100 protein-coding genes and 16 pseudogenes are annotated in these 100,348 nt (G+C 69.2%); 51 read left to right on the top strand and 65 right to left on the bottom strand.

The features are described from left to right. Nucleotides 1-338 (top strand): tectonin domain-containing protein (locus ACIA8N_RS34385; RefSeq protein ID WP_365786273.1); only part of this gene is annotated, 338 nt, incomplete at its 5' end. A 1,162-nt stretch (nucleotides 339-1,500) separates the two neighbouring features. On the opposite strand, the gene ACIA8N_RS34380 is transcribed toward ACIA8N_RS34385, so the two are convergent. The 3 genes from ACIA8N_RS34380 to ACIA8N_RS34370 form a co-directional block, all read right to left on the bottom strand. Continuing rightward, complete coding sequence (locus tag ACIA8N_RS34380; protein ID WP_365786271.1) at nucleotides 1,501-2,001, bottom strand: hypothetical protein; 501 nt, start codon at nucleotides 1,999-2,001, stop codon at nucleotides 1,501-1,503. Between the two features lie 669 nt (nucleotides 2,002-2,670). Then, nucleotides 2,671-3,384, bottom strand: coding sequence for a hypothetical protein (locus tag ACIA8N_RS34375; RefSeq protein ID WP_365786269.1), 714 nt, complete (start codon nucleotides 3,382-3,384; stop codon nucleotides 2,671-2,673). After that, nucleotides 3,296-4,033, bottom strand: a complete 738-nt coding sequence (locus ACIA8N_RS34370; protein WP_365786267.1) for a hypothetical protein — start codon at nucleotides 4,031-4,033, stop codon at nucleotides 3,296-3,298. Before ACIA8N_RS34370 ends, ACIA8N_RS34375 begins: the two co-directional genes overlap by 89 nt. A gap of 335 nt (nucleotides 4,034-4,368) precedes the next feature. Between ACIA8N_RS34370 and ACIA8N_RS34365 the strand changes: the two genes are divergently transcribed. The 4 genes from ACIA8N_RS34365 to ACIA8N_RS34350 all read left to right on the top strand — a co-directional run bounded on the left by ACIA8N_RS34365 (nucleotide 4,369) and on the right by ACIA8N_RS34350 (nucleotide 9,399). Beyond that, nucleotides 4,369-5,541 (top strand): cytochrome P450, encoded by a 1,173-nt coding sequence (locus ACIA8N_RS34365; RefSeq protein ID WP_365786265.1) that lies wholly within the window; start codon nucleotides 4,369-4,371, stop codon nucleotides 5,539-5,541. A gap of 30 nt (nucleotides 5,542-5,571) precedes the next feature. Beyond that, the gene (locus ACIA8N_RS34360) at nucleotides 5,572-6,972 is read left to right on the top strand and encodes a hypothetical protein (RefSeq protein ID WP_365786263.1); all 1,401 of its coding nucleotides are present in this window, start codon (nucleotides 5,572-5,574) and stop codon (nucleotides 6,970-6,972) included. 755 nt (nucleotides 6,973-7,727) lie between these two features. After that, nucleotides 7,728-7,937, top strand: coding sequence for a hypothetical protein (locus ACIA8N_RS34355; protein ID WP_365786261.1), 210 nt, complete (start codon nucleotides 7,728-7,730; stop codon nucleotides 7,935-7,937). A gap of 1,102 nt (nucleotides 7,938-9,039) precedes the next feature. Then, nucleotides 9,040-9,399 (top strand): DUF6420 family protein, encoded by a 360-nt coding sequence (locus ACIA8N_RS34350; RefSeq protein WP_365786259.1) that lies wholly within the window; start codon nucleotides 9,040-9,042, stop codon nucleotides 9,397-9,399. A 161-nt stretch (nucleotides 9,400-9,560) separates the two neighbouring features. Here ACIA8N_RS34350 and ACIA8N_RS34345 read toward each other — a convergent pair whose 3' ends face one another. Then, nucleotides 9,561-9,737: a hypothetical protein gene (locus ACIA8N_RS34345; RefSeq protein WP_365786257.1), complete on the bottom strand. Its 177-nt coding sequence runs from the start codon at nucleotides 9,735-9,737 to the stop codon at nucleotides 9,561-9,563. 102 nt (nucleotides 9,738-9,839) lie between these two features. Here ACIA8N_RS34345 and ACIA8N_RS34340 point away from each other — a divergent pair, with 102 nt between their 5' ends. The 4 genes and pseudogenes from ACIA8N_RS34340 to ACIA8N_RS34325 all read left to right on the top strand — a co-directional run bounded on the left by ACIA8N_RS34340 (nucleotide 9,840) and on the right by ACIA8N_RS34325 (nucleotide 12,397). After that, on the top strand, nucleotides 9,840-9,998 hold the full coding sequence (locus ACIA8N_RS34340) for a hypothetical protein (protein ID WP_365786255.1): 159 nt from the start codon (nucleotides 9,840-9,842) through the stop codon (nucleotides 9,996-9,998). A gap of 576 nt (nucleotides 9,999-10,574) precedes the next feature. Continuing rightward, nucleotides 10,575-11,086: pseudogene (locus ACIA8N_RS34335) on the top strand (transposase); the annotation flags it as partial. 58 nt (nucleotides 11,087-11,144) lie between these two features. Then, nucleotides 11,145-11,555 (top strand): hypothetical protein, encoded by a 411-nt coding sequence (locus tag ACIA8N_RS34330; RefSeq protein ID WP_365786253.1) that lies wholly within the window; start codon nucleotides 11,145-11,147, stop codon nucleotides 11,553-11,555. Between the two features lie 332 nt (nucleotides 11,556-11,887). Next, nucleotides 11,888-12,397, top strand: a complete 510-nt coding sequence (locus ACIA8N_RS34325) for a DUF5956 family protein (protein ID WP_365786251.1) — start codon at nucleotides 11,888-11,890, stop codon at nucleotides 12,395-12,397. 44 nt (nucleotides 12,398-12,441) lie between these two features. On the opposite strand, the gene ACIA8N_RS34320 is transcribed toward ACIA8N_RS34325, so the two are convergent. The 4 genes and pseudogenes from ACIA8N_RS34320 to ACIA8N_RS34305 all read right to left on the bottom strand — a co-directional run. After that, nucleotides 12,442-13,074, bottom strand: coding sequence for a hypothetical protein (locus ACIA8N_RS34320; protein ID WP_399416876.1), 633 nt, complete (start codon nucleotides 13,072-13,074; stop codon nucleotides 12,442-12,444). Nucleotides 13,075-13,617: 543 nt separating this feature from the next. Continuing rightward, on the bottom strand, nucleotides 13,618-14,163 hold the full coding sequence (locus ACIA8N_RS34315; protein WP_365786247.1) for a hypothetical protein: 546 nt from the start codon (nucleotides 14,161-14,163) through the stop codon (nucleotides 13,618-13,620). Between the two features lie 618 nt (nucleotides 14,164-14,781). Continuing rightward, complete coding sequence (locus ACIA8N_RS34310; protein WP_365786245.1) at nucleotides 14,782-15,006, bottom strand: XRE family transcriptional regulator; 225 nt, start codon at nucleotides 15,004-15,006, stop codon at nucleotides 14,782-14,784. A gap of 225 nt (nucleotides 15,007-15,231) precedes the next feature. Next, nucleotides 15,232-15,434: pseudogene (locus ACIA8N_RS34305) on the bottom strand (transposase); the annotation flags it as partial. A 171-nt stretch (nucleotides 15,435-15,605) separates the two neighbouring features. On the opposite strand from ACIA8N_RS34305, the gene ACIA8N_RS34300 reads away from it, so the two are divergent. After that, entirely contained in the window at nucleotides 15,606-16,208 is a 603-nt protein-coding gene (locus ACIA8N_RS34300) for an SMI1/KNR4 family protein (protein ID WP_365786243.1), read from the top strand. A gap of 529 nt (nucleotides 16,209-16,737) precedes the next feature. Here the strand turns inward: ACIA8N_RS34300 and ACIA8N_RS34295 are convergent. From ACIA8N_RS34295 to ACIA8N_RS34285, 3 genes are all read right to left on the bottom strand, one after another. Next, a complete protein-coding gene (locus tag ACIA8N_RS34295) occupies nucleotides 16,738-17,244 on the bottom strand; it encodes a hypothetical protein (RefSeq protein WP_365786241.1) in 507 nt (168 codons plus the stop codon). 133 nt (nucleotides 17,245-17,377) lie between these two features. Next, entirely contained in the window at nucleotides 17,378-17,872 is a 495-nt protein-coding gene (locus ACIA8N_RS34290; RefSeq protein WP_365786239.1) for an SMI1/KNR4 family protein, read from the bottom strand. Next, the gene (locus ACIA8N_RS34285; protein WP_365786237.1) at nucleotides 17,862-18,413 is read right to left on the bottom strand and encodes a hypothetical protein; all 552 of its coding nucleotides are present in this window, start codon (nucleotides 18,411-18,413) and stop codon (nucleotides 17,862-17,864) included. The genes ACIA8N_RS34290 and ACIA8N_RS34285 overlap by 11 nt, the downstream gene beginning before the upstream one ends. 77 nt (nucleotides 18,414-18,490) lie before the next feature. Between ACIA8N_RS34285 and ACIA8N_RS34280 the strand changes: the two genes are divergently transcribed. The 9 genes and pseudogenes from ACIA8N_RS34280 (at nucleotide 18,491) to ACIA8N_RS34240 (ending at nucleotide 25,458) form a co-directional block, all read left to right on the top strand. Beyond that, nucleotides 18,491-19,027 carry a DUF4240 domain-containing protein gene (locus tag ACIA8N_RS34280; RefSeq protein ID WP_365786235.1) on the top strand — a complete coding sequence of 179 codons (537 nt, stop codon included), beginning with the start codon at nucleotides 18,491-18,493 and terminating at the stop codon, nucleotides 19,025-19,027. A gap of 90 nt (nucleotides 19,028-19,117) precedes the next feature. Beyond that, nucleotides 19,118-19,522: a hypothetical protein gene (locus tag ACIA8N_RS34275; protein ID WP_399416875.1), complete on the top strand. Its 405-nt coding sequence runs from the start codon at nucleotides 19,118-19,120 to the stop codon at nucleotides 19,520-19,522. A gap of 71 nt (nucleotides 19,523-19,593) precedes the next feature. Then, nucleotides 19,594-20,265, top strand: a pseudogene (locus tag ACIA8N_RS34270) (DUF4253 domain-containing protein); the annotation flags it as partial. A gap of 141 nt (nucleotides 20,266-20,406) precedes the next feature. Then, nucleotides 20,407-21,415 (top strand): annotated as a pseudogene (locus ACIA8N_RS34265) (IS481 family transposase). 32 nt (nucleotides 21,416-21,447) lie between these two features. Next, a complete protein-coding gene (locus tag ACIA8N_RS34260; protein ID WP_365786229.1) occupies nucleotides 21,448-21,969 on the top strand; it encodes a hypothetical protein in 522 nt (173 codons plus the stop codon). Nucleotides 21,970-22,072: 103 nt separating this feature from the next. Next, nucleotides 22,073-23,563, top strand: a complete 1,491-nt coding sequence (locus ACIA8N_RS34255; RefSeq protein ID WP_365786228.1) for a hypothetical protein — start codon at nucleotides 22,073-22,075, stop codon at nucleotides 23,561-23,563. Nucleotides 23,564-23,767: 204 nt separating this feature from the next. Beyond that, the gene (locus tag ACIA8N_RS34250; protein WP_365786226.1) at nucleotides 23,768-24,202 is read left to right on the top strand and encodes a GFA family protein; all 435 of its coding nucleotides are present in this window, start codon (nucleotides 23,768-23,770) and stop codon (nucleotides 24,200-24,202) included. Between the two features lie 796 nt (nucleotides 24,203-24,998). Continuing rightward, nucleotides 24,999-25,205, top strand: a complete 207-nt coding sequence (locus tag ACIA8N_RS34245; protein WP_365786223.1) for a hypothetical protein — start codon at nucleotides 24,999-25,001, stop codon at nucleotides 25,203-25,205. After that, nucleotides 25,195-25,458, top strand: a complete 264-nt coding sequence (locus ACIA8N_RS34240; protein WP_365786221.1) for a hypothetical protein — start codon at nucleotides 25,195-25,197, stop codon at nucleotides 25,456-25,458. Before ACIA8N_RS34245 ends, ACIA8N_RS34240 begins: the two co-directional genes overlap by 11 nt. A 317-nt stretch (nucleotides 25,459-25,775) precedes the next feature. On the opposite strand, the gene ACIA8N_RS34235 is transcribed toward ACIA8N_RS34240, so the two are convergent. Further along, complete coding sequence (locus ACIA8N_RS34235; RefSeq protein ID WP_365786219.1) at nucleotides 25,776-26,129, bottom strand: hypothetical protein; 354 nt, start codon at nucleotides 26,127-26,129, stop codon at nucleotides 25,776-25,778. 253 nt (nucleotides 26,130-26,382) lie between these two features. Between ACIA8N_RS34235 and ACIA8N_RS34230 the strand changes: the two genes are divergently transcribed. Then, nucleotides 26,383-26,712: a hypothetical protein gene (locus ACIA8N_RS34230; RefSeq protein ID WP_399416874.1), complete on the top strand. Its 330-nt coding sequence runs from the start codon at nucleotides 26,383-26,385 to the stop codon at nucleotides 26,710-26,712. Here ACIA8N_RS34230 and ACIA8N_RS34225 read toward each other — a convergent pair. The 8 genes from ACIA8N_RS34225 to ACIA8N_RS34190 all read right to left on the bottom strand — a co-directional run bounded on the left by ACIA8N_RS34225 (nucleotide 26,675) and on the right by ACIA8N_RS34190 (nucleotide 30,191). Further along, nucleotides 26,675-26,824 (bottom strand): hypothetical protein, encoded by a 150-nt coding sequence (locus ACIA8N_RS34225; RefSeq protein ID WP_365786294.1) that lies wholly within the window; start codon nucleotides 26,822-26,824, stop codon nucleotides 26,675-26,677. The two genes, ACIA8N_RS34230 and ACIA8N_RS34225, sit on opposite strands and share 38 nt — an antisense overlap. Nucleotides 26,825-26,894: 70 nt before the next feature. Continuing rightward, nucleotides 26,895-27,329 carry an NUDIX hydrolase gene (locus ACIA8N_RS34220; RefSeq protein WP_365786217.1) on the bottom strand — a complete coding sequence of 145 codons (435 nt, stop codon included), beginning with the start codon at nucleotides 27,327-27,329 and terminating at the stop codon, nucleotides 26,895-26,897. Nucleotides 27,330-27,385: 56 nt separating this feature from the next. After that, nucleotides 27,386-28,009 carry a thymidylate kinase gene (locus ACIA8N_RS34215; protein ID WP_365786214.1) on the bottom strand — a complete coding sequence of 208 codons (624 nt, stop codon included), beginning with the start codon at nucleotides 28,007-28,009 and terminating at the stop codon, nucleotides 27,386-27,388. Beyond that, nucleotides 28,006-29,058, bottom strand: coding sequence for a radical SAM protein (locus ACIA8N_RS34210; protein ID WP_365786212.1), 1,053 nt, complete (start codon nucleotides 29,056-29,058; stop codon nucleotides 28,006-28,008). The genes ACIA8N_RS34215 and ACIA8N_RS34210 overlap by 4 nt, the downstream gene beginning before the upstream one ends. 140 nt (nucleotides 29,059-29,198) lie before the next feature. Beyond that, nucleotides 29,199-29,597, bottom strand: a complete 399-nt coding sequence (locus ACIA8N_RS34205; RefSeq protein WP_365786210.1) for a hypothetical protein — start codon at nucleotides 29,595-29,597, stop codon at nucleotides 29,199-29,201. Beyond that, a complete protein-coding gene (locus ACIA8N_RS34200) occupies nucleotides 29,594-29,809 on the bottom strand; it encodes a hypothetical protein (RefSeq protein WP_365786208.1) in 216 nt (71 codons plus the stop codon). Before ACIA8N_RS34200 ends, ACIA8N_RS34205 begins: the two co-directional genes overlap by 4 nt. Beyond that, nucleotides 29,806-29,976, bottom strand: a complete 171-nt coding sequence (locus ACIA8N_RS34195; protein WP_365786206.1) for a hypothetical protein — start codon at nucleotides 29,974-29,976, stop codon at nucleotides 29,806-29,808. The genes ACIA8N_RS34200 and ACIA8N_RS34195 overlap by 4 nt, the downstream gene beginning before the upstream one ends. Continuing rightward, complete coding sequence (locus tag ACIA8N_RS34190; protein WP_365786203.1) at nucleotides 29,973-30,191, bottom strand: hypothetical protein; 219 nt, start codon at nucleotides 30,189-30,191, stop codon at nucleotides 29,973-29,975. Before ACIA8N_RS34190 ends, ACIA8N_RS34195 begins: the two co-directional genes overlap by 4 nt. A gap of 190 nt (nucleotides 30,192-30,381) precedes the next feature. On the opposite strand from ACIA8N_RS34190, the gene ACIA8N_RS34185 reads away from it, so the two are divergent. Continuing rightward, nucleotides 30,382-31,734: a hypothetical protein gene (locus ACIA8N_RS34185; RefSeq protein WP_365786201.1), complete on the top strand. Its 1,353-nt coding sequence runs from the start codon at nucleotides 30,382-30,384 to the stop codon at nucleotides 31,732-31,734. Between the two features lie 63 nt (nucleotides 31,735-31,797). Here ACIA8N_RS34185 and ACIA8N_RS34180 read toward each other — a convergent pair whose 3' ends face one another. The 5 genes and pseudogenes from ACIA8N_RS34180 to ACIA8N_RS34160 all read right to left on the bottom strand — a co-directional run. Beyond that, nucleotides 31,798-32,016, bottom strand: coding sequence for a hypothetical protein (locus ACIA8N_RS34180; RefSeq protein WP_365786199.1), 219 nt, complete (start codon nucleotides 32,014-32,016; stop codon nucleotides 31,798-31,800). A gap of 484 nt (nucleotides 32,017-32,500) precedes the next feature. Beyond that, entirely contained in the window at nucleotides 32,501-32,959 is a 459-nt protein-coding gene (locus tag ACIA8N_RS34175; protein ID WP_365786197.1) for a hypothetical protein, read from the bottom strand. 465 nt (nucleotides 32,960-33,424) lie between these two features. Continuing rightward, complete coding sequence (locus tag ACIA8N_RS34170) at nucleotides 33,425-34,285, bottom strand: IS5 family transposase (protein WP_399416873.1); 861 nt, start codon at nucleotides 34,283-34,285, stop codon at nucleotides 33,425-33,427. Nucleotides 34,286-34,322: 37 nt separating this feature from the next. Next, on the bottom strand, nucleotides 34,323-34,778 hold the full coding sequence (locus tag ACIA8N_RS34165; protein ID WP_365786195.1) for a hypothetical protein: 456 nt from the start codon (nucleotides 34,776-34,778) through the stop codon (nucleotides 34,323-34,325). A 127-nt stretch (nucleotides 34,779-34,905) separates the two neighbouring features. Further along, a pseudogene (locus ACIA8N_RS34160) lies at nucleotides 34,906-35,058 on the bottom strand (IS5/IS1182 family transposase); the annotation flags it as partial. A 312-nt stretch (nucleotides 35,059-35,370) separates the two neighbouring features. On the opposite strand from ACIA8N_RS34160, the pseudogene ACIA8N_RS34155 reads away from it, so the two are divergent. Next, nucleotides 35,371-35,505: pseudogene (locus tag ACIA8N_RS34155) on the top strand (IS5/IS1182 family transposase); the annotation flags it as partial. A 219-nt stretch (nucleotides 35,506-35,724) separates the two neighbouring features. On the opposite strand, the gene ACIA8N_RS34150 reads toward ACIA8N_RS34155, so the two are convergent. The 3 genes from ACIA8N_RS34150 to ACIA8N_RS34140 form a co-directional block, all read right to left on the bottom strand. Then, complete coding sequence (locus ACIA8N_RS34150) at nucleotides 35,725-37,011, bottom strand: VWA-like domain-containing protein (protein ID WP_365786193.1); 1,287 nt, start codon at nucleotides 37,009-37,011, stop codon at nucleotides 35,725-35,727. Beyond that, nucleotides 37,008-38,264: a MoxR family ATPase gene (locus tag ACIA8N_RS34145; RefSeq protein WP_365786191.1), complete on the bottom strand. Its 1,257-nt coding sequence runs from the start codon at nucleotides 38,262-38,264 to the stop codon at nucleotides 37,008-37,010. Before ACIA8N_RS34145 ends, ACIA8N_RS34150 begins: the two co-directional genes overlap by 4 nt. A gap of 129 nt (nucleotides 38,265-38,393) precedes the next feature. Then, a complete protein-coding gene (locus ACIA8N_RS34140; protein ID WP_365786189.1) occupies nucleotides 38,394-39,791 on the bottom strand; it encodes a hypothetical protein in 1,398 nt (465 codons plus the stop codon). 273 nt (nucleotides 39,792-40,064) lie between these two features. Between ACIA8N_RS34140 and ACIA8N_RS34135 the strand changes: the two are divergent. Beyond that, nucleotides 40,065-40,915: pseudogene (locus ACIA8N_RS34135) on the top strand (IS5 family transposase). Between the two features lie 12 nt (nucleotides 40,916-40,927). Here ACIA8N_RS34135 and ACIA8N_RS34130 read toward each other — a convergent pair. Next, nucleotides 40,928-41,137: a hypothetical protein gene (locus ACIA8N_RS34130; protein WP_399416872.1), complete on the bottom strand. Its 210-nt coding sequence runs from the start codon at nucleotides 41,135-41,137 to the stop codon at nucleotides 40,928-40,930. Nucleotides 41,138-41,358: 221 nt separating this feature from the next. Then, nucleotides 41,359-42,171 (bottom strand): hypothetical protein, encoded by an 813-nt coding sequence (locus ACIA8N_RS34125; RefSeq protein ID WP_365786185.1) that lies wholly within the window; start codon nucleotides 42,169-42,171, stop codon nucleotides 41,359-41,361. Between the two features lie 852 nt (nucleotides 42,172-43,023). On the opposite strand from ACIA8N_RS34125, the gene ACIA8N_RS34120 reads away from it, so the two are divergent. From ACIA8N_RS34120 to ACIA8N_RS34110, 3 genes are all read left to right on the top strand, one after another. After that, the gene (locus ACIA8N_RS34120) at nucleotides 43,024-43,911 is read left to right on the top strand and encodes an SDR family NAD(P)-dependent oxidoreductase (RefSeq protein ID WP_365786183.1); all 888 of its coding nucleotides are present in this window, start codon (nucleotides 43,024-43,026) and stop codon (nucleotides 43,909-43,911) included. 222 nt (nucleotides 43,912-44,133) lie between these two features. After that, entirely contained in the window at nucleotides 44,134-44,928 is a 795-nt protein-coding gene (locus ACIA8N_RS34115) for an alpha/beta fold hydrolase (RefSeq protein ID WP_365786181.1), read from the top strand. A 126-nt stretch (nucleotides 44,929-45,054) separates the two neighbouring features. Beyond that, nucleotides 45,055-45,636 (top strand): TetR/AcrR family transcriptional regulator, encoded by a 582-nt coding sequence (locus tag ACIA8N_RS34110; RefSeq protein ID WP_365786089.1) that lies wholly within the window; start codon nucleotides 45,055-45,057, stop codon nucleotides 45,634-45,636. 217 nt (nucleotides 45,637-45,853) lie between these two features. Here the strand turns inward: ACIA8N_RS34110 and ACIA8N_RS34105 are convergent. After that, nucleotides 45,854-48,673: pseudogene (locus ACIA8N_RS34105) on the bottom strand (Tn3 family transposase); the annotation flags it as partial. Between the two features lie 645 nt (nucleotides 48,674-49,318). On the opposite strand from ACIA8N_RS34105, the gene ACIA8N_RS34100 reads away from it, so the two are divergent. Beyond that, nucleotides 49,319-49,852: a hypothetical protein gene (locus ACIA8N_RS34100; RefSeq protein WP_365786091.1), complete on the top strand. Its 534-nt coding sequence runs from the start codon at nucleotides 49,319-49,321 to the stop codon at nucleotides 49,850-49,852. A gap of 483 nt (nucleotides 49,853-50,335) precedes the next feature. Further along, a pseudogene (locus ACIA8N_RS34095) lies at nucleotides 50,336-51,388 on the top strand (ISAs1 family transposase); the annotation flags it as partial. Nucleotides 51,389-51,580: 192 nt separating this feature from the next. Here ACIA8N_RS34095 and ACIA8N_RS34090 read toward each other — a convergent pair. The 4 genes and pseudogenes from ACIA8N_RS34090 to ACIA8N_RS34075 all read right to left on the bottom strand — a co-directional run. Beyond that, nucleotides 51,581-51,691, bottom strand: a pseudogene (locus ACIA8N_RS34090) (metallophosphoesterase); the annotation flags it as partial. Between the two features lie 977 nt (nucleotides 51,692-52,668). Continuing rightward, nucleotides 52,669-53,070, bottom strand: coding sequence for an SMI1/KNR4 family protein (locus ACIA8N_RS34085; RefSeq protein ID WP_365786093.1), 402 nt, complete (start codon nucleotides 53,068-53,070; stop codon nucleotides 52,669-52,671). A gap of 12 nt (nucleotides 53,071-53,082) precedes the next feature. Continuing rightward, nucleotides 53,083-53,532, bottom strand: coding sequence for a transposase (locus tag ACIA8N_RS34080; protein ID WP_399416880.1), 450 nt, complete (start codon nucleotides 53,530-53,532; stop codon nucleotides 53,083-53,085). Between the two features lie 222 nt (nucleotides 53,533-53,754). Beyond that, on the bottom strand, nucleotides 53,755-54,618 hold the full coding sequence (locus ACIA8N_RS34075) for an ISL3 family transposase (RefSeq protein ID WP_399416879.1): 864 nt from the start codon (nucleotides 54,616-54,618) through the stop codon (nucleotides 53,755-53,757). Nucleotides 54,619-54,792: 174 nt separating this feature from the next. Here ACIA8N_RS34075 and ACIA8N_RS34070 point away from each other — a divergent pair, with 174 nt between their 5' ends. Beyond that, on the top strand, nucleotides 54,793-55,086 hold the full coding sequence (locus ACIA8N_RS34070) for a DUF6104 family protein (protein WP_399416871.1): 294 nt from the start codon (nucleotides 54,793-54,795) through the stop codon (nucleotides 55,084-55,086). A 372-nt stretch (nucleotides 55,087-55,458) separates the two neighbouring features. Here ACIA8N_RS34070 and ACIA8N_RS34065 read toward each other — a convergent pair whose 3' ends face one another. Further along, nucleotides 55,459-55,632 carry a hypothetical protein gene (locus ACIA8N_RS34065; protein WP_399416870.1) on the bottom strand — a complete coding sequence of 58 codons (174 nt, stop codon included), beginning with the start codon at nucleotides 55,630-55,632 and terminating at the stop codon, nucleotides 55,459-55,461. Between the two features lie 381 nt (nucleotides 55,633-56,013). Then, nucleotides 56,014-56,502, bottom strand: coding sequence for a hypothetical protein (locus ACIA8N_RS34060; RefSeq protein ID WP_365786098.1), 489 nt, complete (start codon nucleotides 56,500-56,502; stop codon nucleotides 56,014-56,016). 68 nt (nucleotides 56,503-56,570) lie between these two features. Here ACIA8N_RS34060 and ACIA8N_RS34055 point away from each other — a divergent pair, with 68 nt between their 5' ends. Beyond that, nucleotides 56,571-57,329 (top strand): hypothetical protein, encoded by a 759-nt coding sequence (locus tag ACIA8N_RS34055; RefSeq protein WP_365786100.1) that lies wholly within the window; start codon nucleotides 56,571-56,573, stop codon nucleotides 57,327-57,329. Nucleotides 57,330-57,356: 27 nt separating this feature from the next. Beyond that, nucleotides 57,357-58,490 (top strand): IS630 family transposase, encoded by a 1,134-nt coding sequence (locus tag ACIA8N_RS34050; protein ID WP_365786102.1) that lies wholly within the window; start codon nucleotides 57,357-57,359, stop codon nucleotides 58,488-58,490. A gap of 7 nt (nucleotides 58,491-58,497) precedes the next feature. Here ACIA8N_RS34050 and ACIA8N_RS34045 read toward each other — a convergent pair whose 3' ends face one another. The 3 genes from ACIA8N_RS34045 to ACIA8N_RS34035 all read right to left on the bottom strand — a co-directional run bounded on the left by ACIA8N_RS34045 (nucleotide 58,498) and on the right by ACIA8N_RS34035 (nucleotide 63,407). Beyond that, nucleotides 58,498-58,782 carry a DUF3027 domain-containing protein gene (locus tag ACIA8N_RS34045; RefSeq protein WP_365786104.1) on the bottom strand — a complete coding sequence of 95 codons (285 nt, stop codon included), beginning with the start codon at nucleotides 58,780-58,782 and terminating at the stop codon, nucleotides 58,498-58,500. Between the two features lie 180 nt (nucleotides 58,783-58,962). After that, nucleotides 58,963-59,964 carry a DNA polymerase thumb domain-containing protein gene (locus ACIA8N_RS34040; RefSeq protein WP_365786106.1) on the bottom strand — a complete coding sequence of 334 codons (1,002 nt, stop codon included), beginning with the start codon at nucleotides 59,962-59,964 and terminating at the stop codon, nucleotides 58,963-58,965. Beyond that, a complete protein-coding gene (locus tag ACIA8N_RS34035; protein ID WP_365786108.1) occupies nucleotides 59,961-63,407 on the bottom strand; it encodes a DNA polymerase III subunit alpha in 3,447 nt (1,148 codons plus the stop codon). The genes ACIA8N_RS34040 and ACIA8N_RS34035 overlap by 4 nt, the downstream gene beginning before the upstream one ends. A 395-nt stretch (nucleotides 63,408-63,802) precedes the next feature. On the opposite strand from ACIA8N_RS34035, the gene ACIA8N_RS34030 reads away from it, so the two are divergent. The 3 genes from ACIA8N_RS34030 (at nucleotide 63,803) to ACIA8N_RS34020 (ending at nucleotide 65,746) form a co-directional block, all read left to right on the top strand. Further along, the gene (locus ACIA8N_RS34030) at nucleotides 63,803-64,219 is read left to right on the top strand and encodes a hypothetical protein (RefSeq protein ID WP_365786110.1); all 417 of its coding nucleotides are present in this window, start codon (nucleotides 63,803-63,805) and stop codon (nucleotides 64,217-64,219) included. Between the two features lie 238 nt (nucleotides 64,220-64,457). Then, nucleotides 64,458-65,309 carry a hypothetical protein gene (locus tag ACIA8N_RS34025; RefSeq protein ID WP_365786112.1) on the top strand — a complete coding sequence of 284 codons (852 nt, stop codon included), beginning with the start codon at nucleotides 64,458-64,460 and terminating at the stop codon, nucleotides 65,307-65,309. 2 nt (nucleotides 65,310-65,311) lie between these two features. Further along, on the top strand, nucleotides 65,312-65,746 hold the full coding sequence (locus tag ACIA8N_RS34020) for a hypothetical protein (protein ID WP_365786114.1): 435 nt from the start codon (nucleotides 65,312-65,314) through the stop codon (nucleotides 65,744-65,746). Nucleotides 65,747-65,819: 73 nt separating this feature from the next. Here the strand turns inward: ACIA8N_RS34020 and ACIA8N_RS34015 are convergent, their stop codons facing one another. After that, on the bottom strand, nucleotides 65,820-66,755 hold the full coding sequence (locus ACIA8N_RS34015) for a hypothetical protein (protein ID WP_365786116.1): 936 nt from the start codon (nucleotides 66,753-66,755) through the stop codon (nucleotides 65,820-65,822). A 634-nt stretch (nucleotides 66,756-67,389) separates the two neighbouring features. Continuing rightward, nucleotides 67,390-67,775 (bottom strand): annotated as a pseudogene (locus ACIA8N_RS34010) (ATP-binding protein). A 913-nt stretch (nucleotides 67,776-68,688) separates the two neighbouring features. Between ACIA8N_RS34010 and ACIA8N_RS34005 the strand changes: the two are divergent. Both ACIA8N_RS34005 and ACIA8N_RS34000 read left to right on the top strand, forming a co-directional pair. Continuing rightward, entirely contained in the window at nucleotides 68,689-69,027 is a 339-nt protein-coding gene (locus ACIA8N_RS34005; protein WP_365786118.1) for a MerR family transcriptional regulator, read from the top strand. Between the two features lie 249 nt (nucleotides 69,028-69,276). Then, nucleotides 69,277-69,480 (top strand): cold-shock protein, encoded by a 204-nt coding sequence (locus tag ACIA8N_RS34000; protein ID WP_365786120.1) that lies wholly within the window; start codon nucleotides 69,277-69,279, stop codon nucleotides 69,478-69,480. A 203-nt stretch (nucleotides 69,481-69,683) separates the two neighbouring features. On the opposite strand, the gene ACIA8N_RS33995 is transcribed toward ACIA8N_RS34000, so the two are convergent. The 3 genes and pseudogenes from ACIA8N_RS33995 to ACIA8N_RS33985 form a co-directional block, all read right to left on the bottom strand. After that, the gene (locus ACIA8N_RS33995; protein WP_365786122.1) at nucleotides 69,684-69,965 is read right to left on the bottom strand and encodes a hypothetical protein; all 282 of its coding nucleotides are present in this window, start codon (nucleotides 69,963-69,965) and stop codon (nucleotides 69,684-69,686) included. 208 nt (nucleotides 69,966-70,173) lie between these two features. Continuing rightward, entirely contained in the window at nucleotides 70,174-71,031 is an 858-nt protein-coding gene (locus ACIA8N_RS33990; protein WP_399416878.1) for an RNA-guided endonuclease TnpB family protein, read from the bottom strand. A gap of 785 nt (nucleotides 71,032-71,816) precedes the next feature. Beyond that, a pseudogene (locus tag ACIA8N_RS33985) lies at nucleotides 71,817-71,945 on the bottom strand (helix-turn-helix domain-containing protein); the annotation flags it as partial. Nucleotides 71,946-72,516: 571 nt separating this feature from the next. Here ACIA8N_RS33985 and ACIA8N_RS33980 point away from each other — a divergent pair. Beyond that, a complete protein-coding gene (locus ACIA8N_RS33980; protein WP_365786124.1) occupies nucleotides 72,517-72,795 on the top strand; it encodes a hypothetical protein in 279 nt (92 codons plus the stop codon). A gap of 312 nt (nucleotides 72,796-73,107) precedes the next feature. Here ACIA8N_RS33980 and ACIA8N_RS33975 read toward each other — a convergent pair whose 3' ends face one another. After that, nucleotides 73,108-73,254: a hypothetical protein gene (locus ACIA8N_RS33975; RefSeq protein ID WP_365786126.1), complete on the bottom strand. Its 147-nt coding sequence runs from the start codon at nucleotides 73,252-73,254 to the stop codon at nucleotides 73,108-73,110. 327 nt (nucleotides 73,255-73,581) lie between these two features. Between ACIA8N_RS33975 and ACIA8N_RS33970 the strand changes: the two genes are divergently transcribed. Further along, nucleotides 73,582-73,758 carry a hypothetical protein gene (locus ACIA8N_RS33970; RefSeq protein ID WP_365786128.1) on the top strand — a complete coding sequence of 59 codons (177 nt, stop codon included), beginning with the start codon at nucleotides 73,582-73,584 and terminating at the stop codon, nucleotides 73,756-73,758. A 384-nt stretch (nucleotides 73,759-74,142) separates the two neighbouring features. On the opposite strand, the gene ACIA8N_RS33965 is transcribed toward ACIA8N_RS33970, so the two are convergent. The 5 genes and pseudogenes from ACIA8N_RS33965 to ACIA8N_RS33945 form a co-directional block, all read right to left on the bottom strand. Beyond that, entirely contained in the window at nucleotides 74,143-74,943 is an 801-nt protein-coding gene (locus tag ACIA8N_RS33965; RefSeq protein ID WP_365786130.1) for a hypothetical protein, read from the bottom strand. Nucleotides 74,944-75,184: 241 nt separating this feature from the next. Continuing rightward, the gene (locus ACIA8N_RS33960) at nucleotides 75,185-75,550 is read right to left on the bottom strand and encodes a hypothetical protein (protein WP_365786132.1); all 366 of its coding nucleotides are present in this window, start codon (nucleotides 75,548-75,550) and stop codon (nucleotides 75,185-75,187) included. A gap of 235 nt (nucleotides 75,551-75,785) precedes the next feature. Further along, nucleotides 75,786-76,240, bottom strand: a pseudogene (locus tag ACIA8N_RS33955) (transposase); the annotation flags it as partial. A 317-nt stretch (nucleotides 76,241-76,557) separates the two neighbouring features. Next, nucleotides 76,558-76,800 carry a helicase associated domain-containing protein gene (locus ACIA8N_RS33950; RefSeq protein WP_399416877.1) on the bottom strand — a complete coding sequence of 81 codons (243 nt, stop codon included), beginning with the start codon at nucleotides 76,798-76,800 and terminating at the stop codon, nucleotides 76,558-76,560. Next, a complete protein-coding gene (locus ACIA8N_RS33945) occupies nucleotides 76,698-77,018 on the bottom strand; it encodes a helicase associated domain-containing protein (protein WP_399416869.1) in 321 nt (106 codons plus the stop codon). Before ACIA8N_RS33945 ends, ACIA8N_RS33950 begins: the two co-directional genes overlap by 103 nt. A 304-nt stretch (nucleotides 77,019-77,322) precedes the next feature. Here ACIA8N_RS33945 and ACIA8N_RS33940 point away from each other — a divergent pair, with 304 nt between their 5' ends. Continuing rightward, a complete protein-coding gene (locus ACIA8N_RS33940; protein ID WP_365786134.1) occupies nucleotides 77,323-78,648 on the top strand; it encodes a calcium-binding protein in 1,326 nt (441 codons plus the stop codon). Between the two features lie 434 nt (nucleotides 78,649-79,082). Here the strand turns inward: ACIA8N_RS33940 and ACIA8N_RS33935 are convergent. From ACIA8N_RS33935 to ACIA8N_RS33920, 4 genes and pseudogenes are all read right to left on the bottom strand, one after another. After that, nucleotides 79,083-79,797, bottom strand: a pseudogene (locus ACIA8N_RS33935) (IS5 family transposase); the annotation flags it as partial. 233 nt (nucleotides 79,798-80,030) lie between these two features. Next, entirely contained in the window at nucleotides 80,031-80,165 is a 135-nt protein-coding gene (locus tag ACIA8N_RS33930) for a hypothetical protein (protein ID WP_365786136.1), read from the bottom strand. Between the two features lie 199 nt (nucleotides 80,166-80,364). After that, nucleotides 80,365-80,703 carry a hypothetical protein gene (locus tag ACIA8N_RS33925; RefSeq protein ID WP_365786138.1) on the bottom strand — a complete coding sequence of 113 codons (339 nt, stop codon included), beginning with the start codon at nucleotides 80,701-80,703 and terminating at the stop codon, nucleotides 80,365-80,367. 161 nt (nucleotides 80,704-80,864) lie between these two features. Then, nucleotides 80,865-81,026: a hypothetical protein gene (locus ACIA8N_RS33920; RefSeq protein WP_365786179.1), complete on the bottom strand. Its 162-nt coding sequence runs from the start codon at nucleotides 81,024-81,026 to the stop codon at nucleotides 80,865-80,867. Nucleotides 81,027-81,354: 328 nt separating this feature from the next. Between ACIA8N_RS33920 and ACIA8N_RS33915 the strand changes: the two genes are divergently transcribed. Continuing rightward, the gene (locus ACIA8N_RS33915; RefSeq protein ID WP_365786140.1) at nucleotides 81,355-81,675 is read left to right on the top strand and encodes a hypothetical protein; all 321 of its coding nucleotides are present in this window, start codon (nucleotides 81,355-81,357) and stop codon (nucleotides 81,673-81,675) included. A 238-nt stretch (nucleotides 81,676-81,913) separates the two neighbouring features. Here ACIA8N_RS33915 and ACIA8N_RS33910 read toward each other — a convergent pair whose 3' ends face one another. Beyond that, nucleotides 81,914-83,347, bottom strand: coding sequence for a hypothetical protein (locus tag ACIA8N_RS33910; RefSeq protein ID WP_365786142.1), 1,434 nt, complete (start codon nucleotides 83,345-83,347; stop codon nucleotides 81,914-81,916). Nucleotides 83,348-84,101: 754 nt separating this feature from the next. Here ACIA8N_RS33910 and ACIA8N_RS33905 point away from each other — a divergent pair. The 6 genes and pseudogenes from ACIA8N_RS33905 to ACIA8N_RS33880 all read left to right on the top strand — a co-directional run bounded on the left by ACIA8N_RS33905 (nucleotide 84,102) and on the right by ACIA8N_RS33880 (nucleotide 87,333). Then, complete coding sequence (locus ACIA8N_RS33905; protein ID WP_365786144.1) at nucleotides 84,102-84,308, top strand: hypothetical protein; 207 nt, start codon at nucleotides 84,102-84,104, stop codon at nucleotides 84,306-84,308. A 62-nt stretch (nucleotides 84,309-84,370) separates the two neighbouring features. Beyond that, a complete protein-coding gene (locus ACIA8N_RS33900; protein WP_365786146.1) occupies nucleotides 84,371-84,667 on the top strand; it encodes a hypothetical protein in 297 nt (98 codons plus the stop codon). Nucleotides 84,668-84,809: 142 nt separating this feature from the next. Next, nucleotides 84,810-85,640 (top strand): annotated as a pseudogene (locus ACIA8N_RS33895) (IS5 family transposase). Between the two features lie 57 nt (nucleotides 85,641-85,697). Beyond that, nucleotides 85,698-85,973, top strand: a complete 276-nt coding sequence (locus tag ACIA8N_RS33890; protein ID WP_365786148.1) for a DUF6221 family protein — start codon at nucleotides 85,698-85,700, stop codon at nucleotides 85,971-85,973. Between the two features lie 291 nt (nucleotides 85,974-86,264). Beyond that, a pseudogene (locus tag ACIA8N_RS33885) lies at nucleotides 86,265-86,978 on the top strand (transposase); the annotation flags it as partial. 52 nt (nucleotides 86,979-87,030) lie between these two features. Then, nucleotides 87,031-87,333 (top strand): hypothetical protein, encoded by a 303-nt coding sequence (locus tag ACIA8N_RS33880; protein WP_365786150.1) that lies wholly within the window; start codon nucleotides 87,031-87,033, stop codon nucleotides 87,331-87,333. A gap of 551 nt (nucleotides 87,334-87,884) precedes the next feature. Here the strand turns inward: ACIA8N_RS33880 and ACIA8N_RS33875 are convergent. Then, nucleotides 87,885-88,325 (bottom strand): hypothetical protein, encoded by a 441-nt coding sequence (locus tag ACIA8N_RS33875; protein ID WP_365786152.1) that lies wholly within the window; start codon nucleotides 88,323-88,325, stop codon nucleotides 87,885-87,887. Between ACIA8N_RS33875 and ACIA8N_RS33870 the strand changes: the two genes are divergently transcribed. After that, nucleotides 88,324-88,689: a hypothetical protein gene (locus ACIA8N_RS33870; RefSeq protein WP_365786154.1), complete on the top strand. Its 366-nt coding sequence runs from the start codon at nucleotides 88,324-88,326 to the stop codon at nucleotides 88,687-88,689. The genes ACIA8N_RS33875 and ACIA8N_RS33870 overlap by 2 nt on opposite strands. A 106-nt stretch (nucleotides 88,690-88,795) precedes the next feature. On the opposite strand, the gene ACIA8N_RS33865 is transcribed toward ACIA8N_RS33870, so the two are convergent. Beyond that, nucleotides 88,796-89,320, bottom strand: coding sequence for an AAA family ATPase (locus ACIA8N_RS33865; protein WP_365786156.1), 525 nt, complete (start codon nucleotides 89,318-89,320; stop codon nucleotides 88,796-88,798). Nucleotides 89,321-89,374: 54 nt separating this feature from the next. On the opposite strand from ACIA8N_RS33865, the gene ACIA8N_RS33860 reads away from it, so the two are divergent. Then, nucleotides 89,375-90,124: a hypothetical protein gene (locus ACIA8N_RS33860; RefSeq protein ID WP_365786158.1), complete on the top strand. Its 750-nt coding sequence runs from the start codon at nucleotides 89,375-89,377 to the stop codon at nucleotides 90,122-90,124. Nucleotides 90,125-90,571: 447 nt separating this feature from the next. Here ACIA8N_RS33860 and ACIA8N_RS33855 read toward each other — a convergent pair whose 3' ends face one another. Next, nucleotides 90,572-90,964 (bottom strand): PASTA domain-containing protein, encoded by a 393-nt coding sequence (locus tag ACIA8N_RS33855; protein ID WP_365786160.1) that lies wholly within the window; start codon nucleotides 90,962-90,964, stop codon nucleotides 90,572-90,574. Between the two features lie 408 nt (nucleotides 90,965-91,372). Here ACIA8N_RS33855 and ACIA8N_RS33850 point away from each other — a divergent pair, with 408 nt between their 5' ends. Then, complete coding sequence (locus tag ACIA8N_RS33850; RefSeq protein WP_365786162.1) at nucleotides 91,373-92,233, top strand: ROK family protein; 861 nt, start codon at nucleotides 91,373-91,375, stop codon at nucleotides 92,231-92,233. A gap of 230 nt (nucleotides 92,234-92,463) precedes the next feature. Here the strand turns inward: ACIA8N_RS33850 and ACIA8N_RS33845 are convergent, their stop codons facing one another. Further along, complete coding sequence (locus ACIA8N_RS33845) at nucleotides 92,464-92,640, bottom strand: hypothetical protein (RefSeq protein ID WP_157850867.1); 177 nt, start codon at nucleotides 92,638-92,640, stop codon at nucleotides 92,464-92,466. A gap of 102 nt (nucleotides 92,641-92,742) precedes the next feature. Here ACIA8N_RS33845 and ACIA8N_RS33840 point away from each other — a divergent pair, with 102 nt between their 5' ends. Both ACIA8N_RS33840 and ACIA8N_RS33835 read left to right on the top strand, forming a co-directional pair. Beyond that, on the top strand, nucleotides 92,743-93,048 hold the full coding sequence (locus ACIA8N_RS33840; RefSeq protein WP_030557070.1) for a transposase: 306 nt from the start codon (nucleotides 92,743-92,745) through the stop codon (nucleotides 93,046-93,048). 100 nt (nucleotides 93,049-93,148) lie between these two features. After that, nucleotides 93,149-93,772, top strand: coding sequence for an IS3 family transposase (locus tag ACIA8N_RS33835; RefSeq protein WP_078946323.1), 624 nt, complete (start codon nucleotides 93,149-93,151; stop codon nucleotides 93,770-93,772). Between the two features lie 255 nt (nucleotides 93,773-94,027). Here ACIA8N_RS33835 and ACIA8N_RS33830 read toward each other — a convergent pair whose 3' ends face one another. The 5 genes from ACIA8N_RS33830 to ACIA8N_RS33810 all read right to left on the bottom strand — a co-directional run bounded on the left by ACIA8N_RS33830 (nucleotide 94,028) and on the right by ACIA8N_RS33810 (nucleotide 99,938). Next, nucleotides 94,028-94,423, bottom strand: coding sequence for a hypothetical protein (locus ACIA8N_RS33830; protein ID WP_365786165.1), 396 nt, complete (start codon nucleotides 94,421-94,423; stop codon nucleotides 94,028-94,030). A 179-nt stretch (nucleotides 94,424-94,602) separates the two neighbouring features. Beyond that, a complete protein-coding gene (locus tag ACIA8N_RS33825; RefSeq protein WP_365786167.1) occupies nucleotides 94,603-94,881 on the bottom strand; it encodes a hypothetical protein in 279 nt (92 codons plus the stop codon). A 254-nt stretch (nucleotides 94,882-95,135) separates the two neighbouring features. Beyond that, nucleotides 95,136-96,326: an ATP-binding protein gene (locus ACIA8N_RS33820; protein WP_365786169.1), complete on the bottom strand. Its 1,191-nt coding sequence runs from the start codon at nucleotides 96,324-96,326 to the stop codon at nucleotides 95,136-95,138. Between the two features lie 302 nt (nucleotides 96,327-96,628). Further along, nucleotides 96,629-99,292 carry a Helicase associated domain protein gene (locus tag ACIA8N_RS33815; protein ID WP_365786171.1) on the bottom strand — a complete coding sequence of 888 codons (2,664 nt, stop codon included), beginning with the start codon at nucleotides 99,290-99,292 and terminating at the stop codon, nucleotides 96,629-96,631. A gap of 49 nt (nucleotides 99,293-99,341) precedes the next feature. Next, nucleotides 99,342-99,938, bottom strand: coding sequence for a hypothetical protein (locus tag ACIA8N_RS33810; RefSeq protein ID WP_365786173.1), 597 nt, complete (start codon nucleotides 99,936-99,938; stop codon nucleotides 99,342-99,344). Nucleotides 99,939-100,348: the final 410 nt, after the last annotated feature.

The raw sequence follows: 100,348 nt of genomic DNA, 5'->3' as shown, positions 1-100,348 counted from the left end.
GCGTCCCCGGCGGCCTGACCGACATCAGCGCGGCAGCCGACGGCACCGTCTGGGGCGTCAACGCCAACTCCGAGATCTACCGCTACATCGGCGACCAGGGCACCACCGGCCACTGGAAGAAGATCGCGGGCGGTCTGGTGAAGATCTCGGCGGGGTCGCGCTCCAACGTGTGGGGCGTGAACGCGAACGGGCAGATCTACCGGTTCACCAACGACGACGCCACCCCGTGGCACGGCGTCCCCGGCGGCCTGACCGACATCAGCGCGGCAGCCGACGGCACCGTCTGGGGCGTCAACGCCAACTCCGAGATCTACCGCTACATCGGCGACCAGCCCTAACTGGAGCCAGCCTCCACATCGTCGCCCCGTCACCGAACCGCGGTGACGGGGCGCAGGCGCCTTGGCGCGCAGGGGCCACAGCCCGCCGGGCAGGTCGGGGAGCTGTAAGAAGTACCGCCGTAGCCCGTTGATTTGGTGGCGAGCGAACGGGAGAGCGTCGCTCCGAATGCCGGCCGGCCGCCGCTCAGGGCGGTGTCACTCGTCGTCGGCGGCGTCCGCGCCGACGTCTTCGAGGTCCGCGACGACGATGTCGCCCGGAACGCGCAGATCGTCTTCGTCGACGACAGACGGCGGGACTTCGCCGTCCAGGAGCCGGAGCCCGAACCGGCCTCCCTGCTCGACCTGCGGGCGGCGGTCAACGCGATGCGTCGGGGACCCGGCCGGCGACCTCCCAGTAGGTGCCGTCCAGCAGCGCGGCCCGCGCCGCCAGGTCGGAGGGATTCCGAAGACTCTGTCCGACACTGGTGTCCGCCGTGCCGGGACGGCTCCGGCTGCGGAGCAGGCAGGCGACGGGCGAGGTCGGCGGCGAGCTGCCCGGCCGTCTGGCCGTGCCTGTCCGGGTCGAGTTGCTCCAGGTTCTGGAGCAACTCGACCGTCTCGCGAGCCTCCGTGGCGGTCAGCAGAGGGAGGCGAGGCTCGTCGGAGTAAGTGCCGGTCACAGGGGCGGTGTCATGGTCCACGCCGTCTTCAACGGCACCGCCCGGACAAGGGCGCGGGATAGGCGGCGCGGGCCGCCCCGTACGCGGGTCAGGCCGCTCCGACTACCTGCAGACCACCCTCGTGAGTCCGACTCTTCACCGGGCGCGTCTCGCTTCCGATGGTGGCGGTCAATGTGAGGGCGGCGCCGGGCTGTCCATGCGCCCCGAGCCACTGCAGGAACTTCTCGTCGGCCGTCTGGGGCCTGGACCACACACCGAGGATGGCCGGCCCGCCCGAAGGAAGCGGAGCACGACCTCGTACTCGACGCCTTGGTCCTCGAGACTGGTGCTGTCCACGGAGGGGCTTTCCAGTGCTGGTCGGGATGCCGGTGCCCGGCGGGGCGGCGTCGGCTTCACGGGCGCGACCCCACCGGGCACCTTCAGCCTGGCACACCCGTCGCTCCCCGCCGGGGCCGGCCTGTCGAGTCGTGTGCGTGGAAAGGGGCAGCCGGCGGCTGACCCGGTCACGCACCGCCGATACGGCAGTGCTCAGACTGAGCGGCGAATTCGTCGAGGCTGGGGAAAGCCCCGGTGTCGATCCGGCCGGTGCGCTCATACTGCTCGGCTGCCATAGTGAACAGGGTGCGGCGGTAGGTCCACTTCAGGACCTTGGCGGTGTCGGTGAGGTCGGCCGGCTTCATGAGCGCGAGGAAGAACAGCGACTTGATGAGCAGGAACTCGGGCAGGTGCCGGCTCCCCTTGGTCCCCAGGACGCTTCGGGCGGCTTCGTCGAGCGCGGCCACGTACCGCTCGCGCTGGGCCTGGGCGGCGTAGTAGCCCTTGGTGCCGCCCTTGAAGGCGATGATCTCCAGGGCCGGGTAGGTGTCGTAGCCGACCGGCGCGAGACCGTGGTGCTGCCAGTCGATAACGCCGGCGGAAAAGGTGTTCGGCAGCGCGCCGGAGACGACGGTGCGGGTGCGGGGGGTGTCGAGGTCGGGTTGTCGGTGAAGACGTTGTCGGTCCATCCGGCTTCCTCGAACCAGGTGTGCAGGGCGGCGTGGGTGGCGGGTTGCGCGTGCTTCGCCTGGGCCGTGAGGAGCCGGGTGCCGACGGTCGCGGCGTCGTCGACGACGGTGTCGGGCATCGGCCGGCGGGTTTCGCCGACGCTGCTCCAGGCCGCGTCGTGCAGCGAGGCCGGTCCGAGCGAGGACTCCACGAAGTAGAACTCCGCGTCGTCGGAGCGGGTCTCCAGGACGGCCGGGACGGGGTACCCCATGTTGGCGATGCGCTGCTGGAACGCCGCTTCGTTCTCCAGCCGGCTGTCCCCGGTGCGCTTGAACCGGGAGCCGCCCTGGCTGACCCAGACTGCGCCGTCAGCCGCGGTCCTCTTCTTGACGAACGTCCATACCTCTTTCATGCCGTTTCCTCCATTCCTTGGCGGTATCGGGGGTAGCCATTCGGCGTCGGGATCCCTGCTGTGGGTGCGCGGGCGAGGCGGCGCACACCTTGTCGAGGGATGTCGTAAGGCTGATGGCCGGGGGACTGCAGGCACCAAGAAGGGGTTGCCCGCATCATCGGGTCAGTCTTCGTCCAGACCAGGGGGCCTGACCGACTGCTCGTCTCCGCCAGTCGGCAAGGTGCTCGAGTCGAGACGGCCGCGTGCACAGCAGCATCTTCCACTCGCAGGTGATTCCTCAGGTGCTGGCGTTGCCGTGGTTGTCGATGAGCGGAGCGAGCGAGCGGACCCGTTCGTGCAGATCTTCAGCACTGGTGGCCGGCGTGTCAGCGAGGTCGGCGTCGAGGCGGGCGAGGCGGGCGCGGCTGGTTGAGCGCAGTCGTGCTGCGGGTACGCGGTCAAGGACGTCGAGTGCGCGCTGGGCCGCGTCGCCGGGTTGGCCGGATGCTTCGGCCTGGGCAAGGACGAGGGTGGCCGCGGCCCATCCGGGTGTGGCCGGGGAAGTGTCCGCGATGGAGGCTTCGGCGGCGGTGCGGGCCCGGTCGTGGCGGCCGAGAACGATCGCGGATTCGGCCCGGTGCAGGGTGTACTCGGCGGCGTCGAACCCGAATCGGCCGGGAGCGGACCCGGCCGGGTCGGCTTCGAGTTCGCGGGCGGCCGATGCGAGCGCGGCGTCGGCCTCGTGTTCCCGGCCGAGACCGGCGAGCGAGGTCATCTGCGCCCACGCGTGCGCCTGGGACCTGGGCAGGCCGGCCGGGGCGTGGGCGACCGCCTGTTCGGCGTAGGCGAGGGCGGTCTCGTAGCGGTTCTCAGCGCGGGCGACCATGCTCTGCGCGCCCAGGGACCATGCGGTCAGCCGTGCGTCACCAGCGCGGGTGCCGTAGGCAGTGGCGCTGGCCAGGTGCGCACGCGCGCCGGTGTGGTCGTCGAGGTGAAAGGCGAGGTTGCCCATCAGGGCGGAGAGCCAGCCGACGTTGCGGTGCAGCGAACAGCAGGTAGGCGGGGTGCTTGGAGTAGGTGAGGGCGTAGTGCTCGACTGCGGCGTCGGCCAGCTCGGTGACCGCGGTGCTTGCGTGGGGGTCGGCGAGGAGGGCGAGCTGGAGGGATTCACGGACGGCCGGAAGGCCGGCGGCTGTGGTCATGTGCACCACCATTTCCCGTGCGCCAGCGCTGCACGTGTCGGTCTGGGGCCGACCGTACCGGATCACCGCCGACAACTCGCTTCCCGAGCCGAGGTGTTCGGGGAAGCCCAGTCCGAGCTGCGCGGGGGTGGCGCCATAGGCGCGGCAGAGCATGACGGTGTACTCACGGTCAGGGCGCTCGCCGGAGTCGTGTTCCCACCGGCACAGCATCGGTTCGTTCAGGCCGCGCGGTAACAGGCCGTCCGCGACGTAGAGGGCGCGGACCTGGGTGACCGTGGCGGCGCGGGACCAGCCCAGCGCGAGCCTCCAGGCCTCCAGGCCGGAGACCTCCGGCAGGACGCGGCGGATCTCGGCTGCGGTGTGCTCGGTGTCGAGGCGTTCGCGCTGGCAGCGCATCCGGATTCCGGCGGCCTCTTTGACGATAGTGGCTCGGCGTGCGCGGCTGATGGTGGCGGCCATAGGCACCCCTCGGCGGGAGCAGAAGGCTTCGGGAGCAGCAACCGTAGCCCACCCCTGTGACAGCGCGACACCGCTCCCGTACGCGACACGGCCCATTGCGGGAGGCCCGCAATGTCCCTGCCTCTGGGCGGCAATGACGGTCGGTCAGCTGCGGGCGGACTCTGGTGAGGCGAGCCCGGACCGGGCCGCGAGATCCCACGGACAAAGGGGGGTGACTCCGCCATGTCCTACGACCACTGATCACCTGCTGCGTCCCTGTAGCAGGGTCCGGGTCAGGCCTCGGCGCCGGCCCGGACCCCTGCACAACCCCTCCCCGTGACGCTCTGGAGGCGCTCATGCTGCCGGTGCTGACCTATGACCCCCTCGACCCCGCCACCTTGGACAACCCCTACCCGGCCCTGGCCGTGCTGCGGGAGCAGACCCCGGTGTCCTGGCACGACGACATGTCCTCGTGGCTGGTCACCCGCTACGCCGACTGCGTCCAGGTTCTGCGCGACCACGCGACGTTCGCCCGCGACCGGCGCCGTACCGGCGGATCCGTTCCCGCCGCGAGTCTGAGCGTGCAGTCGCTGGACCCGCCCGGCCAGGCTGGCGTCCGGTCGCTGTTCATGAACGCGCTGCACGCCCAAGACCTCGCCGGACTGGAGGCCCGTGCTCGCGCTCGTGCCGTCCGGATCCTGTGCGAGGTCGGGGATGAGCCGTCGTTCGACGTGATGGCCGGCCTCGCCGCGCCGCTGTCCTTGTCCGTGGTCTGCGACCTCCTCGGCGTGGACGAGCCGCCGCTTGCCGGGTTCGCCGCCGCCTCCGAGGCGATCATGCGCAGCATGGACGGCGGCCTCGACCCTGCCCTGGTCGAGCCGGGTCGCCGGGCGAGGGAGGAACTGACCGGCCTGGTCGACTCCTGGTTCACCGGCAGCGGCCGCCCGGACGGGCTTCTCACGCACGTCCGCGCCCACACTCCGCCCGCCGCCGGCCGCGAGGAGGAGCTGTTCATCCGGAACACCGCGCGGGTGATGTTCCAGGGCGGCTACAGCACCATGACCGCCGCGATCGGTAACGCCCTGCACACCCTCACCACCCACCCGGACGCGCAGGAGCGGCTGCGCCGGGATCCGCGGGTGGTGCCGTGGGCGGCCGAGGAACTGGTCCGCTTCGACGGGCCGGTCCAGGGCACCAGCCGCACCGCCACCCGCGCCTGCGAAATTGCCGGAGTCCAGGTCCCCGCTGGCGACACCGTGGTGCTGCTCTTCGCCGCCGCCAACCGCGACCCCGCCCAGTTCCCCAGCTCCGAGCAGCTGCTCCTGGACCGCAGGCACAACCGTCATCTCGGGTACGGCTGGGGCACCCACTCCTGCATCGGCACCCGCGCCGCCCAAGCCTGCCTGCGCGCCACCCTCGACGCCCTGCGCACCTGCCCCACGCCGCTGCGCTCGGCCGGCACCGCGCTCCGGCAGCGTTCGGCCACGATGCGCACCTTCGCCGCCCTCCCGGCCACCCTCCGCCCCTGACACTTCGCCCCTGCCTGTACGGAGACCGTCTTGCGCATCCTGATCGGCAACCACATCGACCCCGCGATCCGCTCACGTGCGGACATGCGGGCCTGGACCCAGCGCCTGGCCTGGTTCGCCCGCCCCGGCGACGTCCTGATCCTGTGCACCGAACCCGACCGCGGCTTCCTCGACTACGCCTGCACGCTCACCGGCACCGGCCTCAGTGAGATCACCGCCCTGACGGCCCCGCCCGGCCGGTACGGCGGGATGCTCCTGGACCCCGAATCGCTCACCGACCCCGTCTTCCTCGACCAGGTCCGTGCCGCGCTGCGCCCGGCGGGCGGCCCGCAGGCGGTCAGCGAGGTCTTCGCCCTGTGGCCGTCGGCCGCCGTCGACCGCTTCGCCGCATCGCTGGGCGTGGCCGACCGGTCCCCTGGCGCTGCGTACTTCGCGCAGGGCGGCGGGGAGATCGGCAACAACAAGGCCAACTTCCGTGCCATCGCCGCCGCGGCGGGCGTCCCCACGGTTCCCGGCGAGGTCTGCCGCTCTCTCGAGGAAGCTGTCGCCGCCACGCACCGGCTCCTGGCCCAGGCCGAGGCTGTGGTCGTCCAGCAGGCCCACAACGGCGCCGGCGTCGGTAACCAGATCCTCCTGCCCGAGCAAAGCACCCTGGCCACCGGTCATGTAGGCGCCCGCCACCTGCACCGCCTCGCCCCCGGCCCGGCCGGCGTCACCGCCTACTGGCACCAGCGCTGGGACTGGGCGTCTACCGACGGCCGTCACCGCGTGGTTGTCGCCGCGTTCGTTCCCGGCGCCCAGGCGGTCTACTCCGAGCACTACGCCGACGACTCCGGCACCTGCCCCACCGAGCAGGGCCGCCTGCACTACGTCGGCCGCCGCCTGTCCCACCAGACCGTCCCGCTCCAGGGCGCCGACCCGCTGCTGCACGCCCGCCTGGTCGACGGCGGCACCCGCCTCGCCGAGGTCTACCGCGCGCTCGGCTACCGCGGCCACCTGTCCGCCGACGCCCTCACCACCCCCGACGGCCACCTGTACTTCACCGAGGTCAACGCCCAGGTCTCCGGCTCCCTGCACATCTACCAGGTCATCGCCCACCGGATCGTCGACGCCGCCGCCCGCCCGGCCCGGGCGGTCGTCGAGTACCACGTCCCCCCGACCTGGCACGCCCCCGACGCCGCCGTCTTCCACCAGGCCCTCGCCGACCTCCGCCTGAACTGGAACTCCGCCACGCGGACCGGGGTGATCGTCTCCATGCCCGTCGTTCCCGGCCCGGACGGCGCCCAGTTCGTTTTCTGCCTCGCCTACGACCCCACCGTGGGCCACGAGGAGTCCTTCGCCCGGCTGGATGCCCGCTTCGCCGCCCGCCCCGCCGACGCCTTCGACGCCGCCGACCACGTTGGCGCCCCTCTCACCGCCTTCTCCTCCTGAACGGAGCCCCGTCATGGCCACCACACCCCTGCCGCCCGCGGCCGCCCGCCTGACCCCGTCCCTGGACGCCGAACGGCTGGCCGACGACCTCACCCAGGTCACCGGCCACACCTGGCAGCTCCAGCAGGGCCGCGCCCCCGGCGGCCTGCTCGGCACCGTCACCGACATCGACTGGAGGGTCCTGCCGCTGATCGGCCCGAACGGAGACCCCGAGCGCACCGACCCCGGCGGCCCCGGCCCCGACACCTACGCCCCCACCCCGTGGCTGGACCGCATGCCCTACCTCGCCGAGATCCTCGCCTCCATCCCGGCCCCGATGAACGCCGCCCGCCTCATGGCGCTCGGCCCGAACGCGGCCGGCGAGCGGCATTGCGACCCCAAGTACAGCCTGGCCCGCGGCTGCGCCCGCCTCCACATCCCCCTGACCACCAACCCCCGGCGCCGTCCTCTACCTCGACGGCACCGAGCACACCTGGCAGGTAGGCGAGTTCTGGTACGGGGACTTCTCCCGCGAGCACGCCAGCCGCAACCTCGGCACCACCACCCGCGTCCACGCCGTCATCGACGTCCTGTTCACCCTCGAACTCGCCACACTGTTCCCGCGCGCTTGGCAGGAGCAGCTGGCCGCCGCCGACGCGCTGATCAACCACCCCACCCCGCTGGAAAGGACCCTCCCCGCCGGTCTGCCCCGCACCCTGCACCTCCCGGCCGGCTTCACCAACTTCAGCCGCGACCAGCCCCTCGACGGCGACTTGATGCCCGCCCGCCTCGACCAATTCGGCAGCCACCTCACGCTCACCACCGCCGAGCGGACCTTCGCGCTGCTGCCCGCGGGCTCGGGGGAGTGGCGGTTCAGCGCCTGGAGCGAGGCTCGCACCCTCGCCCCCACCCCGGGCGGCGGAGCCGTACTGCACGCCCGCCACGGCCGCACCCACACGCACCGCACCCTCACCACAGCCGCCTGACCACGCGAGTTGAAGGAGCCCCACCCATGCGCCTGAGCAGTCACGACGACTTCACCCGCCTGCGCGAGATCGTCGTCGGATCCGCTGCCAACTACACCGGCCACGACCGCGACGTCTCCTTTGAGCTGTTCCACCACGAGAACCTCACCGGCTTCCGCTCCGACTGGGCCTACCCCCGCCTCGTGACCCCCGCCGAAGCCGGTGCGAGGCCGGAGCAGTGGGCGATCAACCGCCGCTACGCCGCCGAGCTCGCCGAGGACGTCGAAGACCTCGCCCAGGCCCTGACCGACCTCGGCATCACCGTCCACCGGCCGATCCCCTTGCCCGCCGACCCGGCGCCGATCGCCGGCCTGGGCTGGACCGCACCCCCGGTCCCCGCCCTGAACATCCGCGACAACACCCTGATCCTCGGCGACGAGATCATCGAGACCCCGCCCGCGATCCGCGCCCGCTACCTGGAAACCCGCCTTCTCGCCCAGGTGTTCACCGGCTACTGGCAGGCCGGCGCCCGCTGGACCACGATGCCGCGCCCCACCCTGACCGACGCCAGCTTCGACCTGTCCTACGCCCGAGACGCCACCACCACCCTGGGCGGCCCCACCGAGCCGATCGACGACCCGCAGCCCAGCCCGTACGACGTCGGCTACGAGATGATGCTCGACGGCGCCCAGGTCCTGCGCCTCGGCAAGGACCTCGTGGTCAACATCGCCCAGGCCAACCAGGCCCGCGGCACCGACTGGCTGGAGCGCCACCTGGCCGGCCGCTACCGGATCCACCGCGTGTACCGCATGGCCGACAACCACATCGACTCCATGCTCCTCGCCCTGCGGCCGGGGGTGTTCCTCGCCCGGCACGACGGCATCCGCGACATGCTCCCCGAACCGCTGCAGAGCTGGAAGTTCATCGTCCCGCCCCAGCCGGACACCGGCGCCTTCCCCGCCTATGGCGACGCCGACCTCGTCCTGACCAGCCCCTACATTGACCTCAACGTCCTCTCCGTCGACGAGGACACCGTCCTGGTCAACGCCGACTGCACCGGCCTGATCAAGACCCTCGAAGCCGAGCGGAGCCGAGCTTGCCGCGGCTCCACCCCTACGGGGAGGTGGCCCTGGGGCGCTACATCACGCCGGGCGGGGGCCGGCTCACGATCGAGAAGACGTCTCGGCACTACCGGATCCGGCTCGACCACCTCGGGTGCCCAGCTCAGGATGCCGAGGAGAAGAACCGCACCTTCAAGCGCCTGGCCCTCGCGACCGAAGGGCACTGTCTGAAAGCCGGGTGCAGGCACGATCCCTCCTACCAGGACGGGATCTACCGGATGTTCGACCTCCGCCTGGACAGCGGCATCAGCCTGGCGGCCTTCATTCGCGCCGTGCTCGCCGTGGAACTCGGGAACTTCCGCCCCGCCGAGGCCCTGGTCGCGGGCACCGAGGAGCTGGTGGGGCCGGTGCCGACGGAATAGCTGGGACCGCTGCTCCCGGCGGTCGCGAGGCCGGGCCCCTTCTTCCCGGAGGGCAGCCGCATCGTCCAAGCAGGGCGTCGCCTTCAAACTCGGCAGCGGCGCCGTCGGCGCGATCACCCTCTTGAGTGGTCATGGACCGGTCGCTCTCCCGGCGGCGGACCCTACGCGTCGGCCGCCGTGGCGTCGGTGGACCACCTCCCGTTCTCGACGGTGCAGGCGGGGAGAAGCGCGATCCGATACGGGCCGCCGGTCTCCCGCATCGCCCACCATGCAAGGCCGGGCGTCTGGCTGGACTGCACGAGCGTGGCGTGGTTGCCGCTGTGGAACGTCGCCAGCATGCACCCATCACGGGCTCAACCTCGTACGCGCCGTACGACGCGGCGCTCCAGCGCTCGACGTCCTCGACGGGCAGACCCAGGCGCCGGCGGGCGGTGGAGGTCGTGGCCGTCACCGCTGCCCGCCTGGCCGAGCGGATCGCCGGGATTGGCATTCGGATCGACTACGCGCCGCTGCCGATGCTCCAGCGCCTCCCGCACGAGCAGTGGACGTGGCAGGCGATCGGACGGCCCGACGGCCAGGCACAGCCCCGCGCGTCGTGATCCGCCCCTCACAGAGCGGGCGATGCGCTACGGTGCCGTCGGCTGGACGCGCACCGCCACCCGCCGCAGGCCGACGCCCACGCCGTCGTCCCGCGATCGGCCAAGGTCCTACGGGGCCCGCGTCGCCCCGACGCCGTTCCTCTTCGTCGACGGGCGGCGTGGGCGTACCCGTCGAGACGGAGAAGACCGATGCCTCGTCGCCAGAACACCGCCGCTCAGCGTGCCCGTGAGGTACAGCGCGAGACTGGCACCAAGTACACCGCTGCTCTTCGCGTGGCCACCAAGGGAGCTGCTCGGGTGGGGACGTTCTCCCTGCAGGAGCTGCTCACCGAGTGCACCACCCTGCCTCAGTGGACCAGCGTCCACCCCGCGGTAGACGACGAGTGGGCGCCGAAGATGTTCGACTCGGCGTTGTTGGGCGGGCCGGTCCCGTACTCGGCGGTCCTGCGGTTGGCCGGCGACCTCGCGGGCAACGGCATGTCCGCCGAAATGCGGCTGGAGTCCCGCCAGGACTTCTCCTCCCTGGTGGTGGCGTGCGGCGTCCGTCGTTTCGAGTTCCTCCTCTACCAGGACGACCAGATGCTCGCCCTCCTTCTCCAGCTGGACGCCGCCTGCACCGCCGCCGGCCAGCTTGCCGACGCGGTGGAAGAGGCCTTCCCACAGCACCCGGATGCCGAGATCCTGCTGAGCTTCCCCGGTCTCGGCACCAGCTGGCCGCCCGTGTCCTGGCCGAGATCGGCGACGACCGCACCCGCTTCGCGGACGCCCGCGGCCTGAAGGCTTACGCCGGCTCCTCACCCATCACCCGGGCTTCGGGCAAAAAGTCCGCCATCACCAGACGCTGGGTGAAGAACGACCGACTCAACCACGCCGGCTACCTCTGGGCCTTCGCCTCGCTCCGGGCGTCCACCAGGGCCAACGCGCACTACCGCCGCCGCCGCGAGCAAGGCGACTGGCACGCGGCCGCCCAGCGCAACCTCTTCAACCGCATGATCGGCCAGCTCTACCACTGCCTCCAGCACGGACAGGCCTTCGACGAGGCAGTCGCCTTCCCGACAGGGGCCGAGGAGACAGCGCAAGCCGCATAGCCCTGGTCATCGGAAAAGGGCATGGGAGCTATGGCTCGGGTGGCTAGGCTCCCGTGCCATGAGCAGCGACCAGTCCTCAGTCTCAGGCCGCTTCGTCGGCGATTTCCGGGAACTCGGGCACGGCCGGAGTGATGGGCCCTCGCTTCATGCTGCTGTACGTGGCGAAGGAGATCCGGACGAGCAGTCCCTCGCGCGTTACCTGCGTGAAGGGGGAGTCCTTGCTGTCACCGGGACCAGGCTTTACGACGTCCTCAGCCCGGAACGCGAGCTGATCGGCGGGCTGTCTTTGCTCACTGACGGCCAGTGGTTCTGGTACTCGGACCTTGCCCACTACGTCGAGCGGTACCACGTCATCCTGGACCAGCGATTCGTCCAGCACGCCCGAACCAGACACTGGAGCCCGCCGCAGCTGACCGACGACGAACTCGTCGCAATCGGAGACACCCTGTTCGAGGAAGAAGAGGCCTGACCTCACCACTCGGGCGGCACGGCTTGACGGCATAGCAACGTGAGGTGTCTACGTTCCTTGCGTCCGAGGCACCGGATCGGGTGGTGGTCGGTACGAGGCCCGCCTCAGGCCTTACCGGGCCACACGGTAGGGCAACGCACCAGACAAGGGTGGACGGCACAAGCGGGAGTCACCCGTAAGAACCCAGGGCGCGCCCCGGGCCCGGGAGGGTCGGTCGGTAGCCCCGCGCTTGGGGGCTGTGGGAGGCCGGTTCTTCGGCCCCGTCTCCAGCCGGATGTAGGCGCAGCTCACGCGCGGCAAGTAGGCGAGCCCGTGACAAGTATTGTGCGTATATGTCATGGGATGCGAGTGGTCGGCCGCATCAGCTGGCGGTGCGCCGGTCGGCGCCGAGCGAGCTGGAGCCGGACCGGTTGCCGGAGGTCCGGGAGCTGGAGGAGCTGGGCTGGATTTTCGCCCCTGCGGCGCCGATGTGGGTGTTCTTGCCCTACGTGTGGCCGCGGAACGCTCGGACGTGGGTGCCCGACCGGTCGACCCGCTGGGAGATCGACACCACCTTTGCCGCGGCCGGTCAGCTGCTGGATGTCGAGTGCCGTCCCGTCTCGGCTGCGGAGAGGGAGGCCCGGGAGCGGGACGCTGCTGCGGACCTGACCGTCGCGGGGATCCCGCCGCGTCCATCGGGACGGCTGTGGCTGCTGCGTCCGGTCGGCGACTTCAACGAGCTGGCTGCGGTGCTCGACCACCTGTGTGCCGCCGCCGAGGAGCGTGAAGTACCCGTCGAACTGTCCGCCGATTTCGCGCGGCTGTGTGAGAGGGAACTGCAGATCCTCGCGGGAAAGAACTGACGGTTTCCCCCGGGAGGACCGGCGGGAGTTCCGTCGGCAGGGTGTCAGGGCTTCCAGGGCACCTGGTAGTACTGACAGCCGGTCGAGGAGTTGCACTTGTGCCACCGGCCGGTGTGCAGCACGCCGGCCTTGAACAACTGCCGGTGGCCGAAGGCGGTGAACTCTCCTTCGTGGTCATCGTGGTACTTCCCGCCCCCGGTCAGGCGCTGCTCGTTGTAGGCCCACCGGTGATTGCTAGGCCACCAGCCACGCGGAGCCGCGGCATTGATCGAGGCGAGGTTGACCTCGCTCTTCCCACAGTAGTCGTCGGGCCCGCCGCTGACGTTGACCCGGCAGTTGTTCGTCCAGACACCGGGATTGATCTCCGGTCCGCTGTCCCAGTCCAGCACGGTGCGCCAGCGAGGCCTCTTCCCGTCGAAGGACTGTCGGTAGACCACGTCGAAGCTGCCGATGGCTCCCTTGCTGTCCCCGTAGGCGCCGTTGCCCTTGACCTCTGCGGTGTAGTCGTTGATCTTCCGGCTGCGGACCGTGCCGTTCTCACACCACGAGTCGTAGTCGTCCCTGCCCGGGGCAGCCAGCCGCGGAGTTGGCGAGGCTGGGCTGTCGGGGGCGATCACGTACGAGACGTCTGTCGTTCGTCCCTGGCTGTCTGTGGTGACCGTGAGAACCCCGCCCATACAGGTCCACGCATGGGGCCGCGTCTTGCGTGCTTCGTCGACGCAAGCCTGCAGGCCCTCGCCGCCTCTGTCCCCCGGAGCCAGTGATCTCCACGGCAGCACGCCATCGGGCGGGGCTGGCAGCGGCAGCCAGGGCGAGCGGAGTGAGGGCGAGGGATAGCGCGGCAGTGCCGAGAAGTTTCCTGATCACGAACGCATGGATAGTGCCCTCGCCACCCCTGATACGCCCAGGTCCGGGGCCGTGTGAGCCGGTCGGGGGAGTGAGTTCACCGGAGAAACGCTCCGCCGCGAGCTCCTATCCCTTGGAGCAGGCGACAGGCGGTTCCTCGGCGAAGGTCCTCCTGCCCACGCCTAATACTCCAGGTGTAGAGCGTGAATCTGCTGGTGAACCGGTATGGGGACGGGTGTGGCCACACCAGGTTCGGCGTCCGGGTGCTCTCTACGATGCTGTGCGCGAAGCCGTCTTCCTTGCCCGACAGGACGTCGGGGAAGCGAGCGGCGCGCAGGTCGCCACAGGCTGTGACCGACGGAGCCTCAGCTATCTCACATGTACTCGAAGTACCGGTCGTGCCAGTCCGATTTTCCCAATTCTTCGTTGGTGTCATCGGCCTCGGCCAAGCCCGCGGCCACGAGCGCCGCCGCCAGCTCCAGGTCCTCTGCCGCCGACAGGACCGACGGCCCGTCGTACGGCTCACAAAGCAGTTCGTTTGGGACGAAAGTGCACCCCGTTGCCGTACAGACACAGTCGAGCCACGTTACGAACTCTTCAGGCGGGCGTGTCTCCCCTCTGGGGACACCCTCACCGACTCTTATTGATGCGGTGACGAAGTAATTGCCGAAGTTGCTCATCGCGACGCCCATGGGAAGGCCGAAGCCCGTCGCGTCCGCTGGGACATCGATGACACCGCAGAAACTGGCGTCCTGGCCCAGGCCACTTGAGCAGGACGGCCCGAAACGTTCCTCAAGAGCGCTCACCAAACGGGTGTAACAGTCCAGCGCAGCCCCCTTGTCGAAGTCCGCAGGGCGTTCCAGGTGGCGGGGGTCGTCGTGCTCCCTCAGGAGCGCCCGGATCTGGCCTGTCGGGAGCATGTGGCGTCCTTCAGTCAGTTCTCGTGTTGGGACGAGTGGTGGGCCTGCGATCCGAGCCCGCCACCCTAATGAGGTCAGGAGCATGTACTCGTTCGCGGTAGACCGTGCTCTTGCAGGTGGGGCCGGTGCGGAAACGGGTGCGGCACCATTGATCATCGTGAGATGTGTGGACAAACGACGAGACGGTGACCGCCGGTCACAGCATAGATCCCGCCCGTTGGCGTGAGGCGTTCGAAGTGGCCGTGAGCCGGATCGCGGGCCGATACGCCCAGGTCGAATCCCGCTGGCGGGCCATGCGGTTCGTCTTCCGTCTACTGATGCTCCTATTGATCGTCAAGCATGGGGAGGCGCTCGCAGGCGCAAGGTACCTTCGCTCCATGTCACTTACTCCCGACAGCGAGGTCCGCAGCCGCGACGAGCTGGTCGCCTTCGTCCGAGAACTGCACAGGACTACCTCCGCCGGGGGCATGAATGGGAGAACCAGAGCCTCGATCACTTCCTAGAGGCCCTCGCGGCATGGATGGACGACTCGCCGGGCTGGTATCAAAACCTCGGGAAGCAGCTGCCCGCGGAAGGGGACTGGACCTTCCTGGCCAGAGCCCTTCAAGCGGCCACCATCTATGAGTGAATCCGCTGCTGGAGCGGTCGGGTCGCAGTGAGCCAGTCTCGGTAGTCGCTGTCGAGGTCGTCGTCGCGACGTGTGCCGCGTTTGAGGCACGAGATCACCGCAGGCCAGACGCCGAAGTGTTCTGCGACGGTGGTGAGGGTGATGTTCTTGGCCTGGCGTGCGGGCCGGAGGTCGGCGACGTCCGGGACGGCGACGGGCGTGGTGAGGTAGAGCAAGATCTCCCGGGTGATCGCCCTCTCGCACTGCGCCGGACGCTCCGGGGCTCCGTTTCAATGGTGGCTCGGTTTTCCGCTGACCGGGCTGAAGTAGGTCGGCGAGGGTGGCGAGCTGACCTGATACACATACCCGGGCAAGACCACCCGTGGCTTCTGCGGGGAGTGCGGCCTTCGGCGGGGCGGTGATGCCGAGGCGTCGTCCTATTTCGGAACACGCGGCTTCCATTTGCGAGCGCCCGCCGCGTGCTGATGGGACGGCAGGACGTCGAGTCGACGCTGACCATGCTCCAGCCAATCCGGCCAGCAAGGTCGGCGTTGGCCTGAACGGCACACAGGATCCGGTCCCACGTACCGTCCGCCGACCAGCGCCGGTGCCGTTCATAAACGGTCTTCCAGCTGCCCCGACAGCCCGGCAGACGTCGGCGCGCCTGCGGGGCCCTCTCACCGAGGCCGTTGGCCAGTCTGCTCGGGAAGGACCTCGACGGCGAGGGTGTCAGAGCGATGTATGTGAGCGGTGCCCATTCCGCTGGCGGACCTTCTCCACGGAAGCTCCTACAGATCGTCAAGCTGGTCGGCTGCGTCGTTTGCATCGTGGTGGCATGCTTCAGCGCGTGATTGAGCCTCCTCGGATCGGTATTCCACCGGTCGTTCCGCCTGTGGCCGCTTCTTGGCGGCGTATCGACGCATGGCTGGCCCGGCATGCCCCCGCCCGGCTCGAGGACCTACGTCCGCCTGCAATGACAGGTGCGATCGACGCCCTGGAGTCGCGGATGAACCTGCGGTTGCCTGACGATCTGCGGGCCTCGCTGCTCTGTCACGACGGCGACACCTCGTATTTCACAGTTCTTCCGTGTGGTCCTCTGTACTCCACCGTGCAGATCGGCGATGCCCGGCGCATGCGCATGGAGCTCTGGGAAGACATCAAGGACCCTGATGACGAGGAAACGCCCTGGTGGCAGGAACACTGGATCCCCTTCGCCGGCCGCCACGGGGACGACTCATTCGTCGACGCCGGCCGGGGCAGGTGGCGTGATTATCTGGGGGACGCCCCGCACGCCGACACCGCGAGCTTCATGGGCTGGCCGAGCCTGGGGACATGGCTCCATGAGGTCGCCGAAGCGATGGAACACCACGACCAACCTGATCGCAGGACGGCGGTAGCCCGACCGGTCATTGGCCAGGACGGGTGGATCGACTGGTAATGCCAACGGTCCAGCGCCGTCCCTGGCCGGCGACGAGACGTGGCTCACCGGCTTCGACGAGTTCCTCGAAGCTGCCGTCGGCCAGAAGGCATTCCCGCTCCACGGCCTCTTCAGGAATGAAGTTGCCGAAGGAGAGGAACTCGAATTCCGGGTCCCGGCCCGGACTGGAGGGCCAGACTCGCTGCCGTGTCGTCCGGCGCCACGAAGAACTTCACGATGGTGCTCACCCGGGCATCATGCCCGACTGCCTACAGCCATGATCGGCCGAACAAGTCCTAGAAGGGAAGCTCGTCGACCGCGGACGGCTCCGTTCCCTGCCACTGGGCCCACCGTCCCGGGACGGCGATGCAGGCTGCCGAGAGGTGGGCCAGCGTCTTGCCCCCGACGTGCAACCAGCTGTAGGCCGTCAGCCCGTCCTGACGCAGAAGAAGCCCAGGAGCCGAGAACCAACGGACCGGAGAATCATCCTTACCCGTCCACATCGGGTAATCCGGGAGGGCGACCCGCCGGAAGAGCCGCGGAATCTCGCTCATGACCTCGGCCGGCAGCTCGCAGGCGTTGTAGAACGCTCCGTCGCTGAACACGTCTCGGATATGACGAGCTCCACACACGCCAGCGAGACCCTGTCCATGAACGGCTGCCAGCCCTCACGCGACTGGACGACGACAGGCGGGTCGGCCTCCCCCAGATCGCGGAGACGCACGCCCCAGAAGGCGCACCCCTGGTTCTCGCTGCGGAAGCACAGCACACCCCCGAGGTCCTCGTGCACGAAAAGCTCTGGGGGAGGCAGCATCGGATCCTGGTGATCGAACAACTCCGGACGTCGGCCGAAGAGCAGGTATGCCTCACGCAGAGCGGTGGGGAGCGATAGGCCCAGCCGGCCCTCGACCTGCTTGAGCTCGTCCTCATCGACGCCGTCACCATCGGTCAAGGGCGTGTACCACCCAGCCGTGAAGGCCCGGATGAAGTTCCACGCCTCCGACCGGTCCGATATGCCGTCGTGCATCGCCGCAGCCGCATCGAAGTCGCCCACCATGCGGTGGACCGTACCCCTTCCGCAGATGCGCCGGGAAGGATCACTTCCTCCCCGGGAAGGAGGCCACCCCACCAGCGCCTTCGTTCCCGCCGCAGCATGCGAAAACCGGACGTCCGACCGGCTCTACGGCCGCTCACTCGAACCGGCTGAGAGGCTGAAGGCCCTCCACGAATGCCCGGAAGTCGGCCGCGAGCGGCAGTTCTGCGCCGGAGTCGGTGTCGAACCAGGTCACCGACGGTTCACCCAACTCGCCGCAGGCCCGGTAGTCGAGCCCGATCCAGTAGTGGCCGTCACCGGACAGCAGTACGACTGGAGATGGCAACCCCCACTCCTCCAACAAGTACGGCGTGTCCAACAGCGACAAGCCGTACCCGCCTGTCCCGATCCCCATCAACTCGGTGAACGGGATGTGGTCCTCGCTCCACGAGGTCGGCTGATTGGTCGGAAAGGCATCCCGGTCGGCCGTGACACCGCCGCCGTTTTGCACACGCAGAAGATTGAGCAGCGATTCGGGGAGTCGCAGCCCGAGGACTTCCTCCGCGTCGGTGACGTTCTCCTGGGTCAAGGCGGGGTGGACACCATAGGTGTGTCCGCTCCAGAAGGACGCCTTGATTTCATCAAACTTCATCGGCTCCTCCCCTCGGGCCGTCGTGGCGAACCAACTGGTCAAGCTCCTCGGCGGAGTCGGCGGCGAGGCGGTAGATGCCCTGGAGGCTCACCGAGCGGATCAGCCGTCCGTCCTCGACGTACTTGAGCAGGCGCTCGCCACGACGGGATGTGAACGTCAGCCGTTCCAGGACCTCCCCCGGGACGACCGTGTCGAACGTGAGTGGGGCACCTGGCGGTCCGACGAGCACTTCAGTGACACATCCGGCCTTGAGCGGGCGCCAGTCCAGCAACGTCACGTAGTCATCATCGGGAAGCACCGAGCCGACGTTCTCGTAGGGGACGATTCGGGCTACCTCCAGCATCCCCAGCACATGAAGGCGGGTGCGGTGGACACGCACCGGGTAGATACGGTCGCCAGGCTGCACCCCCGCGCGCTGGAAGCTCGGCAGCGACTGGTGCGGCCCGCCGAACAGCATCGTCAGCCGCTGACCGGTATAGCCGGATCGCTCAAGCTCTCGGCACAAGTCGTTGGTCCACAACGTCGTATATGAGTTCGGCACGCCAGCACGGTAGCCGTGCCCGCTGACAGGCACCGTGCCGGGAGCCGATGTCAGTACGCAGTGGCATGCTCGCGGCCATGAACAAGGAGCAGTTCTGGACGTTGATCGAGATAGCCCGTGAACACGTGCCTGACACCAGGGACGGTTCCGATATCGCCGGCCGTGCCTCCGCGTTGCTTGCTCGCCGCCCAGCCCAAGAGATCACCGCGGCGCAGCAGACCCTGTGGGATCTCATGGCCGACTCCTACCAGAACCCGCTGTGGGCCGCCGCCTATGTCGTCAACGGCGGCTGCTCGGACGACGGCTTCGACTACTTCCGCGGCTGGCTGATCGCACAAGGACGTACGACATTCCAGCGCATCCTTGCAGCCCCCGACGCGCTTGCCGAACTCCCCCACGTCCGCGCCGCTGCGGCTGAAGGTATCGACCTCGACTGCGAAGACATGCTGAGCATCGCCTGGAACGCACACCAGAAGGCCACCGGCCAGGAACTTCCCGCCGACGCCTTCACCATCCGGTACCCGGACCTGGCCCCTGCCTGGAACTTCAATTTTGACGACCGTGAAGAGATGGCTCGCAGGCTCCCCGCCTTGACCGCGCTGTATTCGTACTGACAGCAGTCGGCAGCATCCCGTGATTCCGACGGAAGCCAGCCTGAGCTGCCCCACCGTAACCGCTACTCGAGTCTTATCCGGAAGGCCATGATGAGCTGGGACGTGATCCTCCTTCGCCTGCCCGAGGGCGTCACCTCGGTGCAGGAGATCCCTGCCGACTACACCCCGGAGTCGCTCGGCCAGCGAGATGACGTGCTCGCGGCTGTCATCCAGACCGTGCCCGATGTTGATCTCTCGGACCCCGCGTGGGGCGAACGTTCCGGCCCCACGTGGTCCATCGAGCTCAACATTGGCTCAGAAGACCCGGTGGACTCCGTCATGCTCCACATCCGGGGCTCCGGCGACGACGTGCTGACGCCCGTCCTCCGTCTCGCTGAGGCTCTGCGGTGCAAGGCGCTCGACTGCGCGGAAGGGGACCTGATCACTCCGGGGCAGACGTCGGGCTGGCACGCTTTCCAGCAGTTCCGCGATCGAGTGATGGGACCCTCTCAGTGATACCTCCCGGTCACAGCGCCGGCATCCACCCCGTGCACCCCGAAACCCGATTGGACCTTCCGCCCGGTCGGATGGTCGCGTCCGATGAGGGCGACGGAGATGTACAACCCCTCTGGCTCAGTGACGGGCCGGCCGCGATCGAGCTGTGGACGCGAATGCACGCCGAACACACACGTTGCGGCCTGTGGCCGCTGCTGCTCGACTCGCTGGACCCGAACGACGGCGAATTCCGCCCGTGGGGATCCGGAGAGGTCTTTCCCGAGCAGATGTCCTCCCCGGCGAGCCACGACTCTGCCGGCCTCCTCGCCCGGTGGTGGGATACCTACACAGCGGTCGACGAAGGCGACATGCTCGACGCAGGCCGGCGCCTCGCCGTCACGGCTCCCTTCGGGCAGACTTGGCCCGGTCTCGCGCCCAGTCGGGAGACGACAACGAACCCCGATCAACTGGCCGCCGGGTTCGCGCAGGCGTTCCTCGCTGACCGTCCCCAGACGCGTCTGGGGCTCGTCGCCGCAGCATCCGGTGCCGAGGCGCTGACAGCCGCGGGCTGGGCCGGCCCCTGCAACTACGACAACGACACCGCGAAGTTCTCCGCGGTCGTCCGCGACTGGGAGCGCCGGTTCGGTGCCCGTGTCGTCGCGGTCGGGTTCTCCACGCTGCACCTCAGTGTCGCCGCGCCGCCTGCGGGCAAGCACGAGGCTCTCCTGGTGGCGGCCGAGCACTTCGCCTTCTGCCCGGACAGCATCTGGCAGGGCAGCAGGCCGTACACACTGCCTGCATACTCCGAGCGGATCATCAAGCGGACTCCTCGTCGCGGTCGCACTGCTCATCGCGTTCCCCCTCCTCAGCGCCATCACGGCCGGCCGGAGCACCGAGGTGCTCCGGTGACACATGCGAACGCCCCTTGACCGTCGAGGGACGCCGAAGGCTCGTGGAGCGCTGCCGCACCCGTCCGATCGCGCACGTCGCCGCCGAGGCTGGTGTCTCCCGCGCCTGCCTGTCCAAGTGGAAGAACCGGTACGACACGCACGGCGAACTCGGGCTGCACGACCACCCAAGCGTCCCGCGATCCTCACCGACCCAGACCCCATCCGATGTCGTCGAACGGATCGAGCAGCTGCGGCGGGACAACAAATGGTCCGCCCGCCGGATCACCTTCGAACTCGCAGGCCAGGGAGTGCAGATCAGCGAGCGCACCGTAGGCCGGTGGTTGGCGCGCCTGGGCATCAACCACCGCCGGTTCCTCGCCCCTGACGGCTCGGCCAACAGGCGCCCGTCGAAACGGATCGTGGCCCGCTACCCGGGCCACATGGTCCACCTGGACGTCAAGAAGGTCGGACGGATCCCCGACGGCGGCGGGTGGCGGGCCCACGGACGCGGCTCCGAGCAGGCCAGGGCCGCACAGCGCGCGAAGACCGGTGGCGCCAAGGGCGGGTACGTCTACCTGCACTCTGCCGTCGACGGATTCTCCCGCTTGGCCTACACCGAGCCCCTTCCCGATGAGAAGGCCGCCACCACCGTGGCGTTCCTCAGCCGCGCCCGCGCGTTCTTCGCTGCCCATGGCATTCACCGGTTATGCGCGTGGTCACCGACAACGGCGCAAACTACCGCGCCGCAGTCTTCATGCGCTCCCTGACCTCGTGGGCCTCCCGCCACCAGCGGACCAAGCCCTACACGCCCCGGCACAACGGCAAGGTCGAGCGTTACCAGCGCATCCTCGCCGAAGAACTCCTATACGCCAGGCAGTGGACCTCTGCAGCAGAACGAGCTCGGGCGATCGCGGTCTGGAACGTCCACTACAACTACCACCGGCCTCACACCGCCGCCAGAAACCGTCCTCCGGCCTCACGCCTCAACGCGAGCGTCACCAACGTCATGGCCAGCAACATTTAGGGCGTGTGTCGTAGTGCTCTAGGTTGGCTGATGTGAGTGCACGGGGTCGGAGTTACCGATACGTCGGACCGGTCGATCTGAAGGCTGCCGTCCGGCCTGGCAGTGACGGGCGCCGGATCAGCTCGGCAGCAGAATTCGACGACTGGATCGCTGGGCGATCGGCGGCGGAGCTGGCCGAGCCGTTCACCTTCGTGGTCGGTACGGACGGTGCGCTTCGGCTGGCGCCGCGCCGGAGTGAGCACGTGGCCTGCGCCGGCGGAGCCATGGTTCTGAGCGCCGGCGAGATCGGTTTCGTGCGCGAGGCGGACCGGTGGGCCGTGAGCGAGATCAGCAACCAGTCCACCGGATATTGCCCCGACATCGGTTCCTGGTCGGAAGTCGCTCGTGCTCTGGACGACGTAGGGCTCGAACGACCCTCTGGCTTCACCCACGAAGTGGTGTTTCGCCGGTGCCCTGGCTGCCAGGAGCACAACATCGTGCGCGAGGACGACTTCGTCTGCGTCTTCTGCGGCAGCGATCTGCCGGAGACGTGGAACGTGGACCCCAACGCGTGATGGCCGAGGGTCACAGCCACTCATCCCGGCACATCGGACCCCGGCTCGCCGCTACGCGTGCACCCGCGGGAACTTCCGCTCCGGGCCCCGCGTCGTACCGGGCATGATCGAATCCACGGACGGCGAGGGCGTCGCCGGCCCATCCGAGACCACCCCCGACCTGCAGGCGCTGATCGGCGCCTGGCAGGGCGTACAGGACGACGTCCGGGCGCACGGAAACCCGGAGCATGACGAGACTGTCCTCGACTGCGTACGGCGACTGGTCGCCGACCCCGGAGGGGACCGCGCCCCGCTGTGGGTGCTCGGCCTCGCGATGACGCTCCCGTACACCGACCGCAGGCCGGAGCGGGTGTCCGGCGCCGTCCACGACGCGCTCGACCGGGCGGACCGCGCGCTCAAGAACCGCCCGTGCACACACGCCAAGCACCCGTACGAGGACGGCCTCGACGACCCGCCGCACTATCTGAAGGACGTCGCCCGCCCCCTGGCGCACGGTGACACGGACTTCTCCGCGATCGGCTGGACCGGCGAACAATGGGCCTGCCCGCGCAACATCGCAGGGCTCGCACGCGTGGGCATGGACCGGCTGGAGCCCGGCTCCGCCGCCGACGTGCCGGCACGCCTCTCCGAGGACGCCCAGGACACGCTCGACAGGCTCAACTCCGTCCTGGAGGGATACGGCTTCGACGCCTACAACGAGATCGCCGACGCCGGTTCGGAACTGCGCTTCGTGACAGGTGACGGGGACCGGGCGGGCGGCGTGCTGGTCGCGACGGCGGCGTCCTGGTACGCGCTGTCCGGGGTCGTGCGCGAGCGATGGGTCCTCGACGACCTGATCGAGACCTTGGAGGAGGTCCCCCTCGATGCCCTCGACCACCCCTGCGCGCACGGCGACGACGGGCACCCCGGGCTGCCCGGCTTCCTCGACGACGAACCGGACCGCCCCGCCATCGCCGACGACACCCTCACCCTGGGCGTGCACCTGGGCGACGACGGCGGCCGCGCCCTCCTGGAACAGGCCGGGATCGACCTCACACTCTGGCTGTGCCCCCGGTTCACCGCCGCCACCGCCCGCAAAACCCTCAGCGCACTACGCGAAGGCCGCGAGGAGCTGTCCGGCCACCGGGAGACCGGGCACCTCGACACGGAGTTCCTGCGCGCCGACGGGACCCTCGCCATCGAGCCTTTCACCGCGCTGTTCGACGGGCGCGACGAGCCGGCCCGCGAGCTCCAGGGCATCTGGGCCGCCCGGCGGCACGCGCACGCCGCGGACGACCGCGAGCGGACCGTACTCGTCCTGACCGCCGCCACAGCCCTGCGCATCACGCATCCCGGCCCGGCCATCGCCCTGGCCCGCGACATCCGCACGCTGCTGCGCACCGTCGCCGAGACCCCGCACCCCCACACCTGCGCCCACGACGACCACCCCGCCCTCGAACGGCTCGACGGCGCGGTCCTACGACACCTCCACGCCCCGGAGATCATCCCGGCGCCGCGCCCCGACGCGGAGGCGTTCGGCTGCCCGGCCCACCTGGCCGCACTCGCCGCAGCGGGCGTACGCGACGTGGACGGATGGTGCGGCGAGGAGGACTAGGGCGTTCTCTTGGATCACCGTGCGGCCCAGAGGATGCCTGCGATATGGAGTAGGTGGCGAGGATCTGCCGCCAGCATCGTCAAGCCCACCCGGATGCCATCCATGCGGTACATGGAGTCCCGGCGGCCGCCGTGTCGCGTAGTGGCGGTGACGCGTTGACTCCATGTGCGGGCATAACTGGCATTCAAGGCAAGGATGAAACTCGTGTCTGAGTCTCTCGACGGCACCGACACCAAGGTCCGCTCCGGCGGCTGTCTGTGTGGCAAGGTGCGGTTCACCGTCACTGGCCCGGTGGATGACCCGCACGTCTGCATCTGCGCGCACTGCGCCAGACGCTCCGGGGCTCCGTTTCAGTGGTGGCTCGGATTCCCGATGACCGGGCTGAAGTGGGTCGGCGAGGGCGGCGAGCCGACCTGGTACGACACATACCCGGGCAAGACCACTCGTGGCTTCTGCGGCGAGTGCGGCAGCCACCTTGCCGCCCGCGACTATGACGACGACACGAGCATCGGCATCCTCGCCACCGCCCTCGATCACTACAGCACCGACTCGGCGTTGGCTCCAACCAACCTGCGCCGGATCGCCGAAGCAGCTCCCTGGCTCACTCATTGCGATGCCGGCTCCGCGGTCGCGGGCTGATCCGGGAGCCCCTCCTTTCGTGCGGTCTGTACCCGTCCAGGGCCTCCGCCCCACCGAGCCCAGTGCCGGGCCCGCACAGGCGGCCGGCCCGGGCGGCGGCGCGGTCCCGTCGCGGGACCCCGGGGACGCCCGCTGAAGGCTGTGCGGCTCCTCTCATCCCTCCGGGCACACCGCGGCCGCCGTCGCGTTCATGGCTGCCGTCGCGCCCTCCTGGCCGTGGGCGGGTGCCGCGTGCGCCGTACCGACGATCGCTCGCGCGATCGGCCTGAGCCCGAGCCCGTTGCCAGGCGCTCCGCGGTGAGACCACTGCCGAGTGAGCGGCGGTTACGGCGGCCAGCGGCGGATCACCTTCGGGTGAGTGCTTCGCTGGCCGCCCTATACGTTCCACGTCACCTTCATACGGGTAGCTCGTTACCAGCGCTGCTGCTGGACAGCGGGGAGGGGCCCATGGCCGAGGAACTCGACTACGGCGTGCTGGTGGAGATCTACCGCCGCGGTGGGAAGGAAGCCGCTCGAGAGCCTCTGGACGATTACGCGCAGCGCGTCTCCGAGACCGAGCTCTACGCTGCAGAGAAAGCCGCGATGCTGGTCCTGGAGTGTGCGGCGGCCCCGTCCGTAGCCCGGCTGGACCAGGCCGAAGCGCGGGCGGTGCAACTCCACAGGCAGAGGTCACTCGACAGCAGGCCGAGATCGACGCACTCGTCTCGGAGCCTCTCGCACGGTTCCTGGCCGACGAGGGTCCCCGGGATGAGCCGCTGCGCTAGCCTCGGGCTATACCCGACCGCCGGAGGAACCAATGGCGCACCTGACCTTCAACGAGGCCGAGCAGCGTGAGCTCCGCGACGCCGCCCGGACCGAGTTCCCCGGGAACCCCGCGCTCGCATACGTCCTGGAGAACCTCGCGGCCCAGGGCATCGACCTCGACCGGTGCCGCGACTGGGACGACATCCGGGCCGAGAAGGGCCTGCCTGAGCAGGAGGCCGGAGCGCAGGGTGTCGCCTAAGCATCACCGCGGCGGCCGCCGGCCCCGCATCGTGTTCATCGAGCCGGCCGAAACCCAGGTGCGTGTCTTCACGACCGCGCAGACCGTCCGCCTCGACACCGCGCTGAACGTGATCGCGGCCGCCCCGGCCGATGTCAAACACCACGCCACGGCGTCGGCGCTGCGGGACTACCAGCACGACGGGATCCGCGTCATCTTCTACGCCACCGCACTGGGCAGCATCCTCATCGTCACCTACGTCGAGGTGGACTGAGAACGCGCTCGTCACCCGAGTCGCGGCCTTGTCACTCCTCGGAGGGGCGGAACTGTCCCTCCGAGGGATGAGAGCAGCTCATGACATCCCGTCAGGCCATTACGGTGAGCCGTGGGAGGTTGTGCCGACTGGTCGTTGGTACGTCTCCCGTGTGCCCCACACTTCGGCGTGGAGCACAGCACGTTCCAGGCCGGGCAGCTACGGGGCCGGGGTGGAGAGGACGGCGGTGCCGCATGATCGGCCAGCCCTACCACTGCCTCCCGAGCGTGAACTCTTCGACGAACTGTTCGCGTTTCCCATCACCCACTGCCCCACGGTCACTGTGCTTTGACCGGCAGTAGCTCTCGCATGTCTTCCGGCAGCTCCGGGTCCTCGCGCCAGGCCGTGGTGATCGAGATGAGGGCCTCCCACGACGCTTCAGCGATGGGTCCGGGGCGACCCGTCGCAAGCTCGCCGTACAGCCGGCCGCACAGGTGGGACGTGACTTCGTACAGGGCCCCGTTGACCTCCGCCACGCGTGCCAGAGCTGACCCAGGGGCGTGTGGCGGCTCTGCGTTGAGCCGGATTGTGGGGACCGCGGCGGCGTATGTCCGTCCGTGGATGAAGTCCCGCAGCGCGACCACCTGATCCCACGTCGGCAAAGAGCGCTGGACAGGGGCCGATGCAGTCATGCGGCAAGGCTATCCGCGAGGTCACCGTTGTTCGAGGCCCCGGTCCCGATTCCGCACAGGCATACCCCGTCCCGCTCACGCTGCAGTCAGCGCGCGCGGACGACCGTGTGGGCGCACGATGGCTGTAGAGCCCGCCCGGGAAGCCATCGCACGTTGCACCGGGCGGGCGCACTTGTGGCGGCCAAGGCCCCTCGCCGAAGAACACCACTGGCGCGCGAGCCAAACAGGCGCCGCCCCCGGCTGGAACGTGGCCGTGCTCGGCGTCGAACGTGTCGGCCCGCTGCAACTGGCACTTGTGTATCGCGCGCTCCGCAAGGCGTTCGAAGACGGCAAGCACGAGCCCGGCGCCGCCGACTTCTACTACGGCGAGATGGAGATGCGCCGGCACGCCGACGACATCTCTCGAAGCGAGCGGAGCCTGTTGACTGCCTACTGGGCGCTGTCCGGCTACGGCATGCGCGCCTGGCGCGCCCTGGGCTCGCTCGCGGCCACCATGCTCGTCACCGTCGTGCTGCTGGTGGCCGTCGGGCTGCCGCAGGACGCTCCTAAGCAGCGGGCGGCCGGCACCGTGCCAGGGCCTTGAGGTCGGCGAGGGCCTCGGCGGACACGTCCCGGACCTGGCCCCGCTTGCGCAGGGTCTGCATGACGGTCAGCTCCGAGGGAGTGCCGTCGGGCAGCAGACCGGGGATGTCCACGGCGTTGTGCGGGGCGTAGACGCGGGAGGGGCGCCGTTTTGACGCGCGGTCGGTCAGTCGTTCGAGCCGGTCACTGATCTCCGGTGAGTCGCTGCGCGAGGAGTAGGGCGAGCGGACCGGCGGGGAGTTGGAAGCGACCTTGGGTCGCGGCGGTGATGGCGTCGTCGAGGGGCCACCATTCGACCTTGAATCCGGCCTCACTCGGGGTGAGTTCCTGGGGTCCCAGGGTCAGGTTTCGGGCGAGGAACAGGGACACCTTCGCTGTGCTGTATGGGGCGATCACGTAGGTTCCGAGGTGGCTCCAGGACTCGCCCGTGACCCCGGCTTCCTCGCGGGCTTCGCGCCGGGCGCACTGCTCAGGGGTCTCCCCGGGTTCCTGTCGGCCGCCGGGGATGAACAGGTGGTCGTCTTCGCCGTTGGTGATCAGGGCGACGTGGTTGCGGTCGTCGATGGCGACGACGATGGAGGCGTCTTGTAGGGGGGAGGGCTGTTGGGTGGTGTCCATGGGCCGCGAGGTTACTCGCGGCCCAGGCTGGTTTGCAGGCATTCGCGCCACTTCGTTCAGATTCGGTTGAGGATCAGGTCTGCGAGGTCTTCGGGGGTGCGGTCGTCGGTGTCGACGATGACCGTCGTGGGGTCCTGGGCGGCCACCGCGTCGAAGTTGGCGCGGAGCCGTTCCAGGCGGCCGGGGACGCGCATCATGTCGTCGTCGTCGCGGTTGTAGTCCGCCTTCGACGCCATGCGGTCTTTGAGGGTCGCGGCCGTGCACCGCAGGTAGAACGTCCGGTCCGGCTGGACGAGGTAGGGCCGGAACGGGCCGATGAGCGCCCGTACCTGGTCCATGTCCAGCTTGTGTACGGCGGAGTGGTACGCGACGACAGAGGAGATGTATCGGTCGGAGACGACCGGTCCGCGCGCCAGGTGGCCGCGGATGATGTCGGAGGCGTGCAGCACCCCAGATAGGTAGAACGCGAACTGCGGCAGGGCCGCCGTGCGGGCGTTCATGACCGGCGCCCACGGCATGTAGTGGTCGGGGACGGTGTGGAGGGTGGCGGCGTCCAGCCGGTCAGCGAGTACCCGGGCGAGAGTCGATTTCCCGATGCCGGAGATCCCTTCGAGGATCACGAGCGGTCCCCGCCGGTCGACCGGCGCCCCGGGGGCGTAGGCGCCGTGCAGGCCGGTCACAGGATGCCGCTCGTGAGGGTGCCGTCCGTGAACGAGGCGACGTGGCGGGCGACGGATTCCATCACCGCTTCCGGGTCGTCGCGCCGCAGGACGGTACTCAGGCGCAGGTCGGTGCGCAGGAGGCACGGTTGGATCCCGCCGGCGTGGTCCATGCGCAGCGCCCAGAACCCTTCGACGCATTGCGGGCGGACGGGGCAGGTTCCGCACTGCCCGACGTGGTGGCGTCCCAGCCCCTTGTGGATGACGTCGATCTCCACACCGTCGACACGGAAGACGCGGCGCCCTTGACCGACTCCAGCGGTCTCTACCCGCTCGTCGCTGGTCAGCGTGCGCAGGTGCCCGATGATGCTGTCGGCCGAGACCGCCGAGGAGCGCTGACCGGCGTTGTAGTCGGTGTCCACGAGTTCGATGAACTGAACCGGCAGGCGGCGTTCCAGGGCGTATTCGAGAATCGGGAGGATCTCGTGTTCGTTCTCGCGCTGGAGAAGCGTGTTCAGCTCGACGCGCTCGAAGACTTCGCGGGCCGCTTCGATGCCGTCCAGGATGACGCCGATACTGCCGACGCCTTCCTTCTTGTACTTCGCGATCTCCCACAGCGATTCGTTGGAGAAGTAGTGCAGGGAGACCTTCACCTTGTCCAGGCGCGTGGTCGCGAGCCATTCCTGATTCCGGCGTACGAGGGTGCCGTTCGTGATCAGGGTGTAAGAGCCGTCGGGACCCGGGTCGGGCAGGCTGTTCAGGACGGGGCGGGCGAGCGGGGAGGCGAGCGGTTCGCCGCCGGTGAAGTACGTGCGCTTGAGGCCGGAGCCGATGGCCGCCGTGAGGATGTCGACGTAGTCGGCGGCGTCCAGCTCCCCGTTTCGCGGCTGGTGCTTGCGGTCAGTACGCGTCAGCGGGGGCGGAACGTCTCCCTCGTTGTGGCAGAACCAGCAAGCGAGGTTGCAGCGCGGTGTGAGCGAGACGCGGAGCTGGCCGCGCAGAGCCGCGAAGTTGTGCAGGGCCGTCCAGTCGACGGCCGGGGCCGCAGTGGGGAGAAGCGGGAGATTCATGGTGTTGCCCTCTCGATCGTTGGGTTCGAGTGGTGCACCAGAGAGCCCCGCCCACCCGGTCTTGCCTGGACGGGTAGCGGGCGGGGCCTCGTGGTCCCGGGTGGCGACGGGGGCGCCTCCCGGGCAGTCCCGCCAGTCCTTCAGCGGCGGGAGTCTGCGGGCCGTCCGGGTCGGTGGGCGGGCGTGGGAGGGGGTGCCCACCGACCGGGACGGAGTTGGTGACCGGCGGCGGCCTCGGGTGTGACGTCCGGACCGGCCGCCGCCGGAGCTTCAAGGGGTGGGGAGCGGGGGCGGGTGCCGTGCCGGTCCGGGTGGGGGTCGGGCCGGTCCGGCAGTGTGTCCGCCGGCGGACGGTCGGGGGTGACGGCCGCGGGCTGCTCGGCGCGGGCCTGCGTCGTCGCGCCGAGGGCGCCGAGCGACAACAGCGGCAGGCCGAGCCCGAGCGTGAGCCGGTCGCGCCACGGCAGCGGCGCGGGCTTGGCGTGGCGGGGAGCGGGGCGTAATCGTGGCTCGTCGACGCCGACCCACCGGGCGCTCACGGCTGCGTCCACTCGCCGCTGCGGGCGATGATCCGCAGGGCGACCGGTTCAGCAGCCCACGGCTCGCCGCCGCCGTACCGGTGGCGCAGCAGAGGCTTACCGCCCTGCAAGTCGGTGACCACGGCGTCACCACCCAGCTCCTGGTCGCGGACCAGGTCCCCGATCCCGGCCCTCGGCTCGCCGGTGCCGGCCTGCTCGGTCTGGGCGGTCATCGGGTCGCCTCCATGCCGGTCTCGCGGGCCTCGCGCTCGCGGCGGCGGCTGATCGTGTCCATCGCCGTCGTGGTCGGCTCGCCGTGGGCCACCCGGTCGCGGTACTCCTGCCAGTCGTCGGGCATCCAGGCGTCCAGCGCGGCTGGGAACTTCTCGTCGCGGTTCATCGGGTCACCTCCGGCACGCCGTACAGGCCCGCGCACTGCTCGCAGGCGCCGAGGGTCGCGGCGCCGCGCAACATCGGCACCGGGAAGCTGCCGGGCGCCCAGTCCGAGCACCAGCAGCAGGACCGGCCGTCGCGCTGCGCGGGGCTCAGCCGGTCGGCGTGGATGGCGGGGGCGTCGGTCAGCCCGCCGGGAACGGGGGCGATGGGTCTGCTCATCGTCGGCCTTCTCGTCCGTCTCTGCGTCTGCCGGTCCCTCTCGGGGGTGGGAAGGACCGGCAGGCCGTCAACCGACCGCCCGACAGAACGTCAACGCGGCCGGTAATCACCCAACACCGGTGCGCGACGACGAGTAAGGGAGCACAGTGGAGGGAGGGTTGAACTGGTTGAACGCACTCGGGGGTGCCACATGCCACGACGTCCACGCACGCCCAACACCGCGCTGGCGGAGATCATGCAGACGGGAGGGATCGGAAACGCGCAGCTCGCACGGCGGGTGAACGCCACCGGCCGCGAACTCGGGCTCACCCTGCACTACGACAAGTCGACCGTGTCTCACTGGCTCGCGGGCAGCGTCCCGAAGCCGGAGGCTCGCCCGGCGGTCGCCGAAGCGCTCTCGCGGCTCCTGGGGCGACCCGTAACGTGCGCCGAGATCGGATGGGAGGCCCCCGCCGGTCAACAGCGCGACACCGTAACGGGAGTGATCGACCTGAGCCGAGCAGACATGGACCCCTCGCGCCGGGGGGTACTCAAGACCGGCATGTACTCCGTCGGCATGGCCGTCCCGGTCTTCGCCGCCTTCGCCGGGCACGCCGAGGCCGCAGACCGGGAGAAGGCCGCGAACACGGGCCGGACGGTGCACATCGGCGAGTCCGATGTAGAGACCGTTCGGATGATGACGGACAAGATCGCCGACATCTTGGACCAGGTGGGAGCGGGCCACGCCCGGCCCATGGCCGCCGCCTTCCTCGTCAACTCCGTGGGGACGTACCTGCGGGCGTCCAGTACGGAGCGGGTGCGCCGGGCTATGCAGGGCGCCGCCGCGGATTTGGTCTACCTGACCGGGTGGATGGCGATGTACGAGAACCGACAGGGGCTCGGCCAGCAGTACTACCTGAAGGCGCTCGACCTCGCCGGCGAAGGCGGTGACCACCTCACCTACTGCCGCACGCTGCGCGGGATGAGCCTCCAGGCCACGCACCTCGGACACGGTAAGAAGGGGCTCGAACTGGCCGATTCGGCCGCCGAAGCAGCCCCGAGCGCGGGCCCCCGTCTGGTGGCCTTCCTGCGTGGCCAGCAGGCCGCCGCCGCGGCGATGACCGGCGACCGGCACATCGCCTTCACGCGACTCCGTGAGACCGAGGACGCACTGTCGAAGGCAGACAACCGACGCGACTCCGTCGGCGGCTACGACCAGGCCGCCTATCACTTCCATGAGGCGCACGTCCGCTGGCACCTGAAGGACCCCGAGGGGTCTATCAAGGCCCTGCGGCGGTCCAACGCGGTCCGCAGCCCGCTGGAGCGTCAGGGGCGTCTGCACTGCCTTGGCGTCATCGCTGAGCGACAGTTCCGGATGCGGCACGTTGAGGCGGCCTGCCAGACGTGGGCCACGTTCCTGGACGAGCACGTCACGATCGCGTCCGCGCGCGGGGACGAGCACCTGAAGACGATGCTCACCGAGTTGCCGGCGTACCGGAGCATCGCCGGAGTCCGCGACCTAGAGGAACGCGCGCGGCACGTCGCCCGACTCAAGGCAGCCTGACCGGCGCATCTCGGCGGCCCGCTCCCCACCCGGGGGCGGGCCGCCGTCACGTCCGGGCACGGCTCAGCGCGGCGGGGCCGCGTTCGCGCGCTCGGTCCAGTGCCGCCGGGCGGCGATGGCGGCGACGGCGACGGGAGTGCGGTGGGACAGGTACCCGAGTGCCTCGTACGGCTCGTCCCAGTCCTGGAATGTGAGGTGCCGGCGGAACATCAGCCACTCCGTCAGACCCTCGCCCTCCAGGGGGATGGGCTGGCCCTCGTCAATGACGTGCGGACTGATCACAGGTCAGTTCTACCCACTCCCCAGTTCGTTGACCAGCGGTTTCGCCTTCTCGTGAGTCGGTGCGATCGAGTTGCCCACTGGGAAGGACATCGTTTCCGGGAGTCGCGCCCTCCGTGCTTCCCGGGAGTTGCCGGATCGGGTTCCGGAAGAAGGCAGCGTGCGGGTTGCGTGGGGCATCTAGGATTCAACGCGGACCACGGCAGGCCCACCCGGAAGCTGCTCATGAGCGAGATTCCTTGGAGTAGTCATGCCTGCCCGCCGAAAGACTGATCCCCTGCTGACGCCCGCCGAGGTCGCGGAGGTCATCGGCGTCACGAAAAAGACGCTGAGCAACTGGCGCACTGTCAGGAACCGTCAGGGCCGGAAGATCGACCTTGGGACTGGTAGGGCCGCATGATCAGGTGTCGCGTATTCTCGGCAGCTCGGTCGCGTTGGTCACGGTGCGTGGTGGATAGAAAGGGCCAGGCCGAGGCAGCCCCGGCGGTCATTTCGCGTCGCCTGAGCCGCCATCATTCACCACCTTGGAAGCGCTCACCGGAGTTTCAACCTTCCTCCAGCCGAGATACTCTGTGATGTCAGCAATCCGAGTAAGTAGGCCAGTGAGCCAGTGGATACCTCCAGCACCTGTCAGCATCATCAATCCAAGGATGCTCCAGAACGTATTCCCTTTTGTTGGATTTCCCCAATAGAGTGCGAGCAGGCAAGCCGTCTCGCCAGCTACGGCACCGAAAATGGCCGCAAGCGGCCCCAGCGCTAGGGCAATCAAAGCCGCTGTAGTGCGAATCGGCTTCGGCCATCCCTCGGCTAGGCGCTTGACGTGCGTTTCGGCCTTCACGTTGAAGAAGTAATTCAACATCAGGAGAGGAATTACGGTGGCGACAACCTGGTAGAAGACTGGAGCGCCATGCGGATGTGAGGTCAGAATTTTAGCCTCCAGGGTCAATGGCAAACAATCCCGACATTTACCGCATACCCTCTCGGTGATCTCTCCGAACTTGACTCACCCCTGGATGCCCCCAGTGGCTCATCAGCTGGGGGACTTGGGGGTGATCAACCTCAAGGACGCGAGAGGCTCAGCGGAACCAGCGTGAACATCTGCGTTTCACCGTCTGTGGTCACCGGGGGCATATCGGCTCCAGGTTCCGCCGGCTTCGGTAACCAGCCGTGTGGCGGTCTTGTCTTGGTAGCCGAGAGCCTTTGCGATGACGGGGGCTGGGGCCTGGAGGACGAGTTGTCGGCTTGCGGAAGTCCTGCCGCGCTGCGGAGGGACGCCGATTTCGCGTAGATGGGCCTGGAGGCTGACCGGGTTCATCGGTTGACCGGGTGCGGATGCGAGTAGTTGGGGCACAGGAAATCCCGGCGAGAACGATCATGGTCGGCCCCGGAGTCCTAGGTCCTGTCTCTTTGGTCACCTGCGAGTCCAGATGAGGATGGCAGCCAGGTGCAGTGCAGCCTGGTAGGCGATGGCGAGTTTGTCGGTTCGCATGGCTAGACCGCGCCACTGCTTGAGGCGGTTGATGCACCGCTCGACGGTATTCCGCTTCTTGTAGATCTCCGGATCGAATCCAGGTGGCCGCCCGCCGTGGCTGCCGCGCCGTTGGCGGTGGGCGAGCTGGTCGGCAGGCTGTGGGATGACGGCCCGGATACCTCGGCGGCGGAGATGCCCACGGATCGCGCGAGAGGAGTATGCGCGATCCGCGAGGACTATTGCAGGCCGACTTCTGGGCCTGCCGGGCCCCACCCGGGAAACCCGAATTCGGCCCATGACGGCCTCGAACGAGGGCGCGTCCCCGGCTTGACCAGGGGTAACAAGGATGGCGAGTGGTCGGGCTTGGTCGTCGCTGGCCAAGTGCACTTTCGTACTCAGGCCACCACGGGATCGGCCGAGCGCGTGGTCCGCCGGCTCGGGCCGGTCAGCTGCAACCTTGCCACCGGCACCTGCTGCGTGATGGTGGGCACGGCAGACGGTGGAATCCACCGACACGGTCCAACCGATGTCGTCGCTGGCATCTGCAGCAGAAAGGACGGCACCGAAGATCCGCTCCCACGTTCCATCGACCGCCCATCTGATCAAGCTTTTGTGCGCGGTTTGGAAAGAACCAAGTTCAGCAGGGAGATCTCTCCAGGGCGAGCAGGTGCGGTATTTCCATGCAATGGCTTCCAAGGTCCGACGATGGTCGGCCCAACGTGGCCCCCGGACCGGATTGGGGGGCATCAGCGGCTCAAGCCGGTCCCACATCGCATCAGTGATCACTAACCGGACGGACACACCCGATCAACTGACTGACCTGTAGAAGGAACACGCTTTACCCGGGCTCGCCGGTGAGGCAGGCGTGGCAAAGGCATCGGTCCGGGTGCGGACTGTACGGTGCCGTCTCGGCGCGGTACTGGCGCGCATACCGCTCCAGCGTCGCGGAGACGTCCGCTGCGTAGTCCGCGCCGAGTCCACGTTCGCGTCCTGCCTCACGCAGCCGTTCCAAGACGCGCGGGGTGTGAACGAGCTTCGGCCGGAAGCCGTGGAGGTGGCGCGTCGCCGTGTCGATGACGATCCACCGACTGGTGTGCCGCTCACGTCCGACCACCGTGACCCGATCGCCTCCCGGACCCCAGTACGCATCGGCCACGTACACCTTCGCCCCGCCCTTGAAGCACTTCGTCCCCGGGCGCAGTTCTTGGCCGCCAACTCCGCATCGACGCCAGGCCACAACGTTCGCCGCCACCAACCAGACCGGCTCATGCCGCGGGACATCGGACTCGTTCACACGCCCCGCCCTCCTCGCGGACACCCTGCCGGATCCGCAGCAGCCATCGTAATCCGGATGGCCACAAGTGCATCGTCGAGCCCGACTGTTATCCTCGTCCGCGCTCGAATGATCAAAGAGACAGTACCTAGGTCTTGTCTGACAAAGGATCTTGGATGGGTTCGCGGAGCCAGAGGATGAGTGAGGCGAGGTGGACTCCGGCCTTGTAACGGGCGGCGAGTTTGTCGAAGCGGCTGGCGATCGCGCGGAACTGCTTGAGTCGGTTGAAGCAGCGTTCGACCGCCGGGCACCTACCAGGCCGTGGTGACCAGTCCGGATGAATCGGTCGTGATGTCGCGAGGGCTGTGCCGCGAGCCGGACAGGAATGACCTCACTGAGTACTCAGCGAGGAGTGGTGGAGATGTTGAAAGCCTCTGAGGGCTGCGCCGGAGCAGGAGTAGCGCGCGGCGGCGTGGTGGTGAGAGCCCGGCGATCTGGCACGCATCTGGCACGCGTCCGCCGGCTCCCTCATTGACCGCGAGCGGCCGCACCTTCCGGCACGTCTGTGACACGTCGGGCGGTCACCAGGTAGCCCGCGAAGCTCACGTCCGGCCTGGCCCTCGAGCATGCGCTCGCCGACCACAAACGTTGGAAGCAGCTGACCCGCTGGACGCACCGGCGAGATGTCCTGCCCGACACCTACCGGGCCATCGCCGACCTCGTCTCCGACCGCAGGACCACCGCCTGACAAAACCACCAGCTCAGGCCCGCCCATCTCCAACGCAATCACGCACCAGCTCGTTAAAGGATTGAAGTTGCCGAAGGAGAGGGACTCGAATGCCGGTCCCGGCCCGGACTGGAGGGCCAGACCTGCTGACGTGTCGTCCGGCGCCACGAAGAACTTCACGATGGTGCTCACCCGGTGATCACCCCCGACTGCCTACAGCCGTGATCGGCCGGACAGGTCCTAGCCGATGGTCACCACGCGCGCCCAGTCGGGCGGGACGTCCGGCTCGTAGTCGGGATCGTTCTCGATCCACGCCCTGCGGCCCGATCCGGCGCGGGGGAACAGCCCCACCACCGTCCGGCACGAAGGCCGTTCGTCCGGCCAGGGCGTCTGTCCGTCCGTCAGGACCACGATGACGTCGGGCCGGGGCACCGTCCGCAGCGCCCGGGCGAAGCCGGTCCGGAGATCCGTACCGCCGCCCCCCACCAACGGGATGCCCTCAGCACTGCACAACGGATGCACCGTGCGGGCCGCCGCGTCGCAGGACATCACCGTCACCAAGTCGCGGCGCCCGCCCACGGCCCGGGAGATCGCGGCCACTTCCAGGAGCGCGCCGCCGAGCTCCGCGTCGCTCACCGAACCGGAGGTGTCCACGATCACCGAGACCCGCGGCGGTCGGCGCCGAAGGCTCGGCAGCACGGCTCCCGGCACCCCCGCCGAGCGCCGCGACGGCCGCCCGTACGAGTAGTCCTCGCCCGCCCCGGCCGCGGAGGCCGCCGAGCGGACCGCCGCCCCCAGCAGGTCCCGCCACGGCTGCGGCGGGTGGAAGACCTCCTCGGCCCACCGCTTCCACGCCTTCGGCGTCGTCCCGGGGCGCCCCTTGACGGCCTGCGCCACCCGGAATCGGACGGCGTCCTGCTGCTGCTCGCTGAGCCCGTCCGCGCCGTCAGCCCCCAGCTCCCACTCGCGTTCCAGCCCGTCGGCACCGCTGCCGCAGTCCAGCCAGGCGAGGTGCTCCATGCCGGAGCCGAGCCCGATCCGGCGCAGGTAGTCCTCCATCAACTCTCCGGAGGCCAGCCCCAGGGAGCCCGGGGTCACCGCGTCCTCCGGCATGACGAGCCCGTCCCCGAACACGTCGTCGTTGATCTCGCAGTCCGCCGCGATGTTCATCAGCAGCCGGGCACCCGGGCCGGTCAGGCCGCGCTCCCAGGCGACCCGGTCACCGCGCCCGTGGTGGTCGCGCAGAAGGTGCGCCACCTCATGGACCCAGACCCCGGCGAGTTCCTCCACCGGTGTCCGCCGCACGAAGACCGGCGACACGTAGCACCGCCAGTACCGGTCGACGGCCATGGTCGGCACCCGTCGGGACTCCACGACGTGCAGGGCGAAGAGCGCGGTCGCCAGATAGGGCCGGGCCCGGACGGCGAACAGCCGCGCGGCGAAGAGCTTGTCGAGGTCGAGGACGGGCTCGGACACCGCGCCGGAGCGCCCGGATGCGCCCGCGTCGGTGCCCGTGACCTGGCTCATCGTGCGCCCGCGGCGGAAGCCACGCCGTTCACCCGCCGTGCGCCGCTCCCAACCAGGGCCGCGGCCTCGTCCGCACGCCGGGACAACGAGACCACGCCGGCAAGCCGTTCGATGGTGGGAGGGACGTCCCACTCCGCACGGCGGAGCCCGGCGAGCGTGGTCGCCGGGACGACGACCAGGTCCGGCGCGCCGGTCTCCGCAGCCCGGGCGAGCAGCGCCCACGCGGCCTCCCAGCGGGCCTTCTCCGGGCGCGCGCCGACTGCGGACACCACACCGTCGAGCGCGGCCTGGCGCAGGTCGCCCCGCTCCGGCAGCTCGGCGCCGGCCGGGTCGGCCAGCAGCACCTCGGGGTCCGGCAGTTCCATGCGGTCCAGGCTCGCAAGCAGTTCGAGCCCCGGACCGTCCCCGACCGTGCCCCTGACCAACAGAGAGAGCACCTCGCGAGAGGAGCCGGCGGCGGTGGCGAAGGCGATCAGGCGCAGGCTCATCTCCCAGCTGCGGGGGGAGGGCCAGGCGCCGCCCCGCCGGGCCTCCCCGCTGGGCAGGCGGTGCACCAGCGAGGGGCGGGTGGCGAGGAGCCCGCACACGGCGCGCCTGGCGAAGTCCACCGCGTGCGGCAGCCGTTCCGGATCGAGCCGGGGGAGCGTCGCCCGCGGCCAGGTGCCGCCGAGGCCGCGGACGACGACGTCGTGGTCGTGGGTCCACTGGAGGTGCACGAAGCGGTTGGCCAGCGGAGGGCTCAGCTCCCAGCCGTCGGCGGCCGAGGCCCGCGGGTTGGCGGCGGCCACGATCCGCACCGCCGACGGCAGCCGGAGCGCGCCGACCCGCCGCTCCAGGACGAGGCGGAGCAGGGCTGCCTGCACCGCTGGCGGAGCCGTCGACAGCTCGTCGAGGAACAGCAGACCGCGGCCCTCCTTCACCAGCCGTACCGCCCAGTCCGGCGGGGCCATCGGGACCCCCTGCTCGGCGGGGTCGTCACCGATGACGGGCAGCCCGGAGAAGTCGGACGGCTCGTGCACACTGGCGATCACCGTCGTCAGCGGAAGGTCGAGGGACTCGGCGAGCTGGGTCAGCGCGGCCGTCTTGCCGATGCCCGGCTCACCCCAGAGGAGTACGGGCAGGTCGGCGGCGACCGCAAGCGTCAGGGCCTCCAGCTGGTCGTCGGGGCGCGGCTCGGTCGTGGAGTCGCGCAACAGGGCGAGCAGGGTGTCGGCGACGTCGAGCTGGGCGGGCGAGGGGGTGCTCAAGGGCATGGGTGATCACCTGTGTATTCGTTGTCGGTGGGGCGAACCGGCGCTGCCGCTGCGGTCGGCGGCACCGGCACACACCGGTGGTGGCGCGGGAGGTCGAGGTACCGGCGCGTGGGCGGGGTGCCGCGTCGGTCAGAGGGACTGGCTGTGGCGAGGGCGGGCGCGATGACTGCGTGGGCGGTCGGGCCCGGGCAGCACACGGCCCGGGCCCGGGCCGTACAGGTCCGTCCGGTAGAGCCCGTACGCGATCCGCCGCCGGGCGGCCGACTCCAGCGCGTCCCGCAACGCGCCGTTGCGCAGCGCGGCGCCGGGACCGAGCAGGCCCTCCACGACGGCCAGCGCGCCCGCGGTGTCGCCGTGGTCCAGGCGTTCCCGGACGCCGGTGAGGCAGTCCGGCCTCCGATGGGCCTCGTCGATGGCCCGCAAGCAGGGGAGCGGAGGGCCGCCGAGCGCGACCAGCAGCTCCTCCCGCCGGATCTCGTCGGGGCCGTGGTCGAGCGGAGCCAGTACGCCATCGGAGAGGCCGATCCGGTGCGGAACCCCCCGGCAGTCCACCAGGCGGGGCCGCCCGGGCGGGTCCGCCGCCGGGGCCGGTCCCGCGGGCGGATGACCGGGGGCGAGGGCCGCGGCCACCAGAGGATGCAGCCGCCCCGCCTCGACGAGCCCGGCGCGCAGCAACTCCAGGTCGGGCAGCACCCAGGTCGCGGCGTCGGGCAGCGTGGGCAGCGCGCCCGGTGCCGCCGGGGAGAGAACCGGGACGGCCGAGACCGGTCCACCGCCCGGCGATACGTCGAGCACCAGCTGCCGGCGGGCTCCGAGCCGTACCCTGACCCGTCCGGAGTCCCGTCCCTCCGCCCTGAGCAGGATCCCGGCCTCCGCCGCCCAGCGGTCGACGGCATGGCCGGTCGCCTCCTCGTCCGGCCGCGGCGGATCCCCGGACGGCGCGGTGTCGGCCCCGGAGCGGCTCCGCAGCTCGTCGCTGCGGGTCGCGTCCCAGAGATGGCGGTGCAGATCCAGGCGGTACCGCCGGCTCGGGCGCGGATGCGGATGTCGCCGCTCGTCGCCGGCGGAACGGGATCCGTCCCACAGCGCGAGACTCATCCGCTGGCCGGCGTCCGCCCACGCGGGCGCGGTCCGCACCACGAGGTAGAGCGGTGGGGACGGGGCGTCCCCGGGGGGTGCGGTGTCCGAGTCGTCCTGCCCGCAGGGCCCGTAGCGGGCCAGCGGCACGGTGAGGCCCGGGCGCAGGACTCCGTCGGGAGCGATCCGCGGCATGTGCCAGCGCAGCAGGTCGGGAGCGAGTCGGCGTAGGTCCGCCCTGACGAGGGCGGCGCGTTCCCGCCCGTACGTGCGGGCGGCGGAGCGCAGGTCGAGATCGACGTCGACGCCCGCTGCGGCGCAGGCGCCCGACCAGTCACCGACGGCGCGGCGGAGGCCAGCGGTCTCGATCATGGAGGGCGGCACGGCGAACTCGCGCACGCGCAGCCAGAGGGAAAGGCGGGTATCGCCGTTCGCGGGGGGAGTAAGCATCAGCACTCACCTTGCGCGGACGGGACCCCCGATCTGATAGCAGAGTAGGTCGTCATCACGATGATCATATCGAGTGGTGCGCGGCGGGGCCAGGTGTTTTCTCGGGGGACGCCGGAGCCGGATGGTCCGCCCCATCCTCGCCCCACCGGCCAGTCGGCGCGCGAGCTGGCGGGGCGGCCGACAGCCCTCGCCGGACGGCCCTGCGCTCCGGCCGGCAGGGCCTCTTTCCGTTGCAGTACTAGGGCGTTTCTTTCCGATCATCGGATCGTTGGTCTGGTCGTGCCATTGACCGACGCGCAGTGGGCGCGGATAGAGCCGTTGCTGCCTGATCGGACGCCGCGACGGGGCGGTCGGTGGCGTGATCACCGCCAGGTGATCGATGCGATCGCCTGGAAGTTCCAGACCGGGTCTCAGAGGGTGCACCTCCCCGCCGAGTACGGCTCGTGGAAGGGCGTCTATACGAGGTTGAGGAACTGGGCCATCGATGGCAACTGGGAACGTGTCTTCACCGCGCTGCTCGCTCAAGCGGATGCCGACGGTGACCTGGACTGGGTCGTCGCGGTCGACTCCACGATCGTGCGCGTCCACCAGAACGGCGCCGGGGCCCGCAAAAAAGGGCTCCGGCTGGTGAGCCCGCCGACCACGCGATTGGACGATCGCGTGGCGGGTTGACCACGAAGGTCCATCTCGCCGCTGACAGCCGCTGTCGTCCGTTGTGCTTCGTGCTCACGCCCGGCCAGGCCGGAGATGCGCCGGCGTTCGAGGACGTGATGGCTGCCATCCGGGTCCCGCGTCGAATTGGTAGGCCCAGGATCAGGCCCCTTCGCGGTGCTGGCGGACAAGGCATACTCGTCGCGAGCCATCCGGGACCATCTGCGACGACGCGGAGTGCGGGCTGTGATCCCGCAGCCTGCCGACCAGATCGCCAACCGCAAACGCAAGGGACGCGGCGGCGGGCGCCCGCCCGGATTAACCGCGATGCCTACAAGCAACGCAACACCGTCGAACGCTGCATTAACCGCCTCAAGCAATGGCGCGGCCTGGCCACCCGCTACGAGAAGACCGCCACCGTCTACCGTGCCGGTCTCCTCATCGCGGGCATCTTCCTTTGGTCCGCCCGCTGAAGAACAGGCAGCTCACGACCGGAGGCACTCTCCCTGCTGATCGAAGCACACCAGGCCGTGCTCGCGGGCCAGTGCAGCGGCGTACTCGGATACTTCCTCGGCTTTGCCGTAGGACATGAGCAGGTACACGATCGGGCCCGATGCCTCGTCGATGACTGGGGTCGACGTCCACACGACACTGTGGTCGACGTCGTCCGGGTATCGCGCGACGAGGGCTTCCACGTACGCCACGATGCGCGGTGCCGGAGGCACGGCGACATCGTCCGACTACAGGTAACGCTCGTAGAGCTCGTCATACGTCGAGCTCGCGGCACGGTTGTCGGATGGACGGTCGCCGTCCCACACAGCAAGGTCGTAGCTCACAGGCGCATCGTCGCAGGCAACACTTTCGCCGCCCCCAGCAGGTCCTGCGATCTCTCTGTCAGTGATCCGTAAGAGAGCTCCTAGCCCGCGGCGTCGGCTTCGGCGTGCCGGGCCTCCATCGCGGCGATCACCCGCTGGCGGGCCAGCCGCCGGGCCTGCTTGAGCTTCGAGTCGGCCAGCAGGAGGGGCGCGAACCAGATCCAGCCCCACATGCTGTAGGAAACGGTCCCGCTCAGCACTAGGGCCTTGTTGGTGGCGAAGACCAGCACAGAAGTAGTGGCATACGCGGCCACCCGGTGGCGGACCATGAGCCGGAGCGGGGCCTGCCACGGGCCGGCCAGCAGGTCCAGCGCGGCCGCGACTTCGGCGGCCCGCAGGTCTTCCGGATGGGCGGGCGCCTGGCCGCCCCGCTCCAGCGCTTCAGCAACATCCGCGCTGTGGGACGTCAGAGTCGCTCGATCGGTCCGCGCGGCAGCCGTCCTCTCCCGTACGTCCTGCCAGTAGCCTCGCCCGGCCCAGTCGAGCGCGGCCTCCACCCGTGCCGCCTCGGGCGACCCCGCGGGCGCCAGTTCCGCGATCCGCTCCTTGAGCCGATCCACCCGAGCGACGCGACCGGGATACGTCCACGCGTCGGCCCGCAGGCACAGTTCCAGGTAGGAGACGAGCAGTCCGAGGTCGTCCGGCCACTCCGCCAGCCCCGTCTTGTAAGCCTTCTCCGCCTCGGCATCGTGGTCGTCCTCGTCCTCCGCCGCGTGGGCGAGGCCGAGCCACCGGTAGAGCACCGGATCGGGTCCGAGTTCCCCCAGACCGGATTCGGCCACCTTCCGGGCCTTCGCGAACCCGCCCACTGCGAAGAGCTCCTCGCAGCGGTCGGCGTATTCCTCATGTGTCATGCTTCCCGCCCCAGTCGATCAGGAGATCCACTTTCAGCCACACGAACCCGCTGGTCAAGGCACCCTGGCAGGATCCCGCGGCTCAGGCCTCACCCCTGCTGCCGCCCGCTTCGACGCACCTGTCATCGCCGTTACAAGCGGCTCCCGTTCTCACGCGTGGAGCCACTGGGCGCTGCTGCTGTGAGGAGACGAAGGCCACATAGCTGCCAGTGAGCCTTTTCCAACCTGGCGCGTATGGGGGCGTGAGCCGCCAGCAGATGGTCTCCAGAGTCCTCGGCCGGCTGCGGAGCCCTGGTCAGAAGCCCGCGCCAACTGCGGGGACCCGACGGGCACCAGGGCCCTGAACAGTGCGGATGCCAGGTTGGAAAAGGCTCATCATCTGGCCTCGAACATGATCGACCGGACAGGTCCTAAGGGGCCGGAGTGGAGTGGACGACGGTGGCGGCCAACCAGGTGCTGGCGTTGCCGTGGTGGTCGATGAGGGGGCGAGCGCGCGCACCAGCTGAGTGCTGCCGGTGGCGGCAGGCGACACACCTTTGCTTGCGCGGAGAGCACTGCTCGGTCTTGTGGACGGTCACGGAATTCCCCAGGGACGTGGTCACGGAATTCCCCAAGTGTCCGCCGTGGGCGCTGACTGAAGGATGACCGCGTCTTCCCGCTTGGGGCCGGCGCGAAGACCTCGGCAGCGGCCAGCGTCTGTGCCCGGTGTGGGTGCGAGGGGCTTGCGCTCCCAGAGCGTTCCATGGCGGCCATGCTGCCTCCAAGCTAACCGGATAGGTCATCCGAATATGTGCTAGCGTCATCTCCATCAAACGGATGACCTATCCGTTTTTACTTGGGGTGGAGGAGCGCATGAGAAAAGCTGTAGTCACTGCCGGGACGGCCGGAATCGGGTTGGAGACGGCCCTCGGGCTGGCCGACGCCGGGTTCGCGGTCACCGTGGTCGGACGTAACGCCGACCGGGGCGCCCGGGCAGTCGACCGGATCAACGCGACGAACCCCTCCCATCCCGGACGGTTCCTGCCCGCCGACCTCTCCTCGCTCAACCAGGTGCGTGCGCTGGCCGACCGGATCGCAGCCGAGCACGCCACCTCCGGTGACCCCTTGAGCGTGCTGGTCAACAACGTCGGGGCGATGTTCCCGGAGCGACAGACCCTGGACGGGATAGAAGCGTCGTTCCTCGTCAACCACCTCTCGCCGTACCTGCTGACGGAACTGCTCCTGCCCACGCTGACGGCCGGTTCGCCGAGCAGGATCGTGAACGTGACCTCGGGCGCGGTCGGGGTCGCGAAGCAGGTGTTCGACGCCGTCGAGCCGCCCGGCGGCTACTACGGCTTCCACTGGTACGGCCGCGCCAAGCTCGCCAACCTCGCCTACACCCTCGACCTTGCCGCGCGGCTGGACGGCACGGGCGTATCGGTCTTCGCCGCCGACCCCGGAGGCGCCGCGACCGACATGACCAACGGCACCCTGACCGACCCGAAGATCGTCTCTCCCGCCCTGCGACTGCTGTGGCCGCTGGTGCGCCGCAAGTTCGAACGGTCCACGTCCGGCCCGGCGTCCGCGGCAGCCAGGCCATCGATCGTCGCCGCCACCGACGACGCGCTGATCGGCAAGACGGGAGTCGTCATCGGTCCCCAAGCGCGCCCCGTCGCCCCGTTCCGCCCGGCCACCGACCGCCGCGTCGCCGAAGCAGTGCGCCGGCTCAGCGAAGCCCACGCTCCCGCCGCGGTCAGGTAGGCGCTACGCCTGCGCCGGTGGACATCGGACCCGCCCGCCCCGACCCCACGATGCCGGCCCAGCACCACCGGCAACCAGCGGGTCGAGCCCTCGCGCACCCTTGCGGCTCCACGCCCCGCACCGCCGTCACGCAGACGCGCAAAGCCTGCTGCCGCCGGTCACTGAAGAACGAACGCCGCACATAGTCACCCCTGCACACCTTCGTCAGATGAGGACACGTCCATGACCAACTCAGTCCCGAACGCCCATGCCCGCACCGTCCACGGCTCCGGCCCCGGTCTCCTCCTCGCCCACGGCGCGGGCGGCGGGATCGAGGCCAACTACGGGCCGATCATGGAGGGACTCGCCGCGCAGCACACCGTCGTGGGGGTCGACTACCCAGGCTCAGGAAAGAATCCCACCACCTCCACGCCCCTGGAGCTCGACGCGCTGGCGGACCAGCTCGTCGCCGCAGCAGACGCCGAGGGGCTCGACACCTTCGCCGTCTGCGGCTACTCGCTGGGCGGCCCGGTCGCGATCCGTGCTGCGGCCCGCCACCCGGAACGCGTCACCTCCCTCATCCTGACCGCCACGTTCGCCCGTCTGGACACCCGTACCGAGCTGGCCGCTGCAATCTGGCACCAGCTCTACGAGTCCGGACAGCACCTCCTGCTCGCCCAGTACCTGACCCAGCTGACCGTGAGCGCGCCGGTGCTGAACTCCCTGACCTCGGAGCAGGTGCGCGCCGCCGCCGAGCAGGCCGCCCCTGCGCTGCCGCAGGGCACCGGGGCCCAGGTCGACCTGGTCCGCCGCGCCGACGTGCGCTCAGACCTCGCCCTGATCACCGTCCCGACCCTCATCGTTGTCACCACCGCCGACAACCTGGTACCCACTGCCCTCCAGTACCAACTGTCTGAGGCCATTCCCGGCGCGCGGACCGCCGAGCTCGCCACCGGGCACCTGCCCTTCCTGGAGCGGCCCAAGGAGTGGCTGGAGATCATCACCGGCTTCCTCGGCCGACGGCAGGACCGGGGCTGAAAGACCTCGCGGGCGGGGGGGGCGCCCCGCCCCCCCGCCACAGCGCCGACCTCCCAGCCAGGAACGACTGCGTATGATCGAACGCCGAACACACATGACGGGACACTCGACAGAGACTGGCCACACATGACGACCACACAGCTACGCAAGGACGCTGCCCGCAACTGGGACCGGATCGTCGCCATCGCTCGCGTCCTGGTCGACCAGGGCGTCACCCTGCAGCTCAACGATGTCGCCCGCCGTGCTGGACTCGGGGTCGGCACCGTCTACCGGCACTTCGCCACCCCCGAGGCGCTGCTGGAGACCGTGGCCACCCCCTGCCTGGAAGCCCTGGCCGCCCACGGCGAACAGGCGCTGGCCGACACCGATCCCGGGCGCGCACTCGAAGGCTTCCTGACGCGGACCCTCGACGCGCAGATCACCGACGCCTCCCTGGCCCTGGTCACCGCCGCACCGACCGACGCCCTCCCACGCACCACGGAGCTCAGGCAGTCGCTGACAACGACCGGCACCGAACTCCTCAACCGGGCCCGCGAGGCCGCAGCGGTCCGTCCCGATCTGTCCGCTGCCGATCTCGTCCCGCTGATGTGCGGCATCGCCCACGCCGTCACCGTCCACGGCGGCACTCCTGCCGACCGGATCAACACAGCACACCGCTACCTCGCCACACTGCTCGGCGGTCTGCGAGCCACCCCGTCGAGCACATGACACGCCTCTCGCCACCGCGGTGATCCCCGGCATCCAGCTCCGCCGCCTGATACCTGCACCGCCACTTTGCCCGGCTCGGATGGCATCGCCCAGGGGAAGATCACGAACAACTGCTCGACCCGGCTTCGATCTTTTCGATCCACATCCTCGACCGCCATCCCCCTGGGGAACCGTGACCACATGGGTGGGGAATTCCGTGACGCGAAACAGGCCGAAGGTGGGGAATTGCATGACCGTCGACATGCCGTGACTCCTGGACGGTGAGCTGGCGGTTCATCTGCCGCCGGTAGGTGTCGTCCACCGGGTCGACCACCCGCAGCAGGTGCAGGGTCTTGGCGATCCGCCCGTACTCCATGAACGCCTGCCCGAGCGGGGTCGGGCGGCCCTCGCGGCCGAACATCCGCAGCAGGTCGTAGGCACGCACCTGGCCGGTCACCAGGGAGCCTGCCACCCGCAGCATGTCCGGCCAGTGCACGGTCACCTTGCCCAGGTTGACCTTGTTGCGGGCCAGCGGTTCCAGCGGGCCGTACCCGTCGGTGGCCACCCCGGGCCGCTCCGCGCGCCAGAACCGCTGGTCGGCCAGGTCCCGGAACCGCGGGGAGAAGTTGTAGCCGAGCATCGAGAACAGCCCGAACACCATGTCGGAGTACGAGGCGTTGTCGGTCGCCACCATCTCCGGCCGTACCCCGCCGTCCAGGTTCAGCAGGGTGTCCAGGATGAACAGCGAGTCGCGCGGGGTGCCGGGCACCACCATCTGCCCGATGCCCGCGACCTGGTCGTTCACCGCGTTCAGCCAGGTGATCCCGCGCTTGAAGTGGTAGTACTTCGGCGACGCGCCCGAGCTGATCGTCCGCTTCGGCACCACGAACCGCAGCCCGTCCACCGAGGCCAGCAGCCCCTCGCCCCAGTGCGCGACGATCGGCACCCGCCCCTGGGCCCGGATCAGCTCCGCGTTCGCCGCGGCGATGGTGTCGGCCCGTAGGTAGTACTGGTCGACGTGCACCAGCCGGGCCCGGGTCAGGGCCTCCTCGCCTGCGTCGATCACCGGGGTGTACCCGATGTTGCACGCCTCGGCGACCAGCAGCGCCACCAGCGACGTCTTCAGATTCTCCATCCGGGTGCGGCCGTCCCCCAGGTGCACAAAGGCGTCCAGGAACCCGGTCCAGGAGTCGACCTCGAACAGCAGGTCCGGCAGGTCGATCTTCGGGAGCATCGCCGCGGTGGTCCGGCGCAGCCACCGCAGCGACTTCGGCTCGCCGAGCGCGCCGAGCCGGTCCACGTTGAGCTTCAACCGGCCGCCGGGCTGGACCTCGAAGGAGAGCTTTGCGTCCTGCCCGGCCTCCTCCAGCCGCTCGGCCATCAGCTGCCAGGCCGCGTCCAGCGCCCGCACCCGTCCGGCCAGGTGCTCGGCCACCGGCTCCTCCAGGCTCAGCCCGTGCAGCATGTCCGCCTGCACCGCCTCCCACTGCGCACCGTCCAGCAGGCGCGCCCGCGGGTCGGCCCAGCGGTTCGACGGGGAGGCGAACACATCCCGGCGTCCGAGCGCCTTGTGCAGCTGCTCCAGCACGCACACCGCGTAGGCGTCGCGGTCCACCGCGCCCACCGGCAGATCGGGGTTGGAGAACACCGCCTTCTTCCACGCCGGCGGCACCAGCTTCTGGTCGATCTCCCGGGGCAGCAGCGGCTTCGCCTTCACCTTGCGCCTCGCCAGCGCGGGCAGGCGCTTCACCGCCTCCAGTACCCGCCTGCCGCCGGAGGCCGCCCCGAGCGCGCTCGACTCGCCGAGCAGGGACAGGAACGGGCGCACCGTGCTGTAGCGGCCGGCGAGCTGGCGGCGCATCTCCGCCTCGGACTCGTCGTCGCCCGGCGGCAGCAGCTCGTCCAGCAGCCGCACCGCCGCCTCGACCTCGGCGCGCGGACCCACCTCGGCCTCCAGCGCCCGGAACATCGCCGCCGCGTCCAGGTCGGCGCCGACCTCGGCGACCAGGTCCAGCTGCTCGGACCACAACTGATACACCGCCTGCACCGTGCGCGACGCCTTCGCCAGCCGGGGCCGGGACGCTAGCCACTCCTTGTCCGTGGCCCGCTTCGCCACGTTCAGCAGCTTCACCTGCATCAACAGCGCGAACACGTCCAGCGCGTCGTCGATCGCCGACGCCTCCAGGTGCCGCACCACCGAGGTCAGCAGCGCGGTGCGGCGCGGCTCCTTGGCTCGTTCCAGGATCGGCGCCTTCGAGCCCAGCCCGACCCGGGCCAGCGTCGCCAGCCGGTTCGGCGGCACCTTGTCCAGCTTCACCCGGCCCAGATGGAAGGCGGAGATCTCGTCCACCCTCTCCAGCGCCTTGGCCATGCCGGTGCCGGTCGTGCGCGTCGGCGGCCGGCGCAGCCGCTCCAGTTCCGAGATCCGCTTGCCCTCCGGCACCTGCAGCAGCGCCACCAGGTCCGCAGGCAGCGAGCGGTCCGCCCGCCGGGCGGCGTTGGCCACCGTGGAGTACAGGCGCCGCTCCGCGACCGTCCGGACCTCCGCCACCTGCCGCGCCAGCGCCGACACCCCAGGCAGCAGCACCCGGTTGCGCCGCAGCCACCCCACCGCCTGGTTGAACAGCGCCACCGGCCCCTCAGCGTGCGTCCACGCCCGCCCGTGCAGGAAGGTGCGGAACCGCCGGCCCCACGCCGCGTCCTCGAACTGGTGGTAGCCGTAGGCGTCCCGGATCTCCCAGGCGTGCTCGTAGGCCGTCATCTGCCGCTCGGTGTACCGCTTCACCACCGAGGGGTCCTCCACGCCCAGGTGCTCTGCCACGTACGCCGCCACCGACCACGGCACGTCCAGCGGGTCCTCCAGGAAGAGCCCCAGGTACCGGACCGTGCACATCTGCAGCGCGAAGCCCAGACGGTTGTGATCACCCCGCCGTTTCCCGATCAGCCGCCGGTCCACGTCATCGAGGTAGAAGAACCTCTCCATCTCCGGGCGCGTCGGCTCCTCAACGAACCGTCCGTACGCACCGGCCTGCTCATCCGTCAGAAACTCCACCGGCACGCGGCGGACGGTATCCACCAGCCCATCACCTCATGCGATCTTCGACCGAAGTCGAGCGGGCCGGGCGATCGCTGTGCTAGCGAGCAAGATCGTTCCTTACCGCTAACCGCGGCCTGATTGATCCCCGAGGCCGGATCCACACCGAGCTGCGGAGAGTGTGCGGCGGTCCGCCGAGCGCGGAGGCGACGGCCGGGCAGATCCAGGACCGGATCAAGAAGGTCCAGGAGTGGGCCACCCGGATGCGGTGATCCGGGCGGCCCCGACAGGGCCCCGGTGCGTGCGCGGTGCGATCCGCGTGGGCACCGGGGCCTCGGTGTCATCCGGGCGGGGCGTCGGGAACCTTGGCGGGGAGCTCGGCCTGTTCGGCGCAGCCGAGCTCCTTGGCCAGGGGGCGGGACGCGGCGTTCGACCCGACACTGCACTACCATGAGTTATTGCTCATCTGCGTTACGTTACCAACGGCAAGATGTCGGAACGCCCTGATCAGGCAGATCCGACCACAGATCCCGCCCACTGCGTCGCCTCACCCGCACTCCGTCACCGTCAACCTCAATATTCCCTCAAGTTGCTTATGAGGCGCCGGAGTTCACGCATAGCTTGACGTGCGCACCACAGATTTAGCACCCCAGTACCAGGAGGACATGCGTGAAGCGCCTTGTCAGTACCACCATCTCCGCCGCCCTGATCGGCGCCGGGCTCGTGGCCGGGGCGGCGGCCCCCGCCTCGGCGAGGCCGCACTGCGACGACACGACGCAGTACTCGATCGGTAACAAGAAGACCGTCTGGCGTACCACTCAGGTGCACAGCGACTGGGCGAAGCCCGGTGTGACCATTTCGTACGCCAAGAACAAGACCGGTTCCGTGACCGCGACGGGGACTGCGACCCTCGGCGCCGAGGCCGGCGTCGTCTTCTCCAAGGCGTCCGCCTCCTTCAGCGTCTCTGTCGGCAAGACCTGGTCCAAGTCGGACACCTGGACCTACTCCGCAAAGGTCGAGAAGAAGGCGGGCAAGTCCCGTGGCCGGTTGATGATGTACCACCAGGCCAAAGGCTTCAGCGTGACCAAGTGGCGGTGGGTACCCTCGGCCACTTCCTGCAAGAAGAAGGTCTATTGGAAGAAGAGCAACATCGTGGCTCCGGTGAAGAAGAACAGCAACCTGTGGGGCATCCAGTACGCGTAGCCCTCGCCGGTGCAGTGCGGACCGGCATAGACGGAGGGTGACGGTCCGCCTTCCCTGCCCCGCAAGTCGCCGAAGACGCCCTGGAACCACTCGGTCCCAGGGCGCCTTTTGGTGCACGCAGTGATCTGCGAGGTGGCGCGCGCGAGGGGCGCGGGCACCGGGGCAGGTAGATGTTTCGGAGATCTATTGCCGGTGAGTTAACAATCATTCACGTGTGATGCACGGAGCGTTGCCGCCGAGTAGTCCGAGCCGAGTAGTCCGACATGAACGCGCATAGATGTCCGCGTTCCGGACGGTCCTGCGTTGACCGGCGGTTATGTCGCGCCGCTCCAGGGGAGACCGGATTCTGGACGAGGTCTTCCGCTGAGCGGACCAGGGCTTGCGTAAGTTCCCGGGATCATCCAACTGGCGTGAGGATGCCGCAGGTTGGTGTGGATGGCAGAGCGGACGCGGGATCCGTGATCATTCAGTTGTCTAAGCCGAGTGATCAAGAAGGTTCCCGTGTCCGCCGTGTCATCATCCCCGATCCCCTCCGTGCTGACCAAGCTGGGCCCCCTTAATCTGGACGACACGGCTGGCCTGCGTGTCTTCCTGGAAGCGGTGCCCGATCCGCGCTCGAAGCGGGGCCGCTGGTACTCGTTGACCTCGATCCTGTTGGTCTGCGCGGCAGCTGCGGTCTCCGGAGCCCGGACCATCGACGAGCTCGCCGAGTGGGGCGCCCGCGCCGATGCCGGGCTGCTCGCCACGCTCGGCGTACGCCGTCATCTGCTGCACTGGCGGCACGCGCCCTCCAGGTCGGCGATCGGGCGGGTCCTCGAGCGTCTCGACGCCGACGCACTCGACGCGGCCGTGGGAACCTGGCTGGCCCACCGCCACACCGCCACGACCGCAGCAGCTCCGGACAGGCGACGGGTGATCGCCGTCGACGGCAAGGCACTGCGCGGCTCCGCCCGCCTTGACCAGCCCCGCCGGCACCTACTGTCCGCCGTCACCCACGGCCGCCCCATCACCCTGGCCCAGGCCGAGGTCGGGGCCAAAACCAACGAGACGCGGCACTTCCAGCCCCTGCTTCTGCCGCTCGATCTGGACGGAGACGTGATCACCTTCGACGCGCTGCACTCCGTGAAGACCAACGTCACTTGGCTGGTGGAAGCCAAGAAGGCGCACTACGTGGCCGTGATCAAGCCCAACCAGCCCAGCGCCTGGGCCCAGTTGGACGCTCTGGACTGGCACGCGGTGGCCATCCAGCACACCACCTCGAACAAGGGGCACGGCCGTCACGAGTCCCGCTCGATCAAGACTCTCGCCATCGCCGACAACCTCGGCGGCATCGCCTTCCCCCACGCGAAACTCGCCCTCCGCGTCCACCGCCGCCGCAAAGTGACCGGCAAGAAGGAAACCCGCGAGACCGTCTACGCGGTCACCAGCCTCGACGCCCACCAGGCGAAACCGGCCGAACTCGCCTCCCACCTGCGCGGACACTGGATCGTGGAAGCCCAGCACCACATCCGCGACCGGACCTTCGCCGAAGACGCCTCAACTGTCCACGCCGGCAACGCACCCCACGTCATGGCCACCCTCCGCAACCTCGCGATCGGAGCCTTCAAAACCCTCGGAGCGACCAACATCGCCAAGACCACCCGCGCCATCCGCGACCAACCGAACGAGCCCTCCCCATCCTGGGCATCACCTGCAAGCCCGACCTCAACGGAACTTGATCACGCCCTGGCCGGTGAGCACGATGCGGTCCGCGGCGCGCACTTCTGGCTCGTCGAGCACCGCCTCCAGGGCGGGCAGGACTCCGTGGATGTCAGATAGGACGGCTACCTGGTTCAGCATGGTCACTACTGTGGAATGACGCCTGGCTGGCGATGGAGCCGTTCGCTTCCCGCTTAGCTGCGTCGCGGTGTCGGACCGCCGTCATGGAGGGCGGCGGTCCGTCTGGAAGGGCTCTGTCGGTCAGCCGGCCTTGGCCAATTCTTCGGCGGCCGACCAGGACCCGGCCACGTGGATGCCGCCGGCGCCGAACGTCACCTGCCGCGACCTCGCCGAGGCGGACCGCGACCAAGCTCCGCTGGGGCCTGTCCGCGGACCAGGGCGAGATCGACGCCATCAACGTCTACGCCGGCGGCCCGTGCGAGATGACCGTCGTCCACTACACCCCGGCCCCGTAACCCGCGCAGCGCACGAACCACGACCAGCCCGCCCGCCGCCGGCCGCTCGCTCCGGCTTCAGCGGCCCGTCGGCGCGGCCGGGGGGATCGAGTGGCGACCGGCTTGGCCTGGGCCGGGGACCGGACGCTGGGCAGCGGCGCGGCGGTCAGCGCTGTCTCATCAGCAGATGTAGCAGTGTCACCACACCGACGCCCACCGGGAGGGCAGTACCGAACGAGGGGTGCTCGAAGGCGACGTACACGGTGCCGCAGCCGGCGAGTGCGAGTAGTACCGTCCGCTGATCCATCTGCCCGTTCATCCGTGGCCCTTCCCTGGGTCTGTGCTGCGTTCTGCGGCACCTGCCAGCAGTGGTCGCAGCCCACGCCGGGGCGACGAAGAAGCCGCTGCTGCAACTGATCGCGCACCAAGGTTCACCGAAGCGAAGGGGGGTGCCGATGCTTCACCGACGTCCCTTTCAGCCTTCCGAGCCTTGACCTGAGGCGATCTGCGCTGGTCGGGCCCGCCGGGCAGACAGCGCGCAGGGTCGTATCAGACGCCAAGCAGCAGAACACCGGGAAGCTCAGCGATCGAGCATCCTGGCGGGACGGGTTGCCGGTGACCGTGACTCTTTGGCGATGCTCGCACCAGAGGCTGAAATTCCCGTCAGGACGGAGCGGTATCGGTGTCGTCCCATTTCCATCCGGTTTGGGGGAACTGATCCAGCAGGGCGGAGAGGGACGCTGCCTGGTGGATGGCCGATGACCAGTCTTCCGCGGAGACGTCGAGTGTCACCAGGGGCGGGGTGTCCTGGCGGAAGTCGTAGGCCAGCAGCTCGCGGCTTCCGTCCCCGCCGATGACGACGGCGCCGGGGAAGCGCTTCTGGAATTCACCGGCCTCGTTGATGCCGATGAGCTCGTCCAGCGCGTCGATCACCAGGAAGTCGTCAGCGGGGGGAACCAACTGACTCAGACTCCCTGTAGTGCCCAGGAAGTCCCGGTAGTCCTGGGGAAACCGGACTCCGAAGTGGTGCTCGTCCTGCACGATCCGGTCCTCGATCGAACTCATGCAGCAGTTCTATCAAGGGCAGAGCGGGTGTGGGTGGCCGCCTTGTGCCGCGGTGAGGAGGACACGTTTGCGGAGTAGGGGGAGTTTGGCTCGTCCGAACATCTGGCGTTTGATCATCTTGATGTGGTTGACGCGGCCCTCGACGGGGCCGGAGTTCCAGCGAGTGCTCAGACCCTGGACGACCGCGTCCCAGTCTTTCTCCAGGCCGGTGGCGAACGCGTGCAGCCGGGGCAGGTCCGCGGTGCGGGTGGCGGCGACCCAGTCCTTGAGGTGCTGACCGGAGCGGCTTTGAAGGATCTCCGCGAAACCGCGGACGTGCGCGTGGAGGGCCTTCAGCTCAGGACAGTGGGCGAGGACAACGGCGAACCGCTCGCGTTCCTCGTCGCCCAGGCGCTCGGGGTGCCGCATCATCCAGCCGGCGACCCGGCGGACTCCCGGTGGAGCGGGCGGGACGACACGGATACGCCGCCGGCGCCTCGGTCGCAGGTAGTCACTGATGATCTGGTAGCTCCCGCGATAGCCGAGGGCTTGGAGTTCGGCATGCAGTTGGATGGCGTTGGTGTGTCCTTCGGCCCAGCGTTTGTCCAGGTGGGGCTTGTAGGGGTCGAGCTGGCTGGGCCGGGCTGATGCCGACCGGTCAGCAGCTGTTCGGGAACTGCCGCGCGGGCATTGCGGCGGAAGGTGTTACCGCCGATGTGCAGTTCTCTGGCGATCTCGCGGATGCCGTGTCCCTGGGCCAGCAGGGTGTGAATGGTCGCGTGCCGCTCTCGGATGCGGGCTTCGATCGGCGACATCGCCTTCGTCGCATCCATTGTCGCCATCGTTCGTCGGGCCGTCGGGACTGGCGATGGCCGTCTTGAGGCATGTGCTGTGGAGTCGGATGCTGGCTTCGACGGCGGTGCCGAGGTTCTGCCAGAGGTGGAACCGGTCGGCCACCTGGATCGCCCTCGTCGGGGCACCGGTGCGGGCGCCTTCGGCGTAGGAACCGGCCCGGTCACGGCAGATGATCTCGGCGCTGGGATGCTCGCGCAGCCAGCCCGCCAGGGTGGCGGCGTCCCGGCCGGTCAGCATGTCGAGAGGCTGGCCGGTCTCGCAGTCGATGAGGACGGTCCCGTAGTGATGCCCGCGGCGGGTGGCGAAGTCGTCGACCCCCAGCACTTTCGGGACGGCCCAGGTGGGATCGGGCAGGGCCATGATCGCCCGCAGGAGCGTTGTCCGGCTCACCTTGATGTGCAGGGCGGCTGCCAGACGGGCACCGGCACGGCCGGCGAGCGCGACGGCAACCGCCTCCAAGAGGCGTCGGGAGGAGGGTGTTCGACGTCCGTAGCGAATGGTCAGTCCTTCGACCTGTTCGGCGAACGTACGGCGTGTGCAGGCAGAGTTCTCGCAGTACAGACGCCGCACCGTCAGTTCGATCACGACTGGCCGATCACCGACTGGCCTGTCCTCAAGGCGTCGCGCACACACGCTGTGGACTCGATTGGACACCGCCGCACAAGCGGGGCAAGCGACCCCGATCGGTTGCGTTTTCGCGACCAGGCGGACCACCCCGCACTCGAAGAACACGCGCTCCAACAGCAACGCTCTGACATGCGGAAACAGGTCACCGACGAGGTCATGACACCGCACCACGGTCCCAGATGATGCGACATCATCGTGCCGAAACCTTGCAGATTGCCCTCACGGAATGTGTGCCAGAACCCCGTTCTCATAGACAGAGCCATGTCAGCGACCAGCGATAGCCGGCACGTCGCCCTCTTCGTGTACTTCACTGACCGAGGCATCGAGGGCTGGGCGAACCGTCGCGGCGACGAGGAAATCCTCTTCGAGTGGCTCGCCGAGAGGTCTCGGCTGGAGATGCAGCGGAAGCTGGAGGCCTGGCCGCGCTACCAGGTCGCGGTCACCGAGCGGGAGGTCGTACGCCGCGAACAGGCGTGGGTGGTCCCGGCGACCCGGACTCCCAACGGGCATCTGCTGCTCCCCCGGGAAACTGCGCCCTCAGGGCCCGAACCCTGACGCCGTGGGACGTGCCGAGACGTGGGACCGGACAGCGCACCCGCCGGCATCGTCACGTGCTGCGGGTCTGAGACCGCTCCAGGCCCTCCAAAACGGCGTTATGAAATGCGAGCTCGTGGGACCGGCAAGGCGCGGCGAAGAACATGCTTTGCGCTTCGGAAAGCCCACATCCCACGACCTGCATGGTGACCCTGATGCGCCGCCTCGGCCATGCTGGCTATCCGCGCCCTACGTGCTGCGTCGATCACGGTGCCTCGCATGCATGGCATCGCCCGCCTGCACAACCTCGCCCTCGCTGGGTAGCCCCACCACGCAGGGGAGCGGGGTCGCGAGCGGGGCCGACCTTACGCGAATGGCGTCGCACGGTGACGGTCAATAAAGTTCGCACTCCCAGGGCTCGATGTCCGGCTCCCCAGGAGGCAGCTTCCCGGTGCAGTATGCGTAGAGATAGGTTGCAGCCCGGCGCTCCGCGTACTTCTCATTGACCGGTTCGCCCTGCTCGTCCAGTTCGAGGACGTTAGCGAAGATCGCGACGCAGATCTCCATCTGGGAGGGCGACTCGCGCAGCTCTTCCCACTAATCGATCCCGTCCAACGTCGGATGGCCCACCGACCCTCGAGCAAGCCATCCGGCGAAGCGTCGCAGGGCTCCCGAAGCGCCATGACTGAGATGCGAAGACATGCCAAGGAATCTAGTCCCGTCTTCCCGGATTGATCCTTGCCCCCCCCGTCTCAGGAGGGCGCCAAGGTCCTAGTGCCACATCAGGCAACGTTCGCCCTCACCAGGGTGTTGAGCGAGGTTCTGTATCAACAGCAACGAGAGGCTTGGCGACACTCACGGTGGAGACGTTCAGGCGAGGTCTCTGATGCCTCGGACGACTTCGTGCGCGACGACATGGTGAACATGTAGAGCGGCTCGCGACAGCGACTACGCGTCGGGGCGTGTCCAGCGCTTGATGATGTGCGGCTGGGAGTACGGGGCCGGCCAGGCTTGCAGCCGGATCTCCTCGGTGTCCTCCGGCTCGTCCTCGCCATCGGGGTCAGGGAAAGCGGCGGCAGCGAGGTTCCGTCGAGAAGCGCGGATGCGGGTCCAGCCGGTGGGCATGTCGAAGCGTGCCGCATCGGGGAGGTAGTCGGTGCAGCCCAGCACGACCAGCCGTCCCGAGACCAGATTGAGGCTTGCTTCGACAACATGGTCGAAGTCGTCGCGGTCGTCGTCCGGCTGCTGCGCGAGGACGTGGACGCTGACTGCCACGGTCATGTTGACGTCGGTGCCGATGGCCAGGGCATCTTCAGTGACGCCGAGCCCGTCCCGGACGGCTTGTTCGGTCCACACGTCGCTCAGGTCGCCCTCGGACTCGTCGTCCAGGAGGTGGATCTGGAAGTAGTCCGCGAAGAGCTCAAGGTCTGTCACCACGAGGCCATCATCGTTGCTGCTCAGGGAGGGCAGAGCGGCGGGGTGGGGGAGTGTCAGTAGGCAGTGCGATGCTGACGCCGACAACTCCGCTCACGGTGATCAATGGGGGGCCGATGCTTGGTGAACGATCAGGGTCTGACTTGTCCTCGGAAGGCTTCGACTCTGCTTGGTGTGCCACCGACCTGGGTGAATACCGCCCCTGCCGCTACACCTATGAGCACTACCCCTACGAGAGCCTGCCGCCTCTCGACTCCACCGAGTTCACGGGCGCCTTCCAACGGCTCGGTGGTACCGGCGAACCTGCTCCCGAACAGGTCACAGTGCTCAATCGCTTGGCAGAGAGCCTGGCGGCCAAGGGCTTGACGCTGCCTCGGGACTTCGTCACCTTCCAGGCCGACTCGAAGCTGCACTGCTCGCTGGATGAGGTCTCGGTGACGTGCTGCTGGACCGATATCTCAGAGCCCCTGCCCAGTCCGGTCGAGCCTGGTGCCTTCCTTGTGCGATTCCTGCGGGATCAACAGGACTGCGTCATCTGGTACCTCTACCTCCGTCCGTCGGGTGAGGCCTTCGTGGTGCACTCCTATCTCGACTACGAATACGAGTACGAGGCGCGGCGCGACGGGGAAGAGACGGAGACCAATCTCGACGATCCGGAGGAGCAAAGGGCCGCAATCCTCTGGTGTGCATCTTCGTTCGAGGAGTTCGCCCATCGGTTCTGGATCGAGAACCGTCTCTGGCATGCCCTCAACGGCAATGACTTGTCCGGACTCGAGCCTCAGGTACGTGACTACTTGCGCCACTACGCGCCGCCTGGGATACCCGCATGATCGTGCACTGAACGAGATCATGTGCGGATGGCAGAGCGGGTACGTGTTCGCGAGATCGATGGCGACGAGGGGCAGCGCCTGTTGCGGATCTTCCGCAGAGGCACCGGTTCGGTGGCGACCTGGCGGCGGGCCCAGATGGTGCTGCTGTCCGCGCAGGGCATGCCGGTGGTGAAGCTCGCCGAGGTGACGTTCACCAGCGCGGACCGGGTCCGGGACGTGATCCACAACTTCAACGCCGACAGCTTCGAGTCGCTCTACCCGAAGTACAAGGGCGGGCGGCCCAGGACGTTCACCCTGCCCGAGCGCCGGGAGATCAAGAAGACCGCGAAGTCCAGGCCGGCCGAGCACGGCCTGCCTTTTTCGACCTGGAGTCTGACCAAGCTGGCGGACTTCCTGGTCGCCGAGGGGGTGGTCGACGACATCAGCCACGAGGGCCTGCGCATCCTGCTCCGAGAGGAGGGCGTCTCCTTTCAACGCGTGAAGACCTGGAAGACCTCCCGCGACCCCGACTACGCGACGAAAAAGGCCCGGGTCGAACACCTCTACGCGATCGCCGACGGCGAGGTCATACCCGAGGAAGGCGAGCCCACAGTCATCTTCTGCCTGGACGAATTCGGGCCACTCAACCTCCAACCCCACCCCGGATGTCAGTGGGCGGAACGCGGTGGCCGGCACAAGGATCCCGACCGTGGTCCGCGGCCCCGCCGCCGGGCTACCTACACCCGCCCGCACGGTGTACGGCACCTGTTCGCCGCCTACGACCTGGCCAAGGACCAGCTCTACGGACACATCAAGAAGACGAAGAACCGATCGAAGTTCCTGGAGTTCTGCCGCTACCTGCGCTCGCTGCACCCGCTGGACGTGCGCATCGCGATCGTCTGCGACAACTACTCACCCCACCTGACCACCAAGCGGTGCCAGCGGGTCGGGACCTGGGCGGCGGCGAACAACGTCGAGAGCGCCTACACCCCGACCGACAGCTCCTGGCTCAACCGGATCGAAGCCCAGTTCACCGCCCTGCGCTACTTCGCCCTCGACGGCACCGACCACCACAGTCACCGAGCCCAGGGCAGCATGATCCGCCGCTACATCATCTGGCGGAACAAGCACGCCGCCGATGAGCACCTCCGCAGGGTCGTGGCCAGAGTCAACGTTGCCTGAACGGCCTTTACCCGAATGAGCCGTCGGCGCGGTCGGCGAAGCTCTCGCAGCCGTCGTGCTCGAACCGCACTCGCCCATCGAATGACGAGCCAGGGCTGCTGCACGCCCCGTAGTCCCGGCCGAGCTGCCCGCTCAACGCGATCCAGAAGCGGCATCCTCCGCACTGGGCGTCATACCACTCGTCCCGGTAGCCGGACTGAGCCGTCGAGCGGTTCAACGACGCTCGCCAACGCGCATGACACCGATCATTGTGATCTTGATCGCCACCCGTCCAAGGCTCATCCCCGGCCACTCTCGATGTCTCCTCCCGTTCGATCCGAGACTGTCAGTCCCGGCGCTTTCCAGTGATCCTCTCACCGAGAAACAGGGCGAAGGTTCTCTGATGCGGCACTAGAACCCGTCGTCGCCTGCCGGAAGTTCTACCGGCTGGGCTGATGGCCGCTCGGCGCCCGGGACGATGTGAGGTGTGTGGTCAGCTGGCGTGGCGGTAGGCGGCGGCGCTGCCGACGATTCCGGATCGGTATCGGGAGCGGGCACGGTCGAGGGCCGCCTCTAGGTCCCGGGCCCGGTCGTCGTCGGTGCCGAGGGTGAGCTGGTGGATGGCCGTCTCGGCGGGCTGGAGACGCTCTGCTCGCAGGGAGAGGGATCGGACGCGGGCGCGCTGGAGGCCGAGCGCAGTGAGGAGTTCGCGGGCTGTTGCGGCGAGGGCGGGGGTGTGGGCGGTGGCTTCGGGTAGGGAACGTGTCCGGGTGGTGTGGCTGTGGTTGACGTAGGTGACGGTCAGGGTGAGCCCCTGGGCGACCTGGTGATCGTTCCGCAGCGCTGCGCCGATCTGTTCGGTGAGGCCGAGGACGGCCCGGTGGTGGTGGTCGGGGTCGAGTTCGTCGTGGTCGAACCGGTGGCTGAGGCTGAGGGATCTGGGGGCGGGGGCGGGGACGATGGGGCGGTCGTCGATGCCGTGGGCGCGGTCGTGGGCCTGGCGGCCGGCGGCGACGCCGAGGATCCGCTGGAGGGTGGCGAGCGGGGTGTCGGCGATGTCACCGACGCATGTGATGCCGAGCCGGCCGAGCGCGCGTGCGGCGGCGGGGCCGATGCCGGGGAGCGCGGCGGCCGGCTGAGGCCGGAGGAACGCCGCGATGTCGTAGGAGGTGTTGGCGACGATCGTGGCGCGGCCCGCGGGGGTGTGCGCGGCGGCCATGGCGGCGATCATCCGGCTGGGTCCGGCGCCCGCGCTGGTGGAGACGCCGTGGAGCGCGAGCGCGCGGAGCCGGATGACACCGACGAGACCGGCGGCGTCCTGCCCCCAATACCTCAGGGCGCCGGTGAGGTCGGCGTCGGCGGAGAAGTCGGCGGGGTGCGCCTCCACCTGCGGGGTGACGTCGGCAAGGACGTCCAAGAGCTGCTCGTACAGGCCAGGGTCCGGCTCGGACAGATGGAAGTAGATCCGCATCAGCGTGCGGGGACTCGTGCTCATCCGGCGCTCCCGGAACTGGAGTGACCAAGGCGGGTGAGGTCGGCCGAGCGGGAACCGGCGGGCTGCAGGTCCGCGTACGGGTGAAGGCGCGCGCCCGTGGTGCCATCGACGAGGGTCCGGGGCGGTGTGGCCGGCTGTGCGGGGGTGGGTGCGGGGGAGGCGTGGTCGAGGAGGTCGAGGACGGCCTGGGGCCCATGATCGCGTCGGGCGGCGGCGAGCTTTTCGAGGTCCCACACCCTCTGCCCGACGACCGTGCGGCGCGGGCCGCGGGCCTCGACCGTTCCGCGGACGAGGAGGAGGCCGTTGTGGAAGATCGTGTGGGCGCAGTCCTCGTGGGAGTCCTCGAAGAAGGCGATGTCGACCAGGCCGGAGCCGTCTTCGAGGGTGACGAAGATGACCCGCTTGCCCGACGGGATGGGCGGGGTCTGGGTGGAGGCCCGGACGCCGGCGACGAGGACGGGCTGCCCCGGGTGCAGGGCGCGCAGGTGCTTGGCGTCGACGGCTCCGACCTCCCGCAGCAGACGGTGGTGGTGTTCCATCAGGTGCCGGCTCACGTCGATCTTCAGCACGCCGAGCTCGGCGTCCAGACGCTCACGGCTGGTCATCTCCCGCAGCCCCGAGGGCCCGGCCGTCAGGAGCGAGTCGTCGATCGGAAGCTGTCCCGGGCCGGGCCGGGTGCGGGTGTGACGGTGGAGCTCGGTGGCCTGCAGCAGCAGGTCCCGCCGGGTCTGCTCACCCTTGAGCGGGTCGAGGGCGCCGATCTGGATGAGGCGCTCGGCGATCGGCAGCGCCGGGTGCGCGCGCTGCAGGAAGTCCTGGAGGGAGTTGTAGGGCTGGCCGGCGGCGATCCGTGCGACCTGCTCTGCGCTGATGCCCTTGACCGAGGACAGGGAGAGCCGGACGCCGAAGCCGGTGCCGGTGGCCTCGACCGTGTAGACGGGCTTCGAGGCGTTGATATCGACGGGCAGCACGGGCACGCCGTGGCGGCGGGCGTCCGAGACGATCACCCGCAAAGGCCACATCCCCGGGTCGTGCTCCAGGAGCCCGGCATACAGGGCGGCGGGGTGGTGGGCCTTGAGCCACGCCGACTGCAGAGCGGGGACGGCGAACGCGACGGCGTGCGCACGGCAGAACCCGTATGCCCCGAAGCTGCTGACGATGTCCCAGACCTCGTCGAGAACCTTCGGCGTGTACCCGCGGGCGCCGGCCTCCCGACGGAACCATGCCTCCAGCTTCGGCAGGCGCTCCTCGTTGGCGAGGATGCGGCGGGCGACCTCGGCGAGCGCGCGGTCGCAGCCGGTCATGACAGCGAGGATGTCGATGATCTGCTCGTGCCAGATCGTCACCCCGTACGTGTCGGCGAGGACGGGCTCCAGGTCCGGGTGGGGATAGACCGGCGCGGCGCCGTGGCGGGCGGCGATATACATCGCCGGCATCCCGCCCTGCACCGGCCCAGGCCGGAAGAGCGAGATGTCGGCGATGACGTCCTGCGGATCGCGCGGCTGAAGTCTTCCCACCAGATCTTGCTGGCCAGGTGACTCCAGCTGGAACATCCCCACCGTGTCGGAGTCCTGGATCATCTTGAACGCGAAGACATCGTCGAGCGGAACGTGGTCGGCGTTGTCCAGGTCGATCTGCCGGCCCGTGGTGCGGCGGATCTCGGCGACCGCATGGGCCATCGCGGACTGCATCCGCACACCCAGGACATCGAGCTTGAGCAGGCCCAGGTCCTCCACGTCGTCCTTGTCGGCCTGGACCATCGGATACTTGCCCTGCGCGGTGGGCTGCACCGGCAGACGGTCCAGCAGCGAGGAGTTCGACAGGATCACTCCGCACGGGTGCATTGCCATCCCGCGCGGCAGCTTGTCCAGCCCCTCGGCCAGCTCCCACAGCCGCCCGTACGAGCCCGCGTCGGCGTTGAGACGGCGCAGCTCGGGGAGCTCGGCGAGCGCGGAGCGGATGTCGCAGGCCCGCAGGTGCGGGAAGGACTTCGCGACCCGGTCGACGACCTGCGGGGGCAGGCCGAGCGCGAGGCCGGTGTCGCGCAGCGCGTGCCGGGCCCGGTAGGTCTCCGGCATTCCGGTCACCGCGACCCGCTCGGCACCGAACCGCTCGAAGATCCGGTCGTAGACCTCCAGGCGGCGGGCGGACTCTACATCGATGTCGATGTCCGGCAGCGAAGCCCGCCGCTCGGACAAGAACCGCTCGAAGAGCAGACGGTGCTCCAGCGGGTTCGCGGTGGCGATGAACAGACTGTGGTTGACCATCGACCCGGCACCCGAGCCACGGGCCGCGACCCTAATCCCCATGTCCCGGATGTCAGCGACGACCTGCGCGACCGCGAGGAAGTACGGCTCATAGCCGAGCCGGCCGATGATTCCGAGCTCGTACTCCAGCTGCTCCACCGACCGCCGGTCGCCATCGAGCCCGCGGGCGGTCATCCCGGCCTCGCACCGCTGCCTCAGCAGCCGCATCGCGCCGCCTTTGCCCGGCTCCGCGCCGACGACGGTCGGCTCGGGGAAGTGCGGGGTGCCCAGCCCGAGGTCGGCGACCGGATCGACCACGCACGCCTCCGCGGTACGGACGGTCTCGGCGAGCAGCGCGGCCGCTCGGCTCGGGCCGGCGCCGGAGTCTCCGGCGATGCGCTCCGCGATCGCCGCCATCTCGCCGGGGCCCTTGAGCCACCGCTCGCCGCAGTCCAGGCGCCGCCGGTCAATCGGCCGCAGCAGCCGGGCCGCGTCCAGCACGTCCGCGAGCCGGTGCTGCTCGGGGTCGGCGTAGCGGACGGCGTTCGCGAGCACGACAGGGATCCCGAGCCGGTCCGCCAGACCGACCGTGTGCGCGGCAAGCCGCCCCGACCCCGCACCCATTCCCCCAAGCCCCCACGACACCGCTTCCAGCCGCAGATCCCCACCGGCCAGCTCCCGCCATGGCTCCACGAGCCGCTCGGCGACATCCGCCCGGCCCCCGGCCAGGGCGCGGATCGGCTCCGACGCCGGCCCGAGCAGCACCACCAGGTCCTCGCCCGCGAACGCGCGCAGGGTGTCCCACGAGGCCGTCGGTACCCCGTCGGCGAGGTGGGCGGCGGACACGATCCGGCACAGCCGGCCCCACCCGGCGACGTTCTTCGCCAGGAGCGTCACCCGCAGAGGAGCCTCGACGACGTGCGCGCCGCCGCGGACCGGGGTCCGCCTCCGCGGCGCCGTCTGCACGGCGGGCTGGTGCGGGGCGACGGCGAGGTCGACGCCGAAAACGGGCCGGACCCCGGCAGCCGCGGCGGCCTTCGCGAAACGCACCGCTCCGGTCACGTTGTCCCGGTCGGTCAACGCCAGCGTCCCGATCCCACGCTCCGCGGCCCGGGCGACCAGAGCACTCGGATGAGAAGCGCCGAAGCGGGCCGAAAACCCACTCGCCACATGCAGATGCGGCACCCCGCCACCCATGACAACCTCCGGATAAACCCCCACAAAACAGATCAAAAAACCCTGACCACAGCTTTACAGTAGTCGAACAAAAATCGAACACGCGACCTCTGGGGCACACAATCCCGCCATCGGACCAGCGCATGACCCGGCGCCGCCGTTTCGCCCGCGTGAGCCCTACCGATGGCCGCACCGTGCTCGCCGACAGCACCTCGTCGAGCAGAGGCACGACGGCGCGCGCTCACAAAGGACCCGCTCGCGGGGGCGGCCGTATGAGGTGGATTCCCTACGCGATAGCCGAGGGGAAGAGGCCTGCTTCGAGCCCCGGGGCCGGCGGGCCGCGGCGGCGGAGGAAACCCCTGGTCGTCCGTTGATCGGGATGGCAGGCTCTGCTTCCACTCGAAGGGAGCTCCGCGATGACCGACAAGCCGGAGACGGAACGCGTCGACTGCACCGACTGCTTCGCCCTGCCGGGCCCCGACAACACCCGCATCATGTACGTGAAGACCGGCGGCGGGGTCAGCGAGACCTGGCACACCCCCGACTGCCCGGCCCTGGCGATCATGCAGATCAACATGGCGGAGGGAAGCAAGCGGGTCCGGGAGCGGGACGCGTGGGCCCGGGGCGTCTTCCCCGCCGCCCACGAGCGGCTCAGGAAGGCCGCCGCCGCGCTGCCCGCCGGCACTGCCGCACAGCCCTTCGCCGATGCCCTGAGCGAGCTGGTCCAGGCGCAGGCCGACACCACCGGCTTCGTCGTCCTGCACCGCTGGGCGGAGATCCTGGAGCGGCACTTCCCGCCGGAGCTCCCCGACCCCGACCGCCCCAGCACGTAGCCACACCAACGCCGCTGTCGCCTGGAGAGCCTCGGATACGACCCTGACGCCGGCTGAGCCGGTGCGCCGGGTTCAGCCGACCCTGTGCATCGCTCGTTGGGGCCGCATGTCGCCGAAGGTTCCCGCCCGCCTGGTGGGCCTTGATGTACTGGACCGTCGGAGCAGGCCGAAGGCAGGGGAGCGGGACGTTGGCCGGGTACAGCAAGGGCTCCACCCCCGAGCCGAAAGGCGCGTGCGTGTGAGGGACTGGAGCGATTTCGAGTGGGTGGTGTGGCGCCTGGAGGTCCAGGACCCAGCGCAGCGCGCGGGCGAGGATCCCGGCCTGGACGAGCGCACCAAAGAGACGATGACGGAGCTGGCAGCCTCGCTGGGCTGCGGGTACGAACACTGCGTCGACACCGACACCTACCCCGACGGAACGCCGTACTACGCCTGGTGGGTCCGCCTGCCCGCAGCCCAGCACGCCCGACTCGGCAAGGACGGCCTCCCGCAGGCGCTCGGCCCGCTGCGCGAGTACCTGACCCCCCAGCTTCCCGACGGCCTGAAGTGGGAGATCGCACCGGACCGCGAGTACACGCTCGACCACGCCGGCAGCCTGGCCATGCGGACGGCCTACGACGATCTCATCGCTCCGTTCGAGCGCGCCCTGATGCCGCTGCGCCGGGACGGGGCCGACGCCCTCGCTCCGCGGGCGAAGGTCTGGAAGTGGCAGGAGAACCTCCTGGCCGGCACGTTCGACCTGCGGCTGTGCAACGATCCGGACCGCCCGCACACCTGGCTCGTGGTCACCGTCGGCCTGTGGACCGAGCCGCAGCTCTTCGACGAAGAGCCCGCCGCCCGCCTTGGCCACTTCGACTTCACCCCACACCACCCGCTGCTGTTCCTGCCCCGCCCGCCCGGCCCGGTGACTTTCACCGCCCGCGCGGAATCCGGCCCGTTCCCCAGCCAGAGCAGCTCCAGGCCGAAGACCCCCGACGCCCTTGGGACAGCTCACCAGTGGACGGCCAACGACCCCGACGCCCTGGCCGAGCGGGTCACCCACGACCTCAAGCTGCTGTGGCCGCACCTCACCGGCCCGGAAGGGCGCTGACGATGGCCTCGTACGCGAAGGACCCGCGCTGCACCGCCATGGCCGCAGCACTCGTACCCCTCTTGCGCCGCAACTGTCCGGAAGGCGCCGGCGGATACGGCGGCTCGTACCAGGTGAACCTGGATGACGAGGAGGCCGTCGGACTGGGCGGGGTGGAGCTGATCCGGGCTGCGATGCGTAAAGCGGCCCGGCAGCTCGGGTGGAAGGTCACCACGATCGGGATGATCGGTACCCGCCACGGCACCATGGTCGTCGTCCAGGACACCCGTGAGGTGCCCGAGGAGCACCAGGCCGTCCTCAACGACGCCATGAACGACCGGATGCGCGCCGCGCTGCACAAAGTGTGGGGCGAGCCGGGCCCGGCCCCTGTCCAGCGCGGCTCGGTGGCCCTGATGACTCAGGAATTCCGGGCGGCCGTGGCCACGGGCAGGGCCTGACGCTGCTGTACCGGAGCCTGAGCGAAGTGCAGCACGACGGCCTCGGCTCCGAGCGGCGATCCCCGCTGGCGGCTCAGCTCGCGGTGGAGGAACCCTGTTCGGGAACGAATCGAACAGAGCGTCCATCCTGGCTGGGGACGAAGTTCATGGGGACCCATTCGGCACCCTCCCCGTCCTCGCCGCCGTCGGGTTCCGGCTCTGGCTGGGGGCCGTGCAAGATGTAGTTGAGCGAGTTCTCGACGTCCGCCCCCAGGAAGCCGGCCAGGCCGATTGGCTGCCTTCCCTGCTCCGTCTCAATGCCGACCTCGACCCCTACCGCGTTGTTGTTGGTGACCGTCGCGATCCGTTCGGTGTAGGTCATTTCCCCCACCAGGGCGTTGTCCTCGACATCGACGAAGTACCAGGTGACTTCAGGGGGGCCGCCAGCGTCCCGTTCCATGGCCACCTGAAGGTTCTGTTGGATCTGGTCAGTTCTGGCTGACACCGTGATGCTCGACCGGTGCTTGTCGCAGTTGTCCAGATCGGACAGGCAGGCCAGAGGGTGCATGCCACCGTCGGAGTGGTACGGCTGGTACATCTCGATGCGATCCGCAAACACGTCGGGGACGGTCTGCAGGTAGCGCTGGCGCGCCCTGCCCCATTCGGACCGTGTCCTACAGACGGGGAAGCCCAGCTGGCGCGGTTGGGGCGGGGTCGCGCCGTTGCTGTGCGCCAGCTCCCACACGCAGGCATCGAGGGCACTGCGCAGGGCATGCAGGCCGTCGCCGAGGATCAGGGACCACTCCAGCACAGGCGGTGGCGTGCGGACCCGCAGACGCAGTTCCAGTCGGTGGCGGTCGTCGGACACCTTCGCCTCGATGGTGACCGGCTGGCTGGTGAGCCAGAGCCGGATGCGGGCGTCGAGATCCGTGAGGTGTTGCGTTGCTCGGGCCAGCTTCATCCGCGGCCAGGGCGAGATGCTCACCCGCTGGTTCTCGTCGTGGGGGCCGGGGGCCGATTGTCCGTCCATGCGAACAGACGGTAGAGGGAAGGTCGGACATCGCGCCTGCGTTTTGTGTGCGACCAGATGCGCGGTGGAGGTCCGTGCGTGCACGCCGTCTCGCCACTTCCTCTGCGTCGTCATGTGAGCCCCTGCTCGCAGAATCATGGGCGCGGCCATGCGCGACGCCGTCAGCACCTGATCGACTCTCGGAAGATCGGCCCCGACGCCTGCACCGACCCGTCTACGTCGCGCTGTACGACGTGGACGGCGCGGGGCGGGCCCACGGCGATCAACTCGGCGGGCTTTCATAAGCCTTCGGGCGGGCCAGATGGTGACGTTTGATGTCACCCAGGGCCAGAAGGGCCCCAGGCGGAGAACATCAACTCCGCCTGATCCACGCCACCGGTATCTCCGCTCAGGAGAGTGGCCCAGAGTCCTTCGGTGTCGTAGGGGAGCCAGCCTTCGCGCCGTGGGACCCGCGACCCTGCAGTCCTTCAACGGCTCGGTCACCACGGAGTGGCACAAACCGGTACCACACCTTGATCCGGTTCCGGGGCTCGACAGCGACCTCGGGCCTTTGGTCCGTGCCGCGCGGCAGGCGCTCTGGCGGAGCGTGGTCCTGGCCGGGAGATCGCGTGCTGGATGTCCCGGTGTCGTGGCGTTACCGGGCGAGGAATGCGCTGACGGTCTTGCCTCCGGTGGCCTGGCGGGTGACGGCGGTGGTTTGGGTGAGGCGGTTGACCATGGGCCAGCCGAATCCTCCGGTGCCGCCGTTCAGGTCGGGTGTGCGTATGCGCGGCACCTGCGGACTGGGATCGTGCACGGCTACCTCGATGCTGTCCGGGTGTGCGGTCAGGTGCAGGGTGCAGGTGCCGCCGCCGTGGCGCAGGGCGTTGTGACGAGCTCCGAGACGATCAGGACCACCGTCTCGGCGGCTTCGGACGCGAGCGCGGGTACGAGACCTTCGAGGAACTTTCGGGCGCTGTCGCGTGCGCCGGCGATGGATGTCGTCGGGGGGAGGGCCACTTTGACGCGCGTCGTGTCCAACGGGGCACCCCTTTGGATCGTTGATGGCGGGTCCTGTCTGCCTGGAGCTTGTGCCCCGGCCGGGGCTCGTCAACCCGGCCCGCTCCCGAACCCGTCACTGTTCGAGGGCGATTACCTCACCATCGAACGCGCGAAAATCTATATCGGCTGGAGTAGACATTGGGTGGTGGCGCGGTTATGGTTTCTCTCGTAACCCAGAGAGACAGAAGGGCCTGGCAGACACGAACTGCCAGGCAAGCGGTACCAGCAGTACATGCAGTTGCAGTCAGTTCGCAGGACGGTGCGGCGGTGGAGTTTCGAAGCCAGGGTTGTTGCAGGACGGCGACGGGACTGGCGGCCGGACCGGGTGGCCCGCAGTGATCAGGGGCCGCCGGACGGGGCCGCTGTCATGGCAGAAGCGGTGCCCGTGAGTGCAGTGCGCAGTACCCAGCAGTGAAGTCAGTGAGTAGCACCCCTGGTGAAGGCGTCGGCTGCGGGCGCGCGCACCGGGAAGTTCGGCAGTGGGGTTCCAAGCCAGAGCAGACGCAGGACGGGCAACGGGGCTGGCTGCCGGAGAGTGGCGCTGTCACAGGCCACTGAGCAGTTCGCATCACCCGCAGTACGCAGTACCAGCAGTACCCGCAGTACGCAGTACCAGCAGTAGGTAGTTGATCACCGAGGAATAACGGAGGAATGAAGCACCATCAGGATCGCCCGGACGGAAGTCTTGAGTCCGGGTACCGCAGGACATCGATAGTGAGGTGGTCTCCGGTCAAGCAACCGCGATCCCCGCACCCCCGACATTGTTCCGGTCGGGCAGGCGGACACAGAAGGCCGGCGCAGTACCAGGGCCGGCACGTGGTGTAGAGGTTCCTCCGGGGCCCGGGTGCCGACAAGCACCCGGGCCCCTCCACGCGTTCACAGAGAGGTGCAGATGACAGCAGACGACATGCTTGGCCGTCTCGACGACGACGACTACCCCGCCTACACAATGGGCCGGGCCGCCGACATGCTCGGCACCACCCAGAACTTCCTTCGTGCCATCGGTGAGGCCCGACTCATCACCCCCTTGCGCTCCGAGGGCGGCCACCGCCGCTACTCCCGCTACCAGCTGCGCATCGCCGCCCGCGCCCGGGAACTCGTCGACCAGGGCACGCCCATCGAGGCCGCCTGTCGCATCATCGTCCTGGAAGACCAGCTGGAAGAAGCCCAGCGCATCAACGCCGAATACCGCCGCGCCGCCGAAGCGGCCGCTCCGCCCGCCGCGGCCTGAGACGGTGCGCGCCCGCCGACCACCGGCGGGCCCCGCGCACCATGAGGGGGTTCGGCTTTAGGCGTTTCCTGTGGTCACAGCGGGTGCGGGCGTGTACCGTCCCGGTTAGCTGTCGTGGTTCGGATCTTCCCCCCTTTGCCCATGCCCTCGGCGTGGGCTTTTTTGCTGTGCTGTGCCGCAGGAACCAGGGCGATCACCTCCGCCTCCCACCTCATGTGGGCGGCGTTCATCGACTGGAAGGCATCAGCTATGGCTACGGGAACTGTGAAGTGGTTCAACGCGGAGAAGGGCTTCGGCTTCATCGCCCAGGACGGCGGCGGCCCGGACGTCTTCGCCCACTACTCGGCGATCAACTCGACGGGCTTCCGTGAGCTCCAGGAGGGCCAGATGGTGACGTTCCACGTCACCCAGGGCCAGAAGGGCCCCCAGGCGGAGAACATCACCCTCGCCTGACCCCACCCCCGCACGGCGGGACCGGGGCAGACGCAGCGCCTCGGTCCTCGCCGTCCCCACGGGGCGGCCGACGGACGCCGTACGAACGGCCCGCCGTATGACGGCCCTCCGGCCCTCGCTCGTGATGCCCGTTGGTCCGCCGCCCCGTCCTGGCCTGCCGCCGGCTCACCGTTGGACCGTGGTCCGGGGGCCATGGCGATTGATCAGCGGCTGATGTCGTTCACGATGGCCTGGAGCACGGCAGCGCTCGCCTCGACCTGGACGGGGGCCACGGTGCCGACGACGGTGGGCCGCGCGTTGACAGTGCCGTGCGCCAGCACCGGGGCGGCCGCTTCGCAGACGATGCGCAGGTGGGGGTGCTCGGGCGAGCACTCGATGAGGTAGCCGTCCTGGAGCCGGGACAGCCAGTCGTGGCGTACGGCGACGGCCCGGCCGTGGACGGCGCCGATCCTGGCCCCGCCGGTGGACCAGTTCGACCATGTCACCGCTGCCCAGTTGGTGCCCTCGGCCAGGCTGCTTGGCTCCGTCCCTGAGCCTTCCTTCCTCGTGTGAGCACTGGCCCTGCAGTCCGAACGGCACCGTCCGTCGTTACGCGGACACCGACCATGGGGCGCAGGTGCCGATCTCCCAGAACACGGATCGCCCCGGATCTGCGGGACGCCCGGGGATCACTCCCCGGGGGTGGCACCGGCGTCAGCCGGTGTCTTCTCGTTTCAACGCCCCCTGCCCAGTGTCCTTACGGACACCAGGACTTACAGCGGCTCTGCGAGCGTTTAGGGTCTCCCCCCTATCGGAGGCGACCGTCGTGAGCTGCCTGCGCGCCGCGTGCACGATGTTCGCGGTGCTGTTCTCGTGGCGGTGTACGACCGCGCCGCACGAGGGGCAGTGGAACTTGCTGCGCGTAGGGGTGGAGCTTGGGTTTCGCTCCGTGCACTTCGCGCAGGTGCCGGCGACGGGCTCGGCTTTGTCGAGGATGACGAGTTGCGAGCCGTACCAGGCGGTTTTGTATGCGAGCTTGCTGCGCAGGCTGCCCAGCGCGGCGTCCAGGAGGTGCCGGTTGAACCGGGCTGTGACCTTGACGTTCTTGCCAGGCTGGTCAGGGCTGCCTTTGGCCGAGGCGGTGAGCGCGGTGAGGCGGAGGTCTTCGATCGCCACATGTGTGAACCGGGTGGCGAGCTTCTTGGACAGGCCGTGCAGGAACGAGGCGCGTCGCATCTTGATCTGGTGGTGTACCCGGGCGACGCGGGCGGCGGCCTTCGCCCGCCGCTGCGAGCCGGGTTGAGTGCGGGACAGCGTGCGCTGTGCTTTCGCCAGTTTGGCGAGGCTGTCGGCGAGCAGACGAGGATGGAGGCGGGGTCGGACGGGTCGAGGGGGCTGGACAGGGCGGCCAGGTAGCGGGAGCCGAGGTCGACGCCGACGAGCCCGCCGACGCGCTGGCGGGCGGTCGGGCGGCCGATCTGCTCGATGCGCCCACCGGTTTCGGCGGCCTTCTCGGCCTGGGCGCGGGTCAGATGCCGCACGCGGGTGCCGCCGTCGTCGACGTGCTCCCACAGCACGGGAACATCCTGCAGCACCTTCGCCAGCACGGAGGCGTACCAGCGGTGGCCGCCGCGGGTGACGGTCACGGACTGGATGACGGCCCGGCCGTGGGCCACGAGCCGTGCCAGGCGCTTGCCGGTGTCGTGGATGCGGATGCTGCCAAGGCCCGGCATCACCAGGCGCCAGTAGCCGTCCAGGCGGATGATCGGCCTCTTCACGTCGTGGAAGAGAGAAAACGATTCTGCCGTGCGGCCCTTCTTCTTGAACCGGGGGTACCCGTTGCGCCGGCCGGCGCGGCGCCCGGCGAGCGAGTCCTGCCAGCACTTCCAGGCAACCTGTGCGCGGTCAAAGCCGGAGGTGAAGCAGTAGACGTTGACCTCGCTCCACCAGGGGCTGCCACCCTCTTCCCTGGGCCGGTCCCTCTCCATGCGCCACAGGGCGCAGGTGTCGGTGGCGTTCGGTGTGCGGTATCCGGCGCTGAATGCTTCGGCCTTGAGCGCGTTCACCGTGGTGCGGGCTTCGCCCAGGAGCTGGAGTTCGCGGCCGGTTCCGGCCGCCTCCGTGCGGGCCGCGGCCAGCCGGCAGGCGAGTGCTTCCTGCCCGGCCGGCGGCTGCGTCGCGGGGAGAGGCTGCTTGCCGGTGGCGATGTTCATGAGGCTCTTGCGGTGGTGATCCCACACCTTGATGCGATCGGTGAGCTCAGCGCCGTCGGCCTTGATCCGGGCCTTGGCTTCGGCTTCGCTCAGCCCCGCCGCCAGGTAAGCGGTCCGACGCTCGGCCCAAGCCTGGTGAGACTGGGTCTTCTTCGCCAGGGCGTAGTTGTAGGCCCACCGACAGGCCCCGGCATAGCGAGTCAGCTTGGCGCGTTCAGCATCGGAGGGGTCCAGGGCGAACCTGTAAGCACGCAAGACCTCTACTCGAGGCATAATCGTTTCCCCCCGCGTGTCGCCGCCGCTACAGAGATCATTTGTAGCGCCAAGCGTCGGTGGCAGCATCGCCCGTTCACTCCGACGCCGCAGCCCTCCACCTATCTGCCCGAATGGCATGTTTATCCGCCTGGCGTTCCTGGCCGACATGGCACGGATCAAGCACCCAGCTCTGGTTCCCCCGGCCCCGCGTGCGCTCACCAGCGCTGCGGCCTGTTCGTCGTGCTCGCGCAGCACACGCACGGCGGTCGCAAGGGCCGGGGGCTGGCCGCGCTTCTTACCGGTGCGGATGACCAGGTGAGAAGCGATCTCGCGGCATCGTGCCAGGTGCGGCCGGGCAGCGCTGGCGTCGATGCGGGAGGGCATGGTCCGGCTTCTGGTCGTGCTGGTCAGCGGTACAGGTCCTCGTTGAGCCGGCGGTGCCGCAGCAGGAGGGCTTCAGTGTCGGCGACGTCGGCCAGCTGGTGAAGCAGGGTACGGAGGATCAGGAAAGATGCTACTGGCGGCCGTTGCTACGTGGTGGCTATCGCGGGTGGCCCTCGCCGCCGATCTTCGGGTGCACACTTGCGGCATGCCGAGACAATTCGAGAGCGACGCGGTACTGGTAATCGACGGGACCGAACGGGCGGTCCATGCCCGGATCTCCATCTTCGACGACGGCGCTCAGGCGAAGACGTGGTTCGGCTCTCTCACTGCCGACGATCCCGGGCTCGAGGGGGAGCTGTTGAATGCACGCGCGGCCGTCCTGCGAATGCCGGACGGCAAGGAGGGATTCATCTGCACCAGCGATGGGCCCAGTAGGAAGCGGGGGGAGGTCTCCTTCACGGGCAGTGGCCAGCCGCCCGTCTGACCCTAGACAGAGTAAAACGCCCCCACCGCCGAAATGGTGGGGGCAGGGACTGGTGCGGGCCTATTCGCCGGCGGGCGCGAGCTCGACAGAGTCGATGATCCCGCTGGTGCCTTCTCCAAGGCTGGCGTTGACTGCGGCCTCCGGATCGTCGCGGGTCACACGACAGAGTGCTCGTTCTCGCACAGGCGGAAAGATCACCGGTGTCGCAGAGTCCACCCGTCCAGCCCCTCCCCAGGACCCTCCCCCCCCGTCTCTTGTCCGGTGCGGGGCCTCTTGGCCCTTCCGTGCGGGAAGGCCGCCCGGGGCCGTGGCTCAGGCGCGGGCGGTCCAGATTTCAGGGCCGCCGCCTTCCCAGCGGATCGGTCCGTCCTCGGAAAGGCTCACGTCCGCCAGGCAGGCCTGGCGAAGGAACTCCGACACGTCGCCGGGGGAGTGGGCGCGACCGAGGTCGGCGTCCACACCGAGCGCGGGGATGATGACTTGCGCCCGCCCTTGGGCGAGGCGGGGTGGATGACGATCTCCATCTGGTCGGCCATCTGCCCAGCCTGCTCTCGCGGCTGCCGGGGCACGTTGAACGGGCCGTCCGGGCGCCAGCATGCGGGTCAGCCGGGCAGGATCCCTGAGCGAATTTCGTCGCCTACCTGCTAGTAAGCGGGCGGACCGGTTGCGGATTTGATAGTTCTGGGCTGAGTCGGCGGACCGGGTGTGCCGGCGCCGGGTCGGCGGCGGCCTTCCCGGTGGCGAGCGGATCAGTGGTGACCGACCCGGTGGAAGGGGGCGAGGGCCGTGCACGAGATCGACCGTCCGCGGGTTGTTCTCTGCCCGCACTGCAAGGCCACGGACCGGGATCCTGAGGCCAGGACGCTGTCGGCTGCTGGCGGTGTGCTGTCGGTGACCTGGCACGCCCTGCGGTGCCCGCATTTGGCTGCCGACCGGATCCTCGCCGCGGTGCCCGGCCGGTGACCGGCCCCGCGAAGCGGTCTTGCGGGTCGAGGCGGTCCGGCTAGGGCTTCCGTTCAGTCCGCGTCGACATGGATGGGCACGGCAGGGACCGGTGCCCAGAGCACTCTGGGCACCGCCGGTTGCGACGGTGGGGCCCCGCTGTCGGGCGGAAATAGGTGGCCGTTCACGGGGTGGTGGGAGTTCCGTAGACGGCTGACATCAGAGGTGCGGGTGGTGACTCAGTCGTGGATCCCGGCGGAGTAGGTGCCGCGTCCGTGCTCCTACAGGTTCGGGCAAGCAGACCGGATCGTGCGCAGCAAACGTGCAGGCATCCAGTGGCCGCGCCCCGACCAGCTGGGCGGACTGTTGGAAGGCGCGCGGACCTAGGCCGTGCCTGCGCGGAGGTCAGGCCGCCCGGCGGTTGCCCTCGTCGTCACAGGGCAGGTCGGAAGCCGGGTGATTCGTCGTGAAGTCGCGCAGGGCCTGGCGTTCGACCTCGGTGATGGCGGTGGGGTGGACGTTGATGATGCCGCCGAAGGGGCGGTCGACGTCGCGGATGATGCACAGGGTGGTGGTCAGGAGCGCGGTGATGACGGTGAGGGTGATGATCTGCCCGCGGTTGTTGCGGCGGGGGATGCACGTCCCGAGCGCCATCACGGTGATGACCAGGGTGGCGAGCAGGAACCAGAGGATCGCGCTGGGGATGCTCGCGGTGGCCTGGGTGAGGCGCTCCTCGCGCTCCTCGGAGCGCTTGTTGTCGGCGGCGACCAGCATGCCGAAGACCGGCTTGCCCTCCACCTCGCGAAAGACCCGGCGCAGGTCGGTGGACCAGACGCTGGGAGCGGCCGAGCCCTTGCCGTCGGCCATGGCCGGCCACTCCTGCTCGCGTACGGCGCGGGCGTAGCAGACGGCATCGGCCTGGATCTCGGCCCGCTGCGCCTCGGGGGCGTACTCGGCGGCCTCGACGAGCTGGTCGACGGCCCTGGCCTCGCCGCGCGAGGCGACCTCGGCCTTGCCGTACGAGCCGTTGGCGGTGACCAGGACGAACGCGAGCAGAAGCACGGTCAGCGTCAGCAGCGGGCCGACCAGGTCCTTCACCGCCATGCCCGTGTCGTCGTCCTCGGTGATGAGGCGGGGCCGGAGCCAGCGGTTGGCGGCGAGGCCGGCGAGCAGGGCCAGTACGGCGACGACGATGACGAGGACCACGGACGGACACCTCCGGGTGGGATACGGGCCCCGGTAGCAAGGGGGCACCGGCAACGTGTCCCGCCCCGCGCACCGCCCGGAACAGAGCAAAAACGTCTCCTCGCCCCCGAATGAGTGATGCCCCTTGCGCCATAGAGCCCGCGTCCGCATCACAGTTGGCCCCCGACCGTGCGCGATGGGCCCGAGGCCCGGCGCGCCGGTCTTCCCGGGGCTGCGCCCGCCCGTGACCGGCCCGCGGGTCTCAGTCGTAGAGGAGGGCGGCGGTCGAGGTGGTGGCCCCTTGGCGACCGGGTGCGGTGTACGCGAAGTTGAGCACGGTACGCCGCAGCCCCGGACGCTCGAGCGGGGTGACGCGGTGGGCGGTGACATCGCTGCGCAGGAGGTATCCGTCGGCCGGCCGGTGGTGCACGCGCCGGGCACCGGGCGTGTCAAGGGCGCCGAGGTCGCCGCGGCCAGGGTGGAACTCCAGCAGTCCGCCGTCCGTGGGGTGCGATGGGGCTTCCAGGAAGAGGACCAGGGCGAGCGGGTAGTCGTCGGTATGCGCGCCGTGGGTGTCCCCGGGCTGGTGCAGGACGTTCAGGACGTGCCGCTCGACCGGGTCGTGCACGGCGACAACCCCCTGGCCCAGAAGCGAGAGAGCAGCCGCAGCAGATCCCGGTTCGCGTAGAGGCTCGTGATCACTGGTGAAGCACGGGCGATCTGGTGTCCGCCCAGCGTGGTCATGTGCCGAGGGCTGTCCGCCGTGCCCGGCATGCGGAAGTCCCGCCGCACCGCGTCGGCCTCCAGCTTCCGTGCTTCATGGCCTAGCTCCGCGAGCCCTGCGGGGCTGATGAGCCCGGGCACTCCTCTGCCTGGCGCTCGGCGCGGGCCTGCCTGGTGGCCAGATGGCGGTAGAAGCCGGCGCGGGACACCCCGAGCACCCGGCAGATCCGCTTGACGCCGAAGTCGGCGCGGTTGTCGGAGATGAAGTGCCAGCGGCGATGGCTCACGTCACCTCCCGAGCGAAATACGCGGCCGCCCGGCGAAGGATCTCGCGCTCGAGGTGTCACTCTTTCTCGGCCTTCAGCAGCCGGGCGTTCTCCGCCCGCAGCCGGGCCAGCTCCTCCGCCTCGCCACCCGTGTCACGGCGTCCGGGCACGGCCTGGGCCTCGTCCTTGCGCACCCACGTCCGCAGCGACTCCGAGGTGATGCCGAGATCCGCGGCCACCGCCGCGTAGGTCCTCTTCCCGGCGGCGGCACGGTAGAGCGCGACCGCGTCCTTCCTGAACTCCTCCGGATACGGAGACCTGCGTCCCACCTGGACATCCCTCCCTGGACCATCAAGATCCATTGTCAGGGTGTCCACTCCAAAGGATCAGCCTCAGTGAAGCGGGTGGCGTGTGTGGTGTTTTCCCTGGTGGGGATTCAGGTTGGGTGTGAGGGACTGTCCGCGGCCCCGCTTCGTCCTCGTCCTGGTGGTGCTCGGTGCGGGGCCGGCGCCCGCGCCCGCACCGCCTCTCTCCCCGGTCCGGCCTCGCTCCGCCACCCTTCGGGCGTGCTCCCGGAGGTGATGTACTTCGCGGGTTTTTCACCGCTGGGCGTCATTTGTCTTCACCGGTGTGGTGCTGTAAGCGGTCAGAGGCTTGGGGCGGCCTGGGGGATCGTCACCGGCCTTGCCCATTCCATGCCGAGCTCCGCGAGGGCGGCGAGCTGGTCGGCGTCCAGCCGGTCCCTCCTGGATTTCGTGTTCGAAATCCATACGCCCAACTTGACAGTCAGCAGCTCCGCCTCGCCGTCGACCGTGATCTGTTCGCTGTGACCCCTCGGCACGGGCCGGTCGGCGCCTTCCCGCTCGACCCACTGCGTGAGGGCTGCCAGGCCCCGCTGGAACGCCTGCTGCGCCTTGCTCGGGCTTTCTTCGTCGCACGTTCTGCTGCCGGGGCGGGAGACGGGGCCTGATCGGGCTGCACGCCCAGCTTCGACAGCCGCTGCTGCTGCTCGGTGGACAGCTGCGCCCAGGTGCCCGGGTTCTGCTGCCGCTGAAGCCACTTGCCCAGGTCATCGCCCTCGCATTTGGACGGTCCTCCAGGAACCATGGAGCCCCCAGCGTTGCCGCGGAAGTTGGCTGTCTCGCCCGTGTGGAATAGGACAAGCTCGCTGGCCGCTGGTGCCGGGCAGTTCGGCACAGCGCCCGACGCGCCATACGAGGCGGGGTGCGCGCCGGCTCGGGTACGGGCTGCGGCTGGTCGGTGGATCGTGGCACGGTGTGGCGGTGTGTTCCGGGGGCCGGACCGGAGGGGTGTGGCTTGATCGTCGGGCGGTCCCGCGCAGGGGCCGGAGTATCAGCCGACGTCCGTGGCACGTCCTGGGTGCCGCGGCCCTTGCCGAGGAGCACCGATCGTGACACTGACCCTGCAACATCAGGTATTCCCACGCGGTGCCGGGGGTGGGCGGCCGCGGCGCCCGGTCCGGCGTGCCGCTCTCCTGCTCGCCACGGCGGTTCTGCCGGCAGCGCTGCTGGTGGTGCCCACCGCCACCCCCGCCGCGGCTGCGCCCGTGACCGTCACCTTCAACGCGGGCGCCGACCAGCCCTTCACCGTCCCTTCCGGCGTCACCCAACTGACCGTCACCGCCACCGGCGCCGCAGGCCAGAACGCGCCTAACGGTGGCACGGGCGGGAGCGGCGCAACCGTCACCGGCACCCTGACCGCCGCCCCGGGCACCACCCTGTTCGTGAACGTCAACACCGGCGGCGGACCAGTCACCGGAAACTTCCCGGGCGGCGTCGGCGGCGGTTCCAGCGACGTCCGCACCTGCAGCTCGGCCGCCGTCGGCTGCACCCTGACCGGCAGCCCCGGCATTGACCCCCGCCTCATCGTCGCCGGCGGCGGAGGAGGCGGCGGCTACGGTTCCGCCATCGGCGACTTCCAGGTCCCCGAGGCCACCGGCGGGGACGCCGGCAACACCGGAGGCGACGGCGGCGACAGACCGCAGGGCGGCGGCGGCGGTGGCGGAGGTACCCAGACCACCGGCGGCACCGGCGGAGCCGCATGCTCGCCGAACCCAACCACCGCCGGCACCGCCGGTACGTCCGGCACCGGCGGCACCGGCGGTACCGGCTTCGGGGGAGGCGGCGGAGGCGCCGGCTGGTTCGGAGGCGGCGGAGGCGGCGGCTGCGGCCAGATCAACAGCGATGCCACGGCAGGTCCTGGTGGTGGTGGTGGCGGGTCGAACCTCGTCCCGCTCGGTGGTACCCCCGGACCCGCCACCGGGCCGGCCCAGGTCACCATCACCTACGAACCGGCCCCGGCGACCTGCGCGACCGCCACGGCCACCATCACCGGCACCAACCGCAACGACGTCCTGACCGGCACCCCCGGCAACGACGTGATCTTCGCCCTCGCCGGGAACGACGTGGTCGACGGCGTCGGGGGCGACGACCTGATCTGCGGCGCCGACGGCAACGACATCCTCACCGGCGGCGACGGCAACGACCGCGTCGAGGGTGGGAACGGCAACGACACCCTCACCGGCGGCGACGGCAACGACCGCGTCGAGGGTGGGAACGGCAACGACTCCCTCACCGGCGGCGACGGCAACGACACCCTCATCGGCGCCAACGGCAACGACGCTCTCAACGGCGGCCCCGGTACCAACACCAACGACGGCGGACCCGGCCGCAACAACTGCACCAACCCCACCACCGGGACCGGCTGCAACACCTGACCAACGATCACTAGAAGCGGGCCCCGGCACGTCCCCCGCCGCAACGGCGACCGACGCACGGGGCCCGCTTTCAACGCTCAGCGACGCAGCTCCCGAACGCCCAGGGAGGCCCTGCCACCTGCGGAAAGAGGTTCAGACACAGCTTCTGAGCAAGGCCGGGGCGTGGGCGCCGGGGAGACTGGGGGCGGTGAGCACCGCACCACGCCGTCCCCTCGGGCCCGGCCGCACCGATCTGCCCGAGCCGTCTGTCCGTGATCCGCGGGCGATGACAGCCGCCGAACGCGCCGCCGCCGGCAATGGACCGCCGAACCCGCCCTTGCGCCCGCCGGGCTCCTGCAGACCCACCTCGCCCGGCGGCGGCGTCTCGGTCCCGGGCCGGCCGATCCCGGCACCACACCCGCCCAGGACTGACCGTACGAAGCCGGTGAACGGGGGCGCGGAGTGCGCCGGCGGGCGGCCTGACTGTCGGTCTTCTCCGGGATCGTGTGCCGGATGCCCCGGCGCCGCAGTAGTTCCGGACGGGCCCGTTGCTGTACGCCTTGTCGGCGGCGACGCTGTCGGGCTTCTTGCGAGGCCTGCCCGGCCCGAGTTTCGGGACGCGGATCTTCTCCAGGACCGGCTTGAACTGGGTGCAGTCAGCCCGCTGACCTGGTGTGACGACCAGGGACAGCGGTCGGCAGCGGCCGTCCGCACTCAGGTGGAGCTTGGTGGTGAACCCGCCGCGCGAACAACCCAGGCCCTCACCTCCTGCACCACCTCCACCAGACGGGCGTGCAGGCTCTGCCAGGGTGCTTCGTCCTGATGTTCTGGCCTTTCGACCCCCTTTGAGCCGGGCGTCGACGGTGGGTCGGTGCGGGCGCCCGCCGCATGCTGATGCGCACGAGCGATGGTTGAGTCGACCGAGATGTCCCAGTCGATCTCACCTGCCGCGTCGGCTGTGGCCTGGACCTGCTGGAGCAGACGCTCCCACGTCCCATCGGCCGACCACAGCCGGTGGCGTTCATAGACGGTCTTCCACGGCCCGAACCGTTCGGGCAGGTCACGCCACTGCACGCCGGTCCGCACTCGGTGCAGAATTGCGTCGATCACCTGCCGGTGATCCCGCCACCTGCCACAACGCCTGTTGCTGACCGGCAGGAACGGCCGCAACCGTCCGACCCCACCCGCGGCCCGCCCCCGGCGGCAGCCGCCGCACCCGCGCAGCCCCCACACGACTGGGCAGCGCCCCTGCCGCCCGCGCACAGAGCTCTGTACGACGAACTGCGCGCCGCCGAGAGGGCCGGCCGCCTTCCCGATGCCGTCGCCGCCGCGGCCAAACTCGAAGAGGAACTGACCGCCGGCTATGGACCGCTACACCCCCACGCCGTGAACGTCGCCACCCTTCAGGCCTCCCTGATGCTCCGCCAGGGAACCGACTGGTACGAGACGTGGAGCTCCTCGTCCGCACCGCCCTCCGCCGCCGTGACGCCGGCGCCCAACCGGTCCAGGCCACCGTGGGCACGGCGCGCAACGCCCACGCCGCATGGCGCTCCCTCGCACGGGAGGACACCGAAGGCGCTGCCGAGCTCGCCGGGATGCTGGACAGTTCGGAGAGGACCGGCGGACCCGCGACGTCCTCCAGTGGGTGGAGGACAACGCCATGACCAGGGGCTAGCCCTCCGAAACGGGCTCGGCCCGCGCCCTCTCGGGCCGAGCCCGACGGACGGCACAGCGCCACTACCTGTTCCGGCGCCGACTGCGGTGCTCTCCCTTCTTGAGCGCAACGGTCTCGCCCTGCCGGATCTTGCACATGGCGCGCCGGTCCAGGTACCGCAGCGCAGCCATCCCCAAGGCCCGCTTGTGCTCGGAGTCCTCGGACAGGACGACCTGGGCCAGGAGAGTCACGCCCGGCACCACGATGCCGAGAGCGTCGACGACGGCCACGGCCCCCCACGGAGCGCCCACGAAGGCCAGCGTTGCGACGGCGGCGGACGCGCTCAGCATGACGACCGCCTTACGGCCGGCGTTCGGCCCGGCGGCCGCCGCTGGATTCTGGTCGGCGCTGATTGCTGCCACCGAAAGCGCCCAGGGGCCCGGGTACCCCCCATGCCTGTTGTCGCATCGCGCGAAGGAGCACGGCACGCCAAGGCCTGCCTGCCTGCTGGTGTACGACGTTCTCGCCACCTCAGCCGTCATCCGGACCACCCGACGGCTGCGCGCCCGCCGCGATGCCTCGATCACAGAGTCCCGTTGTCGCCGACGTCGGGGTCGACGGAGACGACGACCAGGGTGCGGTCCAGGGCGTGGATCTCCGCCTCACTGGTGATGTTCTCAAGCTGCTTGGCGGCGGAGTCGGAGAACGCGATGCGGGCGCGGCGCGAGCTGTGCTGCGGGGGCATCAGGCGACGGCCGGGCGCTGGGAGGCGAGGCGGGCGAGGTGGGCCTCGCGCAGCTCCTAGCCTATCCCCGGCGACACTGCCGGCCCCCAGCTGCGCGAGTACGCCGACGAAGTCGAGCGCGTCCGGCTCCTGTACTGGGTCACGGCTTTGCGGACCGTGGTCGTGGTCGCCTACCTCGAGGTCTGACGCGCGACGTCCTGGACCAGGCCGACCGCATGCTGCTGGCACGGCCTCCCTCCCCGAAGCCGCCCGCGCTGATACGCGCTGGAGCGGGCCTGGATCACCGCCGACCAGATCGCCGACGGGCACCCTGCAGCACGGCTACGCGATGACCATCGCCGCCGCCCAGGGACTCACCTGCGACTACACCCTGGCCTGCGGGGTGAGGGCGGCCGCCAGCGACCTGTACCCGGCACTGTCTTGCGACCGGATCGCCACCCACCTGTGGCTGCCCGCCGACGTCGTCGAGAGCCAGGAGATGCGCCTGCGTCTCGGCGAGGCCCGCAGCGAGCAGGAGTGCCTGGAGCGGACGGTCGCCGCGTACGCCGACTTCCTGGAGAGCGACAGCGACGACTGGCGCCACAGAGCGAGTGTCCGTGGCCAGTCGGATACCACTGACTGGCCACGGAGGATTTCGACAGGCCACTGACACCAAGGGCGGGCCGAGCAGTCCAGGATGAGTGAAACACCGCCGCAAGCACCCTGCTCTGCTCGGCACGGCCCCACTCCGAGGCGGGCAGCCCAGACCCCAGTTGCCGAAGCAGCCGACTGGGAACGAAGAGCAGCCCTGGGGAAAATTCGAGATCCGCCTCACCACGACCGGATGAGCCTCGCCGAGCAGTCGGGCATGCTGCGGCTGCTGGAAGAGCGCGACGGGACGTGCACCGTCAGTTCGACCAGATGCCCTCTGCAGGGGTTTCGAGGTATGCAGCGAGGGTGTTCTGCAGTTCGGTCTTGTCCGGTCCTGTCAGCGGGCCCAGCACACACACCGGCACCCATTCGTCGGGGCGTGCCTTGGGCGGGCGGCGGCAGGCGTCCGGCGGGTTGAGACGGAGGGGCCATCCAGCGAATCGGTAGGTCCGTGCGGCGTCCGGCGTCTCTGGCTCGAGCTGCACATTGAGGGCGAGGGGGCGGCGATCGTTGATGCGCTCGGGGGTGTGGTGAATGGAGATCTTCTTGATGGAGGCCCAGGAGAGGTGCTGCTTGCCGGAGGGGTCGCTGGCGGTGAGGCCGGTGCCATCGAGGCGCAGAGTTCGCGCTGAGATGAGCTTCTTCGTGTTGCTGGGCGGAATCTTGTCCTCGGCCAGGAGTGCCGCCAACACAAGACAGGCTCCAGCGATTATGTAGCCCCAGGCCTGGTTGTCCTTCGCGGAGTCGTCTATGGCGGCGCGGAAGAAGAACAACGCGATCACGCAGAGAAGCATCGGCAGCAGCCATTCGTGGGGGTTCGTGGTGAACTCCCGGGGGTCTTCGTCACCGGTCCACGAAGCGACGAAGACCGGCGTTTTCTTGTGCGGGGTGGCTTGTGTACCAGGAGGCGACAGCTTCCCGGCCTTCAGCCGCCAGGGCCTGCCCCTCTTCTCGCCGCCACGGGAAGTCTTCTTCGTCGACTGAGACGGCTTCCCTTCTTTGTCGGTGGCCTGCGTTGACTCACCGGAAACGGTCACTTTCACCTTCGAGCGCGAGCCCGAGTAAGTGGGGCCCTCCTCGGTGATGAGGAGCTCGTTCTGACGGCGCAGGACCTTGACCTCGCGTTGGATGAGGACGACTTGTTCCTGCAGCGCGGTGAGGTCGGCTTCAAGCTGACGGGTGTAGGCCTGGGCGTGCTGGAGGTTGCGGCCCTGGTCCGTAACCCGTCTTTCAAGCGCGAGGCGCCGCTGCTCCGAGCCGCGCACCTGCTCCAGGGCCTGCCCCAGCTCGGCGGCCAGCTGGTCCGCGTGTTCCTGCACCGCAGCCAACTCTGCTTCTTTGGCCCCTTTCTCAGTGCGTACCTGCGCCAGCTCCTCCTGGAGATGGGCCAGCCGTACGGCCGGAGAGCCGCTGGCCTCGTGTGCTCGCCTGCACAGGTCCTGCAGCCGCGACAGCACGCGTGCCTCGAACGGCTGACCGCGCTGTGTGAGAAAGGAGTCCAGGGCCGCGACGAAATGCCTGGGAGCGATTCGCTCACCGCTGAGGTACCGCGAGAGGGTGGCCGGCGCGACATGCGCCGAGACGGCGATCTCCTTCTGCGTGCCCCCGCGCGCGGTGAAGCCGTGCACCACGACACGTAGCTCCGCTGCGTAGGCAGCCGCCTCCGGCCCGATGTCCTTCCCTGCACTCATGTACCCCGAACTCCCTCTTGTCAGCCGCGGTCGCATGCTCGTCGGCGGACGGACCCCGATTGTCACGTACACGTTCGGCAATCTGCAGGACTTCACCCATCAAGCCCGCTCGTGAGAACACCCGGACGAAGCCCTTTCGCTCGCCGCGTCAGGCAAGTGAGCCGGGGCGGGAACGCGGAGGTCGGTGCGGCGCAGCAACTGCTGCTCGCGGTGGTTGATCCACCAGGCCAGGCGGTCGCGGGAATCCTGAGGGAAGAGACACTGCAGGGACGTCGCGGCCAGGGCCAGGACCAGGCAGATCACGACGCCCCACCACGGGGCGCCTGCCATCACGGTCGCGAGACCGCTGACGGCGGTGACCGACGCAGGGACCAGGTTCGGAGAGACAGCCATGCTCTGACCTCACTCAATTCATCAGCGCCCGCCCAGTGCGTTCGCTGATGAGAGCGTCGAGCCCGAACAAGGGGTGCGGGAGGGGCAACAACCCGTTCCCGACAGTTGTCAACGGCCTCCTCAAAGTCACTGCAGCGCCGGCCCCGGAAGGGTGAGGAGCTGAGGAACATCGGAACGAAAACGGCGCTCTAATCTCCCCGGCCTCAGGTCGTCGCACGGCTTCACGCCCGGGACCTGCCGGGGTTCGGCATAGGGTCGCAAGGATCACCAGGAGGGGGACGACGTGTTGATCGAACTCGCTGCGCCGTGGGACGGGGGTGGACCTTCCCGCGGGTATGCGCTGCCCGGAGGCGGCGGGCTGATGCTGCCACAGGCCCTCGAGCAGGCCAGCCGTCTCATTGCCGACCTCGACGAAGAGGGCCGCCTGCGCAGCGACAAGGACAAGCTCGAGCACGACCTCCGGGAGACGTACCTCGGCCTGGAGAGCGCCCGCGCCGCGGCGGAGAGCCTGTACGCGGGCCTGAACCGGGCGCACAGCGGGCTCGGGCCGATCTGCTACAAGGAATGACCGACCCAGACCAGGCCGCGTAGGCTGGCAGGCGGCACGAACGACGCCCCGGGGAGGCTGCAGTGACGACACGTGAGACATGGACGGTGGACAGGCTCCACCACGCCTTGCCGCACTCCGCTTCGAGGCAGCAGCTCCTCGCGGACGTGAACCTCACCCCGATTGACGAGCTCCCCGCCGTCCTCGATCGGTGGGCCGCCGCCGACGCCCTCCAGGCCGCAGCGCCCCGCATCGCGGCCGCCCGTGCCCAGCAGGTCGGCACCGCCACGGCCGGCGACCCTGCGGTCGACCACACCGGTGACGTCCTGCGCGACGCCGGCCACCGCACCGACCGCACCTCGGACCGAGGCGCCGCGTGACCTACCGGCTCAGCTTCCCCGCCGACGTCTTCGACACGTACAAGCAGCTCCCCGACCAGGCCCGCCAAGACCTAGAGCGTGTCTCTTTGATGGGTTGATCAGTTGATCGGATGTGTCTGTCCGGTTAGTGATCACTGATGCGATGTGGGACCGGATCGAGCCGCTGATGCCGGCCGATCCGGTTCGCGGGCGGCGGTGGGCCGACCACCGCCGCACCCTTGAGGCCATCGCGTGGAAGTACCGCACCTGCTCGCCCTTGGCGGGACCTGCCGGACGAACTCGGCTCGTTCCAGACCGCTCACAAGCGGCTGGTCAGGTGGGCCGTGGACGGCACCTGGGAACGGATTCTCGCGGCGCTTCTGGAGGTGGCCGACGCCGGTGACGACATCGGCTGGACCGTGTCGGTGGACTCCACGGTCTGCCGGGCCCACCAGCACGCCGCCGGAGCCAGGAAAAAGGGGTTCCGGATCGGGCTGAGCCAGACGACCACGCGCTCGGTCGCTCTCGCGGCGGCCTGAGTACGAAAGTCCACCTCGTCAGCGACAGCCATGCACGACCCCTCGTCCTCCGCGTCACCGCAGGCCAAGCAGGCGACGCCCCGGTCTTCGAGGCCGTCATGGCGGGCATCCGTGTTCCGCGAAGCGGACCCGGAAGACCGAAGACCCGACCAGATGCCGTCCTGGCGGACCGCGCGTATTCATCCCGCGCGATCCGGAGCCATTTCCGCCGGCGCGGAATCCGCGCCGTCATTCCCCAGCCGTCCGACCAGGTGAGCCACCGCCTGCGACGAGGCAGCGCCGGTGGCCGCCCACCCGCTTTCGACGCCGAAACATACAAGCAGCGCAACGCGGTCGAGCGGTGCATCAACCGGTTCAAGCAGTGGCGCGGGCTGGCCATGCGAACCGACAAGCTCGCTATCGCCTACCAGGCCGCACTCCACCTCGCCGCCATCCTCATCTGGGCACGAAGATGACCTGACTCAGCAGGCGGGCCGGCCGGGACGAAAATGCCTCGCGCCACGCCGCTGCCCGTGCGCGAAGATGACCTCATGGACGACCTCGTCAGGTTCCTTCGGGACCGCAACATGACGGACAACCACGCCTATGCCGAGGTGGCCCACCGCTTCGGCGGCGACGCCCTCCTCGACAGCCACCTGCCGATGCTCGACCTGGTCGACATGCTGGCCAGGCAATACCAAGCAATGGATCCGGCGGATGCACGCCACGCAGGTCTCGCGTACGCGCTCAACATGCTGGCGCAGTCGTACGCCGAGCACCCCGACTACCGCCAGGAGTGGCGTCCGTAGGCCCCATCAAGGAGACACGCTCTAGCCGTCTGCCTCGTCGACGCCCAGGAAGACCCGATCGCCCACTCCGAGCCGTACGGCGAAGACGACAGCATCATCCGCACCGTCGCCCGCGGCCACGTCACCGCCGTCATCATGGTCGGCACCCCCACCAGCACCCTCACCGTCCTCGCCATCGCCTACGCCGGCCTCTGATGACGCGACCGTCCGAACCCACGCCCCACCCGTACCTCGTCCGGGTGGCCACGGCCGCAGGAGCCTCGGCAGAACCGCTACGGTGATCCGGGGGAGCGGGCCGACGCCCGTCGGATCCTGGCGGTGGCACCGACGCCCGCGCTGGCCGCCAAGCTGCCGCTCTGGCGCCTGACGGCCATGATGAAGCGGGCCGGCCGACGCAGGAACATCGAGGCCGATGCTGAGCGACTGCAGCAGCTCTTCCGCCGCGAGGCCCCGCACCAGGTCCCGCTGGTCGAAGAAGCGATGGGAAAGCAGGCCGCGGCGCTGCTGCTGCAGCTGGATGCCGTCTGCGAAGCGGTTGGCGATCTTGCCCAGGCCACCGAGGAAGCCTTCCGAGCCCATCCCGACGCCACGATCATGCTGAGCTTTCCCGGCATCGGCACGCAGATCGGCGCACGGATCCTCGCGGAGATCGGCGACGACCGCACCCGGTTCGCCACAGCAGGAGGGCTCAAGGCATACGCGGGCGCCGCCCCCATCACCCGGGCCTCAGGCAAACGCCACTACGTCGGACGCCGGTTCGTCAAGAACAACCGGCTCAACCACGTCGGCCACCTCTGGGCCTTCTCCTCCCTCAGCGGCTCGGCCGGCGCCGACGCCCACTACCGACGCCGACGGACCGGCGGGGACTGGCACATGCAAGCCCTGCGGCACCTGTTCAACCGGATGCTCGGCCAACTCCATCACTGCCTCTTGGCACGGGTCCCGTTCGATGAAGCGATCGCCTTCCCCGCAGAGCCCCAGCCAGCAGGAACAGCCACCGCGTGAAGCAGAACGGGGCAGCTTGTCCAGGGGCGGCGGGGGAGACGATCATTCGGCCATGAGACCCGAAGTACAGACGTTCGTTGCCGACGGACCGCTTCCCGACTGGGACGCGAGGGAGGAAGAGATCGACCGGCGTGAACGCCAGCTGAGGACGATCTCCTGTCCTGTCACGTCCGAAGAGGCGACTGCCCTGGCCACCTGCTTCGGTCCCGACGACTGCTACGGCGTCGCTTGGACGCTCGTGCACCTGATCGAGACGGCTCCCAGCCCGGTGCCACAGTGGGAAGATCCGGGTCCGGAAGCTGGCGACTGGGCCGAGGTTCTGCGGGGGCGATGGGGCGGCGGCTTGACGGCTTAACTGCATGAGGTGTCTTTGTACGCGATAGCCGTACGAAGAGGCGAACCTGCGAAAGGCCGGGGCACGGGCGCCGGGGAGACGGGGACGGTGACCACCGCACCACGCCGTCCCCACGGCCCCGGCCGGACTGACCTGCCCGAGCCTGGCCGTCCGTGACCGGCGAGCGATGACCGCCGTCGAACGCGCCGCCGCCGGCGGCTGGACCGCCGAACCCGCCTCCGGAACCGCGCTCCTGACGTCCCGCCTCGCACCGCTCGGCGCCGTCTCGGAGGCGGCCCAGCGGATCCCGGGACCGAGTCCGTGCCGCTGCCGTAGGGTCGGCTCCAGCCCGTGCCGATATGGCGTGCGCGGGCGAGGCCCGGTGCCCAGACGCGCTCTGGGAGCAGTACCGCCGGGCCGCCCCTACGCGCCGTTCTGACGGCTCCTCCGCCCGGCCTTCGCCGAGGCCGTGCGTGGACACCGAGTTGACCCCTGCTTGACCGGCCCTGCGCGGGGTCGCGGCTGCGCGGCGCGGCACCGTTGCGCAGCCCGGCAAAGCGCTCGGCGTCTGATCAGGAGGCGGCAGTACGGTCGAAGCTGGTGATGTTCAGCTTCACGCTCTCCGTGCTCTTGAGCGTCGTTGGGAACTCCCCGTTTGCGGTCTGGCCGGGCTGGACGTCGGTCTCCAGCTGAGTTCCGTTCGCCACCCGGGTGCCGCTTGTGTCGATGGCTTCCCAGTCCCACGAGTAGTTGGACTTCTTGCTGCTGTTGTTCTTGATCGTCCATACCAGCCAGATGTTGGTGATGCCGGCCTGTGAACGGTCGTCGAGCTTGAAGCTGACGAGATCGGCTCGCTCGCTCGCGCCCTCCGGCGACCTCTGGGCGGTGGTCTCCCCTTCCCGGGCAGGCGTGCTGCTCTCATCACTGCTGCATGCGGTACCAAAGGCCAGACCCGAGGCCGTGACCACGGCGATGAGCGCTGAAGAAATGGCATGACGGCGGTGAACGCGCATGGCTGATCCTCCTTGCCCCTCCATCCTGCGTTACAGCCGCCCAGCTATCGACTCGGCAGCCTTCGACGTCCTCCTCGGCGGCGCCGCCGGCGCCCGCCTCCTACAGCACCCCCGTCCCGTCATCGACGTCCCCGGCCTGGTCGTCCCGCGCCATCTGCGGCTGCGCCCCGCGCTGCTGCGCCTCCTCGCCGCCGTCCCGCGCCTCCTCTTGTCCGCGCCCCGGTCCGCCGGCGCCACCGACCGCGAGCTCCAGCGGGCCACCGCCGACGCGCTCGGCGAGGTGTACTTCCGCGACGGCGGCCACCGCGCCTACGGCCTGGACGTCGAGCTCACCGACATCGAGCGCATCGAGTTCGAGCTGTAGAAGCCGCGACCACGGCGCCCGTGGTGTCGGCCATGGTGAGCCGAAGCGCGGTAGCTGTCAGACAGGCAGTCTTGTTGTCACCTGCGAGGTGCGGCGCTGGAAGGTCTCAACTCTTGACGGCCTCTGCGATCTGCTGGGCGGCCTGGGCGGGGGTGAGGTGTGTGGTGTCGATGACCTCGGCCTCGGTGTGCAGCCACGTGCGGGCTGCCTCGGCGTAGGGCTCGAGGTATTGGAGACGGAACGGGGAGTTGGGGCCGAGAACGGTGTCGCCTGCGATGCGCTGGCGGAGAATGTCCTGGTCGGCGTGGAGGACGAAGTGCCGGATGGGAATGGCGTGCTGGGCGAGGCCCTCGCTGATCTCGCGCCAGTACTGTTCGACCAGGACTGTCATGGGGATCACCAGGGTGCCTCCCGTGTAGTCGAGTACGCGATGGGCGGTCTCGACCACGAGTGGCCGCCACGGCGGCCAGTGCTGAAAGTTGTCCGTCGCGGGTAGCCCCGGCGTGATGTCCATGAGCGTCTCGCCGACCTTTTCGGCGTCGAACACCCGTGAATCAGGGATCAGCTGCTGTACGAGCGCACTGGTCGTCGTCTTGCCCGCACCGTGGGTGCCGTTGAGCCATACGATCATGCACCCGACGCTAGCGTCGTACCGCCGGCGCATCGCCAAGAAGGGCGGCCAGCCGTGGACCCTGTAGCGGCCGCCCAGGCTCTCGGGGAAGACCGGCAGGCCAAGTTCCTCCGCGCCGGCCTCAGCCAGTGCGAGATCGCCCGTGGGGTCAACGTGAATGAGGCCATGGTGTTCAGCACCCTGAGAAAGGGTGTGCTGCCCTCGGCGAACCTCCTGGAGAGCATGCTCGCCCTCCTGCCCATCCCTCCGGACGAGGCGCGCAATATGTACGCCTCCCGCGCCGCGATTGAAGCGGTGATGCACTGGCAGACCCGCCATGGCAAAGAGGCCATCGCCACCCTGCAGCAGCAAGGCGTATTGGATCTGGACGTAGGCATGATCCTTCCCGAACCGCCGGCCAGCCGCCACCGCGCCGAACAGTCGGCCAGCCGCCGCCGTCGCGGTACCGGTCCCCGGCCGAGCCGGTACGTCCCGAAGTCCGGTCAGCCCGACCCGACGGGGGTCTCCAGCCCGGCCGAGCTCCAGCAGGTGTTCCAGGCCGTCCACGTCTGGGGCGGCTCGCCGTCGCTGCGGGAACTGGAGAAGCACAGCGACGGCGTGTTGCGCCGCAGCACGATGAGCGACATGCTGCGCGGCGCGGAGCCGTCGGTCCCGGACTACGACCGGTACATCGCGTTCCTGCGGGCGTGCGGCATCGACGACGCCAGCCCCGACACCTGGGTGTTCACCTGGCGCCGGTTGGTCGCGCTCCAGCAATCCCCTGAAGTCGCCGGATGGATGAGCGGTATGGCCACCCGCGCCTGACGCACCACGTACGACCGCAAGGCCTGCACCGTCCAGGTGCGGGCCTTCCGCACGATGGGCGCGATGAGCTGGGAGGGACTGGGGCTGTGAGTACCGCATGACGCCGGCCCTGGGGCCCGGCCGTATCGATCTGCCCGAGCCGCCCGCCCGCGCTCCGCGGCGATAACGGTCGCCGAGCGGGCCGCCGCCGGCGACTGGACCGCCGAACCCGGTCCCGTGTCCGCGGGGTGGTCAGAGCCCCGGACCGCCCGGCGCCGTCTGGGCGGCGGTCCGGCGGATCCTGGGACCGCGTCCCCGCCGCTCCCGTAGGGTCGGCTCCAGCCCGTGCCGATATGGCGTGCGCGGGCGAGGCCCGGCGCCCAGATGCGCTCTGGGAGCAGTACCGCCGGGCCGCCCCAGTCTTCCCTGCCCGTCCGTGCGTCTCTTGTACGGGGCGCAGCGTTTGGTTCACGGGCAGCTCTCGTCGTCCTTGACGACGCTGAAGGTGACGGTGGTGTTGGTTGGGTGCTGCCCTGCCGCCGGATCCTGAGAGCAGACAACCCAGTTGCGGTCGATGACCTGAAGTCGTCCTGCTCCGGTGGCGTCTGTAGACGCCAGGCCGTAGAAGCCGGCCGCCTGCGAGGTGTCTTGGGCCAGCTGCAAGTCCATGCCGACCATGTTCGGCAGTTTCCCCTGCTCACCCGCGTCCGGTGTTGTCACTTCGGGAGCCGCCGTGGTGCCTGTCTCAGTGACGGTGGGCGTCTCGCTGGGAGGGCTGCCGCCACCGCACGCTGTCACACCAACAAGGCACGCGAGGAGGCCGACGGTCCCTACTGCGAGTTTGATACTGCGCAGCCTCATGGAGTCAGGATGAGCTGAATGGATCGTTCCTGCATCCCGACCTGGATGTGTGCCCTGGGCGGCCCCTTTTCGGGCGGCTGTGTGCCCGTCTGCGGGCCGCGAGTGGCGGGTGCGATCTCTCGGTTCTGTGACGGTGAAGTGAGAGGCAGTGGGGGTCTGTGCGTTGGCGCAGGTCAGTGTCGGTTTCCCGAGTGGAGCGCACTGTCATGGGTGTGGGAGATCGCGGCGATTCCACTGCCACAGGGCGGTATTCGTGCAGGTGGCGCACTGACACGAAACCGCGAGATCGCAGGTCGTGCGCCGGGGCGGCACCAGCGCGGTGCGGTTGCGGCGGGCGACGGTTCCCGACGGGGCCTGGATCGCCCCACGGTAGGTTGCTGCCTCGGGACCAACGCGTGAGGTGGGGCAATGCGGCACGCAACAGTGGGCGTGGACATCGGTGGCACGAAGTTGCTCATGCTGGCCGAAGGGCCGGATCTTGAGACACCGATCACGCGGCGCCTGGCCACCGGGCCCTCGACCGGTGCTGGAGACATCGAGGCAGCCGTCCAGGCGTTCCTTGCTGACAACTTCCTGAAGCCGACGGCGTTGGGGATCGCCGTCCCGGGCCTTGTGGAGCACGGGCAGGTGAAGATCTCCGATGTCCTGCCCCAGCTCAGAGGCTGGCAGGGAATCCATGACGGCGCCCCTCAGTTGCTCGTCAACGATATTCGGGGCGCTCTCGCCCAGGAAACGGCCGGTCTCCCTCGGACCTCATCCGCCGTGGTGATGGTCTGTGGGACCGCGGTGGGCTCGGCCTACTTGTGCGAGGGACGAGTCGTTCGCGGCTCGCGGGGATGGGCCGGCGAGGTCGGCAGCATGCCCATGTCGACGCCTGAAGGCGTCAAACGGCTCGACGACGTGGCCGGCGGCGCCGCGATCGTGCACGCACTGGGCAAGCCTCCAGAGCAGATCCATGCCGCGCTCGCCCAGGGCGATCGCCGCACGAAGCACGTGGTGAACGCAGCAGGCGAGGCATTCGGACTCGCCATCGCCTCACTGGTCAACATCCTCAACCCCGACGTAGTACGGATCGCCGGCGGCACTCTTGGCTACTCGGGCTACTGGGATACCGCACTGGAGACGGCGCGGGCCCACAGCCTCCCCGAGTTGTGGGACGTCTGCACTGTCGACCGAATCCTGGCCACGGAACTGGTCGTCGCCCGAGGCGCCATGCGTCTCGCCATCGCGGCCGCCGACGGTCAAGCGTGGATCCAGCAATACATCTGACCCACCTCCGGGCGCCGGCGAACCCCGTTCGGTGTCCCCTGTCCAGAAAGCGGAGGGGCGCCGTTGAGGCTGCGTGTCAGTGTGAGGCACCCCAGCCACTTGAAGGATGGCGGGTACTCCCAGTTCTCAGCGTCTGCCAGAACTGCGGGAAGGTCCTGTATCGGGAGAGGAGGCCCGCGCTGCTCGCCGAGAGTTCCATCCGGTGCTGTCCAGGGAACGAGCCGGCACACTTAGATCCATCCTCTGTCGACGAGAGGAAGGAGGATCGGGACGAGAGCCGAGGCAGGCCCTGAGACCAGCGGCTCGTCGAGGTCACCCCAAACACCGGGGAGGATGTCGATCTCGGTGGCGTTGATCATGAAGGCGCGTTCGGCGAAGGACAGTTGGTCTGTCGAGGGATAACTCACGCGCAGAGTGTCGCAGCTCAGGAGAACGGCCGACGTGAAGCTTCCCCTTGATGTTGGACACCTGGAGACTGGGACGTGAGGTTCCAGAGGGAGTAGTGCCAGGTGGGAAGCAAGAGCAACCGCAGTAGGCGGTACTCGGAGGAGTTCAAGCGGGACGCGGTCGCGCTGGTCCGCTCCTCCGGGAGGACCGTCACCGAGGTGGCCCGGGAGATCGGTGTCAGCGCCGAGGGGTTGCGGAACTGGGTCAAGCAGGACAAGACCGACCGGGGCCAGGGGGCGCCTGGCGAGCTCACGAGCGCGGAGCGGGAGGAACTGCGGCGGCTGCGCCGGCAGAACCGCGAGCAGGCTGAGACGATCGAGGTGCTGCGAAAAGCGGCGGTCTTCTTCGCGAAGGAGAGCGATCGGTGAACGACGTGTACGCGTTCATCGAAGCGGAGAAGACCACCCATGGTGTTGCTCTCTTGTGCCGGCTGCTGAAGGTCGCCCGGTCCTCCCGGTGGAGCGGATCATGCGTGAGCGCGACATCTCCGGGGTCACGCGGCGCAAGCGCCGGTCGCTGACCCGTCCGGCGAAGAGGACGGTGCCCGCTGCGGATCTGATCGGCCGCGACTTCACCGCGAGCACGCCGGGCGAGAAGCTGGTCGGCGACATCACCTACATCCCCACCGACGAGGGCTGGCTCTATCTGGCGACCTGGCTGGACCTGGCGACCCGCGAGATCGTCGGCTACTCGATGGCCGACCACCACCGCGCGTCCCTGGTCGTCGACGCCCTGGCCATGGCTGCCGGCCGCGGTCGGCTCAAGCCCGGCTGCATCGCACACTCCGACCGCGGATCGGAGTACACCTCCGACGAACTCCGCCGGAAAATACGCTGGTTGGGCCTTCGGCAGAGCATGGGCCGCACCGGCTCCTGCTACGACAACGCCGCCGCCGAGAGCTTCTTCGCACTGCTCAAGGAGGAGATCGGCACCCGCCGCTGGCCCAACCGGGCCACCGCCCGGGCCGAAATTTTCGCCTTCATCGAGATCTTCTACAACCGGAAACGTCTGCGGAAGCATCCGGCTTGGGGCTACCTCACCCCACTGGAGATCCGACAACGACACGAACAAGGACACGCCCTCGCGGCGTAAGCATCGAGTGTCCGACATCACGGGGGAACTTCACACGGCGTCCGTCAAGCGCCCGGGAATCCCCCCTGCTCTCGTGCGAGCAGAAGCGTCAGTAGTCGTTGTGCAAGAGGACTGTGTTCCTGCTGGTCGTCGACCTGTGTCTGCGGCGTGCCACTGACACGAGGGTGGTACCTCGCGGGTTATCGGCTGTCATGGGGTGGTACATCCCCAGCCGGCTCACCGCTACGAAGACGGCCCTTCGCAACTGATCTTTGGTCAGAGTCCGTACGGGTAGAGAGCGATCTTCTCGCGCTCGAGGAAGAGCTCGACCCACGTGCCGGCAACACCGTCGGGCAGCGGATCGGCAAGGTCCAGCAGAATCTGCGAGCCATCGAAGTCCAGCACGGCGGCGCCGTCCACGGTGAGGTACAGCCGTCCGCGCAGGACAACGCAGTGCCCGCCAGGTCGGACCCCCGGTCCGACGCCGACAGCCGGTTTCGCGTTCCGCCCCCAGGCGATGTCCTCATCGACCGTCCACTCAACGTGGTACCTGCCAGGCTTCGCGGCCTGGTCACCGCACCAGCGGACCGCTGTCCCTCCGAACGGCGTCCGGACCTGGGCCAGCCAGGTGCTCCAAGGAAACTTTGCGACCTTCACCAGTTCGACCAGCATCGTTCGATCATGCAGCATCCGAGTTCGTGCTGGAACCCGTGACGTTGCGCCGCCGCCTGGCATGCGCTGCCTGATAGGCGACGTGTGGATTGCAGTGGGTTGCGGCGGCTGCGTATCGGCAAGGCCGCGGCGTCTTCGAGGGACGTGGGTGGCACTTGGTGGGGTGAATGGTTGTGCGGTCAGGCAGCGCTGTGTGTTCGGGCCGGGCTGCACTCCACGATTTCTCGTGCTGCGCGGAGTCTGCTCGGGTGGTCGTCGTCCAGCAGTCTCGTGGTGATCAGGATCGCTTGGATGATGCTGACGCCTTGGTCTTTCAGATGCTGCTGGACGGTGTCCATTTCGATGTTCGTGTCCAGTAGCTGCCTGCATTCGTCGATCTGATCGCCGATCTGTTGCGCGCGTTCAGGGGTCAGCCCGTGAACGCCTGCGAGGAGCTCTTCTGCGGTGTGGCTTGGCATGACCGGGATCCTCTCAGGGGCTTGTCACTGCTCACAGGCGGTTTTACTCCAGCTCGCCCGGTTACGCCCCAGCGCTGCGCATAGGGCCGGGTTCCTGTCTCCCGGGCTGATGGGACAACGCCGTACGGCCGGTCCGTGAGCGGGGGCCGACCGACTGCTGTGCTGCGCCCAGATCCGGTCGACGGCATGTACGAGTGCCTTGTCCGGGGCGCAGACGCCGTCATCCCAGCCGTCCGGGATCAGTGAGTCCTTCGTCATTGCTTGCGGTGTCCGGGAGGGGCATCGAGGATGTGGCGGATGATGGCCGCGGCTTCGGTCGGGTTGTGGTCCAGCCAGTCGGTGAGGTGTTGGCGGACGACTTCTTGGACGTAGGCCTCCGCTTCGGGGTTGCTGAGCCTGGTCCTGGTGGAGCCCTCGAAGACGGGATGGGCGAGTTTTACGGAGAGGACCGCGGTCAGGCCCTCGTGGACGGCACCGGCCGTGATGTCCGCGTCGTCCGCGGTCAGCTGGCCCTGTCGGCGCGCGTAGTCGTTGACGAGGTCCGTGAGCGCGGTACGGAAGCCGTCTTCGTGGGCACCGCCTTCATGGGTGCGGGTGCTGTTCACGAAGGAGCGGAACTCTCCCGGGGACCAGGTGTTCCACTGCATGGCGACCTGCACGAGGATGGTCTTGTTCTCGTTCTCCGACTCGAAACCGATGGCCGGGGAGTGGACGAGACTTGGAGGGTAGGGGTTGAGCCGGGCGACGAAGGCCCGAAGGCCGTCCGTGTGGTGGTAGCGGACCGGCCGCTCCGGACGCTCGTCGGTGAGCGAGACAGACAGGCCTCCATTGAGGAAGGCCAGTTCCTGCAAGCGTTCCGACAGAGTGGCGAACGAGTACCGGGTGGTCTCGAAGATGTCGGCGTCGGGCAGGAACGCGATCGTGGTGCCGTGCTCGCTCGTCGCCTCGTTCCTCTTCAGGGGGCTGACCGGGGTGCCCTTCTCGTACTCCTGGGTCCAACGGTGGCCGTCACGGTGGACCTCGACCGTGAGACGGCTCGACAGCGCGTTGACCACGCGCAGGCCCAGCCTGCCGAGGCCGCCGGCGACCCCGTAGCCGGTGTGAGGCTTGGGGCCGAAGGACAGCTCGGTCAGTTCGAGTTCGACGGCCGACCTGCCGGAGGGCTCTTCCACCTCGACGGGCAGGCCCCGCCCGTTGTCCGAGACGCGGATGCTGCCCTCCGCGGTGATCGTGACCTCGATGGCGTCGGCATGGCCGGCCAGGTGCTCGTCGACGGCGTACGAGACGACCTCGTACACCATGTGGTGCAGGCCGCGTTCGCCGGTCGAGCCGATGTACATTCCCGGGCGCCTGCGTATCGCCTCGTGCCCTTCGAGTACCTGGATGTGGCTGGCGGTGTACTCGTGCGCATTCGAGAGCTGACGGGGGTTGCCGGTCGCGGTCATGAGGAATCCTCCTGGGGCCGTCCTGAGCATGTTTGTGAGCGGGCGTCACCGAAGCACCACGGTTGCTTCCACGCCGTCGCTGGTGCAGGCCCATCCTAGGCATCTTTAGGCAAACACGCAGGTCAGGCCCTATATGGAGAGGTCTCAGATGGTCGCGTAGACGGCTTCGCCGAGGCCACCGTTCAGGAGGGTCGCTGCTGGGACCGGAGCAGCGCGAAGGTCCCCTCGGAGGCGCGGGAGAGGCGTTCCCAGCTGAGCCTGAGGTGCCTTTCCCACGTACTTTCCGGCAGGGGTGCGACGCGCTACTGCGCCCATCCCACGCCGAGTTCTCGTAGTGCGTCGAGCTGCTCCTGGGTGAGTTTGTCGCGGCGTTGTTTCTGGTTGGAGTACCAGATTCCCAGTGCGAGGTCGTGTTCCTGGCCGTCGATGATGACCTTCTCTCGGTGGGCCCGCCTCACCGAGGGCTCTCCCTCGCGGGCAACGTACTGCGCCAGGGCTGTCAGGCCCCGTTGGAATGCCTGCTGCGCCTTGGACGGCCCCTTCGTCGAACGCGGGGCTGCGGGGGCTGGAGATGGCGCCGGGTCGGGTTGTATGCCCAGCTTCGCCAGCCGTTGCTGCTGTTCGGTCGACAGCTGCGTCCAGGTGCCCGGGTTCTTCTGCCGCTTCAGCCACCGGCCGATGTCGTCGCCGTCGAAGAGGACCCCGGGTGTGATGTCGGGCAGGACACCGCCGGCTTCAGTGTCGGCGAGGTCGGCGAGGACGCGGTAGTGCCGCTGCCAGTCCAGCGGCCACGGGCAGTTCCAGTCCTCATCGACCGCGGCCAGCTGCGCCGCGCGCTCCGCGGCCCGCTCCGCGTCTTTGCCCAGGCCGCCTGTCCGGCGGAGGTTGGCCATGTGCTGCCCGATGGGCACCATCTTGTCGTCTTCGCCCCACATGGCGTCCTGTCGTGGTGCGAGGTGTCCCATGGCCCGCTGGTAGGAGCGGAGCGCGGCGAGTTTGTTCTCCCATGCTTCTTCGCCTGGTTCCCAGACCATCCCGGCCTCAGGCGCGTCCAGCAGCACCTTGCGCCGCTCCTGGAGCTCCCCGGCCCGCAGGGCCTTCCTCTGCTGATGCACCCATCGGCCCAGCGGAAACGCCTTCGTCACGCCGACTTCGACCTCGACGTCGTAGGGGACGGCGTAGAGGCCGGTGATGTCGTTCTCCTTCCGCCATCGGAGCAGGGCTTGGTAGCCCTCGAGCCAGACCAGGGACTCCGGCCGGTACACCCGGGTGCGCAGGAACGCGGCGATGGTCGCGGCGTCGCGGGGGCTGGAGAAGTGCAGCAGGGCGGCTTCGGCGGCGGTCTGCGTGTCGTCCTCCTGGCCCTCGCCCTCACCCTCGCCGCCGGCTCCGATGATCCGCCCGTCTTCGTCACGCCGGACGTGGACTTTGCGCTTGCCGCTGGTGAGCGCGCGGGAGGCGAGTTGCTCGACGAGGCGTTCATCGTGGCTGCGTAGGCCTTGGAGGACGGCGACGAGTGGCTTGTAGCTGGCGGAGGCGATCATGTCGGTGGGGTCCTCGCCGTGCTGCAGGAACACCGGCACGATGATCCGCGCGATCTTCGTGGTGTCGTCCTTGTTGAGCCGGAGCGCGCGGCCGATGTTCTGCACGATCTCGACCTGCGAGCCGCGGGTGTCGGCGAAGCACACGGCTTCTACCCCCCGCTCGCCGGTGATGTCGACGCCTTCCCCGAGTACGCGGCAGCTGGCGAGGAAGGCGCGGTGAACCCGGCGCCCGACAGCGTCGATGCCGCCTGCGAACTGGCGCAGCACCTCGCGTCGCTCGCTGACGAGGTGGTCGCCGCACAGCCACGCTGACCACACCCGGTCCGGCGGGACGTGGCGGCCGGCTTCCAGCTCGTAGAACTCCGCATCGATCGACGACGCGGGGAGCCGGCCCGCGGCGGCCAGGTCGTCGCCTGTGGAGTCGTTGACGTACAGCTCGGCAGCGGTCTCCGGGAGCTTCTCCGCGAACGCGGCGGCTTCCTCGACCTTCTGGTGGAACGTCATGACCGTGCGCAGATTCCACGCGGCGGCGTGCTCCAGGAGCGCGGTCTGCAGCAGGGCCAGGCGCCGGCCCCGCCGCGCCTCCTCCGACTCCCCAGGGACCGGTGAGGGATCGCGGATCTCCAGGACGTCGATCTCGAAACCGGCGAGGATTTCCCGCTCGATCGCCTCCGACAGTCCGAGCTCGGCGAGCCACGCCCCGTAGGTGCCGTCCGGGTCGTCGGCCATGCTCGCGAGCTCCGCTTCCTGGCCGCGCTCGCCCCTTCGCGGCTGCGGCGCCGCGAGGATGCGGGGGGTGGCGGTGAGGTAGAGCCGGAAGTCCGCCGGGATCCGCTGGTTGTCGTGGATCGCCGCCCACGGCCGACCAAGATCACCGGCGGTTCCGTGCGCCTCGTCCACGATGGCGAGGTCGAATGGGGCCATCTGTTGCCCGTACAGCCGCTCTCCGCCCGCCAGAGCGGCTTCCAGAGGCCCGCGGACCTTCCCCTGGCCCGTCAGGTCTTCGGGGTCCTCGCGGTCCACCAGGGAGGCGTACGTGGCGAACACGACGACGGGCCCCGACCCGGCCCACAGCGAGAGCTGGATCGGGTTCGTGGTGGTGCGCACCCCCAGCGAGTTGAGCACGGGGTCGTTCACCAGCGAGCACACCGCGACCATCGGCGCGGTGTGGCCCACCAGACGCCACGCCTGGGCGGTCTGCGCGAGCAGATCCAGAGTCGGGACAGTCACCAGGATCCGACCGCCCGCGAACGACTCCAGCGCGCACGCGGCCGCTGTGATCGTCTTGCCCGAGCCGGTCGCGGACACGATCGTGCCCCGCGCCCCCTGCGGGGGCACAGGTGATCTTGCAGGGAATCCCACCCACTTCCGGAACGCCGACTTCTGATCGACCTGATGTTCCTTCAGAGTAATTCTCTGCACTCTAGGAACCCTCTCTATCTCTCAAAAGGCGGACTCTCCATTTCCGAGTCTACTTAGGGTTCTTTCCAGCCCAATACAAGGCAGTGTCTACATCGCGCGCGGTCCAACCGTCTGCGTGCCCTCCGCTGTGTTGGAGGAGGGTGTCGAGGAGGTCCATGTAGCGGCCATAGCGGCCCGAGCGGTCCGTGAGCGTGATCCCGAGGAAGTCGATGGCGCGCTGGACACGTTGGTCGTAGACGGCCATCCGGGTGGGAGCTGCCGAGGTCAGGATGGCTGACGCGAGAGCGTCACCCCTGACGAACCCAGGCAGCTCCGAGATGGCAGCGCGCCCTGCCTGAGCAGCCTCGCCGCGAGAAAGACTGAGGTCCTGGACCGATGCAACGGCCTGCTCGGTGATGGCTCTTACCTGACTGTCGGGCAGCGACATGAGAGTCGATACCCAGCGCGTCTGTGCGGAGAGCCGTTTCCATACGACCAGGGCCGCGATGTCTGTCTTGCCGAGACTGCCAGCACGCTCGACGCGCTGCGCTACATCCCAGAAGATCTCGTCATAGTGAGGTGAAACGGCTTCCAGATAGGCGGCGCGCGCCGGAACGAGGACGTCCCACGCCGGGTGACAGAATGAAGCAGATTCTTCTCTATCCACGGCCCTGAGTCTCCTTAGATCGGATGGCTCGCACTTCCGCCAACCCTACATGGTGCATCAATCCAAGGCGCCCACTACACCGAAACCCACACAAACTCACCTCGCAGCCAGCCCGGGTCCGCGTAGCGGATCCCAAGGTCCTGGAGGCGCAGCCGAAAGGACCGTTAAGGCGGGGGAGCGCAGCGAACCCGCCAGCCCCGGTTGAAGCGAAGCGGAAACCCGGGGTACCGGGGCGAAGCCCCGCAGCCCTGGGAGCGCAGCGGACAGGGCGTCACCTCCGGTGCGCAGCACCGGAGGTGAGTGGCTCGCGCAGCGAGCCACCAGCGCTCCCGCGGAGCGGGAGCGCAACCCCCGCGCGCAGCGCGGGGGTTCGCCTGCCCATCGCGCAGCGATGGGGTACCCGCTCCGCG

The sequence above is a fragment of the Streptomyces sp. NPDC051822 genome, from assembly GCF_044452745.1.
Classification (GTDB): domain Bacteria; phylum Actinomycetota; class Actinomycetes; order Streptomycetales; family Streptomycetaceae; genus Streptomyces.
This window is presented reverse-complemented; position numbering and strand designations above follow the sequence as displayed.

Excerpts from the sequence above, each read along its gene's own strand:
- ACIA8N_RS34380 (WP_365786271.1), bottom strand. The coding sequence starts at position 2,001 with ATGGACCGACAACGTCTTCACCGACAACCCGACCTCGACACCCCCCGC.
- ACIA8N_RS34375 (WP_365786269.1), bottom strand. The coding sequence starts at position 3,384 with ATGGGCAACCTCGCCTTTCACCTCGACGACCACACCGGCGCGCGTGCG.
- ACIA8N_RS34370 (WP_365786267.1), bottom strand. The coding sequence starts at position 4,033 with ATGGCCGCCACCATCAGCCGCGCACGCCGAGCCACTATCGTCAAAGAG.
- ACIA8N_RS34365 (WP_365786265.1), top strand. The coding sequence starts at position 4,369 with ATGCTGCCGGTGCTGACCTATGACCCCCTCGACCCCGCCACCTTGGAC.
- ACIA8N_RS34355 (WP_365786261.1), top strand. The coding sequence starts at position 7,728 with ATGCCCGCCCGCCTCGACCAATTCGGCAGCCACCTCACGCTCACCACC.
- ACIA8N_RS34345 (WP_365786257.1), bottom strand. The coding sequence starts at position 9,737 with ATGCTGGCGACGTTCCACAGCGGCAACCACGCCACGCTCGTGCAGTCC.
- ACIA8N_RS34330 (WP_365786253.1), top strand. The coding sequence starts at position 11,145 with ATGAGCAGCGACCAGTCCTCAGTCTCAGGCCGCTTCGTCGGCGATTTC.
- ACIA8N_RS34325 (WP_365786251.1), top strand. The coding sequence starts at position 11,888 with ATGTCATGGGATGCGAGTGGTCGGCCGCATCAGCTGGCGGTGCGCCGG.
- ACIA8N_RS34320 (WP_399416876.1), bottom strand. The coding sequence starts at position 13,074 with ATGGGCGGGGTTCTCACGGTCACCACAGACAGCCAGGGACGAACGACA.
- ACIA8N_RS34315 (WP_365786247.1), bottom strand. The coding sequence starts at position 14,163 with ATGCTCCCGACAGGCCAGATCCGGGCGCTCCTGAGGGAGCACGACGAC.
- ACIA8N_RS34300 (WP_365786243.1), top strand. The coding sequence starts at position 15,606 with ATGCTTCAGCGCGTGATTGAGCCTCCTCGGATCGGTATTCCACCGGTC.
- ACIA8N_RS34295 (WP_365786241.1), bottom strand. The coding sequence starts at position 17,244 with ATGGTGGGCGACTTCGATGCGGCTGCGGCGATGCACGACGGCATATCG.
- ACIA8N_RS34290 (WP_365786239.1), bottom strand. The coding sequence starts at position 17,872 with ATGAAGTTTGATGAAATCAAGGCGTCCTTCTGGAGCGGACACACCTAT.
- ACIA8N_RS34280 (WP_365786235.1), top strand. The coding sequence starts at position 18,491 with ATGAACAAGGAGCAGTTCTGGACGTTGATCGAGATAGCCCGTGAACAC.
- ACIA8N_RS34275 (WP_399416875.1), top strand. The coding sequence starts at position 19,118 with ATGAGCTGGGACGTGATCCTCCTTCGCCTGCCCGAGGGCGTCACCTCG.
- ACIA8N_RS34255 (WP_365786228.1), top strand. The coding sequence starts at position 22,073 with ATGATCGAATCCACGGACGGCGAGGGCGTCGCCGGCCCATCCGAGACC.
- ACIA8N_RS34245 (WP_365786223.1), top strand. The coding sequence starts at position 24,999 with ATGGCGCACCTGACCTTCAACGAGGCCGAGCAGCGTGAGCTCCGCGAC.
- ACIA8N_RS34235 (WP_365786219.1), bottom strand. The coding sequence starts at position 26,129 with ATGACTGCATCGGCCCCTGTCCAGCGCTCTTTGCCGACGTGGGATCAG.
- ACIA8N_RS34220 (WP_365786217.1), bottom strand. The coding sequence starts at position 27,329 with ATGGACACCACCCAACAGCCCTCCCCCCTACAAGACGCCTCCATCGTC.
- ACIA8N_RS34210 (WP_365786212.1), bottom strand. The coding sequence starts at position 29,058 with ATGAATCTCCCGCTTCTCCCCACTGCGGCCCCGGCCGTCGACTGGACG.
- ACIA8N_RS34200 (WP_365786208.1), bottom strand. The coding sequence starts at position 29,809 with ATGACCGCCCAGACCGAGCAGGCCGGCACCGGCGAGCCGAGGGCCGGG.
- ACIA8N_RS34195 (WP_365786206.1), bottom strand. The coding sequence starts at position 29,976 with ATGAACCGCGACGAGAAGTTCCCAGCCGCGCTGGACGCCTGGATGCCC.
- ACIA8N_RS34190 (WP_365786203.1), bottom strand. The coding sequence starts at position 30,191 with ATGAGCAGACCCATCGCCCCCGTTCCCGGCGGGCTGACCGACGCCCCC.
- ACIA8N_RS34185 (WP_365786201.1), top strand. The coding sequence starts at position 30,382 with ATGCCACGACGTCCACGCACGCCCAACACCGCGCTGGCGGAGATCATG.
- ACIA8N_RS34150 (WP_365786193.1), bottom strand. The coding sequence starts at position 37,011 with ATGAGCCAGGTCACGGGCACCGACGCGGGCGCATCCGGGCGCTCCGGC.
- ACIA8N_RS34145 (WP_365786191.1), bottom strand. The coding sequence starts at position 38,264 with ATGCCCTTGAGCACCCCCTCGCCCGCCCAGCTCGACGTCGCCGACACC.
- ACIA8N_RS34140 (WP_365786189.1), bottom strand. The coding sequence starts at position 39,791 with ATGCTTACTCCCCCCGCGAACGGCGATACCCGCCTTTCCCTCTGGCTG.
- ACIA8N_RS34125 (WP_365786185.1), bottom strand. The coding sequence starts at position 42,171 with ATGACACATGAGGAATACGCCGACCGCTGCGAGGAGCTCTTCGCAGTG.
- ACIA8N_RS34120 (WP_365786183.1), top strand. The coding sequence starts at position 43,024 with ATGAGAAAAGCTGTAGTCACTGCCGGGACGGCCGGAATCGGGTTGGAG.
- ACIA8N_RS34115 (WP_365786181.1), top strand. The coding sequence starts at position 44,134 with ATGACCAACTCAGTCCCGAACGCCCATGCCCGCACCGTCCACGGCTCC.
- ACIA8N_RS34110 (WP_365786089.1), top strand. The coding sequence starts at position 45,055 with ATGACGACCACACAGCTACGCAAGGACGCTGCCCGCAACTGGGACCGG.
- ACIA8N_RS34085 (WP_365786093.1), bottom strand. The coding sequence starts at position 53,070 with ATGAGTTCGATCGAGGACCGGATCGTGCAGGACGAGCACCACTTCGGA.
- ACIA8N_RS34070 (WP_399416871.1), top strand. The coding sequence starts at position 54,793 with ATGTCAGCGACCAGCGATAGCCGGCACGTCGCCCTCTTCGTGTACTTC.
- ACIA8N_RS34065 (WP_399416870.1), bottom strand. The coding sequence starts at position 55,632 with ATGGAGATCTGCGTCGCGATCTTCGCTAACGTCCTCGAACTGGACGAG.
- ACIA8N_RS34055 (WP_365786100.1), top strand. The coding sequence starts at position 56,571 with ATGCTGACGCCGACAACTCCGCTCACGGTGATCAATGGGGGGCCGATG.
- ACIA8N_RS34050 (WP_365786102.1), top strand. The coding sequence starts at position 57,357 with ATGGCAGAGCGGGTACGTGTTCGCGAGATCGATGGCGACGAGGGGCAG.
- ACIA8N_RS34040 (WP_365786106.1), bottom strand. The coding sequence starts at position 59,964 with ATGAGCACGAGTCCCCGCACGCTGATGCGGATCTACTTCCATCTGTCC.
- ACIA8N_RS34035 (WP_365786108.1), bottom strand. The coding sequence starts at position 63,407 with ATGGGTGGCGGGGTGCCGCATCTGCATGTGGCGAGTGGGTTTTCGGCC.
- ACIA8N_RS34030 (WP_365786110.1), top strand. The coding sequence starts at position 63,803 with ATGACCGACAAGCCGGAGACGGAACGCGTCGACTGCACCGACTGCTTC.
- ACIA8N_RS34020 (WP_365786114.1), top strand. The coding sequence starts at position 65,312 with ATGGCCTCGTACGCGAAGGACCCGCGCTGCACCGCCATGGCCGCAGCA.
- ACIA8N_RS34015 (WP_365786116.1), bottom strand. The coding sequence starts at position 66,755 with ATGGACGGACAATCGGCCCCCGGCCCCCACGACGAGAACCAGCGGGTG.
- ACIA8N_RS34005 (WP_365786118.1), top strand. The coding sequence starts at position 68,689 with ATGACAGCAGACGACATGCTTGGCCGTCTCGACGACGACGACTACCCC.
- ACIA8N_RS34000 (WP_365786120.1), top strand. The coding sequence starts at position 69,277 with ATGGCTACGGGAACTGTGAAGTGGTTCAACGCGGAGAAGGGCTTCGGC.
- ACIA8N_RS33980 (WP_365786124.1), top strand. The coding sequence starts at position 72,517 with ATGCCGAGACAATTCGAGAGCGACGCGGTACTGGTAATCGACGGGACC.
- ACIA8N_RS33945 (WP_399416869.1), bottom strand. The coding sequence starts at position 77,018 with ATGGTTCCTGGAGGACCGTCCAAATGCGAGGGCGATGACCTGGGCAAG.
- ACIA8N_RS33920 (WP_365786179.1), bottom strand. The coding sequence starts at position 81,026 with ATGCCCCCGCAGCACAGCTCGCGCCGCGCCCGCATCGCGTTCTCCGAC.
- ACIA8N_RS33915 (WP_365786140.1), top strand. The coding sequence starts at position 81,355 with ATGACCATCGCCGCCGCCCAGGGACTCACCTGCGACTACACCCTGGCC.
- ACIA8N_RS33910 (WP_365786142.1), bottom strand. The coding sequence starts at position 83,347 with ATGAGTGCAGGGAAGGACATCGGGCCGGAGGCGGCTGCCTACGCAGCG.
- ACIA8N_RS33905 (WP_365786144.1), top strand. The coding sequence starts at position 84,102 with ATGCTGCCACAGGCCCTCGAGCAGGCCAGCCGTCTCATTGCCGACCTC.
- ACIA8N_RS33880 (WP_365786150.1), top strand. The coding sequence starts at position 87,031 with ATGAGACCCGAAGTACAGACGTTCGTTGCCGACGGACCGCTTCCCGAC.
- ACIA8N_RS33870 (WP_365786154.1), top strand. The coding sequence starts at position 88,324 with ATGGCTGATCCTCCTTGCCCCTCCATCCTGCGTTACAGCCGCCCAGCT.
- ACIA8N_RS33875 (WP_365786152.1), bottom strand. The coding sequence starts at position 88,325 with ATGCGCGTTCACCGCCGTCATGCCATTTCTTCAGCGCTCATCGCCGTG.
- ACIA8N_RS33865 (WP_365786156.1), bottom strand. The coding sequence starts at position 89,320 with ATGATCGTATGGCTCAACGGCACCCACGGTGCGGGCAAGACGACGACC.
- ACIA8N_RS33855 (WP_365786160.1), bottom strand. The coding sequence starts at position 90,964 with ATGAGGCTGCGCAGTATCAAACTCGCAGTAGGGACCGTCGGCCTCCTC.
- ACIA8N_RS33850 (WP_365786162.1), top strand. The coding sequence starts at position 91,373 with ATGCGGCACGCAACAGTGGGCGTGGACATCGGTGGCACGAAGTTGCTC.
- ACIA8N_RS33835 (WP_078946323.1), top strand. The coding sequence starts at position 93,149 with ATGCGTGAGCGCGACATCTCCGGGGTCACGCGGCGCAAGCGCCGGTCG.
- ACIA8N_RS33830 (WP_365786165.1), bottom strand. The coding sequence starts at position 94,423 with ATGCTGGTCGAACTGGTGAAGGTCGCAAAGTTTCCTTGGAGCACCTGG.
- ACIA8N_RS33825 (WP_365786167.1), bottom strand. The coding sequence starts at position 94,881 with ATGCCAAGCCACACCGCAGAAGAGCTCCTCGCAGGCGTTCACGGGCTG.
- ACIA8N_RS33820 (WP_365786169.1), bottom strand. The coding sequence starts at position 96,326 with ATGACCGCGACCGGCAACCCCCGTCAGCTCTCGAATGCGCACGAGTAC.